122 protein-coding genes, 1 other RNA gene and 3 pseudogenes (1 of these 126 only partly in view) are annotated in these 107,948 nt (G+C 64.0%); 56 read left to right on the top strand and 70 right to left on the bottom strand.

Annotated features, from left to right (window positions below; translation table 11 throughout):
* A protein-coding gene (locus BLU15_RS03380) for an AsmA family protein (protein WP_371589298.1) crosses the window boundary here: on the top strand, nt 1-930 show its 3' end. Its footprint begins 2,787 nt before the window's first position; the window shows 930 of its 3,717 coding nt (coding positions 2,788-3,717); the start codon falls outside the window, past its left edge; the stop codon is at nt 928-930.
* Nucleotides 931-1,396: 466 nt separating this feature from the next.
* A complete protein-coding gene (locus BLU15_RS03375) occupies nt 1,397-2,731 on the top strand; it encodes a TadE/TadG family type IV pilus assembly protein (protein WP_060515958.1) in 1,335 nt (444 codons plus the stop codon).
* Between the two features lie 74 nt (nt 2,732-2,805).
* Here the strand turns inward: BLU15_RS03375 and BLU15_RS03370 are convergent, their stop codons facing one another.
* The 5 genes from BLU15_RS03370 to ssrA form a co-directional block, all read right to left on the bottom strand.
* Nucleotides 2,806-3,594: a hypothetical protein gene (locus BLU15_RS03370; protein ID WP_034792592.1), complete on the bottom strand. Its 789-nt coding sequence runs from the start codon at nt 3,592-3,594 to the stop codon at nt 2,806-2,808.
* A 375-nt stretch (nt 3,595-3,969) separates the two neighbouring features.
* Nucleotides 3,970-4,206, bottom strand: a complete 237-nt coding sequence (locus tag BLU15_RS03365) for a ribbon-helix-helix domain-containing protein (protein ID WP_034792594.1) — start codon at nt 4,204-4,206, stop codon at nt 3,970-3,972.
* Nucleotides 4,207-4,294: 88 nt separating this feature from the next.
* The gene (locus BLU15_RS03360) at nt 4,295-4,501 is read right to left on the bottom strand and encodes a DUF4169 family protein (RefSeq protein WP_034792596.1); all 207 of its coding nucleotides are present in this window, start codon (nt 4,499-4,501) and stop codon (nt 4,295-4,297) included.
* An 18-nt stretch (nt 4,502-4,519) separates the two neighbouring features.
* Nucleotides 4,520-5,032: an SspB family protein gene (locus BLU15_RS03355; RefSeq protein ID WP_090294299.1), complete on the bottom strand. Its 513-nt coding sequence runs from the start codon at nt 5,030-5,032 to the stop codon at nt 4,520-4,522.
* Between the two features lie 138 nt (nt 5,033-5,170).
* Nucleotides 5,171-5,529: a transfer-messenger RNA gene (ssrA, locus tag BLU15_RS03350) on the bottom strand.
* Nucleotides 5,530-5,675: 146 nt separating this feature from the next.
* On the opposite strand from ssrA, the gene BLU15_RS03345 reads away from it, so the two are divergent.
* From BLU15_RS03345 to BLU15_RS03300, 10 genes are all read left to right on the top strand, one after another.
* Nucleotides 5,676-5,984, top strand: a complete 309-nt coding sequence (locus BLU15_RS03345; RefSeq protein ID WP_034792600.1) for a DUF2853 family protein — start codon at nt 5,676-5,678, stop codon at nt 5,982-5,984.
* A 99-nt stretch (nt 5,985-6,083) separates the two neighbouring features.
* The gene (locus tag BLU15_RS03340; protein WP_060515960.1) at nt 6,084-6,878 is read left to right on the top strand and encodes a thymidylate synthase; all 795 of its coding nucleotides are present in this window, start codon (nt 6,084-6,086) and stop codon (nt 6,876-6,878) included.
* A gap of 167 nt (nt 6,879-7,045) precedes the next feature.
* Nucleotides 7,046-7,651, top strand: a complete 606-nt coding sequence (locus BLU15_RS03335; RefSeq protein ID WP_060515961.1) for a glutathione S-transferase — start codon at nt 7,046-7,048, stop codon at nt 7,649-7,651.
* Nucleotides 7,644-8,180: a dihydrofolate reductase gene (locus tag BLU15_RS03330; RefSeq protein WP_090294298.1), complete on the top strand. Its 537-nt coding sequence runs from the start codon at nt 7,644-7,646 to the stop codon at nt 8,178-8,180. Before BLU15_RS03335 ends, BLU15_RS03330 begins: the two co-directional genes overlap by 8 nt.
* Nucleotides 8,181-8,336: 156 nt before the next feature.
* A complete protein-coding gene (gene hflK, locus BLU15_RS03325) occupies nt 8,337-9,455 on the top strand; it encodes an FtsH protease activity modulator HflK (protein WP_034792611.1) in 1,119 nt (372 codons plus the stop codon).
* Nucleotides 9,452-10,372, top strand: a complete 921-nt coding sequence (gene hflC / locus BLU15_RS03320; protein ID WP_060515963.1) for a protease modulator HflC — start codon at nt 9,452-9,454, stop codon at nt 10,370-10,372. The genes hflK and hflC overlap by 4 nt, the downstream gene beginning before the upstream one ends.
* Before the next feature lie 7 nt (nt 10,373-10,379).
* Nucleotides 10,380-10,565 carry a DUF2065 domain-containing protein gene (locus BLU15_RS03315; protein WP_034792618.1) on the top strand — a complete coding sequence of 62 codons (186 nt, stop codon included), beginning with the start codon at nt 10,380-10,382 and terminating at the stop codon, nt 10,563-10,565.
* Nucleotides 10,566-10,571: 6 nt separating this feature from the next.
* Nucleotides 10,572-10,958 carry an ACT domain-containing protein gene (locus BLU15_RS03310; protein WP_034792627.1) on the top strand — a complete coding sequence of 129 codons (387 nt, stop codon included), beginning with the start codon at nt 10,572-10,574 and terminating at the stop codon, nt 10,956-10,958.
* Nucleotides 10,959-11,229: 271 nt separating this feature from the next.
* The gene (locus tag BLU15_RS03305; protein ID WP_051659253.1) at nt 11,230-12,750 is read left to right on the top strand and encodes a DegQ family serine endoprotease; all 1,521 of its coding nucleotides are present in this window, start codon (nt 11,230-11,232) and stop codon (nt 12,748-12,750) included.
* 488 nt (nt 12,751-13,238) lie between these two features.
* Complete coding sequence (locus BLU15_RS03300) at nt 13,239-14,141, top strand: LysR substrate-binding domain-containing protein (protein ID WP_090294296.1); 903 nt, start codon at nt 13,239-13,241, stop codon at nt 14,139-14,141.
* A gap of 204 nt (nt 14,142-14,345) precedes the next feature.
* On the opposite strand, the gene BLU15_RS03295 is transcribed toward BLU15_RS03300, so the two are convergent.
* Nucleotides 14,346-14,921, bottom strand: coding sequence for a GNAT family N-acetyltransferase (locus tag BLU15_RS03295; RefSeq protein ID WP_090294295.1), 576 nt, complete (start codon nt 14,919-14,921; stop codon nt 14,346-14,348).
* Nucleotides 14,918-15,805 (bottom strand): phosphoserine phosphatase SerB, encoded by an 888-nt coding sequence (serB, locus tag BLU15_RS03290; protein WP_090294293.1) that lies wholly within the window; start codon nt 15,803-15,805, stop codon nt 14,918-14,920. The genes BLU15_RS03295 and serB overlap by 4 nt, the downstream gene beginning before the upstream one ends.
* On the opposite strand from serB, the gene miaA reads away from it, so the two are divergent.
* Nucleotides 15,804-16,715 carry a tRNA (adenosine(37)-N6)-dimethylallyltransferase MiaA gene (gene miaA, locus BLU15_RS03285; RefSeq protein WP_034792634.1) on the top strand — a complete coding sequence of 304 codons (912 nt, stop codon included), beginning with the start codon at nt 15,804-15,806 and terminating at the stop codon, nt 16,713-16,715. The two genes, serB and miaA, sit on opposite strands and share 2 nt — an antisense overlap.
* Before the next feature lie 19 nt (nt 16,716-16,734).
* On the opposite strand, the gene BLU15_RS03280 is transcribed toward miaA, so the two are convergent.
* Nucleotides 16,735-17,136: a VOC family protein gene (locus BLU15_RS03280; RefSeq protein ID WP_060515969.1), complete on the bottom strand. Its 402-nt coding sequence runs from the start codon at nt 17,134-17,136 to the stop codon at nt 16,735-16,737.
* Between the two features lie 173 nt (nt 17,137-17,309).
* Between BLU15_RS03280 and BLU15_RS03275 the strand changes: the two genes are divergently transcribed.
* A complete protein-coding gene (locus tag BLU15_RS03275; RefSeq protein ID WP_090294291.1) occupies nt 17,310-17,597 on the top strand; it encodes a hypothetical protein in 288 nt (95 codons plus the stop codon).
* Between the two features lie 30 nt (nt 17,598-17,627).
* Here BLU15_RS03275 and BLU15_RS03270 read toward each other — a convergent pair whose 3' ends face one another.
* Nucleotides 17,628-18,029: an MAPEG family protein gene (locus BLU15_RS03270; protein WP_090294289.1), complete on the bottom strand. Its 402-nt coding sequence runs from the start codon at nt 18,027-18,029 to the stop codon at nt 17,628-17,630.
* A gap of 157 nt (nt 18,030-18,186) precedes the next feature.
* Between BLU15_RS03270 and BLU15_RS03265 the strand changes: the two genes are divergently transcribed.
* Nucleotides 18,187-18,600 carry a winged helix-turn-helix transcriptional regulator gene (locus tag BLU15_RS03265; protein ID WP_244546700.1) on the top strand — a complete coding sequence of 138 codons (414 nt, stop codon included), beginning with the start codon at nt 18,187-18,189 and terminating at the stop codon, nt 18,598-18,600.
* 45 nt (nt 18,601-18,645) lie between these two features.
* Here the strand turns inward: BLU15_RS03265 and BLU15_RS03260 are convergent, their stop codons facing one another.
* From BLU15_RS03260 to BLU15_RS03245, 4 genes are all read right to left on the bottom strand, one after another.
* Nucleotides 18,646-19,341: a class I SAM-dependent methyltransferase gene (locus BLU15_RS03260; RefSeq protein WP_090294288.1), complete on the bottom strand. Its 696-nt coding sequence runs from the start codon at nt 19,339-19,341 to the stop codon at nt 18,646-18,648.
* A 352-nt stretch (nt 19,342-19,693) separates the two neighbouring features.
* Nucleotides 19,694-21,721 carry an ATP-binding protein gene (locus tag BLU15_RS03255; RefSeq protein WP_089043633.1) on the bottom strand — a complete coding sequence of 676 codons (2,028 nt, stop codon included), beginning with the start codon at nt 21,719-21,721 and terminating at the stop codon, nt 19,694-19,696.
* 135 nt (nt 21,722-21,856) lie between these two features.
* The gene (locus BLU15_RS03250) at nt 21,857-22,375 is read right to left on the bottom strand and encodes an ABZJ_00895 family protein (RefSeq protein ID WP_034792648.1); all 519 of its coding nucleotides are present in this window, start codon (nt 22,373-22,375) and stop codon (nt 21,857-21,859) included.
* 126 nt (nt 22,376-22,501) lie between these two features.
* Nucleotides 22,502-23,050: an RBBP9/YdeN family alpha/beta hydrolase gene (locus BLU15_RS03245; RefSeq protein WP_090294286.1), complete on the bottom strand. Its 549-nt coding sequence runs from the start codon at nt 23,048-23,050 to the stop codon at nt 22,502-22,504.
* A 107-nt stretch (nt 23,051-23,157) separates the two neighbouring features.
* On the opposite strand from BLU15_RS03245, the gene BLU15_RS03240 reads away from it, so the two are divergent.
* Nucleotides 23,158-23,625 carry an Lrp/AsnC family transcriptional regulator gene (locus BLU15_RS03240; RefSeq protein WP_090294285.1) on the top strand — a complete coding sequence of 156 codons (468 nt, stop codon included), beginning with the start codon at nt 23,158-23,160 and terminating at the stop codon, nt 23,623-23,625.
* Between the two features lie 164 nt (nt 23,626-23,789).
* The gene (gene cax, locus BLU15_RS03235; protein ID WP_034792668.1) at nt 23,790-24,884 is read left to right on the top strand and encodes a calcium/proton exchanger; all 1,095 of its coding nucleotides are present in this window, start codon (nt 23,790-23,792) and stop codon (nt 24,882-24,884) included.
* Between the two features lie 18 nt (nt 24,885-24,902).
* Here the strand turns inward: cax and BLU15_RS03230 are convergent, their stop codons facing one another.
* Nucleotides 24,903-25,913 carry an NAD-dependent epimerase/dehydratase family protein gene (locus tag BLU15_RS03230; RefSeq protein ID WP_090294283.1) on the bottom strand — a complete coding sequence of 337 codons (1,011 nt, stop codon included), beginning with the start codon at nt 25,911-25,913 and terminating at the stop codon, nt 24,903-24,905.
* 24 nt (nt 25,914-25,937) lie between these two features.
* The gene (locus BLU15_RS03225; protein WP_090294282.1) at nt 25,938-26,549 is read right to left on the bottom strand and encodes a class I SAM-dependent methyltransferase; all 612 of its coding nucleotides are present in this window, start codon (nt 26,547-26,549) and stop codon (nt 25,938-25,940) included.
* Nucleotides 26,550-26,665: 116 nt separating this feature from the next.
* Here BLU15_RS03225 and BLU15_RS03220 point away from each other — a divergent pair, with 116 nt between their 5' ends.
* Nucleotides 26,666-27,292 (top strand): TetR/AcrR family transcriptional regulator, encoded by a 627-nt coding sequence (locus tag BLU15_RS03220; RefSeq protein WP_090294281.1) that lies wholly within the window; start codon nt 26,666-26,668, stop codon nt 27,290-27,292.
* Nucleotides 27,293-27,690: 398 nt separating this feature from the next.
* Entirely contained in the window at nt 27,691-28,059 is a 369-nt protein-coding gene (locus BLU15_RS03215; protein WP_090294279.1) for a hypothetical protein, read from the top strand.
* Nucleotides 28,060-28,105: 46 nt separating this feature from the next.
* Here BLU15_RS03215 and BLU15_RS03210 read toward each other — a convergent pair whose 3' ends face one another.
* Entirely contained in the window at nt 28,106-29,479 is a 1,374-nt protein-coding gene (locus BLU15_RS03210) for an MATE family efflux transporter (RefSeq protein WP_210187428.1), read from the bottom strand.
* A gap of 524 nt (nt 29,480-30,003) precedes the next feature.
* Here BLU15_RS03210 and BLU15_RS03205 point away from each other — a divergent pair.
* From BLU15_RS03205 to BLU15_RS03195, 3 genes are all read left to right on the top strand, one after another.
* Nucleotides 30,004-31,782 carry an acetolactate synthase 3 large subunit gene (locus tag BLU15_RS03205; protein WP_034792684.1) on the top strand — a complete coding sequence of 593 codons (1,779 nt, stop codon included), beginning with the start codon at nt 30,004-30,006 and terminating at the stop codon, nt 31,780-31,782.
* A gap of 22 nt (nt 31,783-31,804) precedes the next feature.
* Nucleotides 31,805-32,377 (top strand): acetolactate synthase small subunit, encoded by a 573-nt coding sequence (gene ilvN / locus BLU15_RS03200; RefSeq protein ID WP_034792687.1) that lies wholly within the window; start codon nt 31,805-31,807, stop codon nt 32,375-32,377.
* Nucleotides 32,378-32,826: 449 nt separating this feature from the next.
* Complete coding sequence (locus BLU15_RS03195; protein ID WP_244546699.1) at nt 32,827-33,858, top strand: NADP-dependent oxidoreductase; 1,032 nt, start codon at nt 32,827-32,829, stop codon at nt 33,856-33,858.
* A 173-nt stretch (nt 33,859-34,031) separates the two neighbouring features.
* Here BLU15_RS03195 and BLU15_RS03190 read toward each other — a convergent pair whose 3' ends face one another.
* Together BLU15_RS03190 and BLU15_RS39955 are read right to left on the bottom strand one after the other, a co-directional pair.
* A complete protein-coding gene (locus tag BLU15_RS03190) occupies nt 34,032-34,724 on the bottom strand; it encodes a substrate binding domain-containing protein (protein WP_244546707.1) in 693 nt (230 codons plus the stop codon).
* Nucleotides 34,725-34,787: 63 nt separating this feature from the next.
* A pseudogene (locus tag BLU15_RS39955) lies at nt 34,788-34,928 on the bottom strand (LysR family transcriptional regulator); the annotation flags it as partial.
* Nucleotides 34,929-35,022: 94 nt separating this feature from the next.
* On the opposite strand from BLU15_RS39955, the gene BLU15_RS03185 reads away from it, so the two are divergent.
* The gene (locus BLU15_RS03185; RefSeq protein WP_090294274.1) at nt 35,023-35,772 is read left to right on the top strand and encodes a glucose 1-dehydrogenase; all 750 of its coding nucleotides are present in this window, start codon (nt 35,023-35,025) and stop codon (nt 35,770-35,772) included.
* A 133-nt stretch (nt 35,773-35,905) separates the two neighbouring features.
* Here BLU15_RS03185 and BLU15_RS03180 read toward each other — a convergent pair whose 3' ends face one another.
* Nucleotides 35,906-36,751, bottom strand: coding sequence for an aldo/keto reductase (locus BLU15_RS03180; RefSeq protein WP_090294459.1), 846 nt, complete (start codon nt 36,749-36,751; stop codon nt 35,906-35,908).
* Between the two features lie 171 nt (nt 36,752-36,922).
* Entirely contained in the window at nt 36,923-37,831 is a 909-nt protein-coding gene (locus BLU15_RS03175; RefSeq protein ID WP_090294273.1) for a LysR family transcriptional regulator, read from the bottom strand.
* A 122-nt stretch (nt 37,832-37,953) separates the two neighbouring features.
* On the opposite strand from BLU15_RS03175, the gene BLU15_RS03170 reads away from it, so the two are divergent.
* A complete protein-coding gene (locus tag BLU15_RS03170; RefSeq protein ID WP_210187430.1) occupies nt 37,954-38,856 on the top strand; it encodes an MBL fold metallo-hydrolase in 903 nt (300 codons plus the stop codon).
* Between the two features lie 87 nt (nt 38,857-38,943).
* Here BLU15_RS03170 and BLU15_RS03165 read toward each other — a convergent pair whose 3' ends face one another.
* Nucleotides 38,944-39,183, bottom strand: a complete 240-nt coding sequence (locus BLU15_RS03165) for a hypothetical protein (RefSeq protein ID WP_127889203.1) — start codon at nt 39,181-39,183, stop codon at nt 38,944-38,946.
* 543 nt (nt 39,184-39,726) lie between these two features.
* On the opposite strand from BLU15_RS03165, the gene BLU15_RS03160 reads away from it, so the two are divergent.
* Complete coding sequence (locus BLU15_RS03160) at nt 39,727-40,320, top strand: LysE family translocator (RefSeq protein ID WP_090294271.1); 594 nt, start codon at nt 39,727-39,729, stop codon at nt 40,318-40,320.
* Here the strand turns inward: BLU15_RS03160 and BLU15_RS03155 are convergent.
* Entirely contained in the window at nt 40,312-40,788 is a 477-nt protein-coding gene (locus tag BLU15_RS03155; RefSeq protein ID WP_090294456.1) for a DUF2269 family protein, read from the bottom strand. The two genes, BLU15_RS03160 and BLU15_RS03155, sit on opposite strands and share 9 nt — an antisense overlap.
* Nucleotides 40,789-40,790: 2 nt before the next feature.
* A pseudogene (locus tag BLU15_RS03150) lies at nt 40,791-40,937 on the bottom strand (DoxX-like family protein); the annotation flags it as partial.
* Between the two features lie 236 nt (nt 40,938-41,173).
* Between BLU15_RS03150 and nthA the strand changes: the two are divergent.
* The 3 genes from nthA to BLU15_RS03135 are packed head-to-tail and all read left to right on the top strand — an operon-like array spanning nt 41,174 to nt 42,826.
* Nucleotides 41,174-41,812, top strand: a complete 639-nt coding sequence (gene nthA, locus BLU15_RS03145) for a nitrile hydratase subunit alpha (RefSeq protein WP_090294269.1) — start codon at nt 41,174-41,176, stop codon at nt 41,810-41,812.
* Nucleotides 41,809-42,468 carry a nitrile hydratase subunit beta gene (gene nthB, locus BLU15_RS03140; protein ID WP_090294267.1) on the top strand — a complete coding sequence of 220 codons (660 nt, stop codon included), beginning with the start codon at nt 41,809-41,811 and terminating at the stop codon, nt 42,466-42,468. Before nthA ends, nthB begins: the two co-directional genes overlap by 4 nt.
* The gene (locus tag BLU15_RS03135; protein ID WP_090294265.1) at nt 42,437-42,826 is read left to right on the top strand and encodes a nitrile hydratase accessory protein; all 390 of its coding nucleotides are present in this window, start codon (nt 42,437-42,439) and stop codon (nt 42,824-42,826) included. The genes nthB and BLU15_RS03135 overlap by 32 nt, the downstream gene beginning before the upstream one ends.
* 54 nt (nt 42,827-42,880) lie before the next feature.
* Here BLU15_RS03135 and BLU15_RS03130 read toward each other — a convergent pair whose 3' ends face one another.
* The 3 genes from BLU15_RS03130 to BLU15_RS03120 form a co-directional block, all read right to left on the bottom strand.
* Entirely contained in the window at nt 42,881-44,350 is a 1,470-nt protein-coding gene (locus tag BLU15_RS03130) for an MltF family protein (RefSeq protein WP_060515989.1), read from the bottom strand.
* A 200-nt stretch (nt 44,351-44,550) separates the two neighbouring features.
* Nucleotides 44,551-45,444, bottom strand: coding sequence for an SDR family oxidoreductase (locus BLU15_RS03125; RefSeq protein ID WP_090294264.1), 894 nt, complete (start codon nt 45,442-45,444; stop codon nt 44,551-44,553).
* A gap of 71 nt (nt 45,445-45,515) precedes the next feature.
* Nucleotides 45,516-46,169, bottom strand: coding sequence for an O-methyltransferase (locus BLU15_RS03120; RefSeq protein ID WP_060515991.1), 654 nt, complete (start codon nt 46,167-46,169; stop codon nt 45,516-45,518).
* A gap of 90 nt (nt 46,170-46,259) precedes the next feature.
* Here BLU15_RS03120 and BLU15_RS03115 point away from each other — a divergent pair, with 90 nt between their 5' ends.
* Nucleotides 46,260-46,895 carry a TetR/AcrR family transcriptional regulator gene (locus BLU15_RS03115; protein WP_060515992.1) on the top strand — a complete coding sequence of 212 codons (636 nt, stop codon included), beginning with the start codon at nt 46,260-46,262 and terminating at the stop codon, nt 46,893-46,895.
* A 145-nt stretch (nt 46,896-47,040) separates the two neighbouring features.
* Here BLU15_RS03115 and BLU15_RS03110 read toward each other — a convergent pair whose 3' ends face one another.
* The 4 genes from BLU15_RS03110 to BLU15_RS03095 all read right to left on the bottom strand — a co-directional run bounded on the left by BLU15_RS03110 (nt 47,041) and on the right by BLU15_RS03095 (nt 50,023).
* Nucleotides 47,041-47,874, bottom strand: coding sequence for an anti-sigma factor family protein (locus BLU15_RS03110; protein WP_090294262.1), 834 nt, complete (start codon nt 47,872-47,874; stop codon nt 47,041-47,043).
* The gene (locus BLU15_RS03105) at nt 47,871-48,422 is read right to left on the bottom strand and encodes an RNA polymerase sigma factor (protein ID WP_090294260.1); all 552 of its coding nucleotides are present in this window, start codon (nt 48,420-48,422) and stop codon (nt 47,871-47,873) included. Before BLU15_RS03105 ends, BLU15_RS03110 begins: the two co-directional genes overlap by 4 nt.
* Nucleotides 48,406-48,783 carry a COG4315 family predicted lipoprotein gene (locus BLU15_RS03100; RefSeq protein WP_034792736.1) on the bottom strand — a complete coding sequence of 126 codons (378 nt, stop codon included), beginning with the start codon at nt 48,781-48,783 and terminating at the stop codon, nt 48,406-48,408. The genes BLU15_RS03105 and BLU15_RS03100 overlap by 17 nt, the downstream gene beginning before the upstream one ends.
* A gap of 256 nt (nt 48,784-49,039) precedes the next feature.
* Complete coding sequence (locus tag BLU15_RS03095; protein WP_090294258.1) at nt 49,040-50,023, bottom strand: quinone oxidoreductase family protein; 984 nt, start codon at nt 50,021-50,023, stop codon at nt 49,040-49,042.
* Between the two features lie 97 nt (nt 50,024-50,120).
* Between BLU15_RS03095 and BLU15_RS03090 the strand changes: the two genes are divergently transcribed.
* Nucleotides 50,121-51,011 carry a LysR family transcriptional regulator gene (locus BLU15_RS03090; RefSeq protein ID WP_090294257.1) on the top strand — a complete coding sequence of 297 codons (891 nt, stop codon included), beginning with the start codon at nt 50,121-50,123 and terminating at the stop codon, nt 51,009-51,011.
* Between the two features lie 38 nt (nt 51,012-51,049).
* Here the strand turns inward: BLU15_RS03090 and BLU15_RS03085 are convergent, their stop codons facing one another.
* Together BLU15_RS03085 and BLU15_RS03080 are read right to left on the bottom strand one after the other, a co-directional pair.
* Nucleotides 51,050-51,472 carry a hypothetical protein gene (locus tag BLU15_RS03085; protein WP_090294255.1) on the bottom strand — a complete coding sequence of 141 codons (423 nt, stop codon included), beginning with the start codon at nt 51,470-51,472 and terminating at the stop codon, nt 51,050-51,052.
* A gap of 46 nt (nt 51,473-51,518) precedes the next feature.
* On the bottom strand, nt 51,519-52,559 hold the full coding sequence (locus tag BLU15_RS03080; protein ID WP_371273166.1) for an AbrB family transcriptional regulator: 1,041 nt from the start codon (nt 52,557-52,559) through the stop codon (nt 51,519-51,521).
* 451 nt (nt 52,560-53,010) lie between these two features.
* Here BLU15_RS03080 and BLU15_RS03075 point away from each other — a divergent pair, with 451 nt between their 5' ends.
* Together BLU15_RS03075 and BLU15_RS03070 are read left to right on the top strand one after the other, a co-directional pair.
* Nucleotides 53,011-54,138, top strand: a complete 1,128-nt coding sequence (locus tag BLU15_RS03075; protein WP_034792744.1) for an ATP-dependent DNA helicase — start codon at nt 53,011-53,013, stop codon at nt 54,136-54,138.
* Between the two features lie 38 nt (nt 54,139-54,176).
* A complete protein-coding gene (locus tag BLU15_RS03070; RefSeq protein ID WP_090294251.1) occupies nt 54,177-54,536 on the top strand; it encodes a VOC family protein in 360 nt (119 codons plus the stop codon).
* Between the two features lie 20 nt (nt 54,537-54,556).
* Here BLU15_RS03070 and BLU15_RS03065 read toward each other — a convergent pair whose 3' ends face one another.
* The 3 genes from BLU15_RS03065 to BLU15_RS03055 all read right to left on the bottom strand — a co-directional run bounded on the left by BLU15_RS03065 (nt 54,557) and on the right by BLU15_RS03055 (nt 57,668).
* Entirely contained in the window at nt 54,557-55,231 is a 675-nt protein-coding gene (locus BLU15_RS03065) for a spermine/spermidine synthase domain-containing protein (protein WP_060605403.1), read from the bottom strand.
* A 252-nt stretch (nt 55,232-55,483) separates the two neighbouring features.
* Complete coding sequence (locus BLU15_RS03060) at nt 55,484-56,158, bottom strand: MerR family transcriptional regulator (RefSeq protein ID WP_034792747.1); 675 nt, start codon at nt 56,156-56,158, stop codon at nt 55,484-55,486.
* A gap of 397 nt (nt 56,159-56,555) precedes the next feature.
* Nucleotides 56,556-57,668 (bottom strand): hypothetical protein, encoded by a 1,113-nt coding sequence (locus BLU15_RS03055; protein WP_034792748.1) that lies wholly within the window; start codon nt 57,666-57,668, stop codon nt 56,556-56,558.
* A 473-nt stretch (nt 57,669-58,141) separates the two neighbouring features.
* Here BLU15_RS03055 and BLU15_RS03050 point away from each other — a divergent pair, with 473 nt between their 5' ends.
* The 3 genes from BLU15_RS03050 (at nt 58,142) to BLU15_RS03040 (ending at nt 60,853) form a co-directional block, all read left to right on the top strand.
* On the top strand, nt 58,142-58,894 hold the full coding sequence (locus tag BLU15_RS03050) for a pyridoxine 5'-phosphate synthase (protein WP_060516002.1): 753 nt from the start codon (nt 58,142-58,144) through the stop codon (nt 58,892-58,894).
* Between the two features lie 12 nt (nt 58,895-58,906).
* Nucleotides 58,907-59,539, top strand: coding sequence for a histidine phosphatase family protein (locus BLU15_RS03045; protein ID WP_090294249.1), 633 nt, complete (start codon nt 58,907-58,909; stop codon nt 59,537-59,539).
* A 99-nt stretch (nt 59,540-59,638) separates the two neighbouring features.
* Nucleotides 59,639-60,853 (top strand): multidrug effflux MFS transporter, encoded by a 1,215-nt coding sequence (locus BLU15_RS03040; RefSeq protein WP_090294248.1) that lies wholly within the window; start codon nt 59,639-59,641, stop codon nt 60,851-60,853.
* A gap of 108 nt (nt 60,854-60,961) precedes the next feature.
* On the opposite strand, the gene BLU15_RS03035 is transcribed toward BLU15_RS03040, so the two are convergent.
* Nucleotides 60,962-61,345, bottom strand: coding sequence for a VOC family protein (locus BLU15_RS03035; RefSeq protein ID WP_034792755.1), 384 nt, complete (start codon nt 61,343-61,345; stop codon nt 60,962-60,964).
* A gap of 207 nt (nt 61,346-61,552) precedes the next feature.
* Entirely contained in the window at nt 61,553-62,437 is an 885-nt protein-coding gene (locus BLU15_RS03030; protein ID WP_060516005.1) for an SDR family oxidoreductase, read from the bottom strand.
* A 200-nt stretch (nt 62,438-62,637) separates the two neighbouring features.
* Here BLU15_RS03030 and BLU15_RS03025 point away from each other — a divergent pair, with 200 nt between their 5' ends.
* The 4 genes from BLU15_RS03025 to BLU15_RS40815 all read left to right on the top strand — a co-directional run bounded on the left by BLU15_RS03025 (nt 62,638) and on the right by BLU15_RS40815 (nt 66,090).
* Entirely contained in the window at nt 62,638-63,042 is a 405-nt protein-coding gene (locus tag BLU15_RS03025) for a winged helix-turn-helix transcriptional regulator (RefSeq protein ID WP_060605391.1), read from the top strand.
* A gap of 431 nt (nt 63,043-63,473) precedes the next feature.
* Nucleotides 63,474-64,754 (top strand): FAD-dependent oxidoreductase, encoded by a 1,281-nt coding sequence (locus tag BLU15_RS03020; RefSeq protein ID WP_090294246.1) that lies wholly within the window; start codon nt 63,474-63,476, stop codon nt 64,752-64,754.
* 52 nt (nt 64,755-64,806) lie between these two features.
* On the top strand, nt 64,807-65,199 hold the full coding sequence (locus tag BLU15_RS03015) for a VOC family protein (RefSeq protein WP_090294244.1): 393 nt from the start codon (nt 64,807-64,809) through the stop codon (nt 65,197-65,199).
* Nucleotides 65,200-66,090 (top strand): GrpB family protein, encoded by an 891-nt coding sequence (locus BLU15_RS40815; RefSeq protein WP_090294243.1) that lies wholly within the window; start codon nt 65,200-65,202, stop codon nt 66,088-66,090.
* A gap of 62 nt (nt 66,091-66,152) precedes the next feature.
* Here the strand turns inward: BLU15_RS40815 and BLU15_RS03005 are convergent, their stop codons facing one another.
* On the bottom strand, nt 66,153-66,872 hold the full coding sequence (locus tag BLU15_RS03005; RefSeq protein ID WP_090294241.1) for an aspartate/glutamate racemase family protein: 720 nt from the start codon (nt 66,870-66,872) through the stop codon (nt 66,153-66,155).
* A 189-nt stretch (nt 66,873-67,061) separates the two neighbouring features.
* Between BLU15_RS03005 and BLU15_RS03000 the strand changes: the two genes are divergently transcribed.
* Together BLU15_RS03000 and BLU15_RS02995 are read left to right on the top strand one after the other, a co-directional pair.
* On the top strand, nt 67,062-67,526 hold the full coding sequence (locus tag BLU15_RS03000; RefSeq protein ID WP_043622517.1) for an Lrp/AsnC family transcriptional regulator: 465 nt from the start codon (nt 67,062-67,064) through the stop codon (nt 67,524-67,526).
* A 6-nt stretch (nt 67,527-67,532) separates the two neighbouring features.
* Nucleotides 67,533-68,126 carry an isochorismatase family protein gene (locus BLU15_RS02995; protein WP_090294239.1) on the top strand — a complete coding sequence of 198 codons (594 nt, stop codon included), beginning with the start codon at nt 67,533-67,535 and terminating at the stop codon, nt 68,124-68,126.
* A 19-nt stretch (nt 68,127-68,145) separates the two neighbouring features.
* On the opposite strand, the gene BLU15_RS02990 is transcribed toward BLU15_RS02995, so the two are convergent.
* Nucleotides 68,146-69,081: a GlxA family transcriptional regulator gene (locus BLU15_RS02990; RefSeq protein WP_210187427.1), complete on the bottom strand. Its 936-nt coding sequence runs from the start codon at nt 69,079-69,081 to the stop codon at nt 68,146-68,148.
* Nucleotides 69,082-69,201: 120 nt separating this feature from the next.
* Between BLU15_RS02990 and BLU15_RS02985 the strand changes: the two genes are divergently transcribed.
* Together BLU15_RS02985 and BLU15_RS02980 are read left to right on the top strand one after the other, a co-directional pair.
* A complete protein-coding gene (locus BLU15_RS02985) occupies nt 69,202-69,516 on the top strand; it encodes a DUF1272 domain-containing protein (protein WP_060516178.1) in 315 nt (104 codons plus the stop codon).
* Nucleotides 69,517-69,644: 128 nt separating this feature from the next.
* The gene (locus BLU15_RS02980; protein WP_060516011.1) at nt 69,645-70,913 is read left to right on the top strand and encodes an NAD(P)/FAD-dependent oxidoreductase; all 1,269 of its coding nucleotides are present in this window, start codon (nt 69,645-69,647) and stop codon (nt 70,911-70,913) included.
* A 38-nt stretch (nt 70,914-70,951) separates the two neighbouring features.
* Here BLU15_RS02980 and BLU15_RS02975 read toward each other — a convergent pair whose 3' ends face one another.
* Nucleotides 70,952-71,677 (bottom strand): class I SAM-dependent methyltransferase, encoded by a 726-nt coding sequence (locus BLU15_RS02975; protein ID WP_090294236.1) that lies wholly within the window; start codon nt 71,675-71,677, stop codon nt 70,952-70,954.
* Nucleotides 71,678-71,964: 287 nt separating this feature from the next.
* Here BLU15_RS02975 and BLU15_RS02970 point away from each other — a divergent pair, with 287 nt between their 5' ends.
* Together BLU15_RS02970 and BLU15_RS02965 are read left to right on the top strand one after the other, a co-directional pair.
* Nucleotides 71,965-72,438, top strand: a complete 474-nt coding sequence (locus BLU15_RS02970; protein ID WP_051659258.1) for a hypothetical protein — start codon at nt 71,965-71,967, stop codon at nt 72,436-72,438.
* Nucleotides 72,439-72,441: 3 nt separating this feature from the next.
* On the top strand, nt 72,442-73,674 hold the full coding sequence (locus tag BLU15_RS02965; protein ID WP_034792791.1) for an HlyD family secretion protein: 1,233 nt from the start codon (nt 72,442-72,444) through the stop codon (nt 73,672-73,674).
* 732 nt (nt 73,675-74,406) lie between these two features.
* Here the strand turns inward: BLU15_RS02965 and BLU15_RS02955 are convergent.
* Together BLU15_RS02955 and BLU15_RS02950 are read right to left on the bottom strand one after the other, a co-directional pair.
* The gene (locus tag BLU15_RS02955; RefSeq protein ID WP_090294234.1) at nt 74,407-74,883 is read right to left on the bottom strand and encodes a GNAT family N-acetyltransferase; all 477 of its coding nucleotides are present in this window, start codon (nt 74,881-74,883) and stop codon (nt 74,407-74,409) included.
* Between the two features lie 188 nt (nt 74,884-75,071).
* Nucleotides 75,072-75,503 (bottom strand): rhodanese-like domain-containing protein, encoded by a 432-nt coding sequence (locus BLU15_RS02950; protein WP_060582746.1) that lies wholly within the window; start codon nt 75,501-75,503, stop codon nt 75,072-75,074.
* Nucleotides 75,504-75,589: 86 nt separating this feature from the next.
* On the opposite strand from BLU15_RS02950, the gene ftrA reads away from it, so the two are divergent.
* A complete protein-coding gene (gene ftrA, locus BLU15_RS02945; protein ID WP_090294233.1) occupies nt 75,590-76,627 on the top strand; it encodes a transcriptional regulator FtrA in 1,038 nt (345 codons plus the stop codon).
* Between the two features lie 100 nt (nt 76,628-76,727).
* On the opposite strand, the gene BLU15_RS02940 is transcribed toward ftrA, so the two are convergent.
* Nucleotides 76,728-78,347, bottom strand: coding sequence for an arylsulfatase (locus BLU15_RS02940; protein WP_090294231.1), 1,620 nt, complete (start codon nt 78,345-78,347; stop codon nt 76,728-76,730).
* 371 nt (nt 78,348-78,718) lie between these two features.
* On the bottom strand, nt 78,719-79,714 hold the full coding sequence (locus BLU15_RS02935) for a nucleoside recognition domain-containing protein (RefSeq protein ID WP_090294229.1): 996 nt from the start codon (nt 79,712-79,714) through the stop codon (nt 78,719-78,721).
* Between the two features lie 119 nt (nt 79,715-79,833).
* On the opposite strand from BLU15_RS02935, the gene BLU15_RS02930 reads away from it, so the two are divergent.
* A complete protein-coding gene (locus BLU15_RS02930) occupies nt 79,834-80,286 on the top strand; it encodes an Lrp/AsnC family transcriptional regulator (RefSeq protein WP_034792802.1) in 453 nt (150 codons plus the stop codon).
* A 73-nt stretch (nt 80,287-80,359) separates the two neighbouring features.
* Here the strand turns inward: BLU15_RS02930 and BLU15_RS02925 are convergent, their stop codons facing one another.
* Nucleotides 80,360-80,779, bottom strand: coding sequence for an NUDIX domain-containing protein (locus BLU15_RS02925; protein WP_090294228.1), 420 nt, complete (start codon nt 80,777-80,779; stop codon nt 80,360-80,362).
* Between the two features lie 234 nt (nt 80,780-81,013).
* On the bottom strand, nt 81,014-81,763 hold the full coding sequence (locus BLU15_RS02920) for an SDR family oxidoreductase (RefSeq protein ID WP_034792821.1): 750 nt from the start codon (nt 81,761-81,763) through the stop codon (nt 81,014-81,016).
* A 251-nt stretch (nt 81,764-82,014) separates the two neighbouring features.
* On the opposite strand from BLU15_RS02920, the gene BLU15_RS02915 reads away from it, so the two are divergent.
* The gene (locus tag BLU15_RS02915) at nt 82,015-82,290 is read left to right on the top strand and encodes a hypothetical protein (protein WP_060582750.1); all 276 of its coding nucleotides are present in this window, start codon (nt 82,015-82,017) and stop codon (nt 82,288-82,290) included.
* Here BLU15_RS02915 and BLU15_RS02910 read toward each other — a convergent pair.
* The 3 genes and pseudogenes from BLU15_RS02910 to BLU15_RS40810 all read right to left on the bottom strand — a co-directional run.
* Nucleotides 82,287-82,478, bottom strand: coding sequence for a hypothetical protein (locus BLU15_RS02910; RefSeq protein WP_060582751.1), 192 nt, complete (start codon nt 82,476-82,478; stop codon nt 82,287-82,289). The genes BLU15_RS02915 and BLU15_RS02910 overlap by 4 nt on opposite strands.
* A 126-nt stretch (nt 82,479-82,604) precedes the next feature.
* A complete protein-coding gene (locus BLU15_RS02905) occupies nt 82,605-83,342 on the bottom strand; it encodes a LysR family transcriptional regulator substrate-binding protein (RefSeq protein WP_309139226.1) in 738 nt (245 codons plus the stop codon).
* 46 nt (nt 83,343-83,388) lie between these two features.
* Nucleotides 83,389-83,523: pseudogene (locus BLU15_RS40810) on the bottom strand (LysR family transcriptional regulator); the annotation flags it as partial.
* 113 nt (nt 83,524-83,636) lie between these two features.
* Between BLU15_RS40810 and BLU15_RS02900 the strand changes: the two are divergent.
* Nucleotides 83,637-83,861, top strand: a complete 225-nt coding sequence (locus BLU15_RS02900) for a YjiS-like domain-containing protein (protein WP_060582753.1) — start codon at nt 83,637-83,639, stop codon at nt 83,859-83,861.
* Nucleotides 83,862-83,926: 65 nt separating this feature from the next.
* On the opposite strand, the gene BLU15_RS02895 is transcribed toward BLU15_RS02900, so the two are convergent.
* The 8 genes from BLU15_RS02895 to BLU15_RS02860 form a co-directional block, all read right to left on the bottom strand.
* Nucleotides 83,927-84,499 carry a nucleotidyltransferase family protein gene (locus BLU15_RS02895; protein ID WP_060605356.1) on the bottom strand — a complete coding sequence of 191 codons (573 nt, stop codon included), beginning with the start codon at nt 84,497-84,499 and terminating at the stop codon, nt 83,927-83,929.
* Nucleotides 84,499-85,197 (bottom strand): Type 1 glutamine amidotransferase-like domain-containing protein, encoded by a 699-nt coding sequence (locus BLU15_RS02890; RefSeq protein ID WP_060582755.1) that lies wholly within the window; start codon nt 85,195-85,197, stop codon nt 84,499-84,501. Before BLU15_RS02890 ends, BLU15_RS02895 begins: the two co-directional genes overlap by 1 nt.
* A gap of 44 nt (nt 85,198-85,241) precedes the next feature.
* A complete protein-coding gene (locus tag BLU15_RS02885; RefSeq protein ID WP_034792862.1) occupies nt 85,242-85,640 on the bottom strand; it encodes a hypothetical protein in 399 nt (132 codons plus the stop codon).
* 166 nt (nt 85,641-85,806) lie between these two features.
* Nucleotides 85,807-86,232, bottom strand: a complete 426-nt coding sequence (locus tag BLU15_RS02880; protein WP_090294226.1) for a hypothetical protein — start codon at nt 86,230-86,232, stop codon at nt 85,807-85,809.
* Between the two features lie 105 nt (nt 86,233-86,337).
* Nucleotides 86,338-86,760, bottom strand: a complete 423-nt coding sequence (locus tag BLU15_RS02875) for a hypothetical protein (RefSeq protein WP_090294225.1) — start codon at nt 86,758-86,760, stop codon at nt 86,338-86,340.
* Nucleotides 86,761-86,851: 91 nt separating this feature from the next.
* Nucleotides 86,852-88,795 carry a MacB family efflux pump subunit gene (locus BLU15_RS02870; RefSeq protein ID WP_090294223.1) on the bottom strand — a complete coding sequence of 648 codons (1,944 nt, stop codon included), beginning with the start codon at nt 88,793-88,795 and terminating at the stop codon, nt 86,852-86,854.
* Nucleotides 88,796-88,814: 19 nt separating this feature from the next.
* Nucleotides 88,815-90,152: an efflux RND transporter periplasmic adaptor subunit gene (locus tag BLU15_RS02865; RefSeq protein ID WP_090294221.1), complete on the bottom strand. Its 1,338-nt coding sequence runs from the start codon at nt 90,150-90,152 to the stop codon at nt 88,815-88,817.
* Nucleotides 90,153-90,328: 176 nt separating this feature from the next.
* Nucleotides 90,329-90,937, bottom strand: a complete 609-nt coding sequence (locus BLU15_RS02860) for a cysteine hydrolase family protein (protein ID WP_060516024.1) — start codon at nt 90,935-90,937, stop codon at nt 90,329-90,331.
* Nucleotides 90,938-91,114: 177 nt separating this feature from the next.
* On the opposite strand from BLU15_RS02860, the gene BLU15_RS02855 reads away from it, so the two are divergent.
* Nucleotides 91,115-91,963 (top strand): LysR family transcriptional regulator, encoded by an 849-nt coding sequence (locus tag BLU15_RS02855; protein ID WP_034792878.1) that lies wholly within the window; start codon nt 91,115-91,117, stop codon nt 91,961-91,963.
* 385 nt (nt 91,964-92,348) lie between these two features.
* A complete protein-coding gene (gene argS, locus BLU15_RS02850) occupies nt 92,349-94,052 on the top strand; it encodes an arginine--tRNA ligase (protein WP_090294218.1) in 1,704 nt (567 codons plus the stop codon).
* 24 nt (nt 94,053-94,076) lie between these two features.
* Here argS and BLU15_RS02845 read toward each other — a convergent pair whose 3' ends face one another.
* Entirely contained in the window at nt 94,077-94,655 is a 579-nt protein-coding gene (locus BLU15_RS02845) for an AAA family ATPase (RefSeq protein ID WP_090294217.1), read from the bottom strand.
* A gap of 160 nt (nt 94,656-94,815) precedes the next feature.
* Between BLU15_RS02845 and BLU15_RS02840 the strand changes: the two genes are divergently transcribed.
* A complete protein-coding gene (locus tag BLU15_RS02840) occupies nt 94,816-95,463 on the top strand; it encodes a TetR/AcrR family transcriptional regulator C-terminal domain-containing protein (RefSeq protein ID WP_034792897.1) in 648 nt (215 codons plus the stop codon).
* A 179-nt stretch (nt 95,464-95,642) separates the two neighbouring features.
* Nucleotides 95,643-96,662 carry a ketol-acid reductoisomerase gene (gene ilvC, locus BLU15_RS02835; RefSeq protein WP_034792899.1) on the top strand — a complete coding sequence of 340 codons (1,020 nt, stop codon included), beginning with the start codon at nt 95,643-95,645 and terminating at the stop codon, nt 96,660-96,662.
* Between the two features lie 106 nt (nt 96,663-96,768).
* On the opposite strand, the gene BLU15_RS02830 is transcribed toward ilvC, so the two are convergent.
* From BLU15_RS02830 to BLU15_RS02780, 12 genes are all read right to left on the bottom strand, one after another.
* Nucleotides 96,769-97,014: a hypothetical protein gene (locus BLU15_RS02830; protein WP_090294215.1), complete on the bottom strand. Its 246-nt coding sequence runs from the start codon at nt 97,012-97,014 to the stop codon at nt 96,769-96,771.
* 115 nt (nt 97,015-97,129) lie between these two features.
* Entirely contained in the window at nt 97,130-98,044 is a 915-nt protein-coding gene (locus tag BLU15_RS02825; protein ID WP_090294213.1) for a pyridoxal-phosphate dependent enzyme, read from the bottom strand.
* Between the two features lie 170 nt (nt 98,045-98,214).
* Complete coding sequence (locus BLU15_RS40615) at nt 98,215-98,337, bottom strand: hypothetical protein (protein ID WP_255380515.1); 123 nt, start codon at nt 98,335-98,337, stop codon at nt 98,215-98,217.
* 304 nt (nt 98,338-98,641) lie between these two features.
* Nucleotides 98,642-98,980 carry a hypothetical protein gene (locus tag BLU15_RS02820; protein WP_113189788.1) on the bottom strand — a complete coding sequence of 113 codons (339 nt, stop codon included), beginning with the start codon at nt 98,978-98,980 and terminating at the stop codon, nt 98,642-98,644.
* A 221-nt stretch (nt 98,981-99,201) separates the two neighbouring features.
* A complete protein-coding gene (locus BLU15_RS02815; RefSeq protein WP_060516031.1) occupies nt 99,202-99,423 on the bottom strand; it encodes a hypothetical protein in 222 nt (73 codons plus the stop codon).
* Nucleotides 99,424-99,466: 43 nt separating this feature from the next.
* Nucleotides 99,467-99,703 carry a 30S ribosomal protein S21 gene (gene rpsU, locus BLU15_RS02810; protein ID WP_034792958.1) on the bottom strand — a complete coding sequence of 79 codons (237 nt, stop codon included), beginning with the start codon at nt 99,701-99,703 and terminating at the stop codon, nt 99,467-99,469.
* Nucleotides 99,704-99,750: 47 nt separating this feature from the next.
* Entirely contained in the window at nt 99,751-100,026 is a 276-nt protein-coding gene (locus BLU15_RS02805) for a hypothetical protein (RefSeq protein ID WP_060605329.1), read from the bottom strand.
* A 126-nt stretch (nt 100,027-100,152) separates the two neighbouring features.
* Complete coding sequence (locus tag BLU15_RS02800; protein WP_034792962.1) at nt 100,153-100,362, bottom strand: cold-shock protein; 210 nt, start codon at nt 100,360-100,362, stop codon at nt 100,153-100,155.
* A gap of 546 nt (nt 100,363-100,908) precedes the next feature.
* Complete coding sequence (locus tag BLU15_RS02795) at nt 100,909-101,145, bottom strand: helix-turn-helix domain-containing protein (RefSeq protein ID WP_034792964.1); 237 nt, start codon at nt 101,143-101,145, stop codon at nt 100,909-100,911.
* Nucleotides 101,146-101,429: 284 nt separating this feature from the next.
* A complete protein-coding gene (locus BLU15_RS02790) occupies nt 101,430-103,016 on the bottom strand; it encodes an acetolactate synthase large subunit (RefSeq protein WP_090294211.1) in 1,587 nt (528 codons plus the stop codon).
* 139 nt (nt 103,017-103,155) lie between these two features.
* Nucleotides 103,156-103,788 (bottom strand): LysE family translocator, encoded by a 633-nt coding sequence (locus tag BLU15_RS02785; protein WP_060516033.1) that lies wholly within the window; start codon nt 103,786-103,788, stop codon nt 103,156-103,158.
* Between the two features lie 131 nt (nt 103,789-103,919).
* Entirely contained in the window at nt 103,920-104,543 is a 624-nt protein-coding gene (locus BLU15_RS02780; protein WP_089043521.1) for an FMN-binding negative transcriptional regulator, read from the bottom strand.
* A 93-nt stretch (nt 104,544-104,636) separates the two neighbouring features.
* Between BLU15_RS02780 and BLU15_RS02775 the strand changes: the two genes are divergently transcribed.
* The 3 genes from BLU15_RS02775 to BLU15_RS02765 all read left to right on the top strand — a co-directional run bounded on the left by BLU15_RS02775 (nt 104,637) and on the right by BLU15_RS02765 (nt 107,917).
* Nucleotides 104,637-106,148 carry a MocR-like pyridoxine biosynthesis transcription factor PdxR gene (locus BLU15_RS02775; RefSeq protein WP_090294455.1) on the top strand — a complete coding sequence of 504 codons (1,512 nt, stop codon included), beginning with the start codon at nt 104,637-104,639 and terminating at the stop codon, nt 106,146-106,148.
* A gap of 128 nt (nt 106,149-106,276) precedes the next feature.
* Nucleotides 106,277-106,864, top strand: coding sequence for a hypothetical protein (locus tag BLU15_RS02770; protein WP_090294210.1), 588 nt, complete (start codon nt 106,277-106,279; stop codon nt 106,862-106,864).
* Nucleotides 106,865-106,927: 63 nt separating this feature from the next.
* Nucleotides 106,928-107,917: a threo-3-hydroxy-L-aspartate ammonia-lyase gene (locus tag BLU15_RS02765; RefSeq protein ID WP_090294208.1), complete on the top strand. Its 990-nt coding sequence runs from the start codon at nt 106,928-106,930 to the stop codon at nt 107,915-107,917.
* The last annotated feature ends 31 nt before the right edge of the window (nt 107,918-107,948 follow it).

Genomic DNA, 107,948 nt, shown 5'->3' with positions numbered 1-107,948 from the left:
CATGCGGGCACGCCGGTCGCGACCGGGACTTTCGATCTTTCGGTAGCACTTGAGGCATCGGGTGCAACGCCCGAGGCGATGGCGCATTCGGCAAGCGGCTCGGGTACCACGACCTTCAACGGCATGACGCTCGCCGGCATCAACAGCGCAGCTCTGCCGCAGTTGATCGCGGCAGCCGATGCGCTGAAGACGCAGATCTCGGCGGACGCGATCAGAAGTGCGGCGGAGGCGACGATCTTCTCGGGTCAATCGCTGGTCGGCGTCGTCAAGGCACCCTTCAGCATCGCCGGCGGGGTGCTCCGGGCGCAGAACGTGACGGCTGGCGACGGCAATGCCGCGATGACCGGCGAGGCTTCGCTGGACCTTGCGGCGGGCCGGATCGACGCCGGCATCGATCTGACTTTCCGGCCGGGTGACGAGGCGCTTGCCGGTGCCGAGCCGCGTGTGCGCATCGGCTATGCCGGCCTGCTGGAAGCACCGGGCGTCGATCTCAACGTTGCCGATCTCGCGAACTTCCTGTCGCTTCGCGCCTTCGAGCGCGAGCGCCGGCGGGTCGAGATCCTGCAGGCGAACGTGCTGGAGAAGCAGCGTCTGCGCCGCGAACTTGCGCTTTACAAGGCGCGGGCGGAGGCAAGAGAACTGGAGCGCAAACGCGCCGTTGCCGAGGAACGCCGGCGCGCAGCCGGCGCTGCCGAGGCCGCCCGCCTCAAGGCGGAAGCAGATGCGCGAGCAGAGGCCGAGCGCAAGGCCGAAGCGGAGCGACAGGCGGAAGCCGCGCGTCGGGCGGCAGAGGCAGCGCGCAGCGCCGGACAGGGCCAGCCGATCCCGCAGACGGGACCGACCCCCCAGACCGTACCGGACGGTGCCACCGGCACCCCTCCCGGACAGAGGCTCAACTTCGACGTCCTGCCCGACGTTACCGTACAGTAGCCGGCGACTATGCCGGAGCACGACGCTCCCTGGCTTTCGGGGCCGGAGATGCGCTTCCAATTTCGCATCCGGCCATGATCCCATCCTTGGCTTGTGCCCCCTGAAGAGCGTCGCGATCTTTCAGCTTCGCTCTCTGCGCTTTTGATTTTTCGCATGTCGATATCCCAAGACCGCTGCGCGCTTTTGCGCGACATGCTCTGGCTTCAGATTTTGAACGTACCTTTATCGGGCGGCATTCTCTTGGTTTCCGGCGCATCGTGGCGCGCGAACGGGATCGGCAGAGTTTTAACGAATTCTGAAGCACATCCTCCACTATTGATCGCTAAATTAGCAATTTGCGTTGGATGGGGCAGGGGGTGCGGCTTGCGGGCCGCGTCTTTAATCGGCGCATGGGAAGGACGACGTCGATCGCTCCGGATTGACCCGAGCGGCGCGTCGCCGTCTGCTGAGGGGGCAACGATCAGAGATGCGCTACAATTTGAGGAAGAGAGCCGCCCGTATCTTTGCGGACGAGCGCGGCAACTTTACCGTTCTGACCGCGCTGATAGCGGTGCCGTTGTTGAGTGCCGCGTCGATCGCCATCAACCTGGCGCGGATCAATCTCGAGGCCGCGAAGATGCAGACGGCGCTCGATGCCGCTGCCTTCTCGGCGGTCAAATCCTACGGCGAGGGCGAGACCGAGGCCAGTGCCAGGGATCTCGCCAACAACGTCTTCTTTGCGAATTTCGGCCAGCCGGAGATCGTCGATCAGCTCGGCCCGGAGAGCGGTGTGGCGGTGGCGGCCACGCCGGTGCAGATCGCCTTCGGCGCCGCCGGCGTCGAGACCACGGCGACCGCGGCCTACGCGCTGAAATACAATCCGCTCTTCTTCGGGCTGCAGCCCTATACGATCGACCGGGAAAGTGTTGCCGCGCGCATGCCCGGGAGAGAGGCCTGCATTCTGGCGCTGCACCCGACGGCGAGCCGGGCCTTCGAGGTCAGCGGCGGGGCGAGCGTCGACACATCCGGCTGTACGATCACGTCGAACTCGACCGACGCGCAGTCGATCTACCTCAGCGGCTCGGCCACGCTCAAGGCCGAGTGTCTCTACGCCGCCGGCAAGGTGTCCGCGACGCTCGCCAACCTGCAGCTTGCCTGTGGCAAGGCGGTAGAGGAGGTGACGCCAATTGCCGACCCCTTCCGGTCGAAGAAGATGCCGACCACGGCAGGCTGGGTGAGCCTTGCTGGCTGCGGGCAGAATTTCGTCGGCGGCGGTGGCGGCAACGGCGACTGCAACGGCACCGGCAAGACGCCGAACAACGCGCCCGACACCTACCGCGTCGAGCTGAAGCCTGGCACCTATGGCGATCTCGAAATCAAGGGCAAGGTTCTTCTGAGACCCGGCAACTACATCATCGACGGCGGTAGCCTGAAGTTCACCAGCCAGTCGGTGGTGAGCGCCGAAGGGGTAACCTTCTTCCTCCTGAACGGCGCCCAGCTCGACATTCACGGCGGGGCGACCTTCCAGGTCAGCGCGCCGACGACCGGCGACTGGGCCGGCTTCTCGATCGTCGCCGGGCGCAACAACACGGCCAGCGCCACCATCAACGGCAACAGCGCCTCGTCGCTCGCCGGCATCATCTACATGCCGGCGTCGCGCGAGATCCAGTATGCTGGCAACGGATCGACCGGCGGTGAATGCGTGCGCATCGTCGCCCAGGAAATCACCATGATCGGCAACAGCAGCTTCAAGCTGGATTGCAAGGCGGTGCTGGCCAACACCACGATCAACAACCCCGGCGCGATCCGGCTGGTGCGATAATGACGGACGCGTCTTGCCTCCGGCCGTTGGGCCGGCGGCGTGATCGCTTGCCGGTGTCCAGGCGCGCCTTGCCTTCAGAAGCGGATGGACAGTCCGAGGATTGGACCTTGCTGGACCACGTCGAAGATGAAGCCGTCATTGTCGTAGTTGACGCCCAGCGCACGATAACCGGCGATCGCCGAGATCGTGTCGTTGAAACGGTAGCCGAGGCCAAGGCCGACGTCCCAGTCGATGTCGGCGCCGCCGGCGCCGACCAGGCCCCAGCCGGTCAGGTAGATCTCCGGGGTGAAGAAGTAGTTGCCGCGCACGCCCACCATGCCGTCGACCCAAGTCTTGCGGTCATCGCGGCTGATACCGTCGAGCGGGCCGCCCTGAAAGGATATGGTGGTGTTGACCGACCAGATCCTGGCGCCGCCGACCACGTCGAGATGCGAGTTCTGATCCTCAAACACCGTGTAACCGACGCCGATGAGGCCGGCGAAGGTCTCCGATTCCACATCGACCGTATCGGTGAAGACGCCGCGCGCTTTGCCGTCGCCGGAGAGCTTCGTATAGATCAAGTCACCAAAGACGCTGAAGCGGTCCTTGCGCGCTTCGACGGTGGCCATGGCGGCGAAGTCGAGATTGCTCCAGATGTCGCTGAAGCTGGAGTCGATGTGAACGGTCGGGAGCCCGAATTGCGCTGTGTCGCCGGAGAGGCCCGCCATCCAGAAATAGGGCGCGAAGGTGAATTGCCAGCCGCTCTCGGTTTCTTCCACGGGGGCCGCGGGCGCCATCAGCGGCGTGATGTCGGCCGCGTGGGTCGGCAGGGCGAACAACAGGCCAAGGCAGGCCGTGAGGCCCAGTCGTGTAGGGATACTCATGAAACGCCTCCCGCTTGAGACAATCCCTGAAACGAGAGACGGGCCCGTCTGGAATTGCGCACTACAGACTCTCGAACACAAGGGCAGCGGAAAGTCGCCGCCTCCCGATGTGGGTATTGTTATATAAGTTTATTCGAATACAACTGTTTTGGCCCGAAACGGCGAAGCGGGACATGCCAAATGCCGCGCGCTGTTGCATCGGCCACACAGTTGCCTTGGATCCGCCAATGCCTGTCGCCCGACACTGTACAGCGCTCGTGCGGCAACGGCGTGAGAACAAGGGCTCAAGGTCTCGCGACTAGCCCTTTGATGTGAAAGGCCTTGGGCGAGTTCTGGCCGCGAATTCTGGCCGTGCTGGCCATCGACGGCGGGAGCTCAGGTCTCGTCGGGCAAGAGCGTCGAGCGTTGCGATTTCAGCCATTCGAGCACATGGACGCGCAGTGCCGAGGAGAGGTTGCTGTCAGGCGTGCGCTGGTCGTCGATTTCGGCGATCAGCTGGGCAAGCGGCACCGCCCGCGTTTCGGCGATCGTCTTCAGTTCCTGCCAGAAGGCGTCTTCGAGCGAGAAGCTGGTGCGGTGGCCGTGGAGCGTTGCGGAATGCTTACGGATCATCGCCCGGCCTTAGAGACTGATTCAAGGAATTGGCATTTCGAGTCCGGAAGCTGCCGCAAGTCCTTGCTCCGGAATCACTTTTGCGGGCTCAGTCCTTGTCGACGTCGCCTTCGGCAGGGCGCTCGATGCGGCCCTGGTCAAGGCGGGTCTCCGCCTTGTCGTTCAGCGCTTTCGTCAGGGATTTCTCGGCCTTGGTGCGGCCGAAGGAGATGCGGTTCTGCTCGGCCTGCTTGTCCTTTTCCGTGCGCTCGCGACGCTTGCGGAACTGGCGCAGATTGACGACGTCTCCGGTCATGAGCCGCGGCTCCTCGGATCAGTTCTTCTTGCGAAAGGAATCGAGCGAGACGACGGAGCCGCCGCCATTCTTCGGCTCGGTTGGCTTGTCGTCCTTGGCCGAGGTCTCGGCATTGTCTTCCGGAACGGGATAGGCGGTGATCTCCGCCGATTCCTGTTCTTCTTCCTCGCCGGCCGCCACGTCGAACTCCAGTTCGAAATTGACCGACGGGTCGTAGAAGCCACGGATGGCGTTGAACGGGATCACCAGCCGTTCGGGCGTGTCGGAGAAGGAGAGGCCGATTTCGAAGCCGATTTCGGTGACTTTCAGCTCCCAGAACTGGTGCTGGACCACGATGGTCATCTGTTCGGGATACTTGGCTTTCAGGTGCTGCGAGATGCGCACGCCCGGCGCGCCGGTCAGAAAGGTGATGAAGAAGTGATGCTCTCCCGGCAAGTGACCGGTGGTGGCAACCTCCGTCAGGACCTTTCGGATGACGCTGCGCAGTGCGTCCTGTGCCAGAATGTCGTAGCGGATGTGGTCCTGGCCCATGAGCGTCCCGTCTTTCCTCGAACTCAATCTACTGTCTGCTGCCGGCTTGGAGGTCAAGCCGTCAGCTTTTCATTGCCCGTCTGAAGCAGACGAGTCAATTATTCAAGCATCTATAGACCATTTCGAAGCGGGGGAGAAGGTGAAGGCTTCTGTTGCCAGGTGCCTTCGGACCCCGCCTTACGGTGCTACCCGGAAGGACTTGATTTGAAGTGTCGCACCGCGATTAAGCAGCGAGACGTGCTTCAGCATAGTTGTCGTTTGCAACTATAAGTTTAGCCCGATAACGGTGGTACAATGCCGAGCAAAAAGTCGATCTTTACGCCCTTGTCGATCCTATTTCGCCCCCATCAAAAGCCGATCGATTCTGATCGGTTTTTGGTGGAGGCGCCGGGTACCGCCCCCGGGTCCAATGGGTTTATTTCATCGCCCGTTTATTGCCATAGCCGCCCGAAGACGGCAGAGTTCATATAGGTCTTTCCGGGCCCCAAGAAAAGGGGGATGTGTCGGATATATGACTTTCTCCCGGACTGCCCGGTGCCGAACCGCCTTGACTTGACCGACATCCATGAAAAACTCCCGCTGCTGCCACGCGGCCGGCAATCTCCGGCCGCAGTTTCGAAAAGCAAAGCAAGCTGGAGGCCTCATGACGGACTACCTCGCAGATGTGCAGAAATACGACAGCGGCGCCGACGAAGCGATCGTGAACAAGATCGTGCGTCACCTTGGCATTGCGCTTCGCAACCGGGATTCCTCGCTCGTTTCGGCGTCGGATCCGAAAGAGCTCGAGCGGGTCAAGGAGAAATGGTGCGAGAAGAAGCTCGGCATCAGCGGCGCCGATGCGGACAGCGCGATCGACGCCACCGTCAAGGCGATGTCGGCGGACCGGTCGAAATCGCGCGTCACCTTCTATTATCTGGTGGCCAAGAACCTCGGCAAGCTGCAGACCTTGTAGCTCCCCGCCGAATTATCCGGGATAATCGTCCCGTGGTCATTGGTTCGCCGCCGGCTTCGTCCTAAATTTAGCGAAAGTACGAATCGGCGGCGCCAGATCATGCAGCAATATCTCGACCTTCTCGACCATGTGATGACCAACGGATCCGACCGCGGCGACCGGACGGGAACGGGCACGCGCTCGGTCTTCGGCCACCAGATGCGCTTCGACCTCTCCGAGGGCTTCCCGGTGCTGACGACCAAGAAGCTGCACCTGCGCTCCATCATCCATGAACTGCTGTGGTTCCTGAAGGGCGACACCAATATTCGCTATCTCAAGGAAAACGGCGTCACCATCTGGGACGAATGGGCAGACGAGAACGGCGACCTCGGCCCGGTCTATGGCTACCAGTGGCGCTCCTGGCCGGCGCCGGACGGGCGCCATATCGACCAGATTGCCGGCCTCGTCGAGAGCCTGAAGACCAACCCGAATTCCCGCCGCCACATCGTCTCGGCCTGGAACCCGGCGCTCGTTGACGAGATGGCGCTGCCGCCCTGCCATTGCCTTTTCCAGTTCTACGTCTCCGACGGCAAGCTCTCCTGCCAGCTCTACCAGCGCTCGGCCGACATCTTCCTCGGCGTGCCCTTCAACATCGCTTCCTATGCGCTCTTGACGATGATGGTGGCGCAGGTGACGGGCCTGAAGCCGGGTGATTTCGTGCACACGCTTGGTGACGCGCACATCTACCACAACCATTTCGAGCAGGCCCGGCTGCAGCTCACCCGCACGCCGAAGGCGCTGCCGCGGATGGAAATCAATCCAGACGTGAAAGATCTCTTTTCCTTCCGTTTCGAAGACTTTACGCTCGTCGGCTACGAAGCCGATTCATCCATCAAGGCGCCGATCGCCGTCTGACATATCCTGATGCTGCGGGTGGCCGGTCCGCATTTCTGAATTCTTCTCGATGCCGATGCCGCGCCACCCTTCGGGCGAGGCAGGAGCTTCCGTCGCCCGCACGCGCAGGGGCCGGCAATCCAAGGTGAGGGGCGGCCGGGGAGGGCTGTCGTCCAAGGGAGGTATCGATGCTCACACTCGTTCATGCGCCGCTGTCGCGATCCTCGCGCATCGTCTGGCTGCTTGAGGAGCTGGGCGCGGAATACGAGATCCGCTACGTCTCGATCCGCCGCTGGGACGGCTCGGGTGAGCCCGACGACAACAACCCGCATCCGCACAAGCAGGTGCCGGCGCTCATCCATAATGGCGCGGTGATCTGGGAGTCGGCCGCCGTCGTGCAGTATCTCACCGACCTCTATCCCGATTGCAGCCTCGGCCGGCCGCCCGGCCACAAGGAGCGTGGCGCCTATCTCTCCTGGCTTGCCTATTACGCGGGGGTGATCGAGCCGACGGCGCTTGCCCATATCTCCGGCGCCACCATCAACAACCCGGCACAGGCGCGGCTCTACAGCGAAATGTGCGCCCATGTGATCGACGTGCTCACCCGACGGACCTATCTGCTCGGCGAGACGATGAGTGCCGCCGATCTGCTCTTGGCAAGCGCGCTGCAGTGGATGCGCAAGATCCTGCCGGAAAGCACGGTCGTCGATCGCTACATCCGCGTGGTGACGGACCGGGCAGCCTATGACCGCGCCAGAGAAATCGACAGCAAACCGAACGGGTTCCATGACTGAAACGAAGACCACCCACCCGAAGATATCGATCGTCGTCGCCGTTGCCGCAAACGGCGTCATCGGCCGCGACGGCGATCTGCCCTGGCGGCTTTCGACCGATCTCAAGCGCTTCAAGGCGCTGACGATCGGCAAGCCCGTGATCATGGGGCGCAAGACCTGGGCGTCGCTCGGGCGTCCGCTTCCCGGCCGCGCCAACATCGTCATCACCCGCAACGCGGATTTTGTGGCGGAAGGGGCAAGCGTCGTCCCGTCGCTCGATGCGGCGGTAGCGCTTGCCGGCCGAGAGGCGGAGGCCGCGGGCGTGGACGAGATCTGCGTGATCGGTGGCGGCGAGATCTACCGCCAGTCGATCGCGCGTGCCGATATCTTGCATGTGACCGAGGTGCAGGCGACCGTGGATGGCGACACGCGCTTCCCCGATATCGATCCCGGCATTTTCGAGAAGGTCTTCGAAGAGGACCTGCCGCAGGGTGGAAAGGACAGCCACGCCATGCATTTCGTCACCTTTAAGCGGCGTGCGACAGCCTGACGCGGCGGATCGTCAACTATTTTGAACCATTTACGGTGAACTCGGGTCTATCGCGTTGAAAGCGGTGCGGGTGATACCTATAACGGTTTCACATCATGAACGACCGTGCGGTGGCGCGGCCGTTCAGCGTGGGAAGTATTCAAAAGAGAGGTTTTGATGCCCTGGAGCAATCAGAATGGCGGCGGCGGTGGCCCATGGGGCGGCGGCGGTGGCGGCGGCAATCAGGGGGGTCCCTGGGGCCAGGGGCCAAACCGGCCGCGTGGCGGCAAGGGCGGCCCGCCGGATCTGGAAGAGATCATTCGCCGTGGCCAGGACCAGCTCAAGAACGTCGTTCCCGGCGGCTTCAATGGTGGCGTCTTCGCCATTATCGGCCTGCTGATCGTCGGTTTTGTCCTGATCAATTCGATCTACACGGTGCAGCCGGACGAGCGCGGCGTCGAGATGCGCTTCGGCAAGCCGAAGGACGAGATCTCGATGCCTGGCCTGCACTATCATTTCTGGCCATTCGAGACCGTCGAATTCGTCAAGATCACCGAGCAGCAGCAGAACATCGGCGGGCGCTCGAGCGGCCAGTCGAATTCCGGCCTGATGCTCACCGGCGACCAGAACATCGTCAACGTCCAGTTCTCGGTTCTTTACTCGGTCACCGATCCGAAGGCTTACCTCTTCAACGTCGAGAACCCGTCCGACACGCTGCAGCAGGTGGCCGAAAGCGCGATGCGCGAAGTCGTTGGTCGCCGTCCGGCGCAGGACATCTTCCGTGACAACCGTCAGGCGATCGCCGCGGACGTGAAGAGCACGATCCAGGCAACGATGGACACCTACGGCACCGGCGTTTCCGTCAACACGGTCGCCATCGAGGACGCCGCACCGCCGCGCGAAGTGGCCGATGCGTTCGACGAAGTGCAGCGCGCCGAGCAGGACGAGGATCGCTTCGTCGAAGAAGCCAACCAGTATGCCAACCAGGTGCTCGGTAAGGCACGCGGTCAGGGTGCGCAGATCCGCGAAGAAGCGGCCGCCTACAAGGACCGTGTCGTCAAGGAAGCACAGGGTGAGGCGCAGCGCTTCATCTCCGTCTATGACGAGTACTCCAAGGCGCCTGACGTTACCCGCAAGCGTCTCTATCTCGAAACCATGCAGGGCGTTCTCGGCAAGTCGAAGAAGGTCATCATCGACGAGAAGAACGGGCAGGGCGTACTGCCATATCTGCCGCTGAATGAAATCGGTCGTCCGACGACGTCGGGTGCCGCAGCAGTTTCGGGAGCAGGCCAGTGATCAATAATCGTACCTCCGTTATCCTGATCCTGCTCGCCGTCGTCTTCGTCGGCATCTATTCCTCGGTCTTCGTCGTCAACGAGCGTCAGCAGGCGATCGTCGTTCGCTTCGGTCAGATCAAGGACGTCAAGAGCCAGCCGGGCCTCTACTTCAAGCTGCCCTTCGCCTTCATGGATGCCGACCGCGTCCAGTACGTCGAAGACCAGGCACTGCGCTTCGACCTCGACAACATCCGTGTCCAGGTCTCGGGCGGCAAGTTCTATGAAGTTGATGCCTTCGTCGTCTACAAGATCTCCGATCCCCGCCGCTTCCGCGAGACGGTCTCGGGCGATCGCGACTCGGCGGAATCGCGTCTCAGGACCCGTCTCGACGCGTCGCTGCGCCGTGTCTACGGTCTGCGTGGCTTCGAGGCTGCTCTTTCGGACGAGCGTGCGTCGATGATGCGCGAAGTGCGCGCCGACCTCAAAACCGACGCGGAGTCGCTCGGCCTCAACATCGAGGACGTCCGTATCCGTCGCACCGACCTGACGCAGGAGGTCTCGCAACAGACCTACGACCGCATGAAGGCCGAGCGTCTGGCGGAAGCCGAACTGATCCGCGCCCGCGGTAACGAAGAGGGCCAGCGCCGCCGCGCGATTGCCGACCGTCAGGTCGTCGAAATCGTGGCCGAAGCCCAGCGCGATTCGGAAATCCTGCGCGGTGAAGGCGAAGCCGAACGCACAAGGACCTTTGCTGACGCCTTTGCGCGCGATCCGAAGTTCTTCGAGTTCTATCGCTCCATGACCGCTTACACGCAGTCGATCGGTAGCCCGGACACGACGCTGGTGCTTTCGCCGCATTCGGAATTCTTCCGTTACTTCAATAACTCGGAAGGCACTCCGCCGGCCGCGGCACCTCAAGCAGCGACCGGAAACTAGGCGGGCGATGTCAGACTTTCTGACAGGATTCGCTTTCTTCCTGATCATCGAGGGGCTGGTGTACGCACTGGCCCCTTTGGTTTTGGTGGAAATGGCGAAGCGTTTGCCGTATGTCCCCGAACATCAGCTTCGACTGGCGGGGCTCGTTTGCGTGGCTGCCGGGGTCGGACTTGTATGGTTGCTTCGAGGATAATGCGAAATGCCACATAAACTGCTGATCCGGCTGGTCGATGCCGAATACGCCATCACCCGCCTTAATATCGGCTCCAGCATGCCGGAATGGCTGCCGGGGCCGGGCTTCTGGACCGTGTCGAGCTCGCGCGAGGAGATGACGCTGGTCTGCCGGGCCGCCCGCGTGCCGTCCAGCGTCCAGAGTTCGCTCGGCTGGCGCTGCTTCCGTGTCGAGCAGCATTTTGCCTTTGACGTGCCCGGCGTGCTCGCCTCGGTGCTCCGGCCGCTTTCGGATGCCGGCGTCGGCGTCTTTGCCAATTCGACCTTCAGCACCGACTACATCTTCGTTGCCGGCTCCGATCTCGACAAGGCGGTCCAGGCGCTGAAAGACCACGGTCACGAGCTCACCACCTGATCAGCCACGCCCGGCCTCGACGTAAAGGCTTGGCAGGGAACGTCCGTCCTTTCGCACCCTTGCGCGCAAGGATCAGGAAATCGTGTTTGGACCCTTCCGAATTCCGCCTTATCTTCAGAGGAAAGTCGGACGTCGCGGTCTTGCGGCTTGCGTTTGTCAAATCTGCCGCATAAGCCCGGCCGGCGGTTTCGGTCGAGGCGGAATTATGCGAAGAATCAAAGTGCTATGGTGTGCCGGTGTCACCGCACACAGCCAGAGGAGCTGAAGCGAATTGTCCACGCGATCAAAATCCCGAGTACACTCGCTTGGCGCCTCCCTCGGCGTTCTGGCGCTCGCAGGCGCGCTCGCCTTCAGCAGCACCGCGCTCGCCCAGAACACGGCGATCCGGCCGCCGAGCAATGGCCCGGCCTCCGTCGCCGATCTGGCCGCCGGACTGCTGGATGCCGTCGTCAACATCGCGACTTCGCAGAAGGTCAAGAACGACGATGATGCGCCGGCGCCGCAGGTGCCGGAGGGCTCGCCCTACCAGCGCTATTTCGACGAATTCTTCAAGGGCCAGGGCAATCAGGGCGGTAACCGCCAGCGCACGGTCGAATCGCTCGGCTCCGGCTTCGTCATCGATCCCTCTGGCTACATCGTCACCAACAACCACGTGATCGAGGGCGCCGACGACATCGAGATCAACTTCGCCAATGGCAGCAAGCTGAAGGCGAAGCTCGTCGGCAAAGACACACAGACCGATCTCGCGCTGCTGAAGGTCGAGCCGAAGGCGCCGCTGAAGGCCGTGCCTTTCGGGGATTCGCGCAAGATGCGCATCGGCGACTGGGTGATGGCGATCGGCAACCCGTTCGGCCTTGGCGGTTCCGTTTCGGTCGGCATCATCTCGGCGCGCGGCCGCAACATCAACGCCGGCCCCTATGACAATTTCATCCAGACGGACGCTGCGATCAACCGCGGCAATTCCGGCGGGCCGCTGTTCAATATGGCCGGCGAAGTGATCGGCATCAACACGGCGATCATCTCGCCAACGGGCGGCTCGATCGGCATTGGCTTCTCCGTGCCGACCGAACTTGCCGCCAATGTGGTACTTCAGCTCAAGGACTTCGGCGAGACGCGTCGCGGCTGGCTCGGCGTGCGCGTCCAGCCTGTGAACGACGATATCGCCGAGAGCCTGAAGATGGACGCGCCGCGCGGCGCGCTCGTCTCTGGCATCATCGAAGGCGGGCCGATCACGCACGGCGAGATCAAGGCCGGCGACGTCATCGTCAAATTCGACGGCCATGATGTCGGCGAGGTGCGCGACCTGAAGCGCGTGGTCGCCGAAAGCCCCGTCGGTAAGGCGGTCGATGTCGTGGTGATCCGCGACGGCAAGGAACAGACAGTCAAGGTGACCCTCGGACGCCTCGAGGATGGCGCGCTTGCAAGTGCCGACGCGGCAACCGGCGACGAGGGGTCGAAGGCTGACAAGCCGGAGGCTGCGCCGCTTCCAGCGACCGACGTCGTGCTCGGCATGAAGCTTGCGACGCTCAACGAAGAGGCGCGCAAGAAATACGGCATTGCCGAAGACGTGGACGGCGTTGTCATCACCGAGGTCGCGCCGAATTCGGTCGCGGCAGAGCGGCGCGTAGAGGCGGGCGACGTCATCGTCGAGGTCGGTCAGGAGGCGATGGAGACGCCCGCCGACGTGGCCGACCGGGTCGAGGAGCTGAAATCCAGCGGCCGTCGCCACGCCGCCCTTCTGATCTCCAACAAGTCCGGCGAATTGCGCTTCGTCACCGTTCGGGTGGAGTAGGGCGCATCGCGCCTTCCGGCAGTTGCGGTTGCGGCATCGGATCGATGCCGCAGCGCCGCTTTCGGTCGACGCCGATTGTCTGAATCTTTTCAGTGCTATCGCCCCTGGGGCTGAGAGGCTGAATCCACATGCTCAGGTTTTGATTCAACGCTGCGGTCCGGCCGACGGGCCGCAGCGTGCTCATGATGGGCACAGACACGGCCCTTCATCCCGCTGCCGCGACCTTCTCCCCGCTTGCGGGGGAAAGGGTTAGGGTGAGGGGCATTCGAGAAGTGGTGAGGTGCACTTCTTTCAGCAGTCGTCGCTCGCTTGCCTGGGGTGCGGGGACGGCTTGCGCGCCGGCTGGAAGGTCATCAGCCTGAGGGCTTCGAACAGAATTTCGATAATCGTATGCATTGCCGCACCTCCTTTCTTGCAAGCATTTCACTCCACTTGCCGGCACCCCTCAAACGAGTTTACAGTCTCCTTCGGATAACTTGAGGTTATGCATGAAGCGCGGCCGACTGCCCCTGACAGCGTTGCGGAGTTTCGAGGCGGCCGGGCGACTGGAGAGTTTCACACTGGCTGCATCGGAGCTTTTCGTCTCGCAGGCGGCCATCAGCCGGCAGGTGCGCGAGCTCGAAGAGCTGATCGGCCGGCCGCTGTTTGAGAGGCTCCACCGCAGTGTGCGGTTGACGGCCGATGGTCAGGCGCTGCTCGGCACGCTGACGTCTGCCTTCGACATGGTGGGCGAAAGCCTCGACGCGCTCTCGGGGCGGCGGTTGTCGCAGACGCTGAAGGTCAGCGCCGAGCCATCCTTTGCCGGCTGCTGGCTGGTGCCCCATTTGCAGGAATTTCAGGAGGCGCATCCGGAGATCGATCTGGTGATCGATGCGGAGTCGCGGCTCGCCGAGTTTCGAAGCGGCGAGGCCGATATCGCCATCCGCCACAGCTTGACCGCGCGCTCCTGGTCGCGGGTGGAGACGCGGCCTCTTGCCGAGGTGGAGATGGTCCCGGTGATCACGCCTGCGCTTGCCGGCGCCGGGCGGCCGCTCGACCGACCCGAAGACCTGTTGCAGCATCCATTGTTGCATGAGGATAACCGGCAACTCTGGGAACAATGGTTTGCGGCGGCCGGCACCGCGCCGGTGAAGCTTGCACGCGGCGCGATCTTCGCCGATGGCTCGATGGTGCTGCAGGCGACGCTGCGCGGCAGCGGCGTCGGCCTCATCGACCGCGACCATGCCCGCGACGACATCGCCGCCGGCCGGCTGATCCAGCCGTTCGACGCCTCAGTGCCCTATGGCGCGTTCTTTATCGTGGCGCGGCGCTTCGAGGCGCTGTCGGAGGCGGCCAGGGCCTTTGTCGACTGGATCGAACGGAGCTACCCGGGGGCGGGGCGAAAGCGGTGAGGAGGCCCTTATCCTCAGGGCGAGCGCTTGCCCCTCTTCCGCCTGCCGGCACCGTCTCTCCGCACGCGGGGAGACGGAAAGATATGGCGAACGCCCGCCATTCTTCAGAGGTGGTTGGGTAGTGCTAGTGCGGCTGGCGTCTCTCTTCCCGCCTGCGGAGAGAGATGTCCGGCAGACAGAGAGGGCAACTCACGAAGCGGCAGCTTATTTCCCGCCCTTTGAACGATGCGCCCGCCATTCCTCGGCGCTGATCGCATAGAGCACATGCCGAACCAGGGTCGGCTGATCGGTTGGGACGCGGGGGTGGTCGAAGTCGCGGCTTGGGTCGCGGTGCATGCCGATCCGTTGCATGACAGCGGTCGAGCGGGTGTTGGCGGGAACCGCGAAGGAGACGACCTCGCTCAAGCCCTTTTCCTCGAAGCCGTAGCGCAGCAGGGCGTTGGCCGCTTCGGTGACGTAGCCCTTGCCCCAGTAGGGCGGAGCCAGTCGCCAGCCGATTTCGACCGTTCCTTTGGGCAGGTGCGGCTCCAAATCCGTGAGCGCGAGGCCGCAGAAGCCGATTGGCTTGTCGTCGGCCTTGAGCGCCACGGCGAAGAAGCCGAAGCCGGTTTCGGCGATGCCCTTGCCGACGCGATCGAACAGCGCGTCTGATTCCGCGCGGCTGCGGCGGAAGGGAAAGAATTCCATCACCTTGGGATCGCTGTTGATCGCGAAGAAGAGATCGCGATCGCTTTCCTTCCAGGCGCGGATGCGCAGCCGCTCAGTCTCGGCAATGATCATCCGGCGAAATCCGTCTTGCGATAGCCCTGCAGATAGAGAAGGGCGGTGAGGTCGCCGTGGTCGATGCGGACCTTGGCCTGCTCGGCAACGACGGGCTTGGCGTGCAGCGCCACGCCGGTGCCGGCAAGCTGGATCATGCCGAGATCGTTGGCGCCGTCGCCGACAGCAAGGGCATCGTCCGTCGAGATGCCGAGGCGGTCGGCGATCTCGATCAGCGAATCGACCTTGGCCTGCTTGCCGAGGATGGGATTGGCGACTTCGCCAGTGAGGATGCCGTCTTCGGCGATCAGCGTATTGGCGCGGTTCTCGTCAAAGCCGAGCATCTCGGCGATCGGGCCGGTAAAGACGGTGAAACCCCCGGAGACGAGCGCGGTATAGTGGCCCTTGCTCTTCATCGTTGTGATCAGTTGTTTTCCGCCCGGCGTCAGCGTGATGCGCTTGGCGATGACCTCGTCGACGACGCCAAGTGGCAGGCCCTTCAGAAGTCCTACGCGTTCGATCAGCGCCGGCTCGAAGGCGATCTCGCCGTTCATGGCGCGGGCGGTGATCGCCGCCACCTTGTCTTTCAGGCCGACTTCGGCGGCGAGTTCGTCGATGCATTCCTGGCCGATCATGGTCGAGTCCATGTCGGCGATGAGCAGTTTCTTGCGGCGGCTCTCGGCGTCTTGCACGGCGACATCGACCGGTGCATCGCCGATCACGCCGCGCAGCAGGGTTTCGGCGGCATCCGGATCGGTGCCGTCGGTCAGCGCGATATCGCAGGCGATGCCATCGGCGAGCCAATAGAGGCCGGATGCCTTGACGGCGTCAGCGGCTGCTTCCGCCAGTGCTGGCGTCAGAACAGGATTTGACGGATTGGCGATAAGCGTGGCAACGAGAGCCATGGACAACAACCTTGATACCGAGAGCGACGCGATCCTGATAACCGGGCCGACCGCCAGCGGCAAGTCCGCGCTTGCCGTCGAACTGGCGCGCCGACACGGCGGCGTGGTCGTCAATGCCGACAGCATGCAGGTCTATGACACGCTGCGGCTGTTGACGGCGCGGCCGGACGAGGCCGACATGGGCGGCATAGGGCACTGTCTTTACGGCCATGTGCCGGCGGCATCCGCCTATTCCACCGGTGCCTGGGCGCGTGAAGCGCAGGCATTGGTCGCTCAGCTCAAGGGCGAGGGACGCTTGCCGGTTTTTGTCGGCGGCACCGGGCTCTATTTCAAGGCGCTGACCGGTGGTCTCTCGGACATGCCGGAGATCCCGGCGGCGATCCGGGAAAGGCTGCGCGAGCGGCTGAAGGCGGAAGGGGCGGAGGCGCTGCATCGCGACCTCGAAGCCAGGGATCCGGAAACGGCGGTGACACTGAAGCCCGGTGACGGCCAGCGGATCGTGCGGGCGCTCGAAATGGTGGAGGCCACCGGCAAGCCGATCCGCTTCTTCCAACAGCAGACCGGACCCATGATCGTCGACCCGGACCGGGCTACAAAATATGTCGTGCTGCCGGAGCGAAAGCTCCTGCACGACCGCATCAACCGTCGCTTCCAGTTGATGCTTGCCGGCGGCGCGATCGACGAAGTGCGGGCGCTGCTTGCGCTCGAGCTGCCGTCGGAAATGCCCATCATGAAGGCGATCGGCGTCAGCCAGATCGCAGCCCTTTTGAAGGGCGAACTCGACGAGGCCGAAGTGATCGAGATGGGCGCTGCGGCAACGCGACAATATGCCAAGCGGCAGATGACCTGGTTCCGTAACCAGCTCGACGACAGCTGGCAGCGCATTTCGAGCGCCGAGGAGGTGCTTTGACGAGCGCCGTTGCTGCGGATCAGTCGGCGAGGTTCAGCTGCCAGGACACGCCGAAGCGGTCGGTGACCCAGCTGAAGCGCTGGCTGAAGCCGTAATTGTCGAGTGGCATCAGCACTGCCCCGCCTTCGGCGAGCATGCCATAAAGCGTGATGATCTCATCCTCGCTCTGGCATTCCACGAAGAACGAGAACGACGGGGTGAAATCGAAGGCGTGCCGGACCGGGCTGTCGATGCACTTGACCCGCTGCGCGCCGAGCCGGAAAAGCGCCACCTTGACGCTGCCTTCGGGACCTTGCTCATCCGGTCCATAGCGCTCGACTTCCAGCACCTCGGCATTCGGGAACAGCGAGACGTAGAAGGCCATGGCGTCGTCGGCGACGCCATCCTGGAACATCAGAAAGGGCGTGATGCTTGTGACCATGGCGCGCTCCCGTTGTCGTCGGTGTCAACAAAACCGGCTGACTGATCCTACCCCAGGATGTCGCCACGACAACGGTCGGCCCGCGGCAAAGTTCCCTTGCAGGATAGGCGCTGATGCCTTGCTGTGAGCGGGGCGGCCCCGCAGGTTCGGGCGGCGCATGCCATGTCCCGATCATGACAGACGAGCAGAAAACGTCTCCTGACAGCGCGGAAATCCGTCTGTCTCCCGATGAAGCCCTGGTGCTCTTTGAACTTCTGTCGCGTTGGAGCGAGGAGAACGCAGTTCCAACGCCGGACGCCTCCTGTTTCGAAAGCACGGCCGAATGCGCGGTGCTGCTCGCAGTGCTGGCAGACCTTCAAAAGCAGTTGGTCGCACCCTTTCGCGAAGACTACGGCGAAGCGGTGAAAGCGGCACGCCGCCGTCTGGCGCCATCGTGGGATTACCCTGACCTCAGGGGGTGATTTGCCTGCTTGTGCCTACGCTTGATCGGCTCACACCAGCCACGCCAGCAGCGGCCACAGCACCAGTCCGATCCCGATGATGCTGGTCGCAAACAGGGCCGAGCGCAGCACGGGAATGCCGATCGCATAGGCGAGCCAAAAGGCGAGCCGTGCCGAAAGCCAGACGATCGCACCGAGTTCCGTCGTCGTGTTGTTTGCGCCGGTGACTTCGACTGCAAGCAGCGCGGACGCGGCGAAGGGAAAAGTCTCGAGGAAGTTTGCCTGCGCGCGTTTCAGCCGTCCGACGAGGGGCGTTGGCGGCGGCCCAGCCGCTTCGCGCGAAGAGAGCGACCAGGCCAGTCCGTTCTGGCGCGTCTGGAGTTGCGCCGCGACAAAAACCTGGATGATGCCGAAGATGCAGCCGAGCGCCAGCACGGTCATCTCCACGCTCATGGCCGCGCTCCGAAAGCCGTCTCGAACTTTACTGTCGCGTGTGCCTGCGCCATGTCAGCCATCGTGCTTTCCTCCGGCATTGTTTGCTGAAAGCACGCTAACTCTCTGGTACGATATCGTAAATACGGACAAAAAGGATAGTACGGGGGGCGCCGACATGACGGAACAAGCCGTGGCATCGGACCGAGGTGTCGGGCCGAAAGTGTCCAGCCTGACCGGTCTCGACATGAGCCATATCCGGCTCTGCCCCGCCATCGCCTTCAACCAGATCGTCGGCGGGCGCTACAAGCTGCACATCCTCTGCGTGCTCGAAGGCGGGACGCACCGCTATGGCGAAATCGGACGGTCGCTGCTTCGTGGCGGGCTCGGTAAGCCGATCACCCCGCGTATTCTCAGCCGCGAACTGCGGGAACTGGAGGAGCGGGGCCTGATCAGTCGCCGGGACTATCCCGTGGTGCCGCGCAAGGTGGAGTACAGCCTGACCGACCATGGGCGGGCGCTGATGCCGATCCTTGCCGAAATCGTCCGCTGGGGCGCAACGGGCGCGCACGAGCAAATCCTCGGGATATGACTTCCTCCTGCTCGGCCCTTCAAAACGTCGAGAAGGCTGTCGCGCTCACGCTTTCACGGCCGAGAAGAAGAGGAAGCGCGGTTTGGTCGTCAGGCTCCTGTAGGCGTCCGGAAAGAGCGTGCGGGCACGCGGATCGGGCTCCGGTTCGCTCACCGTCTCGGTGGCAAATCCGGCTGATTTGAGCGCATCGAACATGGCGTGCAGCGGGCGGTGCCAGAAGCGCATGTGGATGGTCCTGCCGCCCCGTTCCCAGGTATCGTCGAAGCGATAGGTCTCGAAATAGTTGTCGTGACCGGAAAGGGAATGATCCATGAACGGATGGTGCGTGGAAAACACCAGGCGGCCGCCCTTCTGCAGAACCCGGTTGAATTCGGAAAGCGGGAGCGACCAGTCCTCCAGATAGTGCATGACGAGGGATGCCACGATGAGGTCGAAGGCACCGTCGTCGAACGGCAAGGGTTCGCCCAGATCGGCCCTCAGCAATTGCGCACGCCCGTCGAGGCGTCGACGGGCGATGTCCAGAAGACCGGCGCTGCGATCGATGCCGGTCACCGTGGCGCCGCGCTCGATGAGCGCTGCCGCGTGCGCTCCGCCGCCGCAACCGGCGTCGAGCACCCGAAGCCCGGCGACGTCGCCGGCGAGTGCCAAAGTCGCCGGCCGCTCGTAATAGGCGTTCCAGGCGTTGTTCTCGTTGTCGGCATCATAGGCTGCCGCAAAGGCATCGTAGTCGTTCTCTGGCAAGGTCTTTTCTCCGCTGCCACCGAAAGGCGTGCGCGATCAGATGTCGAAGCGCTTGAAACTTCTATTCTATCGGTCTGCGACGCCATCGGGCAACGCTGCTTGTGCCGTTCTGTTCGGGTGCCCGGAGCCACGGCCGCATTGGGGCGGGCCGAAGCATGCCAATCGCGTTAACGTGGAGCGGCCCCTGGAGGCCCTTCGGTCGCAAGGACGCGTGCGACCACCCAGCGAGCCGCTATTCCACTCCAGAGTTGTTCACGCACTGCGGCCCGCAGCGCATGTCTGGACAAAACGCTTTTACATCTCTGGTTGTCATCGGGCAAATGGGGCGCCCGCAGTTTCACGCGTTCGCTGCCTAGGTCTTGCGGATGATGCTGCCGAGGGGCCGCTTCAACAGGCTTTCGCGCAGCGAGCCCTGGCGCGGCCGCTCGCCGGACGCCGGGTCAGCCGTTTGCGAACGGCGTTGGGCCTGATCGGCCGGGGATGGCTCGTTCAAGAGCTGCTGGCGGATCTGATTGAAGCGCTCCAGCTCCGGATTGACGGGGGCAGGCGCGCGCGGAAGCATGTCCGGACGATAGGGCTCGATCTCGACCTGCGGCTCGCTGAGGCCCGGTTGCGGCTCGGCTTCTGCCGTGGCGCCCAGTTCGGTCTCCCAGCGCTGCTCTTCGCTCACGGTCTGCGCCGCCATGTAGCTCTGCTGGAAGTTCGAAATATCCGGCCCGTTGATGGCGCGCATGCGGCTGACGATCGCGCGCAGGTCAACGGTCGGCGGATGGTCCTCGTCGATCCGGTCGATGATCCCGTGGGCGCGCGGCAGGCGCTCCTCGGCGATGCGAGAAAAGCGCATGCGCATCGGCACGGCCACCGCCTCGCCGAATGCGATAGCCTCGCCATTGCCGATCGAGGAAATGAAGCTGGTCGTCGATGTCGACGAGTTCGGAATGGCCGAGCGGATGATGTCCTGGTCACGGTCGTTGGCAAGCCGCATGGCAAAGACCGTCGAGCACTGCGACAGGATCGTCGGGTCGAGTTCGCCGGGGCGCTGGGTGATGATGCCGAGCGAGACGCCGTATTTGCGGCCTTCCTTGGCGATGCGGGCAATGGCCTGGCGGGTCGGCAGGAAGCCGAGCGACGGATCGGCGGGCACATAGCGGTGTGCTTCCTCGCAGACGACCAGCATATGGATGCCGCCATTGCTCCAGAGCCCGATTTCAAACGCCATGCGGCAAAGCACCGAAGCGACGGAATTAACGACTTCCGAGGGGATGCCGGCCAGCTGGAAGGTGGCGATCGGCCGGCCGTCGCCTGGAATGCGGAAAACCCGGGCGATCGTATCCTGGATCGTGTCGGTGATGGTGTTCGACGAGAACATGAAATGATAGCGCGGATCGTTGATCGCCGAGACGATCTTGACCTTGAGCGAGCGCAGATGCGGCTTGTCGTTGCGCCCTTCGAGCCGGCCGATGCGCTCGTCGATCAGCGCCAAGAGGTCGGCGATGCGGTAAGGCACCGGCGTGTCGGCGGTGATCGAGCTCTTTTCCGTCTGGCGCCGCACGATGCCGGCGTCGCCGCCGCCGCGGAAGGCCTTCTTCGCCTCGGGGATGATGTCGCGCAGCATGTCGAGCTCGTCCGGCGGCGCAGGGCGGCCGCGGAAGATCACCTCTGCGAACTCCTCCAGTCGGAAGAACCAGAAGGGCAGGTCGAGCGTATCGGTGTCGATGACGACGGCAAGGTCGGGGAAGGCGGCGGCAAATTCGTTGTGCGGGTCGAGGATCAGCACGCGCAGCTTCGGATCGGCAATGATCGCCTTGTTGAGCAGCAGCGTGACGGCGGTCGACTTGCCGACGCCGGTCGTGCCGACGATGGCGAAATGCTTGGCGAGCATCGAGGGCACGTGAATGGTTGCGTCGAGGCTCTCGTCCTGGGTCAGCTTGCCGATGATGCAGCTGTCGTTGCGGCCGGAATCGTAGATGCGCGCAAGGTCGGCGCCGCGGATGCGGTGGGCGATGGCGCCGAGATAGGGATATTGGCTGATACCGGCGGAAAACTCTTCACGACCGTCGGGTCCCCTATGGACCTCGCCCATCAGTTCGACTTCGATGCGGAAGGTGTTGTTGGTCTCTTCGCCCCATTCGCTGGAGGCGGTTTGCATCGAATAGACCAGCGCCACCACGCGGTTCCTGCCGACGGAAATGGAAATCAGCCGGCCGACGGACCAGAGTTCGGTCAGCGACGTCTCGCCGCTCTCTGCGATCGCAGCGATCGTCGCGCGCGCGCCGTTGCAGGCAACCACCCGTCCGAGGAACCGGTTGCCGGGCTTCAGGCCGTCACGGCGATCCTGCTCTCCGGCACGGATCGAGGAATGAAGTTCATTGTTCAGCAACGCGAGAAACCCCGGCAATACGGCGCTTCATGTTAGCCAAGGGGATTTAACAAGTGGTTTCGAGATGTTGCACGCTCGAGCACGCGGGGCACGGGCAGCGGCATGGCGACTTGCGCACTCCGATTTAGTTCCCTGTCAGAGCGATAGCCGGCCGGCCATCCTCCTCGCCGAGCTACCGTACTGCCAGCGCATCATGAAGTACGAGACGGTCAGGAGGAGGGCCATACCGCCTGCGATCACGAGACAGAGAACCATGTCCAGAGACATCAGCAGGGAGACGAACTGCTGCCGGTTGACGTAGTAGGCGATCTCATAGCCTGGGTCGCCAAATACAAACGCCATGACGTAGACCCAAGCAGCAATTGCAACACCCGGCAGAATGCTAATTGCCGTGGCTAAGCCCAAGGAGACGCGGGCCAGTTTCGCTTTCTCTTCTTCCGTCGGGCATCGGCGATGCCTTTGCACGAAACGGCTGGCTGTGGCGGTAGCCGATGACAATGTCTGCGCAAACCAGACGCCGTATGCAGTTCCCTTCGGTATCGGGCCAACAAGGGTCTCGTAGGCGAACATCCCGGCCACGCAGACTCCTGTCAACGCCAGGCAAACGAGGGCGAAGTAGCGGTAATATGGCGTCAGCGACACGGTCGGCGTCATGCGTGGTTCCTGGCGGGCGGTTGTGGCGCCACTTGGCATGATTAGCGCATAACTTGCAAGATTGTGCGCTCTCCCTGAGCAAACTGTCGGGAAAGCTCGCCGACGTTGGCCGGACTGTGTGACGCCTCAGCCCTCCGATGGTTTGATGCCCTGAGCAAACGACCGGAACAGCGCCCGCCCTTCCGGCCAGTCACTCAACCCGCTCTTGCCGTTGATATGGCCGACGGCGCCGGCTTCGGCGAACCGGCTGCCCCATTGCGCCGCCCGCATCTGCGCGTAGCCGATGGTGCCGAAGGGGTCGTTGGAACTCGCGACGATAAGGGAGGGAAAGCGGAAGCGTTCCGTCGGGACCTTGGCGAAGCTGGCAGCCTCCGCCGGGAAGGCCGCAGACGTCGGATCGGGAACCGCCACGAGAAAAGCGCCGGCGATCGGACGGGTGCGGACCGCATGCCAATGGGCGACGAGCAGACAGGCAAGGCTGTGGGCGACGAGAAGGGGCGGCTCGCTTGCTGAGGCAATGGCGCTGTCGAGCGCCTGGATCCAGTCGGCAAGCTGCGGACGATCCCAATCGCCCGGTTGGAAACGGCGCATCTGAGAGTCTGCATACTCCCATCGGGTTTGCCAGTGCGCCTCGCCGGAACCGCCGATGCCGGGCAGGATGATGATATCGTTCATGTCGTCCTCTCATCTTCAACATGGGGGAGACTGCCAGCTTCCCTTGACCATCTGAATGCGCAATCATCGGAAAGTGCGGCCGTTTGCCGATGGATTAAAGGTGAAATATGGCGGTTGACTGTTCTGCCCTCGACCCGACCGATATCGCGATCATCGAGGTATTGCAGGAAGACGGACGCATCGCGATCTCGGAGCTCGGGCGGCGTATGGGTCTGTCGCAGCCGGCGACCTCGGAGCGGGTCAAGCGGCTGGAGGAGCGCGGCATCATTTCCGGTTATGGCGCACGCATCGATGCGGCACGCCTCGGGCTTGGCATGATGGCGGTGATCCGCCTGAAGACGACGCACGAACATATCCGTGCATGCCTCAAGCAGTTTTCCGAGATGCCGCAGGTGATCGAGGTGCTGCGGCTGACCGGCGAGGACTGTTTCCTTCTCAAGGTGCTGGTGCCGACGCCGGGCGAGCTTGAAACGATCGTCGACACGATCGCGCGCTATGGCGCCGTGACGACGTCGCTTGTCTTGAGCGGCGAGCCGGAAAAGCCGATCGGGCGGGCGCTGATCCAGCGGGTCTGAGACTGGGCGCCGGGCACGCTCCGACTTGATTAAAGTCAATGCAGAACGCGAGAGGACGCGGGATAATTCAACCATAGGCCAGGCACGTCCGTTCGGGTGACCGTCAGGGGCGTTGCCGGCCACGGACGCTCGAAGGGCGAGCGGGAAGCGGGCGAGGGGAAGCCATGAGCGATGCAATTGCCTATTTTCGTCGGACACCCATACTCTGGCTGATCGTCTTCGTGCCGATCGCGATCGCCGGCGAGCACATCTGGCCGGACGCCCATACGCTGCTTTTCCTGCTGTCGGTGGCGGCGATCGTGCCGCTGGCGGCGCTCCTGAGCCAGGCGACGGAGGCGGTTGCGGCCCGCACCGGCGACACGGTCGGCGCGCTCTTGAATGCAACGCTCGGCAACCTGACCGAGCTCGTCATCGCCCTGATGGCACTTGCTGCCGGCCAGTATCTGCTGGTCAAGGCCTCGATCGCCGGCGCGATCGTCACCAACACGCTGTTCATGCTGGGTGGTTCGTTTCTGCTCGGCGGGCTCAAGTTTCACCTGCAGGAGTTCAACCGGGTGAATGCGCGCTTTCTGGCGAGCCTCCTGTTCATGGCGACGATCGCAGTGCTCGTGCCTTCGCTGATCGGTGCTGCCGACGGCCAGCCGCAGACGGCTTTCACCCAGCAGCTGAGCGCCGGCCTCTCCGTCCTTCTCATCATCACCTATGGGCTCTGGATGCTGTTTTCGCTGAAGACCCATCGCGAGCTGTTCGTCTCGGCCACTTCCGAGCATGGCGGTGATGAACCGCACTGGCCGCTGGCGACGGGCATCATCGTGCTGCTGGTGGTGACCGTTCTTGTGGCGCTCGTCAGCGAAGTTTTCGTCGGCTCGGTGCAGGTTGCGGCAGAAGAGCTTGGCATGACGCCGGCCTTCGTCGGCTTCGTTGTCGTCGCGCTCGTCGGTGCTGCGGCCGAGATGGCGACGGCTTTCTCCGCTGCGCGCAAGGATCGGCTGGACCTGAGCGTCGGCATAGCGCTCGGCAGCGCCGTGCAGATTGCGCTCTTCGTCGCTCCGCTGCTGGTGCTTCTGAGCTACGTGCTCGGGCCGCAGCCGATGGACCTGCAGTTCTGGCCGGGGGCGATCGTGATGATGCTGGTCGCGACCATGGCCGCGACGCTGCTTTCCAACGGGGGGCGGTCTGCCTGGTACATGGGCGTGCTGGCGCTCACCGTCTACGTGATCTTCGCCATGACGCTGTTCCTGCTGCCGCCGCAGGTGTAGCCCTGCGGTCGGCTGAAATCAGCGCCCGCCGGCCGCAATCAGGCTGCGGGCGCAGTCGAGGATGGTGGCGTTCACCGGCCTCGGCGCAAAGCCAAGCAGGCGCCGGGCTTTGTCGGATGACAGCGCAAACTTGCGACCGAGCAGCGGGGCCAGCGGCTTCAAATCGGCGCTGAGCGGGGCCAGCAGCCGCACGAGCGCGGTCGGCAGCCGTCGCGTCGGCACCTTGCAGCCATCGACGCCGAGGCCCAGGCGCAGCGTGGCGGCGATCTCCTCCATCCATTGGAAGTCGCCGGCGGCGAGAAAGCGTTCGCCTGCGGCCTCAGGCGCGGTCATGGCGGTGACGTGCAGGTCGGCGAGATCGCGTACGTCCACCACCCAGAAACCGAGGCGCGGCAGGAACCGCGGCCGGCCGCCAACGAGGTCCCCGATGATCTTCACCGAGCCGAGATTTTCGCTCGAAAGCACGGGACCGAAGACGGCGCCGGGCAGCACCGTGGCGAACTCCGTTGCCTTGCCCTCCATGAACTTCCAGGCGGCACGTTCGGCGAGGATCTTGGAGACCCGGTAATTGTCGAATTGCGGGTCGTCGGGGTCGGCCCAGCGCGTCTCGTCGCTAGCAAGGCCTGAGTCCAGCGGCGGCCGGGTCGTGGCGGCCGCCGAAGTCATCACCACACGCCGGACGCCGGCATCGACGGCGGCGGAAAGCACCCGCAGCGTGCCTTCGCGAGCCGGCGTAACATAGGCGTCGCGACCGCCGCCGGGAATGCCGCCGAGCGGCGACGCGACGTGCAGGACATAGGTGCAGCCCTCCATCGCCTCGGCCCAGCCGTCATCTCCGGTCAGATCGGCCCTGGCGAAGGACAGTCGGTCTGTCGCGTCGCTGACGGCGGCGATCGAGCGCCTGACGGCGTCGGCCTTTGCGAGATCGCGCAAGGTGGCGCGAACGTGGTATCCGCCTTCGAGCAGAGAGACGATGCACCAGCGGGCGACGAAGCCGGTGCCGCCGGTGACAAGAACACATTCATTCATCGGTTTTCATCTTCTTTCGTTGCGTCAGTCGCAGGTCCTGTGCATGGCCGCGAAGGGCTTGCGCCGGCTGATCCGGTAGACGGAGGCGGGCGGGAAGTTTCTGATGGTGCCGCCGATGCGCCGGGCGCGAAGGCCGAGCCGGTCGAGCAGCGGCCGCGGGATGGGGCAACGCGGACCGTAGGTGAACTGGTAGAGGTGGCCACCCGGCCGCATGTGCAGGAAAATACCGGAAAGGATTGCCATAACCTTGCGGGTGGGCATGGAGAGCAACGGCAGGCCGCTGACCGCAGCGCCGATGCCTGCGGGAATTTCGGAATGACCATCGGCAAGCCGCGCCGCGTCGATCGAAAGAATGGTGGAGGCCGGGAAACGCGCCTTCAGGACGGCAGCAAAGTCAGGGCCGGATTCGACCAGCACAAGGTCTTCCTCGCGCACGCCCCGCTCGATCAACGCGCGCGTGAAGACACCGGTGCCGGGACCGAGTTCGAGCACCGGGCCATAGCGAGGGTCGATCTCGCGCGTGATCAACCGGGCAAGCGACCGGGAGGACGGCGTGACCGAGGCGACGCGCAGTGGATCTGCGAGCCAGGAGCGGAAGAAATGCAGGCTGTCGCCATAGGCGCAAATGCTGGTCACGTGAGGCTCCGTGGATGGAATGAAGGCTGTCTTGCAAGGCGCGTTGCAGCGGCAAGTCTACGTCTGTATACTTCCGATTCATGATCATGTCTACAGGTGTATACTAAGGAGGGGCCATGCCTGCCAAAAAGGGGGCTGCTGAAAAAGGGGGCGCAGAAAAGCGGCCTGCCGAAAAGGACGGGCGCCGCCGCGACGCGAACGCCACGCGCGCCGCAATTCTTGAGTCCGCACGCTCCGCCTTCATCGCCTCGGGATATGAAGGCGCCGGTGTGCGCGAGATCGCTGAAGGGGCCGGGGTTACGGCGATGCTGATCAACCGCTATTTCGGTTCAAAGGAGGGGCTCTTTGCCGAAGTGCTTTCGACCGCCAACCAACGGCCGATCATCGCCACGCCGGAGACGCTCAGCGCACCGGACCGGGCAGCGCGCATCGCAAGCGCGCTTTTGAAGGTGACGGAGCCGGAGGCAACCGCGCTCGACGGCTTCCTCATCATGCTCCGCTCAATCTCCAACGAGCGCGCGGTCGATATCGCGCGACAGGTGGTCGAAAGCCACCACCAGAAGAACGTCACGGAGGCGCTTTCAGGCGCGGATGCAGGTCAGCGCGCGGCGCTGCTGATGTCGCTTGTCGCCGGCGTGCAGATCATGCGCCAGGTGGTGGGGCTGGAAGCGCTGAACAAGGGGCATGACGCCGAGCTCGAGCGCCTGCTCGGTGATCTCGTCGCCAGGCTTGTCGATGAGTAGGGGGGTGCCTCCGTGCGCTCCGGCAGGGATCGCAGGCCTCTCACGGAGGCAGGCTTGGAGCGCGGGGGTCTATTTTGGGGCGTTCATATCGAACACGACCCAACGGAAGAACAGGTAGATCGCGCCGAAACTGAGGAGGAGAGGTGTGAGCACGGAAAGGTCAAGCATCTCATTGCCTTTGTTTTTAAGCTGCATCATGCAGCCAAGCTAATTTGCCACGTCAAGTGTTAATGGCCGGTGCATGCGGACGCGGCCGACCTCCAAAATTGCTCTGGTATCTGCCGCTTGACCTCAACCAAGCTTGAGCTCTTACAAACCTCTCCATCGGCGTTGGGCCGAACGCCATCTTCGGCCCGGATCCGGCCCGAGGAGCCAGCGATACGCGACATGGAGGATGCATGACCGAGCAACTGCTTTTCCGAAACCTGATGAGGATTACTCCCGGCCATCTCGAACCGTTCCGCGAGGCGGTGCGCAGCGCGATCGCCTTCGTCGAAGAGCATGCGCCGCAGTTGATGGTGCGGACGTTCATCGACGAGAAAGAGATGCAGGCGGTGAGCATCCAGCTCTACCGCAATTCTGAGGACGTGCTCCGGCACTGGCAAATGTCGGATGCACACATCAACGACGTCTCCGCCCACTGCACGGTGGAGCGGCTCGAGGTCTATGGCAATCCGAGCAAAGAGGTGGCCGCGGGGCTGGCGCCGTTCATCAACGATGGCCGCGGTTCCATCATGCCGTCGCTTGTCGGGTTCTCGCGGTTCTAGCGACACGGACTGCGACGCGCCGGAGAGCCGGCGCGTCGCGCGCAGATCAGCCTGACGGAGCCGTTGCGGGTCGTTGCCGCGAGGCCTGCCACAACACCAGCAGCGCGACCGCGAGAAGCAGCGCGTCTGCAGTCGGCATGGCGAACCAGATGCCGGGTTCGCCAAAGGTCGACGCGTAGAGTGCGACCAGCGGCATGGTGCAGAGATAGGGCCTGGCAAGCCCCAGGATCGCCGCCCGGCGCGCATCGCCGATCGCCTGGAAATAGCTGCCGAGCATGATCAGCGGTCCGGAGAAGACGTACATCGCGACCATCACCGGCATGATGCGCGCGACGTCGGCGATGACCGCATCGTTGTCGACGAAGGTCGCGCCAATCGGCCTGGCAAAGCCGAGGAGCAGCACCTCGACGGCGAGGCAGTAGAAGAACGCCACAAGCATGCCAAGCCGCAGCATCCTTTCTGCCCGGTCCGCGAGGCCGGCGCCGACATTGTTGCCGACGATCGCCTGCATCGCCTGGCTCAGGCCCAAGAGCGGCAGCAGCGCGAAGGTCATGATGCGGGTGATGATGCCGTAGGCGGCGACCGTGGTGGCGTAGTTTTCGGCCGCCGTCTTCTGCAGCGCCGCCATGATCGTCACCGACACCAGCGCCATGCCGATGAAGCCGAGGCTCTGGGGGCTGCCCAGCGCGATCATGCGGCTCCATCCCGTCAGCGGATTATGCCGGAGGAGGGCGGAGAGCCGCAGTTCCGTGCGTCCGAACAGGCGGAAGAGGGCGATGAGGCCGAGCGCGAGGAGTTGCGCCAGCACGGTGCCGGTCGCGGACCCCGCGACACCCATGTCCAGCAGCGCGATCAGCACATAATTGAGGGCAAGGTTTGCGAGCGAGACCAGCAGGCTGAGGCCGGCCATCAGCCCGGCGCGTCCCTCGCATCGGAGCGCATCCGATTGCACTGCCAGCAGGAACTGGACGGGCGCGCCAAAGATGATGATCGCGATATAGCGCTCGGCCATGCTGGCGAGCGGCCCCGGACCATTGGTGAGCGTCAGCACCAGGCGGTCGCCTAAGGCTGCGAACAGCGCGATCAGTGCAACAGCGATCGTCAGCGCCAGCATGTGGGCGCCGGCGAAGACGCCGCGGGCTTCAGCAAAGCGGCCGGCGCCGAGATGGCGGGCAAGCAGGCTCGCCATGCCGCTGACGACGAGGGTGGCCAGCGCCACGGTGAGAATGAAGATCGGAAACACCGTGGTCACGGCGCCGACGGCTTCGGCGCCGACATAGATGCCGAGCATGATGGCATCGGCCACCGTCAACAGCCCGTTCATGCCCATGACGAAGATGATCGGCAGCGCCGTTTTCAAGAAGATCGCGCCGAGCGGCGCGGTCAAGTAGGCATTCGGCTTGGAGGTGTCCTTGGACATCCCGCACTCCTGTTCTCGCATTTCGATTGGGAAGAGGAGGGGCTCGCATTGCCTGCCACACGAAATGCGATCGGGGCGAGAGGATATCGTCAGAAGTCAGATTTCACCGAGACTGGAAGCCTGCGAGCGGCGGGGATCTGAAGCCCGGAAAGGGAGGTAGCGCCAAGCCGCATCGCCGTCAAGCCGGGGGACGATGACCCTTGCGCGTCATGAGACAAGCGGTGCCTTGCCGTAGTCGCTATGGGCCTGTTCGCGCAGCTTTCTCGGACGGTTTGCGCAACAATGTTCCGAGAAAGCGCCGGATCGTGTAACGAAAAGCCGTTGACGCCTCAGGCATTTGTGTTTATCAACTCGGCCCATGAAAAATTTTGCGGTTATTCTTGTGGTGGGACGGCGCATGGGCAGGATGGTGTAACCATCCGGCGGTAGCCACCCATGCGCTGAACGAGGCTCCTGACGGGGCCTTTTTTTATGCCTTCAAACAAGCTAAGCACCCAACTGGGAAAAGGGACGGAAGCAAGTCAATGAGCGGTACAGAAAACCAGATGACAGGCGCGGAGATCGTTCTCCAGGCACTGAAGGACAATGGCGTCGAGCATATCTTCGGCTATCCCGGTGGCGCCGTGCTTCCGATCTACGACGAAATCCACCAGCAGGACGATATCCAGCACATCCTCGTTCGCCACGAGCAGGGCGCCGGCCACATGGCCGAAGGCTATGCCCGCTCCACCGGCAAGGTCGGCGTCATGCTGGTCACCTCCGGCCCAGGTGCTACCAATGCGGTGACGCCGCTGCAGGACGCGCTGATGGATTCGATCCCGCTCGTCTGCATCTCCGGCCAGGTTCCGACCTCGCTGATCGGCTCCGACGCATTCCAGGAATGCGACACGATCGGCATCACCCGGCCGTGCACCAAGCACAACTGGCTGGTTCGCGACGTCAACGATCTCGCCCGCATCATCCATGAGGCCTTCCGCGTCGCTCAGTCCGGCCGTCCGGGTCCTGTCGTTGTCGATATCCCGAAGGACGTCCAGTTTGCGACCGGCACCTACACGCCGCCGTCTGCCGTCCCGACCCAGAAGAGCTACCAGCCGAAGAAGCAGGGCGATCTGAAGAAGATCGAGGAAGCGGTCGAACTGATGCGCAATGCGCGCCAGCCGATCATCTATTCCGGCGGCGGCGTCATCAATTCCGGCCCCGAAGCCTCGCATCTGCTGCGCGAATTGGTCGAGCTCACCGGTTTCCCGATCACCTCGACGCTGATGGGGCTTGGCGCCTATCCGGCCTCCGGCAAGGCCTGGCTCGGCATGCTCGGCATGCACGGCACCTATGAGGCCAACATGGCGATGCATGACTGCGACGTCATGATCTGCATCGGCGCCCGCTTCGACGACCGCATCACCGGCCGCCTCAACGCGTTCTCGCCGAACTCCAAGAAGATCCACATCGACATCGACCCGTCGTCGATCAACAAGAACGTCCGCGTCGACGTGCCGATCCTCGGCGATGTCGGCACGGTTCTGGAAGACATGGTTCGCCTCTGGCGCGCCGCTTCCAAGTCGACCGACAAGGCACGTCTCTCGGACTGGTGGGAGATGATCACCAAGTGGCGCGCCCGCAATTCGCTCGCCTATGCGCCGAACGACGACGTCATCATGCCGCAATATGCGATTCAGCGGCTCTATGAGCTGAGCAAGGACCGCGACACCTACATCACCACGGAAGTCGGCCAGCATCAGATGTGGGCAGCCCAGTTCTTCGGCTTTGAACAGCCGAACCGCTGGATGACCTCGGGCGGCCTCGGCACCATGGGCTACGGCTTCCCGGCGGCGATCGGCGTGCAGGTCGCGCATCCGAACAGCCTCGTCGTCGACATCGCCGGTGACGCCTCGATCCAGATGTGCATCCAGGAAATGTCCTGCGCGGTCCAGTACGGCCTGCCGGTCAAGATCTTCATCCTCAACAACCAGTACATGGGCATGGTGCGCCAGTGGCAGCAGCTGCTTCACGGCAACCGCCTGTCGCATTCCTACACCGAAGCGATGCCTGACTTCGTCAAGCTGGCGGAAGCCTATGGCGGCGTCGGCATCCGTTGCGACAAGCCGAGCGAGCTCGATGCAGCGATCCGCAAGATGATCGACACGCCGGCGCCGGTTATCTTCGATTGCCGCGTCGCCAACCTCGCCAACTGCTTCCCGATGATCCCCTCGGGCAAGGCCCACAACGAGATGCTGTTGCCCGACGAAGCCACGGACGAAGCGGTCGCCAACGCGATCGACGCCAAGGGCCGTCAGCTGGTCTGAGATAGGTAGAGGAACCACTCACATGAACGCACACCTTCAACCGACCGGCTCCGCCTACTTCATCGCCAAGGAGACCGAAGTCGCCGAAACCCACACGCTTTCGGTTCTCGTCGACAACGAACCGGGCGTCCTTGCCCGCGTCATCGGCCTGTTCTCCGGCCGCGGCTACAACATCGAGAGCCTCACGGTTTCGGAAACGGAACACGAGGCGCACCTGTCGCGCATCACCATCGTGACGCGCGGCACGCCGCACGTGCTCGACCAGATCAAGAACCAGCTGGAACGGCTGGTTCCGGTCCACCGCGTCGTCGACCTGACCGTGCGCGCCGCCAGCCTGGGCCACGACCGGCCGATCGAGCGCGAACTGGCGCTCGTCAAGGTACACGGCTCGGGCGACCACCGCGTCGAGGCTCTGCGCCTTGCCGACGCCTTCCGCGCCTCGGTCATCGACGCCAACATCGATCACTTCGTCTTCGAAATCACCGGCAAGCCGTCGAAGATCGAGCAGTTCATCGCCATCATGAAGCCGCTCGGCCTCATCGAGGTCTGCCGCACCGGCATCGCAGCGATGAACCGCGGCCCGCAGGGCATGTGATTTTGCCGAGGTGAGGGGGCTCGCGTGCATTCTTGCGCGCGAGATTTTCCGAGCGGAATTGCTCCTCGTACTTTGTGCGGAGGCTGCCCCTCACCCCAGCCCTCTCCCCGCAGGCGGGAGAGGGGGCGCTCGCACCGAGCGAGCCGTTTCTTTTCTCCTTCATGATGACCGTCCATCAAAGGCACGCTTCTGCTGAAGATGCTAAGCGCTCGCGACTCAAGGGAACCGGGCGCCCGCTGCACGTTTCCTTCTCCCCGCTTGCGGGGAGAAGGTGGCCGGCAGGCAGGATGAGGGGCCGCCGCAGTTGCAGCCGAAACCTCCCGGCCGGCCGGATGATCGGTGCACGCGCTTGCGACCGAAGCCGCCAGACGTCACGCGCGTGGTTGACTTCGCACGGCATTTCTCGCCGAGTATTCCCTCAGAAGATTTCTCACGATCGCAGGTACCCGATGAATTCTACCAAGATGAAGGCCTTGGTCCTTACGAGATATCGTGGTTCCGATGCCGCGGAGTTGCGCGACGTGCGGCGCCCACGCGCAGCGCGCGGCGAGGTGCTTGTCCGAGTGCATGCCGCCGGCCTCAATCCGGTCGACTACAAGACGCGCGACGGCATGCTGAAAGTCGTCCAGCGCTATCCCTTGCCTGTCGTCATGGGCAACGAACTCTCAGGCGTCGTCGAGGAACTGGGAGAAGGCGTCGCGTCGTTTGCGCCGGGCGACCGGGTCTTTGCGCGCATGCCCAAAGACACCATGGGGGGCCTTGCTGAGTATGCCGTCGTGCCCGAACAATTCCTGGCGAAGATGCCTGCATCGATCGACTTCAACACGGCAGCCGGCGTGCCGCTTGCCGGCCTTACCGCCTTGCAGGCGCTGCGCGACGAGCTTCATGTGGGGCGGGGCAGCCGGATCTTCATCCCCGGTGGCGCCGGCGGTGTCGGCACTTTCGCCATTCAGCTGGCGAAATGGCTGGGCGCGGAGGTCACGACGACCGCATCGCCCCGCGGCCGCGCGCTCGTCGAGGCGCTCGGCGCCGACGTGGTGATCGACTACACGAAGGAGCGCTTCGAGGAGCGCTTGCGCGACATGGACGGCGCCTTCGATCTGCTGGGCGGCGAGACGCTCCTAAAATCCTTCGGCGTCGTCAAGCGCGGCGGCAAGGTGGTTTCCATCGCCGGCATGCCCGAGCCCGAAACCGCGCGAAAGGATCTCGGCCGCGGTCTGTTCTTGAGGGCGCTGTTCTGGCTTGCGTCCTATAAGATACGCGCCGTCGCCCGGAAACACGGAGTCTCCTACCGCTACCTCTTCATGCATCCTGATGGTGCCGAGCTTGCCGAACTCGCAGGCCTCATCGACGCCGGGACGGTCAGGCCGGTGATCGACCGCGTGTTTGCACTGAACAATGTCGCCGAAGCCTTCGCCTATCTGGAATCCGGCCGCGCCAAGGGCAAGGTGGTGGTGGAGATTGCGGGCGTCACTGCGTGATCGACGCTTGCGGTGGCGGTTCTTTGCGATAAACCGCAGCGTGCAGAAGGCCGACGTTTCGTGAGGATGGTCCCTCACTCCCTTTCTCTCAGGGACGGGCAGGTTGCCAACGGCCTATCGGAGCGAGTGAATGCGTATTTCCATTTCACCGCAAGTCCGCTGGCCTTAGGCCGTCACAGACCTGGTATGCTCTTGGTTTGGTCGGCGATGAAATCGCAAAATCGCCGAACGCGAAGCGGTATCATCGAGCCGAAGGCGTGCACCACGTTGAGAGGCTGCGGCGGCAGGTCCAGTTCAGTGGAGATATCGATCAGCCGGCCGTCGTTCAACTCGTCCTGAACCACACACTTCATGAGCAGTGCCGCCCCCAGACCGTGGAGTGCCGCTGCCCGCAGTGCCTGCCCGGTATCGCAATCCACGCGGCCCTGCGGTGAAAACTGCTTGCCGCCCGCAAAGACCATCGGGCTCGGATGACCACGCACGATGTACCGGGCGAAGGGAAGAGCCGACGCCTCGTCTGCTGAACGCGGCTTGCCGTGTTTCTCGAGGTAAGCCGGAGACGCGACGATCACCATGTTGACATTCGCTAGCTTTCGTACGCGCAGTTCGCCTTGGCCACTGCCGCCCACGCGGAAGGCCACGTCGTAATCCTCCCGGATCAAATCAACTTGCCGGTCTGCGAGCCCCACCTCCAGCTTGATGGCGGGAAAGGCCGATGCGAAATCTCGAAATATCGGGGTCAAGAAGTAGCGGGCAAGGTCGCTTGGCATGCTGAACCGAATTCTGCCGGCGAGCGTGTCCTCACGGCTGGCGACCTCGTCCGACGTATCAAGCTGGCGCAGGAGAGGAGCAACCTTGTCGAACAAGGATTGCCCTTCGAAGGTTAGAACCAATGCTCGCGTTGACCTCAGAAACAGGCGGGCCCTGACCAAGGTCTCCAACCTTCCGACGCTCCTCGAGACGGCAGACGGCGATGTCCTCAGGATCTTGGCCGCAGCGCTGAACGAACCGCTCTCCACGGTCCTGACGAACGCGATCAAGCCAGGCGTCTCGTTCAGCAGATTGGGCATCTACACCTCGCAGGCACATGTCATGTGCTCATGAACCCGCTAATGCGCCGTCCAAGGCATCTCTATCTCCATGACACCTAACATGGAGACGAAAATGAAGACACTTCAAGGAAAGGTCGCCGTCATTACTGGCGGCAACAGCGGCATCGGAAAGGCGACCGCCAAGCTCTTTGCCGAAGAAGGCGCCCAGGTCATCATCACGGCTCGACGCCAGGACCTTCTAGATCAAGCCGTTCAGGAAATCGGCTTCGGCGCGATCGGCATCCAGGGTGACGTGGCTGATCTCGCCCATCATCGGGCGGTCGCGGGCACAGTTGCGGAACGATTTGGCGCGGTCGATATCTACCTTGCCAACGCGGGCGTGATCGACCTCAAACCGACCGACGCAATCTCCGAAGAAGCCTATGACCGGCATTTTTCCATCAACACCAAGGGCGTCTTCTTCGGCGTTCAAGCCATCGCTCCCATCATGAACGAGGGCGGGAGCATCATCATCACCAGTTCGCTGGCGGCGACCAAGGTTCTCCCGAACCATAGCGTCTATGCCGGTTCCAAAGCTGCCGCAGCGGCGTTCGCGCGCAACTGGGCGATCGAGTTCAAGTCGCGCCGCATTCGCGTGAATGTTCTCAGCCCGGGGCCGACGGACACGGAGATCCTTGGAAAGCTCGGAATTTCCGAGGCTGAACGCGGACCCTTTATCGAGCACATGGCCGAGACGATCCCGGCTGGACGGCTGGGCACGTCCGGGGAGCTTGCCAGTGCGGCACTCTTCCTCGCTTCGGATGCCGGTCGCTTCGTCAACGGCATCGAACTCCACGTCGACGGCGGAATGTTGCTTGTCTGACGGATAGCGGATGTCGCCGAACAGCAGCGAGGGCGTTTGATTGAACCGTCATCGATGTTGCACCGACTGCGCGTCCGGCGCGCAGTCGGGCCGAGCGGCTGAGGGCGCGGTCAACGTTATCGCGAGGCTTCTCTCAAATCATCTCCAGCGACCGCTTGCGCTTCGGCGGCGGGAAGGCGTGGTCGAGGGCGGCGAGGTCTTCGGCGGTCAGGTGGATGTCCATTGCGTCGCGGTTTTCGCGGAGGCGGTCGGCCGAACCGGTCTTGGGGATCGAGATGACGCCGGGGCGGGTCTTGAGGAAGGCAAGGGCGATCTGGGAGGGCGTCGCCTGATGCGCCTTGGCGATGTGAATGAGATCGGGGTGGCGCAAGAGCCGACCCTCGTCGAGCGGAGAATAGGCCATGATGGCGATGCCTTGGCTCTGGCACCAGGGCAAAAGGTCGTATTCGATGCCGCGGCGTGACAGGTTGTAGAGCACCTGGTTGACGGCGACGTTTTTGCCATCCGGCACGTCCAGCAGCTCCTCCATGTCGTCGACATCGAAGTTCGAGACGCCCCAGGCGCCGATCTTGCCTGATTTCTTCAACGCCTCGAAGGCGGCAACCGTTTCCGCCAGCGGGTAGCCGCCGCGCCAGTGCAGGAGGTAGAGATCGATATGGTCGACGCCGAGATGCTTCAGGCTGCGCGCGCAGGCGGCCTCGGTGCCAATGCGGCTGGCGTTGGACGGCAGCACCTTGCTGACGATGAAGGCCTCGTCGCGGCGCCCGCGCACCGCTTCGCCGACCACGCGCTCCGAGGCGCCGTTGCCATACATTTCGGCCGTGTCGATCAGCGTCAGGCCGAGATCGAGGCCGAGCTGCAGGCTCTTCACCTCATCGGTCTTGCGTGCTGCGCTGTCGCCCATGCGCCAGGTGCCTTGGCCGAGAACCGGGATCGAGCGGCCGTCGGGAAGTGTCGTCGTCGGGATCGGATCGTGCATGCTTTTCTCCTCGCGGCCGAAATTGCCCACAGCGGCCGCAGCTTTCAAGATGCGCCTCTCACGCTGTAGCACTTTGACGTGCGCCCTGTTGCTATCCGTAAAAGCGGAAACGCTTTCAGGAAATCGGCGGGTAGCGGGCAATCTAGCGCATCCCGCCGGTCTTTCGAGCCTTCATCCGGCAAGCCGCCCGCGCTCCTTTTCCATGCGCTGCAGGATCTCGACGAAGGCGCGCACGCGCGCCGGGCGGAAATGGGAGGGTGGATAGACGACATGGATACCACCCGAGGGCAGCGACCAGTCGGAAAGCAACCGCACCAGCCGGCCTTCGGCGATGTCGGTTCGCACCTGATAGTCCGGCAGCACGGCAAGCCCGATGCCGGCGACAGCGCAACAATGGGCGGAATCGGTGCTGTCGGCGGTCACCAGCGCCTTGCCGTGGATTGCCGCCCCGTTGCTGGAAGCATGCGTGAAGGTCCATTCCAGCGGCGCCTTCAGCGCGCCGTTGGCGATCCAGTCTGCCTCCATCAATTGATTGGGGTGCGTGATGTCCCCGAGCTTTGCGGCATAGGCGGGCGCTGCGACGAGGTGCTGCTGAAACGTGCCGATGCGTTTTGCCCGTTCGCTGGAATCCACCAGCCAGCCGGCGCGAATGGCGAGATCGAGGCGGTTCTCGATCATGTCGAGAACCGTGTCGTTGAAGTTCAGCTCCACCCGCATGGCGGGATAGGCCGCGAGATAGGCGGCGACGGCGTTGGTTACGACCTTGGCGCCATAGTCGAGCGGTGCCGTCAGGGTCAGCGTGCCGCTCGGGATCTCGGTTTCAGCCGAGACCGCGCCGACGGCTTCGTCCGCGTCGCGCAGGATCAGCGCGCAGCGCTCGTAGAAGCGCTGGCCGGTGGCGGTCGGGCTTAGCCGCCGGGTGGTGCGCACGAGCAGGGTGGTGCCCAGCTCCTTTTCGAGCTGGGCGACCTGATGGCTGACGGCGGCTTTGGCAAGCCCGAGCCGCTCGGCAGCCGCGGTGAAAGAGCCGCACTCGACCACGGCAACAAAATGCGAGAGGCGATTTAAATTTACAGTCATTCGAAATTCTTCGCGATTGTCTGAAGTTGTCAGACAGTCTGTTCGGACTGCCGGGCTTTTTCAAGAGCGCCCATGCCTTCATCCTGCCGGGCACGACAAAAGCCCAAGGAGACCCCATGCAGATCCAGACCCGGCGGACCGCACTCAAGACGTTAGCGGCGGCCGGCGCCGCCATCCTTATTCAGTCGATCGGTGGCCGTCTTGCCAATGCGGCCGCAGTGCTCGAATGGCGCTATTTCCAGGCGGATGATGCCGGCTTCAACCGTACACCGGTGCTGCTGACCGGAAAGAGCGAGGCGATCCTGATCGATGGCGGCTTCACGTTTTCCGACGGCCGGGCGGTGGCCGAGGCAATCAAGGCAACGGGCAAGCGGCTGACGACCATCTATGTCAGCTGCAACGATCCGGATTTCTATTTCAGCCTCAAGCCGATCGTCGAGGCCTTTCCGGATGCGAAGGTCATCGCCGCTTCGGCAACCGTCGAGGCGATCAAGGTCAATGTTGAAGGAAAGCTTGAAACCTGGGGGCCGCAGTTGAAGGACAATGGCCCGCAGACGCTCGCCGATGTGGTGATGCCAACGCCCGACGACCGCACCGCGTTGACGCTCGAAGGCAGCACGATCGAGATCGTCACGATCGAGGGGATGAAGGACCGGCGCTATCTCTTTGTGCCGGAACTGCAGGCGATTTTCGGTGGCGTGCTCGTCTATTCCGGCTCGCATGTCTGGGTGGCCGACGAGGCGACGGCGGAAGGGCGGCAGAAATGGATCGAGGCGCTCGATGCCATGGCGACGCGCAAGCCCGCGATCGTCGTGCCGGCGCACAAGAGCGCGGGCGGACCGGAGGGCGTCGAGGCCATCCGCTTCGCCCGCGATTATCTCGCAGCCTTCAACGAAGCGGCGGCCGCCGCCAAGGACAGCGGCGAGCTGATCGCAGCGATGACAAAGCGCTATCCGGATCTGCCCGGCGTCTCGACGCTCGAGCTCGGCGCCAAGGTCGCCAAGGGCGAGATGAAGTGGGGCTGAGGCCGCGTTCTTGCACAGGCCTGGCGGCGACCGGTCACATGAATGTACGGATGCTGAAAACGGTGCGCACCAAGACCAAGGACACTGTTACTTTAGGAGTTCAAAGGCGCGAACAAATCCCGGAAACGCATTGGTAGCGACGCCCGTCGCGTAGATTTCGGCTGTGCCGTCGCTGCTGCATGTGATGGCGATTGTGCCGTCGATTTGGAGAAATAGAGCGACGGCGCCACCGTCCCACGGCACCAGTTTCCAGTCCCTTCCACCTGTGACGAGGCGCATGACCTCCTGCTGCACCTTCTGACATTCGGTGAAGGATGGCGTTGTCATAGACTGCCTCTCCTCTGATCGCGCCATGGCTGGGGCCGTGAACACGAAAGTGGCGAGAGCGGCAATAATCGTCCTCCTCATTGTGGCCTCCTACCCACGTGTATGACAGCGAGAGTACACACACGGCTGAGGCTGGACAACGACGGGCTTGGGCGCGTTGTCATCGCATTGCCCCCCCATCAACCGAGGCCTCTCGGCAGGCCGCTCAATCGACCCGACTGGTCGCTTCCTTGCTCCGACCATCTACCGTTGAGCCGGAGCCCGAGAGGCGTGTAGGGACCCTGATGGCCTCAAGTAAGATTCCGCCAGGCCCATCCCACCGGGGCCCGGCACGACATAACGGGGTCTGAGGGACGCAGGGCCCAGGCGGATACCCTAGCGCTGCCCTAGGTCCAAAGTCGTACGAACGTTAAAGCCAAATTGCTGTATTATAACGGTTTTTTGGCAATTTATCGCCGAGGGGAAACTTGTCACCATGACAAGTTCGCGGCTGATGCCGGCTAATAGGTCAATTATGCTGACCCAATTGACCGGGAGGAAACCATGCAGGCCGATACGCTGCTGGCGCTGTTTTTGTTCGCATTCACCACTTCGATCACGCCGGGGCCGAACAACATGATGCTGTTCGCGTCGGGCGTGAATTTCGGTTTCGTGCGCACCATCCCGCATATGCTGGGCATCGGCGTCGGCTTCTTCCTGCTGCTCATCGCCGTCGGTTTCGGCCTCGGTGCGCTGCTCCATTCCGTGCCGGTCGTTTACACGGCGCTGAAGTTCGCAGGCGGTGCCTATCTCATCTGGATCGCCTGGAAGATCGGCACCTCGCGTTCGCTGTCCGAAGGCAAGGCCAGCACACAGCCGATGACCTTCATCGGGGCTGCCGCCTTCCAATGGGTCAATCCCAAGGCGTGGGTCATGGCGGTGTCAGCGATGGCGACCTATACCAGCAGCGAAAGCTACCTCTTCAGCGTGCTCGTCGTCGGCGTCGTCTTTGCGCTCGTCAACGTGCCGAGCGTTTCCACCTGGGCGGGCTTCGGTTCGGCGCTGCGCCAATGGCTCTCGGAACCCTCGCGGCTGAAATGGTTCAACATCACCATGGCGGTGCTTCTCGTCATCAGCCTCTGGCCGATGCTAAAATAGTGCGAATTGTGGTTTCATCAGCATCAGCCAGAAGATACCGGTGACGGCAAGGAAGGCCGGGAAGCCGCAGGCAAACCAGATGGCATAGAGCCGGTCGAACTCCGGCGGTAGAGGCGCACCGTTGGCCGTTGCAAGCCGGGCGAGATCGCGCAGCCGCAACTGGATCCAAACGACCGGCCGCCAGAAGAGGCCGGTGACGACATAGAGGATCAGCGACAGCGCGATCCATCCTTCCGTCAGCGACCAGCCGATGCTCGTCGCCAGCAGGTAACCGGTGATCGGCTGGAGCAGCACCGCTGTCGCGGTGAAGACCGTGTCGGCGACGACCACCGTTGCGGCGACGTGCGCGATCAGCCGGGCATCGCGCGTGCGCCTGGCCATCAGCATGAAGAAGGCGATACCAGCGCCGGTGCCGAAGAGCACCGCGGCACCGATCACATGGGCAAGGCGCAGCAGATCTTCGAGCATCATCAGCGTTCATCCAGTATGGTCAGCGTCGCCAGCGTGAGAAGCAGCGACGGCAGCACCTTGACGAGCGGCCCGAGCGGATCGGCCCAAAGTTGGGGTTCGACGAGGGTAGCGGAGGCGAGATAGGCGACCGACAGTGCGAGCATGCCTAGATGGCGGACGTGATACATTCGGAGCTGCGTGGCAAATGATCGCCGGCAGCGGTAGCCGGCTTACTCGGTGGCCTGGTACGAACCGCATCGGGCCAGACTTGTTATGGTGACAATTGCGGGTACCCGCGGGCGTTGAAATCGATTTCGAATCCGGGGTTTATGCGCTACGACTTTATGAGGAGGCAGCGCCATCTTTGTGCCTGTGATGGCACGGCGTTGCGAGGAGCCAGGCAATGTCCGAACACCATCACGATCACCACGATCACGACCACCACCACGACAACCATTTCACCGACATGGAAGCGCGGGTGAAGGCGCTGGAGACGGTGCTGACGGAGAAGGGGCTGATCGATCCGGCGGCGATCGATGCCATCGTCGAGACCTACGAGACGAAGATCGGGCCGCGCAACGGCGCGCGCGTGGTGGCAAAGGCCTGGGTGGATCCCGAGTTCGCCGAATGGCTGAAGCGGGATGCGACCGAGGCGATCGCCAGCCTCAGTTACACCGGCCGGCAGGGCGAGCATATGCGCGCCGTATTCAACATCACTGACACCCATAACCTCGTCGTCTGCACGCTCTGTTCCTGTTACCCGTGGTCGGTGCTCGGTCTGCCGCCGGTCTGGTACAAGGCGCCGCCCTATCGTTCGCGCGCCGTCATCGATCCGCGCGGTGTGCTCCAGGAATTCGGCCTGACGCTTCCCGAGACGACGCGCATTCGCGTTTGGGATTCGACGGCGGAACTGCGTTATCTCGTGATCCCCGAGCGCCCGGCAGGGACGGAAGGGTTCAGCGAGGACGAGCTTGCTGCCCTCGTCACCCGCGACGCGATGATCGGCACGGGCCTGGCACTTTCCGCGGAGGTGCTTCGATGAACGGTCCACACGATCTCGGCGGCGCCCACGGCCTCGGCCCGGTGGCGCCTGAAAAGGACGAGCCCTACTTCCATGCGGCGTGGGAAAAGCGGGCGCTCGGCGTCACGCTTTCCTGCGGCGCCTTTGGCGCCTGGACGATCGACGAAAGCCGGCATGCGCGCGAAAACTTGGCCCCGGCGACCTATCTTTCGGCGAGCTATTACGAGATCTGGACGCGGGCGCTCGAAACCCTGTTGAAGCGCCACGGCTTCGTAACCCAGGCCGAACTCGACGGCGGCCACAGGCTGGAACAGGGTGCGGCGCCGAAACGGGTGCTGAAGGCCGACATGGTGGCGGGCGTGCTCGCCAAAGGCGGCCCCTGCGATCGTCCGGTCGAGGGGTGCCCACGCTTTGCCGCCGGCGACCGTGTGCGCACGAAAAACTTCAATCCGGAGACCCATACGCGCCTGCCACGCTATGCCCGTGCCAAGCTCGGCCGGGTCGAGGCGGTGCAGGGCTCTTTCGTCTTTCCTGACGACAACGCCCATGGCCGCGGCGAAAATCCACAATGGGTCTACACGGTCGTTTTCGATGGGCCGGAGATCTGGGGCGAGGGCGCCGACCCGACGCTGACCGTCTCGATCGATGCCTGGGAGAGCTATCTTGAGCACGTGTAAGGTGACATCGCCGCTGATTGCCTCGGCCGAACTGCCGAAGTCACCGGAGGGCGATCCGGTCTTTGCCGAGCCCTGGCAGGCGAACGCCTTCGCCATGACCGTGCGCCTGCACGAAAAGGGTGTGTTCTCCTGGCCCGAATGGGCAGAAGCGCTTTCGGCCGAACTTTACAAACCCGGCCGCAAGGCCGATGCCAGCGACTACTACGACTGCTGGGTGGCCGCACTCTCGCGCCTCGTCACGGAGCTTTCGCTCGCCTCCGGTCGAGAACTGGAAGACCTGACGCTGAGCTGGCAGCGCGCGGCGGAGGCAACGCCGCATGGGCAACCGATCGTGATCGAGAACGATCCGCTGCGGTGAGGCGGCCTGCCGGTTCCATCATATGGCAACTCGGTGCGCTGCAAAGGCATCGCATCATTGCGGTGACTGTGCGGCGCTCTCGGCCCTGCGGGCTTCCAGATCGGTGAAGAGTGAGTAGGCGACATAATATTTGTAGATGTTGCCGACATACTGCACGGTCTCGCGGCCGATCACCTTCGCCGCCCCGTTCTCGACATTGCCGAACCAGATGTTCGGATCGAGCCCCATTTCATTGGTGATACGGCGGATCTTGCGCAGGTTTCCGGGGCCGGCATTGTAGGCGGCGAAAGCAAGCAATGTCCGGTTGACGGGATCGAGGCCCGGCTCATTGAGATAGGTGGTGATCAGATAGCGCATGTATTTGGCGCCGGCTTCGATGTTGCGGTTCGGATCCTTTTCTACGCCGTTAATGCCGACCGACTTGTCGGCGGCCGTTGTCGGCAGCAATTGCATGATGCCAACGGCGCCGCGCGGGCTGCGCTTGCTCTGGTCGAGTTGCGATTCCTGATAGCCCTGCGCGGCAAGCAGCAGCATGTTGAAGTCGTAGGTGGTGGCGTGTGTCTCGAAGAAGCCACGCAGGGTGCGATACTTTTCAAGCTCGGAGCGCTCGTAGGCGGCACGCACCATCTTCTCGCTCTGGTAATAGCGCTTCTTCAGAACGTTGCCGAAGGCGGTACCGACCTTGTGGGTCTTGATGAAGGCATTCAAGGTGGCCGCGAGCTTCGGGCTGTCCCTGCGGATGGCCCAAGCGATCTCGCCTTCCGCAGCAATGGCGATATCCTCATGCAGAACGACGCGATCGAACACGGTTGCCCATATGCGCGCCTTGTGATCATCGACGACGCACCAGGGAAGAAGGCCAGCATTGACCATCTCCATCAGGTCCTCGTCTTCCAGGTTTTCGTCGATCGGCCGGATATCGATCCCGGTATTGCCGGATGCCTTCAGGCGGGCGTTCAGCGCGCCGAGGTGTTCGAAGTAGCTGCTGCTCTGCCGCGCAAACACCGTCTTTCCGCCGAGGTCGTCAAGCGTTGCGATCGACTGGGCCGACGGACCCGTCACTAGTATTTCGTTGACGCCCGTTGCCAGCGGATCGGTAAAGTCGACGACCTCCTTGCGCGAGGACGTGATCGTCAGGTTGGCGGCAACGATGTCGCCGCGTCCCTCGACAAGGGCCGGAAGCAACAGATCCCGGCTGGTTGGCACATAGACGACCTTGATCCTGTCGATCTCCTTTTTCTGGTCCTTGTTGAGTTCCTCTGCGAGCGCATTGCCGGTCTCCACCGCTGTGCCCAATTGCTCGCCGCGGTCGATGAAGTAGATCGTCTTGCTGAAGGGGACGAGAATGCGGATCAGGCGGCGTTGCTGCATGCCGTCGAAATCGCCAGTCCAGGCGCGGTAGCCGGGTGTCTGCTCCTGGGCCCGAGAGTTGCCGGGCGAAAGGCCTGCAAGACCTAGGGCGGAAAGGATAAAAAAGGCGCGCGCCAATTCGACCCGCGCGACGACAGCGAGAAGCGTGAACATTGCCCAGACCCCCAAAGTTGCTCTCTAGTCGGCCACAGCCAAAGTTGCCACGCTCTGGCCCAGACTGGATGAATTGAGATTACGCTCCCTGCAACCGTAAACAAGCAGTTTGGAATATGTGGCATTCGGTGGCTGCAGTCGTGCACGGACACTGTCGCGGCGCGGGAACTGCCGAGACGTCATCGGCAGGGACGTGTTTGTCAGGTGCCGTAGTAGGTTGCCTGATCCAGATCGGTGAGCAGGTCAGGCCCAACAGGTTTCCACCCGAGCAAGGCTCGCGTCCGGGCGCTGGACGCGGCCATGTTGCCGCCGGCCATGCCGGCAAACCAGCCGAAATGCGCGGGCGGGCGGGCTTCGACCGGCAGGCCGAGATTTCGGCCGATGATCTCGGCGATCTGTCGGAACGGGATCTTTTCGTCCGCCACGGCGTGGTAGACGTCCTCGCTCGTGCCGCTTTCGAGCGCAAGCCGATAGACCCGTGCTGCATCATCCCGGTAGACGCCCGACCAACAATTGGCGCCATCATCCAGATACGCCGAAACGCCCGTCTGGCGCGCAAGACGCACGAGGATCGGGACGAAGCCATAATCACCCAGGCCGTGAACCGAAGGCGCGAGCCGGACCGTTGCCGCCCGAATGCCGCGCTCGGAAAGGGCACGGGCAGCGGCTTCGGATTTGCGCGGCACGGCGGCATTGGGCCGATCGGTTTCCGTGGCACCGAGCGGCAGCCCGGCGAGACCCGAGGTTACGAGTAGCGGCCGATCCGATCCGGCGAGACCCTCACCCAGAAGCGCGATGACGCGCTGATCCTCGGCCGCACTTTCCAGGAAACTGGAAAAGTCCTGGTCGAGCGGGCCGTGGACGAAGTCATGCCTGAAGGCCGTGTGAATGACGGCATCGGCTTGCCCTGCGGCCCGCTGCAGGATCGCCGCGGACTCAAGCCCGCCTTCGACGACCGAAGCCCCGGTTGCGGCGAGGGTTGCGGCCTTTTCCCTGGAGCGCGCCAGGCCGGACACCCTGTGCCCCGCCGCGATCAGGTCTTTGACCACGGCCGACCCGACCCAGCCGGTCGCGCCCGTTACGAATACATGCATTGCAGTTCTCCTTGATGTGGTGCCCTTGCGTGGGCGTAAGCGCCGGCGCTCAACCGAAACGATGGCGCCGATCAGGCGAGGCGCATCGTCACTTCGATGTCCTCGGCAAACGGTGTCGACAGGTAGGTGCCGGGGGCCGAACGGATGTAGTCGAGATATTCCGGGCAACTGTCGGCGTCGTCGGCGATGATCAGGGCGCCTGGACGCAGGCGAGGCTCGATCAGCTTGAAGACGTCGAGATAGATCGGTTTTGCCCCGTCGAGCAGCACCAGATCGATCGCGTCGGGAAGGTCGGTGAAAGTCGTCAGCGCGTCACCCTGCCGGATCTCGACGAGATCCTCGAGACCGGCTGCCGTGAGGTTCTGTCCGGACCGCGCCACCTTCGCCGGTTCGAATTCGCTGGTGATCAGCTCGCCGCCGCCGTTGTCGCGCAGCGCCGCTGCGAGAAAGAGCGTCGAAATGCCGAAGGACGTTCCGAACTCGACGATCCGGCGGGCGCGGCTTGCGCAGGCGAGCATGTAGAGGAGGTTGCCGGTCTCACGCGAAACCGGAAGCCACAGATCCTTCAAGAGCCCGTAGAGCTGCAGATATTCGGTCTTGCTGTGCAGCAATCGTTCGCGTTCGCTTGCGGGCAGTTGCGCGACTGCGGGGCTGGTCGCGGCATCGGCCTCGTCGAACAGGCGGTCGAGAAGGCCCTTGAGAGGCTGGCTGGTGAGCGTGGTCATCGGATGTTCCTTCGTTTTCGATGGGCTTGCGTTCACGAGGAAAATACGAATAATTCGTCGCATTCGCTAATCGCATTGCGGACGGTGCCAATGCCCAACAGATCAAGTGCCCGTATTTCTTCACGAAAAGCGCCCAAGCAGGCGCGTTCGAACGAGCTGGTGAAGGCCATTCTCCAGGCTGCTGTTCAGGTTTTGGAGGAGGAGGGAGCGCAGCGATTTACCACTGCCCGCGTCGCGGAACGGGCGGGCGTCAGCGTCGGGTCGCTGTACCAGTATTTTCCCAACAAGGGCGCGATCCTGTTCCGCCTGCAAAGCGACGAATGGCGGCAGACGTCGGGGCTGCTGGCGACGATCCTCAGTGACGGGTCGCGGTCGCCGCTCGATCGGCTGCGGTCGCTGGTTCACGCCTTCCTGCGCTCGGAATGCGAGGAAGCGGCCGTTCGGGTTGCCCTGGGCGACGCGGCACCCCTTTATCGCGATGCGCCCGAAGCCCGGGAAGCCAAGGAGGCCAACGATCCGCTCATCGACCAGTTCATGATCGAGCTTCTTCCGAACGCACCCACCGACCTCAGGGAACTTGCCGGTGACCTGATCATGACGACGATGACGACGGTGGGGAAGGATTTTTCGGGAACGGCGCGCAGCGATGCGGAGATCGAGGCCTATGCGGATGCGATGGCCGACATGTTCTCGGCCTATCTCGTGGCGAAGGGCGCCGGCACCTGATGCATCCCGAAAATTGTGAGCGTCCCGGCGATTTTGAGCGCAGGGCGTCTCGGGTCACGCAGGGTGAGACGAATGTGCGGGCTCGACTGTAACTCTTTGAAATACCTTGCCGACAAAGCCTGATCGGCGTTGACCGGGTTCCCCCTCAGCTCTTCGTCGCCTCGCTCTTTTCGAACTGCCGGTAGCATTCATCCGCCACCTGCTGCAGCAGATCGCGCGGCACCTCGCCGGTGACGGCGTAGCCGAGCGGGCCGTCGATCCAGTAGAAGGTCTCGACGCCGTCGTTCTCGTCGATGCGGAAGCTGGTTTCGCGGTTGTCGTCGTTGCGGCCGAGCAGCACCGTCAGCCGTCGGCCGGTGCCATCCTCATACATGAACATCGCGCCTGCCTTGCCGTTGACCGGCAGCAGCCGGCCGCCGACCAGCGAGAAGCCGAGCGAGGAGAGATCAGGGATCGAGAGCGGATGATCGAGGCGCTTGCCAAGCCAGGTCGCGAGATGGGTCTGGTCGTCGGCGCCGACCTCGACGGCATGGCGCACTTCGCTGGCATAGACCAGGAAGGCCGATTGCGCTTGGCGCGGCAGGCTGTCGGCCGTCTGCGTCGGCCGGGGGCTTTGCTCGGGTGCGAGCAAGGAGGGCGCGTAAAGGCCGGTGAGGCCGCCGGCCGCAAAGAGCACCAGGCCGGCGGCGACGGCGCGGGCGATGCTGGCAAACGATCGGGTGTCCTTGCCGGGATCCGGTTGCGGGCGTTCGCTGCCGTTGCTCAGAAGCAGAGCCCGGTCATCGGCGTCGCTGCGGGCATAGCCGGCAAAGAGCGCGCGCAACTCGACCGCCTGCGCCCGCCATTGCCGGACCTCTTCGGCCTGCGTGGGGTTTTGCTCGAGCCATTGCTCGATCCGCAACCGCTCGCGCGGGCCAAGGGCGCCGTCGACATAGGCGTGCAGGTCGTCTTCGGAGACGGTGTTGTGGCCTTCCGTCATTTCGGTCTCCGCATGCTGATCACATTGTCGTCCTTCATGGCTTCTGCAAGCTGGCGCCGCGCGCGCGACAGGCGCGACATCACGGTGCCGATCGGTATGGCCATCATCTCGGCCACGTCCTGGTAGCGGTATCCTTCGATCACCACGAGCATCAGCACCGAGCGGTTCTCCGTGGAAAGCCCGTTCAGCGCCCGTTCGAGCCGCGAGCGCTCCAGCGGGTCGCTCTCGTGGGTCTCGGCCTCAAGGCCCAGGTCCTCGTCCAGCGCCACCTGCGGGTGCATCGCCACATAGCGGTGCCGGTTGCGGCCGAGATTGGTCATGATGGTGAAGGCCCAGGCGCGCAGGTTCACGCCGCGCCACTGCGCGCGGCGCGAAAGCACCTTCTCCACGCAATCCTGCAACAGGTCCTCGCTATCCGGGTCCGAGCGCACCAGGCTGCGGGCATAGCGCCGCAGTGCCGGCACCAGGGCCAGCACATCCTCTTCGAACCGGTCGGAGGCGGGGGGTGCCCCCGCATCCTCGTTGCCGCCGTTACGGCTTGGCGACATTCCATTCGCCCTTCTTCATGCCGTCGCCGGTCATGTCACCCATCTTCTTGTCCTTGATGAAGAAGTAGAGCGGCATACCGTCCTTGGCCCATTGCTTCTTGCCGTCCTTGCGCTCGACGACCGTATAGGCACCATCTGCCTTGGCGCTGGCTTCCGCGAAGAAGGGCGGCCAGTTCTTGGCGCAATCATCGTAGCACATGGACACGCCGCCATGATCGTCCTTGTAGGTGTAGAGCGTCATGCCGTTTTCTCCGGCCAGCACCTTGCCCTTGGCGGTCTCGACTTCCTTGACCGGCGGCGCGGCGAAAGCCGTAACGCTGGCCGCAAGCAGCATGGCGATCGTCAGTGGAAACGTTCTCATGGCAGTTGTCCTTCCTCAAGATGGTTTTCCTGTCCGGAAACGGGCGAAAAGCCTCCTCGTCCCGTTTCCGCGGGAGCCGCATGGTGCAGATCCAACCGTAAGACACGGCAAGCACAGGATTTATTCCCGGAGAACTGGCGGAAGTTTCGGTTCGGTTCTTGCAGGTCGGCCACAGGACGCATCCGGCCACGCGACGTTCATCGCGCGGCCGACGAGAGGGGGAATAGGGCGCTGACCAGTTGGAGGCGACAGCCGTTCAGGGCAGCAGGACCACGGATCCGGTCGTCCGCCGGGCCTCCAGGTCTTCGTGAGCCCTGCGGGCGTCGTGAAGCGGATAGGTGGTGATGGCTGGGGCACGAACGACACCTGCCTGCATGGCGCCGAACAACTCTCGCGCCGCCGCTTCGTACTCGCCTCGCTCGGCAGTGTAGTGGGCGATCGAGGGACGAGTGACATAGAGCGAGCCCTTGGCCGAGAGCGAGGCGACGTCGAGCGGGGGAACCGGACCGGAGGAGGCGCCGAAGGAAACCAGCGTGCCGCGCGGGCGCAGGCAGTCGAGCGACCTGGCGAAGGTGTCGGCGCCAACGGAATCATAGACGACGCCGACACCCTTGCCGCCGGTGATTTCGCCGACGCGGACCCGGAAATCCTCCTGGCTGTAGAGGATGACATGATGGCAGCCATTGGCCCGGGCGATTTCGGCTTTCTCTGTGGAGCTGACGGTGCCGATGACAGTCGCGCCGATGTGGCTCAGCCACTGGCAGGCAATCGAGCCGACACCGCCGGCCGCCGCATGGAAGAGCACCGTGTCGCCGGGCTTCACCTCGATGCAGCGACGGATCAGGTATTCGACGGTCAGTCCCTTGAAGACGAGGGCTGCGACCTCTCGGCTGTCCAGTTCCTCCGGCAGCGCCAGCGCCCGGGCGGCGGGCAGGTTGCGGTGGGTGGCATAAGCGCCGGGCGGGCCGCCCACATAGGCGACGCGTGCGCCAATCGAAAAGCCTTCGACGCCTTCGCCAAGCGCGGTGATCACGCCGACGCCTTCGACGCCGATCCCGCTCGGCAGGGGCAGGGGTGCCGAACCCCGGCGGTGATAAATGTCGATGTAGTTCACGCCGATGGCGAGATGGCGGATCTGGATTTCGCCGCGCCCGGGCTCGCCCAGCGTCTCGGCCTTGAAGGCGAGCACCGACGGCTCGCCAAATTCGGAAAATCGAACGGTATCGATGTTGGGCGTCATGCTGGTTTCTCTCCGGGTTTCAGAAGAAACTGCTTGATTTCCTGGCTTCGGTCGAGAAACCATTCCGCAATTCTGATTTCCAAAAATGGAAAACAATATGGACTGGAACGATCTCAAATTCTTTCTGGCCGTTGCCAATGCGCGCTCGCTGACTGCGGCCTCCGTCAGGCTTGGTGTCAGCGCATCGACCGTGTCACGCCGGATCGAGGTGCTGGAGGCGGCGTTGCAGGTCAGGCTTTTCCGGCCGCACCGCGACGGTTACGACCTGACGCCGGCGGGCGAGGCGCTTTTGGCGCCGGCCGAGCGGGCCGAGGCGCAGATGCGGGTCTTCGAGCGGACGGCGCGGGAGAAGGACAACGACCTTGCCGGCCCGGTGCGCATCGACGTGCCTGAACTGTTGGGACAGGAGGTCCTGTTGCCGGGCCTCGTCGGTTTCCTGCTGGAGCATCCGGAAATCCGCCTGGAGATGCATTCGAGCGTGCGCCCGGTGCGGCTTGCCGGCGAAGAGGCCGACATCGTTCTGCGCCTGGTGCGGCCGCAGCAGGGCAACTATCGCCAGCGCAGGCTCGGCCAACTCGCCTTCGGCCTTTATGCGATGCCTGGCTACATCGCGCGTCACGGCATGCCGAGCGCACCTGCCGACCTCTACCGCCACCGGCTGGTCGGCTGGAGCGAGGAGCTGAGCTACCTGATTATGGTCGCCTGGCTGGAAACCCTATGCCCCGGCCTGCAGCCGGCGATGCGCTTCTCCTCGCTCGGCGCGCAGATGGCGGCGGTGAAAAACGGGCTCGGCTTTGCCGTGCTTCCTGCCTTTGCGGCCGAGGCGGCAGGATTCACGCCGCTGCTGCCGGAGGCGCCGCCATTGGCCCCGGATCTCTGGTTGCTGGTCCATGAACAATCGGCCGAACTGCCGCGCGTGCGGCTCACCAAGGAGGCGGTCTCCACCGTGATGGCGCGCTTCGCTGCGCGATCGGCGGAAAGCGCCTGAGGATTGCAGACGCTTTCGTGAGGGAGCGGCCGATGGTGCTAGTCGGCCGGTTTCCACGGGGCATCAGAACGGCGAGCGCCCTGGAAACCGGTCTCCACCCGTTGGAGAACCGTCTCGTCGTCCGTGGTGATTTCGTAAAACGTGCTGTCGATGGCGCGAATGACGATCCAGGGGCTGTTCGGGGTGCCGGGCAGGAAACCGGTAAACTCTCCCCAGATGATCTGGAGAACGTCTTGCACAGCGGCGGCCAGGTGCCGGCCCTCGATCATGCTCCCGGACTGGGCCCAACTCTCCAGAACGTCGCCGCCGGGGCCGGTGGCATCGAACCATTGATAACCTGCGTCGACGGCGGAAACTCTCCACGACGCTCTCAGTGTGCGGGGTGCGAGGCGCTGCAGGATGTCGCGCAGGTCGAAGGGAAGCGCGGCTTCCGGAGGTCCATAGATTCTGAGCGTCTTCACGAGCGTTCTCCCGGCAGCGCATTGGAAACGTGCCGGGCCAACATCGTCAAGCCCGGTCGGCGACGAAGCGGGCGAGCGCCGGCCCGATCATGGTGATGATCAGCAGGCGGGCGGTCTGCAGGGCCATGACGAAGGAGAGGTCGACATTGCTCGAGGCGGCAATGACGGCGATCGAGTCGAGGCCGCCGGGGCTGGTGGCGAGATAGGCGGTCAGCGGATCGATGCCGACCACCTTGATCAAAAGCAGGGCAAGCAGGCCGGAGAACGAGATCAGCACGACGATCGAGATGATCGTCGGCACCAGCGCGCGGCGGGCATGGATGAGGATCTGGCGGGTGAAGCCGAGGCCGATGTTCCAGCCGAGCATGGCAAAACAGATCGCCAGCAGCCATTGCGGCAGCGCGGTGGTCATGACGCCTGAGACGTTCAGCACGGCGCCGAGAAGGAAGGGCAGCAGGAAGGCACCGGCGGGCACGCGCAGGAAGCGGCCGGCGAGCGCTGCGCCAAGCCCGACGGCGATTGTCTCGAGGAAAAGCAGGCCGTCGATCGGTGCGAACCAGTGGGTGGTCTGCTCGGCTTCGGCGCCGGTGACCCACATATGCGCGACCACGGTCGCGGTGCTGGCGACGAAGATCACGCGCAGATACTGCATGAAGGCGACGAGGCGTGCATCGGCCCCATAGGCGTCAGCCATCAGCAGCATGGTCGAGGCGGCGCCTGCCGACGATCCCCAGATCGCGGTTGTGCCCGGCAGGATGCGCATGCGGGTGATGACCCAGCCGCAGAGCGTGCTGACGGCGATGACCGAGAGGATGACGGCGAGAAACAGCGGCCAGTTGCCGGAGAAGGTGGCGAGCATGCCCGGCGTCATGGCACCGGCAATCATCATTGCCAGGATGAACTGCACGCAGAAGAACAGCTGGCGCGGCAGGCGTATCGTGCCACCATTCATGCCGACGAGCACGGCGGCCAGCATCGGGCCCATGAGCAGCCCGGCCGGAAGGCCGATGAATTCGAAAAACGAGGCAAGGACGATGGAGACCGCAAGCAGCAGGCTCCATTGCAGCCAGGGCGCGAACCGTCCGATGCCGACCTTGTCCGGGGCGGGCGGCGCAGCTGGCTTGTCGGTTTTCACGGGCACTCTCCGGCATGGCCCGGAAAGGCGGGAACGGCCACCGGGGCCGGCCTTGACGGGCTTCGAGCGATGGTCTTCGCCAGCAGAAGCGCGGGCGCCATCACGTCACGCTCGTTAGCAACAATGCGGCGTTGCATTCAAGGGGCAGAGCAAGAAAGTGCCACAGGATCGACAGCGGGCAATGCGAGCACCGTGCGGGCAGGAGGCGAAATGAGAAAAAAACGTGAACAAATTCCACCGGGCGTAAGCCGCGCCGGAAGGAACCGTCACGAGGCGCGGCCTTGATTTTACGGGGTAATTTTGCGCGCGGCGGTGACGCTCGAGAAGCTGGCGGCTCCTGGTCCTCCGGTGGGGCCGCAATTCCGGGCTTGCGTGTGCGGCCCGAATCCTGACACTCAGCCTCATGCAATTCGCACCGCAACAGGACGAGGCCCTGAAGGCCGTTTCGCAATGGCTGAAAGAGGGCCGCTCGCCGCTCTTTAGGCTGTTCGGCTATGCCGGTACCGGCAAGACGACGCTGGCCCGGCATTTTGCCGAGCATGTCGATGGCGACGTGCTGTTTGCCGCCTTTACCGGCAAGGCGGCGCAGGTGCTGCGCTCCAAGGGCGCGAGCAACGCCAAGACCATTCACTCGCTGATCTACCGGCCGCGCGGCGAAGAGGAGGTTTCTGACGAGGAAACCGGCAAGACCTCGATCGCGCCGATGTTTGCGATCAACCGCCAGAGCCCGGTCGCCAAGGCGGCGCTGATCATCGTCGACGAATGCTCGATGGTGGACGAGGCACTCGGCAAGGACCTGATGAGCTTCGGCACGCCGATCCTGGTGCTGGGAGACCCCGGCCAGCTGCCGCCGGTTACGGGCGGCGGCTATTTCACCAATCAGGAGCCGGACTACCTGCTGACGGACATTCACCGCCAGGCACGCGACAATCCGATCATCCAGCTCGCCATGCAGGTGCGCGAAGGCAAGGAAATCATGCATGGCGACTATGGCACCACGCATGTGATCGGTCGCTCCCAGGTGAACCAGGAACTGGTGCTCGAAGCCGACCAGGTGCTGGTCGGCACCAACAAGACCCGCCGGCGCTACAACCAGCGCCTGCGCGAACTGAAAGGGTTCACCAGCGAGTATCCGCAATCGGGCGACAAGCTCGTGTGCCTCCGGAACGACCCGGCCAAGGGCCTGCTCAACGGCTCGCTGTGGCAGGTGATGAGCTCGTCGAAGGAAACGGTGAAGCCGGGCATCAACCTGATGATCCGGCCCGAAGACGACGACATGGATCGCGGTGCCGCCAAGATCAAGCTGTTGAAGGCGGCCTTCGAGGATGTCGAGGGCGAGATCCCCTGGACGACGCGCAAGCGCTACGACGAGTTCGACTACGGCTACGCGCTGACGGTGCACAAGGCGCAGGGCTCGCAGTGGAACAATGTCGTGCTGTTCGACGAAAGCTGGGCCTTCCGCGATACCCGCGAGCGCTGGCTCTATACCGCGATTACTCGCGCTGCGGAGCGGCTGACCATCGTTCGTTGAGTGATTGAGCCGGGCGCGACCTGAGGGAAGGGACGTCGTTGCCGATCAACAGGATCATCCTTTACGCGCATGACGTGGAAGCGACCGTTCGCTTCTACGAAAAACACTTCGGCTTTCAGGCATCGCGCGAGGCGGGCGACCGGATCGTCGAGCTGATCCCGCAAGACGGTGGCGCCAGCCTGATGGTCCATCCGACCGCCAAGGGCGCGCGGAAAGGCCAATCCCTCATCAAGCTGGTATTCGATGTCAAGGATGTCGAAGCCTTCAGCCGAGGGTGCGCTCAGGAAGGGCTGGTATTCGGGGCCATCCATCAGGCCGATGGCTATCAGTTCGCCAATGCGAAGGACCCATCAGGCAATCCGATCTCGATATCGAGCCGCGCCTTCCGCAAGATCTGAGGTGCAGCCGTCTTGAGCTGTTACCGCTTCGTTGCCATCCAAATCATATGGCGGGCGCCGCCGCGTTTGCCGTTGGCGCGCACGTTCACCTCGTCGGCGGCAAAGCCGACTTCGCGCAGGCGGCGGGTGAAGGCGCTGTCGGGTGCTGACGACCAGACGGAAAGCACGCCGCCAACCCGAAGGGCGGCTTGCGCGGCGCGAAGGCCGGTGTGGCTGTAGAGGCTGTCGTTGGAGGGACGCGTCAGGCCATCCGGACCATTGTCGACATCGAGCAGGATGGCGTCGTAGGCGGCCTTCTTCGAGCGGATCAGCGCGCCGACATCGCCGACATGGATATCGACGCGGGGATCGTCGAGTGTGCCTTTGTGCAGATCGGCCATGGGGCCGCGCGCCCAGTCGACGACGGCCGGAACCAGTTCGGCGACGGTCACGCGGGCATCGCCTGGCAGCACGGCAAGGGCCGCGCGCAAGGTAAAGCCCATGCCCAGGCCGCCGATCAGCATGCTCAGGTTCTTGCCGCCGGCGATGCGCTCATGGGCGAGTGTCGCCAGCGCTTCTTCCGAGCCGCTCAACCGGCTGTTCATCAGCTCGTTCGAGCCGAGCATGATCGAGAATTCCTGCCCGCGCTGCTTCAGGCGCAGCTCGTCGCCGTCACCGGGAATGGTTGCGCGGTCCAGCTCTATCCAGGGAAGCATCGGGGTCTCTCGTCCGTATTTGTTCAGGCGCCCTCGTAACACGTGCGGGATAATGGCGACACCGCAATGTCTGCCGTTCAAGAGAATTGTGCCGCGTGGACCTGCAAACTGTTCGGCGTGCCTTACTGTGGCAGGCCTGCGGGCAGGGGCTGCAGCAGAGCGTCGTGACCTAGGCGAGGCGCAACGCGACCTCGTCCTCTTCACGCACGAGGATGCGGACGGCAAGGCATCGGGGGCGGCTGCCGTTTCTCGCTATTCCGGCGAGATCATGCCTGAAAGCACCGCCTTGGCGATCGCCTGGAAGCGGTTGTTGGCGCCGAACTTGCGGATGATGCCGGCTTCAAGGGTAAGCGCTGCCGCCACGTCCATATCCATTAGCCCGGCGATGCGCGCCGCCGGATAGCCGTCGGCCATGAAGGTCAGGCACTCGCTTTCGATCGGCGAGAGATGGACATGGCCGTCCTCATCGGTGGCTTCGCCTCCGTCGGTGGTTTCGAGCAGCTCGGTGATGCGCTGCATCTGCCGGCGCAGGTTTGCCTGCTGGGCGGCAAGCTCACGCCGTCGGGCAAGCAGGGCGTCGCGAAACAGCTTGTCGGCTTCGGCCTGCTCCTCGGTGCCCGCAAGTCCGGTCAGCAGTTCCAGGATGGTCGAGATCGGCATGTCGATCTCGCGGCAGGCGTTGATGACGGCCATGCGGCGAATGTGATCTTCGTTGTAGACCCGCATCGGACCCATGCGGGCGGCGGTCAGGAGCCCCTTCTCCTCGTAGAAGTGCAGCGTGCGATGGGTGACGCCGAAAGCGTCGGCCATGTCGGCGATCGCCAGCGGCGTCGTGGGGTCGTGGTGGGGAAGCGGCAGGTCGGGCAGAAAGCCGACACGATCGGGCGCGGCCAGCACGCCCTCGAATTTCCAGTGGTCTCGCGGCATGTCGAAGGTCCCCGGTCTACAGCCTGCGCGTCTTTCGACGCGCTGTTTCTGCAATTTCCTGAATCGAGACCGACCCAGGGGCGCGCGCAATCCGCGTCCGGAAGCGGTGGCGATCGCCGGGTCTCAAAGGTGCGGACGGATCCGCGCGGTGAGGCACTCGTTGATCGTCAACGACAATACCTGCTGCTCGGTTGGGGCACCTCCGCGCGCAAGGCACGGTTTACTCAGGACAGCGATGCTTGCCTGACGAGCACCCAGGCACCCATTCCCAACGCATGCGTGTACCGTATACGCGAATCGCTAATATGACCAGTCCCAGTATGGCAGGCGAATGTGGCGGACCGGGGGTCGCAGCCGCTTCATGCGGACCGGCCTTTGCCCGCCCCGCCGGGCAGGCTCAGTGTCCGATGACCTTGAGCGGGCTGTTGGCGCTGAGGATGAACAGCGGCTCGTCGCCGCGCAGCGGCGAGAGTTTCTGCTGGCAGGACCAGGCGGTCTCGAAGGTGTCGCGGGTGAGGTGCTTGCGATAGCGCTGGGTGGCGGCCATGCAGCCCATCAGCGGGCTTTCGATCTGCTCTTCGCGGGCGTGATTATAGATCTCGCCATCGAGCGAAAACAGTTCGGCGGCGAGCGACATGCTCTCGAAAAGCAGGTCAGGCTCGGTCTCGAGCCGCTTCCAGGTGATGAAGTCCTGGCGCATCGGCACGTTTTCGCCGTCATGGGAGAGGGTGACGCGAATGCCCTGGGCCGGTGCGTCGTACCAGGTCACCTGCACGGTGAAGGAGAGGGCGGAGTTGCGCGAAACGGGGCGGCCGGTGTCGCCATCGGTGGCGCGCGCCAGCGTCTTGTGACGCTGGGCGGCAAGCCGCAGCGCCGTGGCGAAGGCCTTAGCATCGCTGTTTTCGGCGCCGCTGAGCTTCACGGTAACGGCGGGCAGCACCCGCTCGGTTGCGTGGCGGGCGTTGAAGAGCTTGGCCTGGGCGTCGAGGTCCAGCGTCATTTCCTGCGACGGCATCGGTGCAAAGAGCAACAGCGGCAGGACGCTCAGAACGGAGAGCGGCGAGGAGAGCGGGGCTGGCGGCCAGGCGGGGCGATGCCCGGCAAAGCGCCGCTTGGCCGGCTTCGGTTGACGCGGCGCGGGGGCGGCAGTTTCGGCCACTTCCGTCCGCGCGTGGCGGTATTCCGGAACGTAGGTTCCCTTGGGAATGGCAATGCGCCAATCCTCGTCGGCGCCGTCGCCCTCGTAGAAGGCCTTGAGCAGCTTGCGCAGCTTGCCGGCATGCACGCGCACCAGCGGGTCGCTGTCGGCGTTGAAGGCCTGTGGCCGGTCGAAGACGTCGATGGCGATCGAGTACCCCTTGAGCTGATGGCCTTCGCCGATCATCTCCTTTTCGACGACATAGGCGAGGAACGCCCGCAAGCGCTCGGAGCGCGCGAAAGCCTTGCTTTCGAGGATGCGACGGAGCGTCCGCCGTATCGTCTCATCGCAGGGTCTTTCGACCGTCGTCATCGGTGCTTGCTCCAGGGTCATGTGATCTAAAAATCTATGAAGGCGATCGCGGCGTAGGCCAGGGCCATTCGATCTGATTCGGAAATTTAAGGCCAAAAGAAGTGGTTGTCAGGGGTGATAGACGCCAAATTTGAGTTTTTTCTGAAATAAACGTAAAAATTGCGTCCTCAATCCCTGTGACAGATCGTAGCGGTGCTCGCTCGCCCGGTGCCGGCGTGCCGGCGGCCCGAAGGTCTCGTTCCTGTGATTGAGCTTTCCTGCATATTAGAGAGATCGATTGTCAAGATTTGATCAAGACAAGGCGGGCAAACGCACTGCGCGCCATTGACGCGGATATTGCATTGGTACTCCTTGGAATTGCTGCATAATCCCGACCTCAAACCGTTTCTGCTTTCGTTAAATATGCAGTAGAACATTGCATCCACATTGCCCGCATCGGGCCGTGAGCGGCCCCGCCTCTGGAAAGTTCAGACATGCCTGCAAAACTGTCCGTGAATCTGAATGCCGTCGCAATGCTTCGCAACCGGCGCGATCTACCCTGGCCCTCCGTCACCGCACTCGGGCGCATTGCGCTCGAAGCCGGCGCCGCCGGCCTGACGGTGCATCCCCGGCCGGATCAGCGCCATGTCCGCTTTTCCGACCTGCAGCCGATCCGCGACCTGATCGACGGCGCATTCCCGGAGACGGAATTCAACATGGAAGGCTACCCGAACGAGGAGTTTCTCGGTCTCGTCGAAGCGCACCGGCCGGAACAGGTGACGCTGGTGCCCGACGATCCGGCGCAGGCGACCTCCGACCACGGTTGGGATTTCCGCAAGAACCACAATCTGCTCGGCCATGTGGTCGGCCGGCTGAAGAAGAAGGGTTTTCGCGTTTCGCTGTTTGCCGATGGCGACGAGGACATGGAGGCGCTGCGCATCGCCAAGGAAACGGGTGCGGACCGCATCGAACTCTACACCGGCCCCTATGGCGGCTGCTATGACGATCCGGAAAAGGCCGAGAAGATCGCCGGCGAGCTTGGCCGCACGGCGGCGATGGCGGCCGAGCTCGGTCTCGACGTCAATGCCGGCCACGACCTGACGGTCGCCAACCTGCCACTGCTTGCCAGGCACATTCCGAACCTTGCCGAAGTGTCGATCGGCCACGGCCTGACCGCCGATGCGCTGGAATACGGCATGGCCGAGACCGTGCGCCGCTTCCGTCGCGCCTGCGGGCAGGAGGTCTGAGGCGCCTTCGCCATGAAGGAACTCTTCGTCGTCACCCACACGCAGTCCGTCCACCATGTCGAGGGCAGGGTGGGCGGCTGGTACGATACCGGCCTGACCGAGCGCGGCCGAAAGGATGCGGCGGCCACGGCCGAGCGTCTTGCGACCCTTGTCGGCGGGAGGCAGGTCGAGATCTTCAGCTCCGACCTTTTGCGCACCGCTGAAACGGCGGCGGCGATCGCCGCGCGCCTTGCCGCGCCCGTGACGGAAACCGCCGCTCTTCGCGAAATCAGCTATGGCGTGGCCGGCGGCAGGCCGCAGGCCTGGCTCGACGCGCGCTATACCGCGGCGCCGGACGACAATCGGCTGGATCATGATTGCGGTATCGACGGCGCGGAAACCCGCCGCGACGTGGCGCTTCGGGTCTACCCTTGCGTCGAGGCGATCGTCGCCAGGCCCTGTCCGACGCAGATCATCGTTACCCACGGCTTCACGCTGACGCTGGTGATGGCGGCCTGGATGAAGGTTCCGATCGAGGCCGCCGGTTTCTTGAGCTTCCCGGCGAAATCCGGAAGCATCACTCATCTGCGCGAGGATGATTTTTTCAGGAATCGCGCCGTCGTCCGCCTGGCGGATGCCGCGCATCTGGCAAATGAGACGCTGTAACATCCTGAAAATACTCAGGGCAACGCAGGCGCGAACGCAATGCAATCTGCAACGGGGGCTGCTATAGAGTAAGCCCGTCCTCTCGCCCATCTCCGGCCCATGATCATTCAGACCAGTTTTCGCGAGCGCATCGTTCTCTATGCGCTTCTGACATCGCTGACCTCGATCAGCATCGACGCGCTGTTGCCGGGTCTGCGCCAGATCGGCGCCGACGTCGGCGTCGCGCCGCCGCTTTCCACCCAGCATGTGATTTCGCTGTTCATTCTCGGCATGGCGTTCGGCGAACTGCTGCTCGGGCCGCTTTCCGATGCGATGGGGCGGAAGAGGGCGCTGGTCCTGGGCCTTGGCGTCTATGCGCTCGGAACGGTCATCGCCATGGTGGCGAACTCGCTCGAAATGGTCATCCTCGGCCGGTTTCTTCAGGGTGTCGGCGTCTCCGGGCCGAAGATCGCGACGAGGGCGATGATCCGCGACCAGTTCGAGGGTGACGCGATGGCCCGCGTCATGTCGTTCATGTTCACGCTGTTCATTCTGGTGCCGATGCTGGCGCCGACACTGGCGCAGGGGATCATCACTGTAGCCGGCTGGCGCAGCATCTTTGCCGTCTATCTCGCGGCGGCGGGCGTTCTCGGCCTGTGGCTGGTGATGCGGCAGCCGGAAACATTGCCGGCCGACAAACGCATTCCCTTTCGCCTGGGGCTGCTCGTATCGAACGGGCGGCGCATCCTGTCGCATCGGCGGGTGACGTTGCTGATCGTCGCGACCGGGCTCGTCTTCGGCGCGCAGCTTCTCTATCTGAGCACGGCGGCCGACCTCTTCTTCGACGCCTACGGGATCGGTGAGACCTTCCCGCTCTATTTTGCCATGCTGGCGACGGGCATCGGGCTTGCCTCGTTCCTCAATGCCAAGCTCGTGCAGCGCTTCGGCGCGGAGGCGATGGCGCACCGGGGTTTTGTGGGCCTGGCCGCGGCAGGGCTGGCGATGCTTGCGGCATCGCTCTATTGGGGCGGGCGGCCGCCGCTTGCGGTGCTGCTGGTGCTCGGTTTTGCCGCCTTCTTTGCGGTCGGCGTGCTGTTCGGCAATCTCAACGCCATGGCCATGCGTTCGCTCGGGCAGGTGGCCGGGCTCGGCGCATCGCTGATCGCCTCCGGCTCCAGCCTCGTGGCGACGGTGTTTTCGATCGCGGTGGGCGCCTTCTACGATGGCACGACACTTAACCTTTCGGCCGGCTTCTTTCTCGCCGGTGTCGGCGCGCTCGTTCTGGCCGAGCTTGCGCTGAGGGCCGATGCTTCGCCGGTGGAGGCCTTCCGGTAGGCGACGGCAAAAGCTGCCAAGCCCGCGTGCCAGGCATCAGCCTTCCCATGCCGACGAGCGCGGTGCTTGGGATGCCCGGCTACTGTGTCCCGCCAAGGCAGCGATGGGCTAACCGTTGTAGACGACGGAAATCTTGTTTCCGGAGGGATCGCGCATGTAGGCCGCGTACCAGTGCGGCCCATAATGCGGCCGCGGATTGGGGGCGCCCTCATCCGTTCCGCCATTGGCCATGCCTGCCTGGTAGAAGGCATCGACGTCCTGACGGGACTGGACCATGAAGCCGACCATCGAACCATTTCCAGCGCTTGCCGGTTCATTGTTGAAGGGCTTGCAGACCCACAGCACGGGACCATTGCCGGTTCCGCCTTCGGAATAGGCGCGCCAGTCCGGAAAGTCCGTGTGCGCCTTCCAGCCGATCGTCGCCAGGGTGGCATCGTAGAAGGCATTGGACCTGGCGGAATCCAATGCACCGACGGTCAGATAAACGCTCATGATTTCCCCTTTTTTAAGCGGTGAAGCCAGGAGAATTCATGGAGCGAAAACGTGAACAAATCAAGAACAAATGGCGGTGACGACCATGGCGAAGATTGTCTGGCCGGCAGGGCGGGCAGCTCGTGCCCTCCCGGTGCCGACAGCATGGCAAAGGTCGTTTCGAGAGCCCGACGCAAACGGCCGGGCTCCCGCTGCCTGGCTTACCGCTTAGCTGGCAAGTCGCGCCTTGCTCGCTTCGAGAAAGGCGGCGAGCGTCACCGGCGTCGCGCCGGTCAGCGCGGTGACATCGCCCGTCACCATGTCGATGTGGCCCCCGCGGGTGTTGGCGTCGAAGGAAACGACGATCGGGATCAGGAAGTCCGGCAGGCCGGCGCTCTTCAGGCCGCCTGCGAGCGCCTCGTCGGAGATGTGCACGACGTTGAGGGACTTGCCGGTCGCCTTGGCGACGAGGGCTGCGATCTCGTCCGTCGAGCGCAGCTCGCCGCCCGTCAGCGTATAGGTGTGGCTCTCGCTTGTGGAGGCGGCAAGGGCTGCGGCTGCGGCCTTGGCGGCATCACCGCGGGCGATGTGGGCGAGGCGGCCTTCGCCCGAAGAAGAATACCATTGCCCGGTCTCAAGAGCATGCGGCAGCGCCATGAACAGGTTCTCCATGTACCAGCCGTTGCGCAGGATCGTATAGGGAATGCCGGTCGCCTTGATGGCGTTTTCAGTGCCGAGATGATCGGGTGCGAAGGGAATGACCGAGGTTTCCGGGCTCGGCATCGAGGTGTAGACGATGTGCTTGGCGCCGGCCTTCTTCGCAGCCGCAACGGCGGCCAGATGTTGCTTCAGCCGCTTGCCGGGCTGGTCCAGCGCGTCGGTAGAGATAATCAGGATCCGGTCGGCGCCGGCAAAGGCCTGGTCGAGCGAAGCGGGATCGTCGAAATCGGCGACGCGGGCCTGAACACCCCTGGCGATATAATCGGCGAGCTTCGCCGTATCGCGGCTGGTGGCGATGATCCGGGCCGGTGCGATGCCGGACGCAAGCAACTGGTCGAGCACGAGCTTGCCGAGTTGGCCGGTTGCGCCGGTGACGAGCAATGTATCGGACATGGTCTTTACCTTTTCTGTTTTGGCCGAGACGGAAACGCGCGCAGAACGCCGCGGCGCAGGCCTCGCCGGCTCCTCCTGCCGTTGCCTGGGAGATGCTTCGGCACATGGTCTCTTTTTGAGACTTGCTCTTATCGCGTAATCGCAGTAGGGCTGTAAAGGAGGCAGTTTTTTCTGCTGTGGTTACAAAAAGGGTACCGCCGATGAACAAGCCGACCGGGGACATGAAGGGCAAGCGCGTGGCGATCGTCTGCGGCGTGCCGATGGATATGGAAAACTGCCCGGTCCGCGACGTCATGGACAATATCGGCGGCAAGTGGAACTCGCTGATGATCCTGTCGCTCGCCGACGGCCCCTTGCGCTTCTCGCAGCTCCGCCGGCTGATCCCCGACATCTCCCAGCGCATGTTGACCCAGACGCTGCGGGACCTGCAGCGCGACGGCTACATCCACCGCACCGTCTACCCCACACAGCCGCCGAGCGTCGAATATGCGCTGACCGATCTCGGGCGCTCGCTGCTCGGCCTGCTCAAGCACTTCGTCGACTGGTCTGTGGAAAACCACGGCGCCATTCGGGCCGCGCGCGAGGTGTATGACGCGGAGGGGTAGGGCGTTTCGTAGCGGCGATGATGCCCCTTAGTCGCGGGTTGGTTGCGCTGTGGCGCGCCTGCTATTTTCGTGTCCGGTGATCGTTTCGTGGGGCTTGCCCCTCACCCTAACCCTCTCCCCGCAGACGGGGAGAGGGGACGCGCCCGGTCGGAGCGTTGCCGAGTGGGGCAGCCGTCAGATGAGACCGAAGGCGCGCCGATCGTTCCTACGGTGACGCAACTGGCGGGAGCGACGATGGAACGAGCGGGTGCCACTTCGCCCGCCTGCGGGGAGAGGATGGCCGGCAGGCCGGATGAGGCGCGGCCACTCCTTTGCAGCATGACGCAACGTCATGCGCCACGCGCGACGTCGTGTCCCGGTAGCGTGACCTTGCCCTAGCACTTTGATTTTCCCTATAGTTTCGCCGATCATCCGCATCACCTCGGGGAACCATGAAGACACTTCATATCGGCATAGCAGGCGCCGGCCCGGCGGGGCTGGCAGCGGCACTGATGCTGTCGCGGCGCGGTCATCGGGTGGAGATCCTCGAGCGGTTCGACGCAGCTTCACCTGTCGGTTCCGGGTTGATGCTGCAGCCGACGGGGCTGACGGTCCTGAACACACTCGGCCTGTTGCAGCCGATGCTGGTCCTCGGCAGCCGGATCGATCGGCTCTATGGCGCCGATGCCAGATCCGGGCGCACCGTGCTCGACGTGCGCTATGATGCGCTCGCCGGTGGGCGCTTCGGGCTGGCGGTGCAGCGCGCGGCCCTCTTCAATACGCTTCACGATGCCGTGGCCGCGGCCGGGCTGCCGGTCAAGACCGGCGTCACGCTGACCGAGGTTCGCATGGCTGGCGGCAAGGCGGTGATGCTGGACGCGCAAGGGCATGAGGCGGGCGCCTATGATCTGGTGATCGATGCAAGCGGCGCACGCTCGGCGCTGGCAGCCGGTTCGACCGCCGCGCCCAAGGTGCGCGAGCTTGCCTATGGCGCCTTCTGGGCGACGCTCGACAGCGACGGCCTCAATCATGATGCGCACGCTTTGGTGCAGCGCTACGACCGGGCGAAGGTGATGATCGGCATCCTTCCGGCGGGCCGCGCGCGGATGGGCGAGCGCGACCGCGTCGCCTTCTTCTGGAGCCTCAAGGTAGCGGACGCAGACGTGATACGGCAGGCCGGGCTCGATCGCTGGAAGGCGCGCATTCTCGATTACTGGCCGGATTGTGCGCCGTTGCTGGATCAGATCAGTGACTGGGAGCAACTGACGCTGGCGCGCTATGCGCACCGCACCATGCGCCCGCCGGTCGCCGGCCGCATCGCCTTTGTCGGCGACAGCGCCCATTCGACGAGCCCGCAGCTCGGGCAGGGGGCGAATATGGCGCTGCTCGACGTCGCAGCACTTTCGCATGCGCTGGAGACGGCTGGCGATCTCGATGCCGCACTTGCCGCCTATGCCGCCGCACGCCGCAACCACGTCGCGCTGTTCCAGTTGCTGTCGCTTCTCTTCACGCCCTTCTACCAGTCGGACTCGACGGCTCTCGCCTGGCTGCGCGACAGGCTGGTAGCCACAGTTGCGCGCACCCCGCCGATGCAGGGGCTGCTCGCCTCGATCGTCTCGGGCACGCTGATTGACCCGTTCAAGCCGGCGGGGCTTGCCGAATGCGATTGGCAGGCGGTGCGGGGCGGCGCGGACGGGCGCGGCCAAGCGGCCGCTCCGGCGATTTCCACCTGAGACGGCCGCGAATCCTGTATCAAGGCGATCCGGATGGCGGATGGAGGGGGTGATGGCGGACGGCGTGGCGGCCATTCTGGTGCATGTGGCCGATACGCAGGCGGGTCTTGCCTGGTATCAGCGCGCATTTCCTGACGCTGAACATCGGTTTCTTGCCGCCTTTGATTTTTCCTATCTGCGGATCGGCACCATCGATCTCGAGATCGTCCAGGCCGACGAGAAGGTGGCGAGCGGTGCTGCCGGTTCCGTCGTCTACTGGGCGGTCGCGGACGTCGATCGGGCGCTCGCCCATTTCGAGGCGCTCGGCGCGCATCTCTATCGCGGGCCGATGGCGATCCAGGAGGGGCTGTGGATGTGCCAGGTGCGCGACCCCTGGGGCAATTGTATCGGCCTTCGCGGGCCGCGTCCGGGAGAGGGCGGCATCGACAACGAGGCGGGGCTTTGAATGGCGACGCGGGTGGAAATCGTTGCCTATGATCCCAACTGGCCGCAGCGCTACCGGGAGATCGCGCAGGATCTCAGGCGCATCCTGGATGCGCTGGTCATCGCCGTCGATCATATCGGCAGCACGGCCGTTCCCGGCATGGCGGCAAAGGCCGTCATCGATATCGATGTGACCTTGAGGGGGCTGCCCGACATTGCGGCTGCCAGCGCGCTTCTCGTTGCGGCCGGCTACCAGGCGCGCGGCAACCGGTACGACGACGATGTCTGGGCCTTTATGCTGCAGGGGGTCGAGTCGAAGCGGCGCGTCTATCTCTGCCCGCCGGACAACGAGACCCATCGACGGCGTCTTGTCTTCCGCGACCATCTGCGCAGCCATGCGGACACCGCCTTGGCCTACGCGGCGCTGAAGGCACGCCTCGCCGAGGCCTATCGATATGACGGCGATCGCTACACCGCTGAGAAGACGCGCTTCATCAACGCGATCGTCGACCGCGAAGACCGGATGACAGGAGATCGGTCCGCCATGGTGCAAGCAACAGTCACTTGCGAGATCCGTTACCGGCTGAAACCGGGCCGCCTGGCGGAATTCGAGGCCTATGCGCAAACCTGGATGACGCTGATCGAGCGGCACGGCGGGACGCATCACGGCTATTTCGTGCCGCGCGAAAAACCTGAGGGCGTCGGCGCCAGTTTTCCGGGGGTGGGCGAAGACGGAGCCGGCGACATCGCCGTCGCGCTCTTCACCTTTGCGGACGAGGCGGCGTATCTGCGCTATCGCAGCGATGTGGCCGCGGATCCCGATGGGATGGCAGCGAACGCGCTTTACGCCGACGATCCGCCGTTCGTGAGCTATGAGCGCGTCTTCCTGCAGCCGCTTGCGCGCCGCCGATAGCCGTCTTTGTGGCGGCTGATCGATGTGGCGCGATTGGGCAGCCTAGCCTAGCCCTCGGCTAGCTACGCGGCCCGCTTGAGGCAAACCCCATCCAGTGCGAATTCGACGGCAGCTTCCGCGTGGATCGCGGTGGAATCGAAGCCCGGCAGCGGCAAGGCTCTCGGGTCGAGGGTCAGACAGATTTCGGTGCAGCCGAGGATGACGGCGTCCGCGCCTTCCGCTTCGGCCTTGTCGATCAATTCGATCAGCGCCCGGCGGGACGAGCGCAGCACCTTGCCGGCGCAAAGCTCGTCGAAGATGACATCGTGCACGAGGGTGCGGCCGTCCGCATCCGGCACCAGGATGTCGATGCCGTGGCTTCTCATGCGCTCGGCATAAAAGCCGTGCTCCATGGTGTAGCGGGTGGCAAGCAGCAGCGGCCGGCGGCTGCCTGCGGCCTTCAGGCGCGCTGCCGTCTCGTCGATGATGTTGATGAGGGGGATGTCGATTGCTGCCTGAACCTGATCGGCGATCAGGTGCATGGTGTTGGTGCAGATCAGCACGCAGTCCGCACCGGCCGCTTCGAGGCCCTGGGCGACATCGGCAAGCCGCTTGGCAGCGTCTTCCCAGCGGCCGGCCTTCTGCAGGTCGACGATCGACTGGAAGTCGACGGAATGCAAAAGCACCTCGGCCGAATGCAGCCCGCCCAGGTGGTCGCGAACGGCCTCGTTGACCATGCGATAGTAGACCGCCGAGCTTTCGAAGCTCATGCCGCCGATAAGACCGATCTTGCGCATAACCATTCCTCTCTGTCCGCTACCGCCGCCGTCCGTGGCGACCGTCGTTTGATGGGCTGAACTATGCCGCAGGGTCGGCGGCAATGGTTCGCTTTGATGGGAGCAAAAGCGGCCATGCGCGCGAATGGTTTGCGCATGTTGGAGTGAATGTGCAATTATGTAGCGTATGAATTTCTGATCATGGGAGGGATCGGCGTGCTCGACGATAGAGACAGGAAGCTGCTGGCGCTGCTGCAGCAGGATGCGAGTGTGGCCGTCGGCGAATTGGCGGAGCGGGTGAACCTGTCGCTTTCGGCCTGTTCGCGCCGCATCCAGCGGCTGGAGGAGGCGGGTTACATCGCCAGGCGCATCGTCGTGCTCGACCGCGAGCGCATGGGCGTGCCGACGACCGTGTTTGCCTTGATCAAGACGGCGCACCACTCGGACGAATGGATCGAAACCTTCCGCCGGGCGATCAGCGACATCCCCGAAATCGTCGAGGCCCATCGTCTGACGGGAAATCATGACTATATCGTCAAGGTCGTGCTGCCGCGTGTCGAGCACTACGACGTGGTCTACAAGCAGATCGTGCGCAAGGTCGAACTCTTCGACGTCTCCGCCTCGATCTCGATGGAAATCCTGAAGAGCGGCACGGCGGTGCCGGTCGATTATGCGGTGTGAGGCGAAATGACGAATGACGCTGTGAGCAAGGCGGTCGGTGGCGACGTTGCCGATGCGCTGGTGATTGTCGATGTGCAGCGGGCCTTTATTTCCGGGCCTGAAGCCGTGCCCGGCCATGTCGATCTGCAACGGGCCGTTGGCCTGCTTCTGCAGAAGGCGCGTTCGGCCGGCGTGCCGGTGATCTTCCTGCAGAACGATGGGCCCAAGGGCGCTGTCGACGAACCGGAGACCGATGGCTGGCAGTTGTTCTTTGCCGCCAAGTCAGGCGAGGTGGTCGTGCGCAAACGGCACGACGACGGCTTCGACGGCACCGATCTCGAAGACCAGCTCCGGGCGCGCAAGGTCGAGACGATCGCGATCTGCGGCATGCTTTCGGAAATGTGCCTGGCGGCGACAGCCCGCACGGCCATGGCTAAGGACTTCACCGTGATCCTCGCCAATGACGCACACGCCACCTATGACGTGCCGCCCGGTCCTGGCCGCTCGCCGATGGTGCCTGCGCGTCTCGCCGCACGCGCGGCCGAATGGTCGCTCGGTGACGAGATCGTGCTCACGGATGCGGTGGAAGACATCGCCTTCGCGGCCGCGTCGTCCTCGTAAGCTCTTCCGGGGGCGTCCGTCAGGGCGGGCCGAAGCGTGCCGCATAGTCCGAGGGCGCGATGCCCTTGCGGCGCTGAAAGGCGCGGCGCATGCGCTCGGCGTTGCCGAAGCCGAAGAGAAACGGCGCTTGCGAGACGGGCACGTCCCCGCGCTGGAGCGCCTCGCAGGCCGCATCGACCCGCAGTTCCTCGACGAATTGCGCCGGGCTTGCGCCCACCTCCTGCGTAAACAGGCGGGAGAAATTCCGCTCGCTCATGCGCGCCATGTCCGCAAGCCGCGGCACGGAGAGGTCGGCTGCCAGATCGGAGCGGATCTCGGCCACCAGCGCATCGAAGCGGTCGCCTCGGCTCGTCATCTGCTGGTGCAGGGCGGCGCTGAACTGGCGCTGGCCGCCCGTGCGCTTGACGTAGAGCACCAGGGAGCGCGCGAGCCGCAGGGCCTCGCTGCGGCCGAGGTCCTCTTCGACCATCGCAAGCGCCATGTCGATGCCGGCGGTCACGCCGGCGGAGGTCCAGATGCCGCGATCCTGCTCGTAGATCGAATCCTCGCGCACGTCGATATCTGGGAAATCCTGCTGCAGCTGGGCGCAATCTTCCCAATGGGTCGTTGCGCGCCGCCCATCAAGATGGCCGCCGCGCGCGAGAATGAAGGCGCCGAGGCAGATGGAGCCGAGGCGCCGACATCGGCCGGCCATGGCCGCCAGGAATGCTTGCAGCCCTTCCGAATTCGCCGCTTCGAGCGCGCTTTGCCCGCCCGAGACGAGCAGGGTGTCGGGCGCGGTGCAATCGGAGAACGGACGGGTATCGAGCGCAACGCCTGTGTCCGTTGCGACCGGGCCGCCGAACTCAGAGACCAGCGCGATGGAATAGGCCCGGGAGCCCGACGCGGTGCGGGTGTCGTTGAAGACCTGCAGCGGGCCGGTCACATCGATCAGCTTGGTGCGATCGAAGAGCACGATCGCGACGGTTCGCGCGGCATTCTCGGGTTGGCATAAAACGAGGGCATATTGTCATTTATGCCAAAGGCTTTTCATGGGAGCAAGCGGGGACATCATCCGCAACCGATGGAGCCGACCATGCTTGAACTCAGACCGAACTGCGAACTGTGCGACCGCGACCTGCCGCCGGCGTCCGCGGACGCGCGCATCTGCTCTTACGAATGCACCTATTGCGCAAGCTGCGTGGAAACGGTGCTTCACAATGTCTGCCCGACCTGCGGCGGCGGATTTGCGCCAAGGCCGATCCGGCCCCAGCAGTCCTTTCGCCCGGAAAAGCGGTTGGGTCTCGGCTTTGATCCCGCCAGCGACGTACGTCGCCATTCACCGTTTACGGCTAAGGATATTGCGGCGCATGTAGCGCGGATCCGGCATCTCGCGCCGAACGAGCGCTGACGGTTGCGGGCTGTTCTTGACTTTTTGCAAGGGTGACATGAGGTGGTTGCGCTTGTCCTTGGCGGTCACAACCCCAATGTTGTGGCATGTCCAACGGAAGGCCGGTCGCAAAGCCGACTGGAAAGAACATGCAGGACAGGCATCACGTGGTCGTTGTCGGCGGCGGGTTTGGCGGATTGCAACTCGTCAAGGGGCTTGCCGGCGCGCCGGTGAGGATCACCCTCATCGACCGGCGCAACCATCATCTCTTCCAGCCCTTGCTCTACCAGGTGGCAACAACGCTGATCGCGACCTCTGAAATCGCCTGGCCGATCCGCAGCCTCTGGCGCGACCGGCCGGAGGTGACGACGCTGCTTGGCGAGGTGAGCGATGTCGACGAAGCCGGAAAGGCCGTGGTGCTCAGGGACGGCAAGCGGATCGGCTACGACACGCTGGTGCTGGCGACCGGGGCGACGCATGCCTATTTCGGCCATGACGAATGGGAGCCCTTTGCCCCCGGCTTGAAGACGCTGGAAGACGCGACGACGATCCGGCGGCGGGTGCTGCTGGCCTTCGAGCGCGCCGAGCTCGAAGAGGATCCTGATCTCCGTGCCGCCCTCCTGACCTTCACCGTCATCGGTGCCGGCCCGACCGGCGTCGAGCTTGCCGGCATCATCGCCGAGATGGCGCACCGCACGCTTCCCGACGAATTTCGCCGCATCGACACGCGGCAGGCCCGTGTGATCCTGGTGGAAGCGGGGCCGCGCATTCTCGCCGCCTTCAGCGAGGATCTTTCGGCCTATGCGGTCAAGGAACTGGAGCGGCTCGGCGTCGAGGTTCGCACCGGTACACCCGTGACATCCTGCACGGAAGAGGGCGTTGTCATCGGCGACCAGTTCGTCGGCAGCCGTACGCTCGTCTGGGCCGCCGGTGTGCAGGCCTCGCCCGCTGCCCGCTGGCTGGATATCCCGGCCGACCGCGCCGGCCGGGCGATCGTCGGCGCTGACCTCACGGCTCCCGGCCATCCCGACGTTTTCGTCATCGGCGACACGGCTGCCGTCACCTATGACGGCGGCAAGCCGGTGCCGGGCATTGCGCCCGCCGCCAAGCAGCAGGGCGCCTATGTGGCCGACGTCATCCGCGCACGGCTTTCAGGCGACAAGCCGCCCGGAGACTTCCGCTATCGCCACCAGGGCAGCCTTGCCACCATCGGCCGGCGCGCGGCGATCATCGATTTCGGCCGCTTCAAGCTCAAGGGCGCGCTTGCCTGGTGGATCTGGGGCATCGCCCACATCTACTTCCTGATCGGCACGCGCAGCCGCTTCGCCGTCGCCTGGAGCTGGTTCTGGACGTATCTGAGCGGACAGCACAGTGCCCGGCTGATCACCCAGAAGGAGACGCTGAAGGAGAAGGGGTAAGGGCGAGAGGCGGCCAATGTAACGGCCGTCGTCGTCGCTTACTTCTGCACCTTCACGATCAGGATCATCGGCCGGTCCATCTCTTCGGCCAGAGCCGGGATCTCGGCGATCTGCTCTTGCGTCGGCCGCCATTCCTCAACGTGGCGGATGGCGAAGCCTGCGCCAATCAGTGTGTTCAGCGTCGTGCCGATGGTGCGGTGGTGTTTGATCACGCCCTTGGCCAGCCAGTTCGTCGTGCGCGGGCCTTCGGCTGAGTAGTGATCAACGGGCCAGGTGCGCTCGCCATCGGTGAGGCGCCAGCCGGGATTGTGCGAGGCCATGTAGATCGGGTGCTCGATGGTGAAGACGAAATGGGCGCCGGGTACCAGTGCCTTGTGGATGGTCGCGACCAGCCGGCCGAAATCCTCGACATAGTGGAAGGCAAGCGAGCTGTAGGCGAAGTCAAAGCTCGTTTCGGGCAGGTCGAGCTGGTCGAGATCGGCAATCTTGTAGTCGATTGCTGGATCTGATGTGTCAGCCTTGGCGCGGGCGATCATCTTCTCGGAGAGATCGAGCCCGAGCACATGGGCGGCACCGGCCTCGCGGGCGTGGCGTGAAAACCAGCCATAGCCGCAGCCGAGATCGACGACGCGGCTTCCGGAAAGCTCCGGTAGGAGCGCGCGAATCGCCGGCCATTCCGCGGCCCCGGCAAGACCATGCACTGAGCGCCCGAGCTGGCTGTAGCCCTCGAAAAACTCCTGACGATCATAGATGTTCTGGGCCATGGCGGTCTCTCCTTCTGGCTGTGCTTGTGCCGGCACCCGCCGCGCGAGAGGCGCGGGCGTCTGCGCGCGTTAGGGCGAGTGGGCATCCGGTGCCGTTACCGCGGGAACAGCATGTGCCTTTCGATCCTGCTCGAAACCGGCGGCGCTTCGAAGTGCCGGCGCGTCGATTGATAGGGCGCGTGTTGCCGCAAGGTCAAGTTGCGGCTGAAGTGCAAGCTTCTATTTCGTTTTTTTTGAGGGGTGCTAATGTTCGATTCTCGTGGTCCAGTCCGATTTGCGGAGGCGTAATGTCCGAAGCCATCCATCCTGCAGCCATCCATCACCTGCCGGGCTTTATTACAGCCCCGGGCCAGTCCGACTGGCTTTTGAATGCGGTTGCCGTTTTTCTGATCGTGGCGATTTTCGCGCTCGGTACACTCTATCTCAGGCTGCATTCGCTGCCGGAGGTCATGGCGCACAAGACCAACAAGATCCAGCTGGAGCTGGTGGCGGTCCTGGCGCTCCTGTCGCTGCTCACCCACAACAACCTCCTGTGGGGCGCAGCTCTGCTTCTCGCCCTGATCGACCTTCCCGATTTCTCCTCGCCGCTTTCATCGATCGCCGGTTCGCTGGAGCGGATTGCCGGTAAGGTGGACCAGCCGACCGTGCCGGAGGCGAGGGACGTGGAGGCCGAGCCTGCAGCAAGCCACCCACAGCCGCACGCGTTGCCCGGCCACGGCCACGCATCGCCCGCTCAGCCATCGACGGAAGGGAAGGCATAAGCCATGTTCGAGTTTATCCTTTGCTCGATGCTGACCATCCTGCCCGACTATCTCTTCCGCCGTTACGGCCAGGGAAAACGCATCGGGCGCGAGATCACCATCTATTCGGTCTGGTTCGAGCTGCGCTGGGGCATCACCGCCTGCATCGTGCTGACGATCTCGCTGATCACGCTGATCTTCTACTTCCATCCGTCGACGAAGAACGTGACGGCCGCGTTCCGCACCGTGGCCGTGCTGCCGGAGACCAATGGGCGCGTCACGGAGATTTATGCCACGCGCTTTGAGAAGGTGAAGGCCGGCCAGCCGCTGTTCAAGCTCGACAGCTCCGAGGAGGAAGCGGCCGCCGAGGTCGCCCGCCGCCAGATCGCCGAGGTTGACGCCGAATTGGCTGTCGGTCGCACCGAGCTTGTTGCCGCTGATGGCGCGATCGTCCAGGCACAGGCCGACGTGAAGCAGGCCGAGGACGAATACAACACACAGGTGGAGCTTAACCGGCTCAACCCGAACGTCGTTGCCCGCCGCGAAATCGAGCGCAAGCAGGTGCTTCTCGAAGGGCGCAAGGGCGCGCTGACCGCTGTGCTTTCCAACAAGCAGACGCTGGAGACGAAGCTGCAATCGCTGCTGCCGTCGCAGAAGGCCAGCGCCGAAGCGGCGCTGAAGCAGGCGGAGGTCGATATTACCAAGACCACCGTGCGCGCCGGCGTGTCCGGCACGCTGCAGCAGTTCACGCTTCGGGTCGGCGAAATCGTCAACCCGCTGCTGAGGCCAGCGGGCGTGCTCGTGCCGGAAGACGCGGGCCGGGCGCGGCTGGTGGCCGGCTTCGGGCAGATCGAGGCTCAGGTGATGAAGCCCGGCATGATCGGCGAGGCGACCTGCGTCGGCAAGCCGTTCACCATCATTCCGCTCGTCGTCACAGAGGTGCAGGACGTGATTGCCTCCGGCCAAGTGCGCGCCAGCGACCAGCTGATCGACGTTACGCAGATCTCGCAACCCGGCACGCTGACCGTGGTCATGGAGCCGCTTTATCCCGGCGTGCTCGACGACGTTCCGCCCGGCAGCAGTTGCATCGCCAATGCCTACACCAGCAACCACGACGAACTGGACAAGCCGGGGATCAGCACGCTGCAGTGGGCCTATCTGCACGGTGTCGATGCCGTTGGCCTCGTGCATGCGGCGATCCTGCGCATTCAGGCGCTGATGCTGCCGGTGCAGACGCTGGTGCTCGGCGGGCATTAAGCACGAAGACACGCGGCCGGGGTTTCCGATCCCGGCCGGCGCCTGCCGCCTGCAGATATTCCCCTTCAGGCGGGCCACCGCTTCCTTCAGCCTCGTCCGATCGGCCTGCAAACGTTGAACGCCCTCCTTGCAGGCGGGTCCCATCTTCCAGCGCCAAAGCCCGCGCGGGGTCCTCGCGGTTGAAGCGGTCGCGTGTGCCGTCGAATTGCGATGCGAGACAGCGCATCTTCGCCCGGCAAGATCGCCTCGGCTGCATCGTCGATCTTGCCGGGATCGATGGTTTCAAGGGCGTGGAATTCAACGGACAGCTTCCCACATGAAAGGCCGCAATGTTTGCGGGAGCGATCTATGCGGCGCTATCTTCCGTTGCGTCTATGCCTTGCCGCCTTCTCTGGAAGGCCCCGAGAGCGCCGGGCCGTCACGGAGGGAAAAGGGGTGTCCAAAAATGATTGAGCCCCCGTGGGGACGGAGGCTCAAGCGCGCAATAAAATTAATAAAGCAACTGCACTGCAATATAACCACAAGCATGCATACTCTTCCGGGGATTGCATACTTCTGGGGCGCAATCGCAAGTACAGTGTGGCAAAAGCGTGATCTGAAAGCAATGGATTTTAAGGGGATTTTAATAGTCAATTTGGGTTACGGGAAAATCCCCAGCTTTTTCACCCAATCGGGTCAGGATTTTCCTGACGGTAGCCCGCATGGACAAAGACAAATCCCCCACACTCCCTTTTAGGTCTCGTCGGTCCCGATCGGCAGCGTCCAGGGCTCCCATATCGCATCGTGTATCGCGCCCTGGCGCAGGTAGAAGCGCTTGGCATTTTCGTTGCTCGCAAGCACCGACCATTCGATGCGCGGCGCCCCGATCGCTGCGGCATGACGTTTCAAGGCGTCGATCAGCGCCGCGCCGGCTCCCAGGGAACGTGCTGTTTCATCGACGAAAAGTTCCTTCAGCACCAGCGTCGGCTTCAGATCGTAGGTCCAGGGGATGACGTAATGCACAGCGATGCCGATGACACGGCCGCCAAACTCCGCGACCAGCACGCCAAAGCGTGGGTTTTCGCCAAGCCCATGCTCGATCAGATCGCTCTCGGTCACGCGGAACGCGTCAATATAAGCTTCGAAGACTGCAAGGCCGCGCATCAGCCGCAGCACGCAGGCGACGTCATCTCGTTTAAATGGGCGGACGATAACGGGTGACGCGGGCATCGCGATATCTCGTGCAAAGGGGTTAGCTGGCCGGGGCGGGTTACCGAGGGCCGGTGGAAGGCCGAACTTGCGGCATCATTTGCCGCAATCGCGATCGATTTCAGGCTGAAATCGATCGCGATCCAAAATGCTGCAGTGCCGCGCATCCGGCAAGGCGTGCGGCGCTGCAAAGGGCGTTTGGCGCCGGCTTAAGCGGCGAGCAGAGCCTGCGCTTCGCCGGGGGTAGCGCCGGTCGCAAAGGCGAGGCCTTCGTCTTCCCAGCCGGTGATGCCGCCGATCATGATCTTCACCGGCCGGCCGAGCCTGGCGAGCTTGAGTGCGGCCTGGTCGGCGCCGTTGCAATGGGGGCCGGCGCAATAGGCGACGAAGAGGGTATCGGCCGGCCACTCGGCCAAACGCTCCGCAGTGATCTGCCGGTGGGGCAGGTGGATCGCGCCCGGCACGTGGCGGCGCGCATAGGCCGCATCCGAGCCGACGACGTGCAGAAGCACGAAGTCCTGCTCGCCGCTCTTCAGCGCCTGGGCGACGTCGGAGCAATCGGTCTCGACACTGAGCCGCCCGGCAAAATGGGCAATGGCGATCTCAGGCGATGCGGCGGGAATTTCGGTGACGGTGCTCATCGGGGTTCTCCTTGGCTCGGTGCGCGTTGACGAGGATATGTGTAGCAGCGCTGGATCAGGGCTGGCAGTTGGCAACATTGCCATATATGCTCAAGATCATGCCAAAGTCGTTTTCCGTTGCCGCACCACTCACAAACCCGCTCGTCGTGGCGCTCGCCTATGACGGGCTCTGTACCTTCGAGTTCGGCGTCGCCGTCGAGATGTTCGGCCTGCCGCGGCCGGAAATGGGCGAGGGCTGGTACCGTTTTGCCGTCGCCTCGGTCGATCCGGGTGAGCTTAGGGCGACCGGCGGCGTTCGCTTTGTCGCCGACGGCGGCATCGAGCTTTTGGGCCAGGCCGGCACGATCATCGTGCCCGGCTGGCGCGGCGCCGATCAGCCCGTGCCGGAGGCGGTGTGCCAGGCGCTGAGGGACGCCTGCGCGCGGGGCGCGCGCGTGCTTTCCATCTGCTCCGGCGTCTTCGTGCTGGCGGCTGCCGGGCTGCTATCGGGCCGGCGGGCGACGACCCACTGGCGCTATACCGACAAGCTGAAAGCGCTTTATCCAGACATCGAGGTGGTGCCGGATGTGCTCTATGTCGATGGCGGCGAGGTTCTGACCTCGGCTGGCAGTGCGGCCGGCATCGATCTCTGCCTGCACCTGATCCGCCGCGATTTCGGCAGCGAGGCGGCCAACCGCGTCGCCCGCCGTCTCGTCGTGCCGCCGCATCGCGATGGCGGCCAGGCGCAGTTCATCGAGCGGGCGGTGCCCGACGTGCATGAAAGCGCCCGGCTCGGGCCGCTGCTTGACCGTATGCGCGAACGGCTCGGTGAGGACTTTTCGATTGCGGCGCTGGCAAAGGCTGCGGGCATGAGCGAGCGCACCTTCCTGCGCCGCTTCGAGGCGGCGACCGGCACGACGCCGGCGCGCTGGCTTTTGTCCGAGCGGCTGTCGCGCGCCCGGCAATTGCTGGAGGAGACCGCGCTCGGCATGGAGCAGGTGGCGGAAGCCTCCGGCTTCGGCTCCACCCAGACGCTGCGTCATCACTTCCGCCAGCAGCTTTCGACGACACCCGCCGCCTACCGTGCCGCCTTCGGGCGGATGGCGATTTCTGAAGGCGGGGTTGGGCCTGCCGCTGCGGAATAGGTCGCATCGTCGGTGCCGCATCCCACCTCAAACAACGGCCCCCACCGATTTCGATGGGGGCCGCCAGTCACGGTCTAGAATGTCAGCCGGGTATGCTAGCCTACTTGGGATCGCCGCCGCCGATCCCGAGGCCGATGTCCTTCTTCGGATATTTGACGAAGGTCGCTGCGTGCTGGGTCTGCAGTTGCAGGATGGGGCCGTAGAGCCATTCATAGTCGCCATTGCTGCGGGTGATGCGCTCCTTGGGATCACGATAGATATCGAAGATCCAGGGGGCGACGCCGACCGGCGAGAATGTCGACATGCTGATGTTGGAAAATGGCTGGTCGTACTGCATGACCTTGAAATAGCCCTTGAAGTTTTCCCAGCGGATGGCCGAGAACTCGGCCTGGTTATAGGAGAAGACCGCCTGGCGGGACGTCTGACCGTCGTCGGCCAGCAGGAAGCTGCTCTGGTCGACACCGTCGATATAGCGCTCGGTCGGGATCTTGTCCTTGATGCCGGCAAGCGCCAGCGACGTGTTGAACAGGTCCATGAGGTCAAACAGGCCGTCGCTGATGCGCCCCGCCTTGATCATGCCGGGCCAGTAGGCGATGCCCGGCACGCGCACGCCACCTTCCCAGGTCGTGCCCTTGCCAGAGCGGAACGGGGTGAAGCCGGAGTCCGGATAGCTGTCTTCCTCCGGGCCGTTGTCGGAGGTGAAGAACACGAAGGTGCTGTCGGCCTGGCCGGCTTCTTGAAGGGTCTTCGTCAGCCGCCCGACGATGTCGTCGACCTCGACCACGGCGTCGCGGTAGGGCAGCTTGGCGGGGCTGCGCCCCTCGTAGCCATCAGCGGCATAGTTGTCGAAGTGGACCTTGGCAAAGGCGTGGATCAGGTAGAACGGCTTGTTGTCCTTGGCCGCGCGCTTGATGAAATCCACCGACCAGTTGGCAAAATCCTGGTCGACATTTCCCATCTGCTTCTGCGTCTCCAGCGGATAGACGATCTTCAGGTCGCCGCCCTTCTTGCCTTCGACCACGCCGTTATACTCGCTGAGGCTCTTGAACGTCTCCAGCCGCTGCGGATCGAGCATCAGCTGCGAATATTTCCGGCTGTCCATGTACTGCGTGTATTCGCTGACGACCGACAGGAAACCATGGAATTCGTCATAGCCGACGTCCTGGGGCTGCATGCCCTTGGCTTCGCCGATGTGCCACTTGCCCGAGAGGCCGGTGACATAGCCGTTGTCGCTCAGGAGCTTTGCCGCCGAGACCTCGTCGGCCCAGGGGTTCTTGGTGGGGTGGTCGCTCGCAAGCAGGGGACGCGTAAGGCCGCTTCGCGCCGGAATACGACCCGTCATCAGGGCCGCGCGCGAGGGTGTGCACACCGGCGTCGCATAGGCCGATGTCAGCTTCAGGCCCTCGGTTGCCAGCTTGTCGATGTTCGGTGTCGGAGCCCCGAGCATCGCGCCGCCGCCGAACGCACCCAGGTCGCCATATCCAAGGTCATCGACGAGCAGGATCAGGATGTTGGGTTTGCGACCGGTCCTCGTCTCAAACTCGCGAAGCCGGTCCGTGGCCGTCTGCTCCTGAGCGGGGCGCGGAATGGCCGGCTCCAGATAGTCCGCGGTTCTGACCGTACGGTCCCACCCCTTTGCCTCCTGGGCGTGCGACGTGGTGGCGAGCAACGTGAACGAAGCTGCAAGGGAACAAGAGAGAAGATAGTTGAAGGCCTTCATCAATCGTACTCCTCATTGGGATATGGGATTGTCGATGATCTTTCAGTCGGTCTGGATCCGTCTCTGGCTCCAGCCACGTGCAGTCCTGAAAGCAATGGCCGAACTGGTGCGCACCTGCCGGTCCTTGCGACCGGACTTGGCGGCTCTGGTTTCAGGCATGGCCGAACTGCATTTCCGACACTGCGTTGTGCGTGCCGGAGCAAGACAGAAAAGCGGCAAGCCCGTAAGTACGTAACAGTTAAAAAATCCAGGGGCATGCTAGAACGATGGGTGCTCGCCCCAAGGCGTGCGCCCGGTAGCGCACGCCCAATTTCGTCGGGTGAACCAGGGCTTCAATGTGACAGGGCGGCGTTCGCCGCCCTGTCACACGGTCATCCGTTGAGCTCGGCCTGAGGGGACGCAAGGTTGAAGTCGTCCTTGCGGAAGAACGACCGGAAGAACACGGCGTCGGGCGCGGAGGCGACAATCCGGGCGACGATGGCCGTGGCGACGATGGCAAAGACCAGCCGGCCGAAGAAGACGCTGGTGAAATCCGCCCCCAGCGCCACGACCACCAGCGTGTCCTCGATGAGGCTATGGCCAAAGCCCATGAAGACGCAGGCGAGGAACACCTGGCGCGGCTCGACCTTGGCCTCGCGCGCCTCGCGGATCAGAAGCGCGCCACCATAGGAAATGCCAAGCAGCACGCCCACGGCGGCAAAGGGCACGGTCTCGGTCTTGACGCCCGCAAGGCGAAAGAGCGGCGCCATGCCCCGGTTCAGCCATGCGAGGATGCCGACGAGCTTGAGGATCTCGATCGTCCAACTGAGCACGAGCAGCACGACGAGCATGGTCAGAAGCGTCTTCAGCGTGCCGAAGGTGAAGGCGACCCAGCCGGAGCCCTCGTTGGCCGGGATCCAGGTGGGGGCGAGCGGGGTTGCAAGCCATCCGGTGACGGCGAAGAGCTGATGCAGGAGGGCTGCGAAGATGAGGCCGCCGCCGATCCTTATCGCGGCGGTGACGAGGAAGTTTGGGCCCGCCTTCTGGATGATGCGCTGTTCGATCGGGATGGCATGGGCCACCAGCATCAGCGCCGAAAACACCGTCATGTCGGCAGTCGTCAGTTCCGAGACCGGCACCAGCGCGAAGACCACAACGACGGCGCCCCAGATGCCGACGAGCAGGCCGGTGAGCCACGCGAAGGCAAACTCGGGCGGCAGGCCGATCACCGTCATTACCGGCTCGAAGGCGGGTGCGACCGCGCGGATCACGCCGAGTTCCTGCAGCACATGGGTGACGATGGTGACGGGCACGATGATGCGCACCAGATCGAAGTAGACTTCGAGGGTAGCAAGGGTCTTGCGGTAGAGGATGATCAGGACGGTCATGGCTGTCTCTCCTTGGGATGTTGTCCAAGGACTAACGCCAGGCCGTTCGCAGTTGTGGTCAAAATATGCACCTTTGTGCAATAAAATTGCAAATGACCGCAACAGGGGGACGGACGGGGATGGACAAGATCGACAGCAAGCTCTTGAGGCTCTTGCAGGTGGATGCCTCTCGCACCAATGCCGAGCTTGCGGAAGAGGTTGGCCTTTCGCCATCGAGTTGCCTGCGTCGCATCAGGCGGCTACACGAGACCGGCGTCATCGACCGGATCGTCGCGGTGCTTAATCCGGCAAAGGCTGGTCGCACCATGAAGGCGATCATCACAGTCGAGCTCGAGCGCCACGGCGAGCAATATATCCGCCGCTTCCTCGACATGGCGGAAAAGGAGCCGGCAGTGATCCAGGCCTACAGCGTCAGCGGCGAGACCGACGCCATTTTGATGCTGCGGCTGAAAGACATGGACGAGCTCGACGCGCTGACCGAGCGGCTGTTTCGCGAGGAAACCAATGTCGCGCGCTACTACACCGCCTTCGTGATCCGTACCGGCAAGGAGACGACGGAGATACCGGTGTGAGAAGACACCGAACCACGGGGGACGACCCGAAACGACAGGCGCTGGCGGGCCGGCGGTCCCGACGGGATCCCGATCAAGTGTTTTCGACGAGATAATCGCGCAATCTACTCTTCAAACTCTCGACGACTTCAGGGTGTTTCAGGAAGTCAGCGATCGACATCATTGCCCACTGCTGGCCCTCGTCGCCAAACCTTACAGGCCCGAAACCCTCTGCGAGCTTGCCAACAAGGAAGTAACTTCCAGGGGCGATCGTATTCTGCGCCGGATAATACCGCGTCCACACGATCCACGCCGGATCGACCGCGATATCGAACTCCTCGCGGGTCTCCCTGATTGCGCACTCGACCGGGCTCTCATCATCCTCTCGTCCGCCCCCCGGAAGATCCCACATGCCGGGGAAGGGGATTTCCGGCTTCTGATCACGCTGGTAGGCAATCAAAAGCCCCTGAAAGAGCAATGCGATTTTTGCACCCTTGAAGGGGATGAAGGCCATTTGCGAAACCCTGCGCTTGCTGAGCGAAGCTCAACTCTCGTCTTCGATGAATCCCGATTTTTTGCAAAGCCGAAGATCTTGCAATTTGGCAACGCTCGCAATGATTGTTTCTGGTGTGACACAACCCGGCGTTTTCCGGCTATACCATTCTGACAGGCGTCGTCTTATCTGGACCGAAAAGGCCGGTTGACCGGGAGCATGACTGGAAATCTGCCCCCGGCGCTTGAGCTGCCGTTACTTCACCGCAGCGTTCCCTCCATCGGCAAAGAGCGCCGCACCGGAGACGAAGCTTGCCATCGGGCCTGAGAGGAAGAGGGCGGCCTGGGCGATTTCTTCCGGCTGGGCGATGCGCTTCATGGCGTGCAGGCCGGCCGCCCATTCCTTGTTTTCCTTGCTGCCGGCCGCCGGCGTGTCGACGCCGCCGGGCAGGAGCGCATTGGCGCGAATGCCCTTTGCGCCATAGTCGGCAGTGATGCCCTTGACGAGGCCCATCAGGCCGGCCTTTGCCGCGCCATAGGCGGCCATGCCGGGAATACCGACGCTGGTGCCGACGAAGGTGGACGTGAAGACCAGCGAGCCGCCGTCACGCGCGAGCATTGCCGGGATCTGGTGGCGGGCGCCGAGGAAGGCGGAGGTGAGGTTGGTGGCAAGCGATTGCTGCCATTCCTTGAACGTGATCTCGGCGACCGGCTTCATGACGTTGACCGCGCCGGCATTGTTGACGGCGATGTCGAGGCCGCCGAAATGCTTGAGCGCCGCTTCCACCAGCCGGATATGGGTTTCTTCCGCGGTGACGTCGCCGCCAACCGCGATCGCTTCGCCGCCGTCCTCGCGGATCGCTTCGACGACGGCGTCAAGCTGCTCTTCGCCGCGGGCGTTGGCGACGATCTTCGCACCCTCGGCGGCAAAGAGCCTGGCGACCGCACGGCCGATGCCGGAGGAGGCGCCGGTGACGATCACGATCTTGTCTTGCAGCATGGTCATGGACTTTTCCCTTCTCTTGATTGATGCGCCCTGACTACTGCCGGCGGGCATCAGCGCCCACCCGATTTCCGATCGGTGATTGTGACGGCGCAGATTCTCAATCGCCCCGATGGCATAGTCCGGGCCGACAACGAGGGCAGGGAAGAAGGGATGCTGAGGACCTATGGCGGCAGCCGCCATTGCGGCGCGGCGCGGATCGAGACGGACCTCGACTTCAGCGTCGGCACGGAGAATGCAACGGCACGGCCTGCATGAAGAGGCGGCTCTGGTCGATGGTGGCGAAGCCTGACGCCTTCCGGCTGATCTCCGCGGAGGCGGCACTGACCGACTATCGCGGCCGCGACCCGGCCGCCCAGTCTTCGTCATCCGTGCACACGACGTCCGAGGCGTTCGCCGGCGTGGTCAGACATAATGGTGCAGATGCTGCCGGCGTCCGGGCTATGGTCGATACAGCCAACCAGAAACCCGAGATCGCCAGAGTGCAGATCGCCCATGCCTGCGGCACCTGCCAGCTTCTATTCGCTTAGTCTTTATCCGGCGCAGTTGACATATCGCGCAAGACTGCCTCAGCCGCGACTTCGGCATTGCGTCTTGAGCCCGAGATGGTTCCGGATTTTATGAGCTGCTTGCCATCAAGCAGTAGCTGCCAGTTCCATGTGTTCAGGCCGCGTCCCTGGATGCGGAGTTTCAATCTGTCGGGATCGTACTTCGTCACTGCTTGCTCCTTTGACTGCACTTTGACAGATCAATGGCCAAACCAAAACTAAGCGATGAGGTCAAGACCTACATCGTAAAGGCTCTGGCATGGTTCGACAGCCCGCCCGTCGTCGCTGCGGCGCCTTTAGCGGCCCTGCGTCCGGCCCTCGGGCGTATCTGGTCCAGTCGCCGTTGTCTTCAGCGCGGCGAGCGTTTCGCGCAGCGCCCGGTCCAGTCGCTTGTCGCTTCGAAGCACCAGGGCGAAGCGGCGGAAGAGCGTTGGGGTGACGGGCCGCACCACCAGCCGCTCCCGGTCGCCGGGGCGAAGGGCGATTTCCGGAACGAGGGCTGAGCCGAGGCCGACGGCGACCATCTCCTTGATCGCGTCGACGCTGCCGAGCGCCATCACCGGCTTGACGGTCGTGCCTGTGGTGGCCAGCCATTCGTCGGTGATCCTTCGCGTGTTGGCGCCGGGCTCGTAGAGGATCAGCGGCCGTTCAGCCAGGATCGCGGGCGTGACGGTATCGGGCAGGGCAGTTCCGAGCGGCGCAATCGCCACGAAGCGCTCGTCGAAGAGCGGCGTGATTTCGAAGATGCGGCCTGAAACGGGCAGGCTGACGAGGCCGATGTCGATGAGGTTCTCGTCGACCGCGCGGACGATGTCGGCGCTGTTGCCGGTTGTCACGGTGATGTCTAGATCGGGAAAGCGGCGCTTGAGATCGGCCAGAAGCGGCGGCAGCAGGAAGGCACACGGGGTGGCGCCGGTGCCGAGCCGGACGCGCCCGAGAACGCCTTTGGCGTGGCGGGCGACGGCCTCGATCGCCCGGCTGGTGGCAGCCTCGATGCTGCCGGCAATGGGCCAGCAGCTCCTCGCCGGCCGCACTCGGCCGCGCTCTGCGGCCGACCCGCTCGACGAGGCGCACGCCGAGCTGCTTCTCCAGCACCCGCACCTGCAGGCTGACCGCCGGCTGGGTCAGGCCCAAGCGCTCGGCGGCGGCCGAGAAGCTGCCGAGTTCGGCGACAAGCGCGAAGGTTTTGAGATAATCGAGGTCAAGCGCACTCATGCCCAGGTTTCTCTTATTTCCAAAGTTTCTCTTATGCGTGGAATAGGAATGCTAAGCTTCTTTTAGGAGATGTCGAGGCGCAGACTGTGTCCATGGTTGGAAAAGAAACATGGATGTTCGACATGATCCGGGAACTCGGTCTTTATCTCGTCGCTTCGCCGCGCTCGCGGTACTGGCAATTGCAGCAACTGCGCGAACTGGATGCTGAGCATCTGGCGGATATCGGCCTGACGGAGGCGGAAGCTCAGCTTGGAAGGCGCAAGGTTGCGCCGGTTCCGGCGCGCGAAGGGGCCGTCGTCGTTCGGCATGCGGAGGCCGCACGGGCGGGCGCGATGTGATGTTTCGGCGCGCGTGCCGTTCCCGACCACAACTGGTGGGGCCGCAGTGACAGGGGCGTCTCGTCTCAAGCCGGCCTCACGTCCCACCTTTCGATCGCAAGGCCCGGCCAAAGGGCGCGCCACCGTTCCACTTTGCGCTCGTAGATGGCGCGGGTGATCTGGCTCTTGTTGGCCCGAACGATCGGTGCGAGCAGGTCCTCAAGGCCGAAAGGGGCGCAGATCTCCAGTCCGCCCTGGGACGGGCGAAGGCCGATAGCGGTCGCTGTCGTCGGAAATGTCGCGATCGCCTCTTCCGCCGATAGATAGGGCCTGATCGGCGTGCCGAATTTTTCCTCGTACCAGAGGTGAACGCGTGCCTCGTTCTTGACGTCGATCCGCACGGGCAGATCCGCAAACAGGCCTTCGATCCGCTTCGCATGCGTGGCCTCCGCCTCTTGCGAGAGGTCGTCACCGTCGAAATAGACGATGTCGATATCGCTGATGCCGTGCGTCGGCGGCAGGGCGAAGGCATGGTTCCAGACGGTCTGCGCTATCGCGCCGGCCGCCAGCCAGCCATCGGGCAGGGCAATCCGGTCCCAGCGATCGAGGATCGGAGCCAAGAGCGGGCTCTTCAGGATGTTAGTCTGCAGGTCCGTCATCAAATCTGCATCGGCATGAAGCCTTGAAGCATGCTTTCCGCCGGTGCTCGCGCGGCTCCCGCCGAGATCCATAGAGGATCTCCAAGACACTCGATCCGCCCGTCTGCAACGACGATGCCGTCGCCGTCGTTGCAGGCAAGGATCGGTCGCGGCGTCGACAGGCTGTAGCGCAAGAGAGCGGGCAGGTAGCTCTTGTCGTCGCTCAGGTGCGGGAAGAACTCGAAGGGCACGAGATCAAGCGCATCGCCGTCGGTGATTTCCTCCGGCTCCAGCCCGATGAAGAGCGCATCGGTCGCGATCGTCGGCGCCATGAGAATGGCGCCGGCGCTGACGCCGATGAGGATGCCGCCGGACTGTGCCCAGTCGCGAAGCGGCCCGAGCATGCCGCTTCGCTTCAGCCGTTCGAGAAAGCCGCCGGTGTGACCGCCTGCAAGGTGAATGGCGTCTGAGGCGAAGAGCGCTGCAATGTCGTCTGCCGAATGCGGTTCGTCGAGATCGAAGAACAGCGCGAGATCGAGACCCAGCCTGCCGTAATAGGCCTGCCCGGCAAGGAAGAAGCCGCGGTCCCGTTCCGGACCGGAGGCGACATAGGCGATGCGTTTTCCAGCGCCGCCTGCCGCCAACATCTCCACAAGCCTGAGGTCGATCGCCGAGCAGGCGGAGACGATCTGGTCGCTGTAGAGGACGAGGTTGAGCATGTCTTTCCTGTCGTGACGAAGGGCTATAGCCCGGTTCGCTCGGGCTAGCCCGCGATCGCCTTCACCCGGCGGCCGTAACGCCAGATCCCGAGCCAGCTGAAATAGTTGACGAGAAGCGACAGGCAAAGCCAGAGCAGAGTGGTGAGGTCGTCACCGCCTTCGAACTGACCGGCAAATCGCACGACGCTGATCAGCGACAGGCCGCCGAGAAGGATGCCGAGCAGCCAGCTGTAGGGCCGCCAGAACCCGAACGGCGGGACCTGCAGGTTAAAGGCGTAAGCGACGAGACCGATCGCCGTTGCCAGCGCCATGACCAGGCTGACGCCGCCGAGGATCTTGATCCCGTATGCCATCTCGTCCCAAAAGCTCAGGAGCAGCGTCGCGCCTATGACCAGGCCGAAAGCAAGGCTGAGCACGTAGAAAATTGCAAATGCCTTCCACATCGCGAATCATCCTGTATCTGCGTTGGTGGCAGCTTCGGCGGTGATGGGCGCCTTGTCTATCGTTCGGCGGGCGAGGTTGTCGCAAGGCCTTGCGCCTCAAACGGCCTGCATGCCGCCCGCTCTCTCATTCTTTCACCGGAGTGCTTGGCGCGCTGACGTTCCGCTGTCAGCCCATGGCGGCCGGCTGCTGCTCTATGCGGCGGCCATAGCGCCAGACGCCGAGCCAGCCGAAATAGCTGAGAAGGAGCAGGAACAGCAAACCGAGGGAGGCCGACAGCAGGCCTTCGTCTCCGGGCTGGGGGCTGGAAATGAGCGTGACGAGATCCCAGGCATCGGCCATCAACGTGTAGAGACACCAGCAGGCGAGAACCCAGCTGAATGGCCGCCAAAATGACAAGGGCGGGACCCTCAGGCCGAAGGCATAGGCAAAGACGCCTATCATGGCAGCAAATTCCACGGCCAGGCCCGCATAGAACAGGGCTCGGTCGGCGGACGACAGCTGCACCGCGATTTCAGGGGGTAGCGTGACGAAAGCCGATGACAGCATGAAAATGAAAAGCAGCCCATAGAGAACTGCAAACGCCTTCCACATCGCGACGCCTATCTCCCAACCAGAATGCTTCGTCCGTCCTCAGAAGAAACGGGGTTTTGCCGCAGGATCCGCACCAGCCTGGAATAGATCCTGCAACGCTTGCCTCTACCGCGCTTGCGCCGGTTGCTGTGCCATGCGCCGTCCATAGCGCCAGACGCCGAGCCAGCTGAAATAGTTGAGAGCCAGGCCGAGCACCAGCCAGATGAGGTTCGTGACGCCCACGTCGCTTCCGGCCGGGATGGTGGCGAACATCTGTGCGAACCGCACGACGCTGAGCAGCGACACCAGCAACTGATAGACGCCGATGAGCCAGCCCAGCGGCCGCCAGAGCCCATAGGGTGGGGCATTCAGGTTGAAGGCGTAGGCGACGAGCCCGACGGCGGTCAACAACGCCATCACGAAGGCCACGGAAGCCAGGCCAAGGCCGATAGTCGACATCGGCACTGACCGGCCCGCCATGATGTAGCCGCCAAGCAGGACGCCGAACGTCGCCAACAGGCAGTAAAAAACAGCAAACGCCTTCCACATCGCAAATCATCCCCCAAGCATGCAATGCCTGCCATCTTGGGTCGTGTCGCGACACTTGTCATCGTCTGGCGGGCAGGAGCGTGGCTTTTGCCTAATCCGCGCTCAGCGCCACCGCCGGCTGCAGGCGCGAGGCGTTGCGGGCGGGCAGGAAGCCGAAGACGAGGCCGGTCAGGAAGGCGCAGGCAAAGGCGAGCGCCACCGGGCCGAGGGTGAAGGAAACGGGCATGCCGAACTGGCCGGCAAGCGCGCCGGTGCCAAGCCCGAGCGCCACACCGAGCGTGCCGCCGATCGCCGAGACGACCAGCGCCTCGATGATGAACTGCAACAGGATATCGCGCTGGCGGGCGCCGGTCGCCATGCGCACGCCGATTTCGCGGGTACGCTCGCTGACAGAAACCAGCATGATGTTCATGACCCCGATGCCGCCAACGAGCAGCGAGATCGCGGCGACCGAGGCGAGGAACAGTTTCAGCGTGTTCGAGGTCTCGGTGAAGGCCTCGCGCACGGAGGACATGTTGGTGATCTGCGTGTCCTGGCGCTTGTGGCGCTGGTCGAGCAGCGCCTGGATCGTCTGCTGCGTGATGTCGATCGCCGAACCGTCCTTCACCTGAACGGTGATGGTTCGGATGTTGCGCTGGCCGAAGAGGCGGATGCTGCCGGTCGAAAGCGGCACCAGCACCACGTCGTCTTGGTCGTTGCCGAAGGAGGTAGCGCCCATTTCCGCCATCACGCCGATCACCTGGAAGGGGATCTTGTTGACCAGCACGTATTGCCCGATCGGGTTGTCGCCGTCGGGAAAGAGCGTTTTCACGACCGTCTGGCCGAGTACGGCCACAGGTGCGTAGGTGTCCATGTCGTTCTGGTTGATGAACTCGCCCTTTGCCATCTTCCAGGATTTGGCGGTGGTAAACTGCGGTACGGTGCCGTTGGCGGTGGTCTGATAGTCGACATTGCCGCGGCGAAGCGTGACGGAGCTCGTCATCTCCGGCACGGCGAAGGCGACGTTCGGAACGTCGAGGATTGCGTCGGCATCCGCGGGCACCAGCGTCACGTTGCTGCCGCCGGCGCTGCCGCGGAAATTCGCCATGCTCGGCCGCACCACCAGCAGATCCGAGCCCATCGACGAGATGCGGCTCAAAACGGAATCCTGCGCGCCGGTACCGATCGCGAGCATCGCGACCACCGAGCCGACGCCGATGACGATGCCGAGCAGGGTCAGGATGGTGCGGAACAGATTGGCCTTCAGCGCCCGGAACGCCATCTTCACCGCTTCGGTGACGTCGGCGATCGCGGCCGAGCCTTCGCTGACATGGCGGGCGAGCGCGGCCGCCCCTTCGGCGTTGACGCGGGCTTTCTTGGCGCGGTCGGCGACGATGCGGCCGTCATGGATCTCGATCAGCCGGTCGGCCTGTTCGGCGACCTCGCGCGAGTGGGTGATGACGATGACCGTGTGGCCCTGCTCGTTCATGTCGCGCAACAGCGCCATCACGTCGGAGCCGCTCTGGCTGTCGAGCGCGCCGGTCGGCTCGTCGGCCAGGATCACCCGGCCGCCGTTCATCAGCGCGCGGGCGATGGAGACGCGTTGCTGCTGGCCGCCCGACAGCTGGCCCGGCCGGTGGTCGAGGCGCTCGCCGAGCTTCAGCGCTTCAAGCAGCGCCTCGGCGCGGTCGTGCCGGTCGCGGGCGGACATGCCGGCGTAGACGGCCGGTACCTCGACATTTTCTTTGGCGCTTGCTGTCGGGATGAGGTTGTAGCTTTGGAAGACGAAGCCGAAGGTGCGGCGGCGAAGGGCCGCGAGCTCGTCACTGTCGAGGGTAGCGACGCTCTCGCCATCGATCAGGTAGTCGCCGCCGGTCGGCTGGTCGAGGCAGCCGAGTATGTTCATCAGCGTCGACTTGCCGGAACCCGACTGGCCGACGATCGCCACGAACTCGCCCGCCTCGATATCGAGCGACAGGCCGTGCAGGACCTCGACGGCGAGGTCGCCGTTGAAATAGGTCTTGCTGACGTGCCTGAGTGAGAGAAGCGGGGTCATGGCCACTATCGAGCTTGGATCAGAACATCGGCGGCATGCGCATGCCGCGCTGGTTTCGGTTGTCGCGGGCGTTGCCGCTCGCTGTCGATCCGGCGCTGACGACCACCTTCTCGCCCTCCTGGAGGCCGCTTCTGATCTCGGCGCTGACGCGGTTGCGAATGCCGACTTCGACGTCGCGGGTTTCGAGCGCGCCGGAAGCCGTAACCACGGTCACCTGCGCCTTGCGGGGCTCGCTTCCGGTTCCGTTTCTCTGGCCGTCACGCCGGCCGTTACCTTGGCCGGCGGCATCGCCGCTGCCCTTACCCGGATGGCTCAAGGCGCCGCTCGGCACGATCAGTACATTCTTGGCAGCGGCTTGCACGAAGAACACCTGGGCGCTCATCGACATCATCAGTTCGCCTTCCGGATTGGGCACGTCGAACAGTGCGTAATAGAGCACGACGTTGTTGGCCGTGTCCGGCATCGGCTGGATCTGACGAAGCTTCCCGGCAAAATGTTTGCCGGGCTGGCCGAGCAGGGTGAAATAGGCATCCATGCCGACCTTCAGCCGGGTGACGTCTGCTTCCGACACCTGCGCCTTGACGGTCATGGTCGAGAGATCGGCGATGGTGACGATGGTCGGCGTCGTCTGGTTGGCGTTCAGCGTCTGGCCGGCCTTGGCCGGGTTGGCGACGATGGTGCCCGAGATCGGCGCGTAGATCTTGGTGTAGCCGAGATCGACCTTGTCGCCGGCAAGGGTCGCCTGCTGCTTGCGGATCTGCGCCTCGATGGCGTTGACGTCGGCCTCGGCGGCGGCGAGATCGGCAATCGCCTGGTCGAGCGTCGATTGCGCCACGCTCCGGGTTTCGACGAGATTGCGCTGGCGGTCGATATTGGCCTGCTTGAGGACGAGCTGCGCCCTCTTGGAAATGAGCTGGGCCTGAAGGTTGGCAAGCTCCGCCTGGTCGATCTCTATGCGGTTCTCGATGGTGGCCGGATCGATCTCGGCGACGAGCTGGTCTTGCGTGACCGTGTCGCCGATCGCCACATGCAGCGCCTTCAACTGGCCGGAGACCTGGGCGCCGGCATCGACGGAATTGACCGCGTCGAGCGTACCGACGGCGGTCACGCTGTTTTCGATGTCGCCGCGGGTCACCACCTCGGTCACCATTGCGGTCGAGGCCGGGTTCTCTCCATAGCGCGTCCAGCCGTAATAGCCGACGCCGGCGACGGCGAGGATGACGGGCAGCCACAGCCAGGCTCGCGAGCGGCGCCTGCGCTTCACCGTCTTCACCGCACCGGGAATGAAGGTGACGTTGGGCGCCGCATCGTCGCGGGGCGTGGTGTCGGCTCGCGCCGTCTTGGCTGTCTTGTTCATCGCTTGCGCCTAACCGGCATCGCCGATGCCAAAATGGATAGGTTCAAAAATAGAAGCGAATGGACCCGGCGAAAAGCATTGAGATCATTATATTTTCGTAATCTTCGCCATCTGCATGGCAAGAGAAAGGCGCCCGCGGCTGCGGACGCCCGTTTTCGAAGGGAACGACGGGTCTCTCAGCTGCGTGCCGCAATCAGCGCGGCGACATTGACGACCGCGCCGTGGTGGTCGGCAAGGCCGGCAAGTTCGGCCTCATGCAGGGCACGGGCGGAGATGGTGCCGCTTGCCGATGGCAGGTCGCGTGTGGTGCAGGCATCGGCTGCGATGGTGATGCCGTAGCCGAGATCCTTGGCGGCGCGGGCCGTCGACGACACGCAATTGTGGGTCATGAAGCCGGCGAAGATCACCGGCGTGCCGGCCGGGCCAATGATTTCGGCAAGGTTGGTGTCCGAAAAGCCGTTGGGCCGGATCTTCTCGACCACCGCTTCGCCGGCGATTGGCGTCAGCGCATCGACGATCGCGCCGCGGTGCGCCCCCCGGTCGAACATGCCGCCGGCGGCCCCCTTATGAGCGACGTGGATGATCTTCGCGCCGGCGGCGCGAGCGGCGACCAGCAACTGCCGCGCCTTTTCGATCGCTGCTTCCGGCTCGACCAGGCGCACGGGGCCGGCCAGGTATTCGTTCTGGTAGTCGATCAGCACCAGCGTCGCTTCGCCAAGCGGCGGCGGGGCGAGCGTGACGCCGGCAAGTGTGAAAAGGGTTGCTGCGGGCGCGGAATCGGACATGGGAAGGCTCCTTGTTTGTGCGGACGGCGCAGGGGGGCGGTGGAAGGCAGCCCTGGCCGGGCGGTGGTTTCGGGGCCGTAGCCCTGGCGTTGGTTCGTCGAAGCGGTCGGTCTATGGGCTTGATCTTAGCGGCTGCGTTGGCGCAGAGTGATCCGAATTTTTCGGAGGACTATCTGCGTGAATGCAGGGGGATGGGCGGATCTCGAACTGCTCGATCATCTGGTGCGCGGTGCGACGCTCAGCCAGGCGGCGCGCTCGCTTGGTGTCGACCAGACCACGGTGTCGCGCCGGCTTGCGGCGCTGGAGCGGCGGGTGGGGGCGGCGCTCTTCGACCGCATCGACGGCCGGCTGACGCCGACGCCGGTGCTTTCCCCCGTCGTCGAGCGGCTTCGGACGATCTCGGAGGAGGCGTCGTTGTCGCTGGCGACGCTGCTGCGGCGCACGGCGGAACTGCAGGGCCAGGTACGGGTGACCAGCATCGGCTTCGTCTTGAGCGCCATCCTGGCGCCGGCGCTTGCCCGCCTCGAACAGCGCCATCCGGGCCTCACCCTCGATCTCGTTGCCGACAACCAGATGCTGAGCATCGAGCGGCGCGAGGCCGACATCGCCATCCGCATGGCCCGCACCGGCGAAGACAGTGTGCGGGTGAAGAGCCTCGGCACGCTGCGTTTCCGCCTGTTCCGGCCGAGGGGGCAGGGAGAAGGCCCATGCCCGGTCGTGCGCTACGGCCCGGCACTCGCCCATGTGCCGGAGATGCAGGCGCTTGACCGGCTCAGACCGGATGCCCGCGTGGCGCTGACGGCCGACAAGCTGGAGATCCTGATGGAGGCGGCCCTTTCGCTCGGCGCCGAACTGATGCTGCCGGAGGTTTCGGCCTCACGCGATCCGCGTTTCGAGGCGGTGGACGAACCGGGGGCGGCCGCCGAGCGCCCGGTCTATCTGATGATGCACCCGGAACGGGCGCGCGTGCCGAGCGTGGCGGCGGTCGCGGCTTTCATCGAAGAGGCGGTTCGGGGGTGGAAGTAGGTGTTGGTTGAGGCGTGGTGTTCGCGTGTCCAGAGGCATTGCCCCGCTCATCGGGTTTAACCCGAGGAATAACCCTCTCCCCGCGGGCGGGGATAGGGGACGTGCCATGCTGCCGGCACCGCGAACGGGGTCCGCGATTAGCGGGAAATCGGGCGCGCCTTGTTGGGCGAGTGGGTGCCGTCAGGCGGAAGAGGGGGCCTTCTGAGCCACACCAACGTAGTGACGGCGCAGGCGATCATAACATTGCCAGCGGTCACCGAACGGACTATTGAAGGGCTCCAATCTCGAGGTTTGCCATGAACATGGTTCCGAAAATTGCAGAACGACGACGCTGAAGCTCTCAACGCTTTTGCGCTCCTTTTCATGCAATTTCAGGAAATGATCCATGACCGTCAAATCGGCAGCACTCGCAGCCCTTGCTCGCGCCTATGAACTGAACGGCCTTAAAGCCGAACCCTTCATCGCCCGGTCGACACGGCCCGAGTTCGGCGATCTCCAATGCAACGACATGATGCGGTTGGCAAAATCCGCCGGCCGGAATCCGCGCGAACTTGCCGCTGAGGTTGCCGAGACGGCGCGCGGCGAAGAATTCGCGGAGGTGTCCGTCGCCGGGCCGGGTTTCATCAACGTCCGGCTGACGGATGCGGCGGTTGCCGCGGAGGCGACGGCGATGCTGGCCGATGGGTCGCTTGCCGCCGAGAAGGTGCAGCCGCTGCGCACCATCATCGATTTCGGCGGACCCAACGTCGCCAAGGCGTTGCATGTCGGGCACCTGCGTTCCTTCGTCATCGGCGAAAGCCTGCGGCGCATCCTGCTTGAGATCGGCCACGACGTGCTGTCCGATATCCATCTCGGCGATTGGGGCCTGCAGATGGGCAAGCTTCTGTTGGGTGCGGCCCTGGCCGCCGGATGGAAAGCCGGCGACCCCGCGCCCTTCATCGATCCCCGCGCATTCGATGCCATGATCGTCGATGAACTTGGCATTCTCTACAGGTCGGGCAATGCGGCCTGCGAGGACGAGACGTCGCTTGCGCAGGCGCGGATGCTGACCACGAGACTGCAGGACGGAGATCCACTCCTGACCGAGGCCTGGGGGCGCATGCGGGCCATTTCCCTGGTCGCGATCTCGGCCACAGCAGAGGTGCTAGGGGCGCATTTCGACCTGTTCAAGGGGGAAAGCGATGCGCATGCCGAAGTCGCGCCCATGCTTGCCGACCTCGTTGCCCGCAAGCTCGCTCGGGAGAGCGACGGTGCTCTTGTCATCGATGTCGCCGGTGACGGACTTCCAGACAATGCGCCACCTCTGCTTCTTCAGAAGAGCGACGGCGCTGCGCTTTACGGCACGACGGATCTCGCGACGCTGCGCCAGCGGGTGCGCGATCTCGGTGCAGAGCAGATCGTCTATTGCACCGACGACCGGCAGGCGCTGCATATTGCCAGCGTGTTTTCGGCGGCGCGGACGGCAGGCTATGCCGATGGCGTCGAACTGCGGCACGCGACCTTCGGCACCGTTCGTGGCCGCGACGGCAAGCCCTTCAAGACCCGCGACGGGTCGGCCGCATCGCTCGGCGACATGATCGATCTGGCGCTTGCCAAGTCGTCGGAAAAGGTGACTGACGGCGAGGCGGCCACGGCCGTCGGTCTCGGCGCCCTGAAGTTTACCGACCTCTCCACGCCCCGAAACACAGGTTATGTTTTTGACATCGACAGGATGACCTCCTTCGAGGGGCGGACGGGTCCCTATCTTCAATATGCCTACGCCCGGATCTCATCGATCCTGGACAAGGCCGAGGAGGCGGGCATGGTTCCAGCCGAGATGGTCTCCATCAGCCATCCGTCCGAGCGGGCCGTGCTGATGGAATGTCTCTGGTATCCGCATGCGCTTTCGCAGGCGGCGCAACAGCTCGAATCCTTCGAGATCGCCGACCGGGCCTACCAGGTGGCAGATGCGTTCAGCCGCTTCTACGCGGATTGCCCGGTGCTGAAGGCAGACGATCCGTCGGGTCGGCTTGCCACATGCAGGCTTGTCGCACGGGTCATCGGGAAATGCCTCGAGCTTCTTGGAATGGAGCCGGTGCGGCGCATGTAACGTTCGGTTGGCCGACCTCGGTGATCAGGCCGCCGAAAACTCTTTCACCAAGGCGTCGAGTGCGCCGGGCGCCGCGCCATCGATACACCGGATGTCGACGGCTCCGGCAGCCTCCAGCATCTCTCTGTTTTCGCGGATCGAGCGCTCGATGAACTTGTCGATGATCGCGGCCTTCGTCCCGTCCACATCTGCGCGCCGAGATTCTTCCAGCATGCGCCGGCGCAGGAAAGCGTCATCCGCGTAGAGAAACAGGGGGAGGATGTCCTCTTGTTCGAATTGAGCCATATACTCCGGCCGGAGCGCGGCACCTTCAAGCACGAAGGGTTGAGCGTGTTTTAGGCGGCTTTCGATGATCTGGCGGATGCGCGGCCACATGTTTTCGTGGTGCACCTTCAGGAACCAATGGATGGTCTCGTCGGTCAGGCTTGCATAGTACTCGGCGACCTGAGGACGGACCGACGGCCAGGGCCTGCCGGGATGGCGGCCCAGATCGTCCGTCGAGATCAGCTCCCGCCCGAGCGAACTTGCGAGAGCCCTGGCGAGTGTCGACTTCCCGACATGCGAGCTTCCTCCAATCAGGATCCCGAGGGCCGGCTGCTGCATGCGTTGGACTCCATTCCGTCGGTTCGCACCCTATGGCGCGGCTTCTGCGCCGTCACCGTCGAAATTTCGCCCCTTTGCAAGAATCGTCTTGACGCTCTGGAGAGGCTTCACTAGAACACTGCGAACCGTACCGTACGGTACTGATCGAGGGCGAGGCAGCGTGCAGATGACTGTGGCGATGAGAGAGGCGAATGCCGGGGAGGGGCTGACGGAACGTCAGGGCGCCGTTCTCGAGCAGGCATTGCGACTTCTCGTCGACGGCGGCGAAAAGGCGCTGACGACGGCCGGCATCGCGCGTGCTGCCAATTGCTCCAAGGAAAGCCTCTACAAGTGGTTCGGCGATCGCGACGGGCTGATTTCGGCGATGATCGGCTTCCAGGCGAGCAAGGTGCGCACGCAGGACGTTGCCGCCCGCGCGCTCGATGCCGAGAGCCTGCAGCGGCATCTGATCGTTTTTGCCAAAGATCTGCTTGAGGTTCTCGCCGGTGACGTGTCGCTGGCGCTCAACCGTCTGGCGATCGGCCAGGCGAGCCGCGACGGCTCCAAGCTCGGCCACATGCTGCAGGAACGCGGGCGTCGGCAGATCGGCCGCCGGGCCGCAGCGCTGCTCGAAGCCGGCCGCAAGGCAGGCCTCTTGACGTTCGACGATGCCGACGAGGCCTATGGCGCGCTTTATGGGCTGATCGTCTCCGACTGGCATCTGAAGATGCTGCTCGGCGAAGAGGCCGGCGAGATGAGACAAAGTTTTGGCCGCAAGGCGGAGCAGGCGGTATCCGCCTTCCTTTCGCTTTACGGCACGAAAAGGTAACGGCCCGCAGCGCCGCGCTTCGAAAGAAGCGTAAAGGTCGCTGCGGCAAAGAAAAGTCACAGCGCCGCGCTTCGAGAGAAGCGCAAAGGTCGCTGCGACACCAGGAATTGCTGCAGGGCTCCGGAGCTCCCGGGTAATGCAGCGGAAGCAACTGACAAACAACGGGAAGGACCACAACAATGCGCGTCTATTACGATCGTGATGCCGATATCAACCTGATCAAGTCGAAGAAGGTCGCCATCGTCGGCTACGGCAGCCAGGGCCGCGCCCATGCGCTGAACCTCAAGGATTCCGGCGCCAAGGAAATCCGCATCGCTCTGAAGCCGGGTTCGGCAACGGCTGCCAAGGTCGAGGCCGACGGTCTCCAGGTTCTCTCGGTAGCAGAAGCCGCCAAGTGGGCCGACCTCATCATGATGGCGACCCCGGACGAACTCCAGGCCGAAATCTACAAGGCCGAAATCGCCGGCAACATCCGTGACGGCGCTGCGATCGCTTTCGCCCACGGCCTCAACGTTCACTTCGGCCTGATCGAGCCGAAGGCTTCGCTCGACGTCGTCATGATCGCGCCGAAGGGCCCGGGCCACACGGTTCGCGGCGAATACCAGAAGGGCGGCGGCGTTCCCTGCCTCGTTGCCGTTCACCAGGACGCTTCGGGCAACGCCCTTGACCTCGCTCTCTCCTACGCCTGCGGCGTCGGCGGCGGCCGTTCGGGCATCATCGAGACCAACTTCAAGGAAGAGTGCGAAACCGACCTCTTCGGCGAACAGGTCGTTCTGTGCGGTGGTCTCGTCGAGCTCATCCGCGCCGGCTTCGAAACGCTGGTCGAAGGCGGCTACGCCCCGGAAATGGCCTATTTCGAGTGCCTGCACGAAGTAAAGCTGATCGTCGACCTGATCTATGAAGGCGGCATCGCCAACATGAACTACTCGATCTCGAACACCGCCGAGTGGGGCGAATACGTCACGGGTCCGCGCATTATCACCGAAGAAACCAAGGCCGAAATGAAGCGCGTCCTCAAGGACATCCAGACCGGCAAGTTCACCTCCGAGTGGATGCAGGAATACAAGTCGGGTGCGGCTCGCTTCAAGGGCATCCGCCGCGTCAACGACAGCCACCAGATCGAAGAAGTCGGCGCCAAGCTCCGCGGCATGATGCCCTGGATCGGCAAGAACAAGCTGGTCGACAAGGCGAAGAACTAAGCCTTATCGAACGGTTGAATGAGAAAGCCGGGGAGCATGCTCCGGCTTTTTTCGTTTGGCATACATCTCCCGGATAGCTTCACGCTTTTCCTGGAATTGGGTCAGACTAATCCCAGAGAAGCTGAAAGACGCCCAGAAAGACCCTTCCGAACAGCTCAAGACAGATTTCGGGGAACAGGGCGGCAAAGGCCGCGCCAGCGGTGAAACCAACCAGACCGAAGCCGATTGCGCCGTCCAAGCCGTAACCCTGCCAGCCGTAAAGGGTGCCGAAACTGGTCGCCGTGCCGACGATCGTCATCCACCAGAGAACCCGGAGGGTGGTCGTCGCATGGCGAATGAACGTATCAAGCATCTGCCTTCCCTGCCGCGAGCCGGAACACGCTGTGGTTTCGTACCGGACATAAGTTCGCGCAGAGGTGATTTCCAGATCAACCTGATATCAATGGCCGGGAGGCCGGGCGCTTGGTTCAAAACTCCTGCCAGGCCTGCAGCCTTTCGACCGTCGTCGTCGCGCCGCCGCAGACGATCATCAGGATGCGCTCGAAGCGCGCCAGTCGGTCGGCGTGGGCGTAGGCGACGGCGAGGGCGGCGCCGCAGGCGGGCTCGACCAGCACGCGGTGGTCGTCGAGGAAGCGGATGCAGGCTTGCGCGGCGTCCGTGTCGCTGACGACGACGCTCTCGACCGGGCGCGTCTGGCTCAGCTCGAAGGCGCGCTCGCTGACCTTGCGGGCGGCGAGCGACGTTGCGATGCCGCTGACGGAGGGGAGTTCCGTCAGCGAGCCCGCGTCCATCGAGGCGGCCAGCGAAGCGGTGCCGTCGGTCTCGACGGCAAGGATCGGCACGTGGCCAAGCCCGTTGCGCGCGAGCCCCTCGGCAACGCCTGCAAACAGTCCGCCGCCGCCGACCGACAGCACCACGGCATCGAAGGCGAGGCCGGATCGGGCGACCTCGTCGATCATCGTCGCGTGACCGGTCCACAGCAGCGGGTCGTCGAAGGGATGGATGAAGGCGGTGTCGGCATCGAGGGAGGCGAGGGCGGCTGCATTCGCCTCATCCCAGGCGGCGCCGTGCACGATGACGTCGGCGCCCTGCTGGCGGATCAGGCCCTTCGCGCGCTCGGTCGTCGTTTCGGGAACGAAGACGGATACAGGGATCGAAAGCATGCGCCCGGCATAGGCGACCGCCATGCCGGCATTGCCGCCGGAGGAGGAGACGAAGCGCCGCTTGCCGGCGCGCGCGTGGTGCTCGCAGGCAGCGCCGACGCCGCGGATCTTGAACGAACCCGGTGGCTGCAGCGCGTCCATCTTCAGAAAGATTGAGCGGCCCGAGGCAAGCCCCAGCGGCAGGGATTCGATCAGCGGAGTTTCGAGGTGAAGTGGCATGAGATGTTCCGTTGCGGGCGCGATGCCGATGGGTGCCCCGGTGTGACGGAGCTCAGGGAGAATCGTGAGGCAATTTGCCCCCGATCGCCACGTCGGCGCAATATGGGGAAGCACTCCGCCGCGGATGGCTGCGTGTCATCTCACGGAACATCATGGATTTGCGGCGGCCGTCACCACAAGAGGCCGCTCAGCGTCACGAACGCGACGAAGAGCAGGGACAGGACGAGCGACGCCTTGATTGCCGCCAGGGTATAGTCGTATCGGCGAAGTCTGTGTGTCAGCGTGTGGAACATGGGTTCGTCCAATCGTGAGTAAGCGGTGGCTCGTCGCCGTTCGTTCGAGCGAAATGCCGTGCCCGCAATTCGGCAGTGACGACAATGGCTACCCAGCCCGCGAAATTGGCCAGACGGCGGCTCGCCTTGGCGCGAACGCGCGCATGCGCTGCTGTCGATAAAGGAGGATATGGCGGCTCGAGAGCCCCTCACACCGCGATAAGCCAAGTCGGCCCGTGTCGATCGTCAAACCATGCGCCTCAAAAGTGTCCGGCACAAGGAAGATCCCCTTGGCGGCACCCTTTTGCGTTCCAGCACACAAGCCTCATCCCGATTTGGGGCCTTTGCGAGCAAACGAGGCAAGGTCCCGGGGCGGCACGGCCTCCGGCCAGGGGAGGCGTCGGGCGCCGGTGTAGCGGGTAACGGCGCTGCGCCTCTGCGGCGCGCCGCCATCGTTCTCCCACTGTTCGAGATTTGCGGTTTCAATCTGACGCGGAGTGCGCTGCCCGCTCCGGCCCTGAAGCTCGCAAAGCAGGGCATCGGCGGTGATAACGCCCGCCTGGAACCTGCCGATCAGAAAGACGGCGGCAAGACGGAGGCTTTCCTGGTCATCAAGGTCGACATGTTGGTGAAAGCCCGCGCGCCGCAGCACGCCGTCGAGCATGGCAAGGTCCGAGGGAATCAGTGGATGCTGCTCTGCGGATGACATAGGCCCCTCCTGTTGATGGGAACTGTCGTTTGCGTGGCGCATGCGTGCGAGCGCGCAAGGCGCTCTTCCAGGAATTCTACCCCCGGAGCGTCTTTCCGTCTCGGGTGGACCGTGCTGGGGTGACCTCAGGGTGACGCCCGTTGCCGGCGGCCAGGAGGGTGTGGTTTCTGTGTCAGTCAGGACCGGCGCGATTTCCGGGTCGGCTTGCTTGCGGACACCTCCGCGGCCGGTTCGGCGGCGGCGCGCTCAAGGCGTTGCGCCTTGAGCTTTTCGGTCTTCTTGTCGCGGGCGATCTTTTCAGCCGCAACGATGGCTCTCGCCGTATGATCGGTTGCGGCCGCCTTGTCGCTCGCGGAGGTCTTGGCCGGCTTGAATGCCGCGTTAGCGTTGGGCGTCATGACCTGTCTCCTGAAACGGGCGGGTGCTGCCGACCCAGAGGGGTCAGCGCGTGCGCGCCGCCTTCTTGGGGCTGGGCAGCAGGCCTTCGCGCTGCAGCTTCTTGCGCGCCAGCTTGCGCTGGCGTCGGACGGCTTCCGCCTTTTCCCGCACGCGCTTTTCCGACGGCTTTTCATAGCTGCTGCGGGCCTTGAACTCGCGGAAAAGCCCTTCGCGCTGCATCTTCTTCTTCAGAATGCGCAAAGCCTGGTCGATGTTGTTGTCTCTAACGAGTACCTGCAAAACATGTTCTCCTGTTGTCGATTGCAGCGCGGGCGAGGCGCATGCGCCTATCTGCCGCGCTTGGCGCTCAGTTTCTTGAGCCAGGGGCCGGTAGCTTCCGCCTGAGCGGGGTCCGGTGTGGCGGTCTCGGCGTGTTCGATGTCGGTCGCAAGGACCGAGCGTTCAAATGTCTCACCGTCGACCCGTACGCGAAAGCGGGGCTCGCCGCGATCTTCCGTGGGCAAAAGGCCGACGATGACGCCGAAGGGGCTGATCAAGGCCGACTGTGTGGCGGATGCCCTCAGTTTGACCCTGTCGCCGATCTCGCAGGCCGTGCGGCTCATGACGAGCTCCATATCGGAAGTGAAGGGGCCAAAGATGCAAAAAGGCCGGGTTGTTCCCCGACCTCTTCCCGTCATTCAAGCCTTTCCTGCCAGTACATCCGTGGTCAGAGAAGGGCGAATGACAAATTATTCGGCGCGCAGATTGTCGGCCGAGCTCTTGCCCGACTTGCGGTCGGCGACGACGTCGAAGGTCACCTTCTGACCGTCGGCGAGCGAGCGCAGACCAGCGCGTTCTACTGCGGAGATATGGACAAACACGTCGGTGCTGCCGTCATCCGGTTGAATAAAGCCGAAGCCCTTGGTGCTGTTGAACCACTTTACAGTGCCCGAAGCCATGACGATTTCCTTTCAATCGTGGAGTTTGCCAGAAAATATTTCTCTGGCGGTGATCGATATTTGAGAGGAGATCTGGCCGCGCATAAGCGCTGTGTCAAAGGTCACAAGCAATATTCGATGAGTTGATATATAGACGATACTTTTTGAAACTCAATGAAAATATTAAATTATCTATTTTCCCGTCCTTGTATAAGCCTTGTCAAAGGCCTGAAAATGCGGGTTTTCGTGCCGCTATTTTTCTTTCTATTGAACGCTCGGTCCCTGCCGATGGAGACTGAATATGGCGCATGGGTCAGCCGACAGCGCGACCGCTTTGGAGGCGGTGCATTTGCGTGATTGCTGTCGGGAGAAGTCTGGCTTGGCCTTCCGCATCGCGCCCGACAGCGCCGGGCGTCTTGTCAGACGGGCGAAGGTCGCTGCAGAACTCTGAAATCCTGCATGCTTTTGTCCTTTAATCGGCTACGGGGTAAAGGAAACACGCCGGACAGCGGTGGCAGGGGAGGTCAGGCGGCGGTACGCGTATCTGTCGCGCACCGCCCCCGCTTTTCAGGTGAAGGTCTGCGGCGAGACCTGCAGTGCGGCGGCGATGCGCTGCAGCTTGGCGGGATCGGTATCGGCGCCGAGCTCGATCTTGGATATTTCAATTTCCGTCAGGCCTGTCGTGACCGACAGATCGTCAACCGAATAACCGGCGGTTTCACGCGAACGCTTGATGGCGGCTCCGATTTTGACGCGGGACAGAGATGCGCCTGGAGCCTTGGTTAGGTCTTTCTTAAAGGACATGAAGTGTCTCCTTCGTTGGTCCACCGGCAAAGAACGCTGCCGGTTGAAGGGGGCCCAAAACTGAAATGCGACTCAAGGCAGATGAGTGCGAACCTAGGGCGTCGCTAATATAAGCGAGAAGTCCGCAGGCGCAAGTTTGCGCCCGAATCTTTGTAAAAAGACTACTTATATCAATATCTTACCCTGTGATTATCGGGTGCTGGACGGTCCTTTTCCGGGCGATCCGGGGTACCGCGGCTGCTCGCCAATCGCCGTCCCAAGGACTGCGAAAACGGCGCCGAAACTCACGCCAGGCGCGCCTCGATCAGAAACGGTCCGCGCCGCGACAGCGCTGCGGAAAAGAGCGCGGCGAAGGCCTCGCATGAGGTGGCAACGGCGGCTTCGACGCCAAGGCCGCGGGCAAGCGACACCCAGTCGAGCGCGGGGTTGTCGAGGTTCAGCATCTGCCGCGCATTGGTGCCGATCTCCCCGACGCCGACATTGCGCATCTCGGCATGCAGGATGGCATAGGTGCGGTTGGAGAAGATGACGGTGACGATGTCGAGGTTTTCGCGCGCCTGGGTCCACAAGCCTTGAATGTTGTACATGGCGCTGCCGTCGGCCTGCAGGCAGATCACTTTCCGATCGGGGCAGGCGATGGCCGCGCCGGTCGCAAGCGGGATACCGTCGCCGATCGCGCCGCCGGTCTGCATGATGAGGTCATGCGGCGCGGAGAAGGCGGACAGGGCAAAGAAGCGCCGCGCCGATGTGACCCCTTCGTCGCAGACGATTGCGTCCTCCGGCACCTTGTGCGCGACGATGACGGCGATCGCGTCTTCGGTGAGCGGGCCCGAGGGCTCGCCGGTGTCGGTGGGGGTGCCTGCCGTCGGCAGCGGCCCGGTCGGGCTGACGCCGAGTTCGTCGCCAAGCGCCTCCAGCGTCGCCTTCAGGTCTTCGCCATGGCGGGCAAGGGTTGCGACCGTGCAGCCCTCCGGCACCAGCCGGCCCGGCATGCCGGGATAGGCGAAGAAGGCGACCGGCTCGGGCGCGCCGACAAGGATGAGAACGCGGACGTCCTTGAGCGTGGCGAGCGCCATGTCGATCGGGTAGGGGATGCGCGCCGGCGCGACCCGTCCGCGGCCGCGCTGGGTGTGGGCGACCAGAACCTCGTTGAAAAGCTGGATGCCGCACGCAGCCGCGATCCGCCCGGCAACGGCAAGGCCATCGGCCTGCGCCGCAGCGCCGCTGACGACCATGGCGACCCCTTGAGGATTCGAACGTATCAGGCGGGCCACTTCGCCCACCGTCTCGGCGCTGGCCGGCCGCGGCGCTTCGATGGGCGCCTTTTGTGGCGCGGTGGCAAGGGCAAGCGTTCCCCAGGCGGCGTCGGCGGGCAGGATCATGGTGGCGACACCCGGCGGCGTCAGCGCGGCCTGAACGGCGGCGGCAACGGTGGGGCCGACGTCAGCCGGATCCTTCACGCGCCGGACCCAGTTCGACATCGGCGCGGCCAAGCTCTCTATGTCGGTCGTCAGCGGTGCGTCGAGCGGGAGGTGATGGGAGGCGTGGTCGCCAACGATGTTGACGACAGCCGCCCGGGCGCGGCGGGCGTTGTGCAGGTTGGCAAGGCCGTTGGAAAGGCCAGGGCCGGTGTGCAGAAGGGTCGCTGCCGGGCGCCCGGCCATGCGCGCATAGCCATCGGCGGCGCCGGTCACGAGGCCTTCGCTGAGGCCGAGGATGCAGCGCAGCTCCGGCTTGCGGTCGAGTGCCGCGACGAAGTGCATTTCCGAGGTGCCGGGATTGGCGAAACAGACGTCGACGCCGTTTGCAAGCAGCGTATCGACAAGCACATCCGCGCCGGTGGTGCGAAATCCCTGGCCGCCTTCTCCCATGCGCGTATCCCTCGATGGCCCTCAAGGGCATGATAGCGGCAACTTGCGCCGGTGCAACCGGGGCATGGCGAGCCACCCGTCGCAGCACCAGTCGGCCAGCGCCAATCGGCTGGCGCTGCGCCGGCTCATCGGTCGGGCATCAGGTCCGCTGCCAGGCGAGGTGGGCGCCAAGCCCGATCAGCACTGTGCCGCCGGCGCGCTGCATCAGGCGCTGCGCCCTGCCGGAGCGGCGCATCCGTGAGACGACGGCGCCGGCGAGGAACACGCAGACGATATCGGCCGAGGAGAACATCAGGTTGGCGAGGGCGCCGAGCAGCAGGAACTGCACCCAGATCGGGAAGGCGGCAGACGCATCGGTGAACTGCGGAAGGAAGGCGACGAAAAAGATCGCGGTCTTCGGGTTCAGTACTTCGACAGTGATGCTCTCGAAGAAGGCGCGGCGCGCCGATTTCGCCTCGGTCAGGGGCAGGCTGCCGTCGCCCGTCGCCTTGGTGCGCATCAGCGTGAAGCCGAGCCAGACGAGATAGGCGGCCCCGGCAAGCTTCACTGCCAGATACAGCGTCGGCACCGCATGAAACAGGATCGAAAGGCCGGCAGCCGCCGCAATGACGTGCACGTAACAGCCGAGATGAATGCCGAGCGAGGCCATCATTCCGGCAGAGCGGCCGCGCGCCACGGTTTGGGCGGCGGCGTAGAGCATGGCCGGGCCCGGGATATAGGCGAAGATCGCCGTGGTGACGAAGAAGGTGAGGAGAATGTCGAGCGATGGCATGCGGTTATACCTCGTCTGCTGCTGCGTGGGCTCTTGCGGGAGTCGTTGTAAGGGCTTGCGCGGGAAAGTTGAAGGAAAATCACAAGTGCTCGGGCCGGCGGGTCAGCCGCCGGCGGTCCGTTCGTCCGTGGTCAGACCGGTATTTCCTCAGCGACGAGGCGATCCTCGCGGCGGGCGCTGGCGGCAAGCCCTGCCGCGACGCCGGTGCGGTCCTCGGCACTGCGGTTCTGGCTCATCTTGCGCTTGCCGTCGAGACGCTCGATCGGCAGCCTGAGGCCGATGATGCCGCGAAGCTGCGCCTTGACGAAGGCGGCGGGCGCGTCGCTGACCTGCCAGGGCTCGGCTCGTCCGGCCTCATGCCGGTTGGTCAGCCGCGTGACGATGTCGAGCAGCCGGTCCTCGTCGGTGAAGAATTCGGCCGCGCCATAGGCGTGCACGGCGACATAGTTCCAGGTCGGCACGACCTTGCCGTGTTCGCGCTTGGAGGCATACCAGGAGGGCGTGACATAGGCGTCCGGCCCCATGAAGGTCGCCATAGCCGCGCCGATGACCGGTGTCGTTCCTTGCGGGTTGGCGCGGGCGACGTGGCCGTAGAGCGTGCCGTTCGGCCCCTCGTTGCGATCAAGCAGCAGCGGCAGCGGGGTCGCAAGCAGACCATCGGCCGTGGCGGTGACGAGGGTCGAAAGCGAAGCCGCCTCGATGATGTCGTGCAACACGCTCAGCGTTTCTTCCTTGAAGGCAGGCGGTGTGTACATGATCTCGCTCCTTGTGCTCGTCCCGTCATAGAGGCAAACTGGACGGCCAAGAATATCCAGTTTCCGTATAAATGCGTGGGCCAGTTTGTGACGATGAAAGAAGAGTCGACGGTCGGGACCGCCCGGCGGATCTATGAGGCGCTGAAGGCACAGGTCCTTGACGGCACCTATGGCGCCGAGGCGCTGCTGCCGTCGACGCGGGCGCTCGCCGCCGAGCTTGGCGTTTCGCGCACGACGGTGACGGCCGCCTATGAGCAGCTTCTGTCCGAGGGGTATCTGGAAAGCCGGCAGGGCGCGCGCTCGCGGGTCGCGTTGCTTGCGGCCCGGCAGGGTCCCGGCTCGGTGGCCGCGCCCGGGCGTCCAGCGAGCCAGAAGCATCGGGACAAGGGTGCGGCGGCGGTTCGCCTGTCACGCCTGGGGGCTGCCCTTTGCGACGGGCCGATCTGGACGCCGCCGGTTTCTGCTCGGCTGATTGCCGACTTTCGTTACGGCGACCTGTCGGCCGCGGATTTTCCGGAGGAGGCGTGGCGGCAGTCGGTCAACGCGGCGCTCCGCCGGCGAAGGTCGCGGCTTGCCTATGATCACCCCGCCGGTTCGTCTGCCCTGCGCATGGCCCTGCAGGCCTATCTCTGGCGCGCGCGGGGGCTCAGTTGCGATCCGGATCAGATCGTCGTCGTCAACGGCTCGCAGCAGGGGCTGGACCTTGCGGCGCGCGTGCTCGTCGATGCTGGCGACCGAGTGGCGATGGAGGATCCGGGCTATGTGATGGCGCGCCGGGTCTTTGCCGCCGCCGGCGCCGCGGTGGTTCCCCTCGCGGTCGACGCGGAAGGGCTGAGGACCGACATCCTCGAACAATTGGAGGATGCCAGGCTCGCCTATGTCACGCCCTCGCATCAGTTCCCGCTCGGCAGCGTGCTTTCGGCCCGGCGGCGGCAGGAGCTTCTGGCCTGGTCCAGGCGAACCGGGGCCTATGTGCTCGAAGATGATTACGACGGCGAATATCGATACGACATCCGGCCGATCCCGCCGCTCCAGACCATGGGGCAGGCGGAAAACGTGCTTTATCTCGGCACGATTTCCAAGAGCCTCTCGCCGATGCTCCGGCTCGGCTATCTCGTCGTGCCGCCGCCGCTTGTCCCGGCCTTTGCCGCCGCCAAACAACTGATCGACCGCCATTCGCCGAGCCTCGAGCAGGAAGCACTGGCGGCGATGATTGCAAGCGGCGCCTATGAGCGCCACATCCGCCGCAGCCGGCGCAACAATGGCCGCCGGCGGGAGGCCCTGTTGACGGCGCTCAAGGCGGAGCTCGGCGACGCGGTGACCATATCCGGCGCCGATGCCGGCCTGCATGTGGTCGTCTGGTTCGAGCAGTTGGAAAAGGCGCAGGAAGACGCGCTGATCGCGCGAGCGCGGGCGGCTGGCGTCGGCCTCTATCCGGTTTCGCCGCTCTATGCGGCAGGTGATGCCGGCCATCGGCCGGACCGGGCCGGCATCGTCATGGGCTATGCGAGCCTCGAGGCGGCCGAGATCGGCAAGGGCGTGGCAGCACTTGCGCAGGTGTTGCGGTCCTGGGGCGACGAGAAGGCGGAGGCGAAGCCGTCTTAGGTCGGGAGCGGGCGGAGCGGAGCCCGTGCGCGGCTGGGCATCCCGGCGGCACGTTACGGTTAGCCGCTTGCGCCCGGCCAACGTCCCTTCATAGTGGCGGCCATTCCGCGTTTGCCCAGGCGACCTCCATGAGATCTCTTCGCATCCATCCCCACCTGCACGACGTTTTCGGTGAAGAGCAACCACTCGCCTATCTCGCCGCCATACTCCTGTTCGGAGCCGGCGTTGCCGTCGTCTTCGCGCTGTCTGCGGGGTCGACGCTTGCCGATCTTGCCTGGTGGCGGGCGGCGCTGGCGCTTGTTCTCGTGCTCGACATCGCCGCGGGCTGCGTCGCCAATTTCACGCCGTCGACCAATGATTTCTACGCAGCCCGGCCGTGCAACCGCTGGATCTTCATCGCCATCCATTTCCACATCGTCCTAGTCGCGCTGCTTCTTGGCAGCGGGATCGCGGCCGCGGTTGTCGTCTGGGCCTATACGATCGCAGCGGCCGCGCTCGTCAACCGGCTGGCGGGGCGGGAGGCGCAGACCTTCGTCGGCGGGCTGCTCACAGCGATTGGCCTTGCCGGCCTGCCGCTTCTGCCCGGTCTGACGCCGGCGATGATGGCGGTCTCAGGCCTCTTCATGCTCAAGGTGCTCTTCAGCTTCGCCGTCGACCATTACCGCACGGTCCCGCCCCAAGATGGGCAGGCGTCCAAAAATGGGGGACACGGCTGACGTCCTTGCCTTGCATGGCGGTCTTTACTAGCCTCCGGAAAGCAGGCTCAGGGGAGAGACTCGATGGCAGTTTCAGCGGCGGACGAGGCATTGCGCATTCCGACATTCGACGACGTGCAGATGGCCCGAAACCGGATCGCCGGGATCGCGCACCGAACGCCGGTCCTGACCTCGCGCACGGCCGATGCCGCCACCGGCGCCCGGCTGTTCTTCAAGGCGGAAAACTTCCAGCGCGGCGGCGCCTTCAAGTTCCGCGGCGCCTATAACGCCATCGCCGCGCTTAGGGAAAAGGGATCGAGGCAGGGCGTGGTCGCCTTTTCCTCCGGCAATCATGCCCAGGCGATCGCCTATGCCGCGCGCCTGCAGGGCGTCGCAGCGACGATCGTCATGCCCGCCGATGCGCCCGACATGAAGGTGGCGGCAACGCGCGGCTATGGCGCCGACGTCGTGTTCTACGACCGCTACAAGGAAGACCGCTCGGCAATCAGCGCCCGGTTGGCGGCCGAGCGCGGCGCCGTGCTGATCCCTCCCTTCGACCATGCGGACGTGATCGCGGGCCAGGGGACGGCAATTCTTGAGCTGATCGAGGAGGTGGGTGAGCTCGACCTGATCGTCACGCCGCTCGGCGGCGGCGGGCTGCTTGGCGGCACCGCGCTCGCCGCCAGGGAGCGCTCGCCCGGCGCGACCATCGTCGGCGTCGAGCCCGAGGCCGGCAATGACGGCCAGCAGTCGCTGCGCCAGGGCCGGATCGTCGAAATCGCCATCCCGAAGTCGATCGCCGACGGCGCGCTCACCCCCAGCATCGGCGCCCACAATTTTCCGATTATCCAGCGCGCGGTCGCCGACATCGTCACGGTGAGCGACGCACAGCTGGTCGAAACCATGCGTTTCTTCGGCGAGCGCATGAAGATCGTGGTCGAGCCGACCGGCTGCCTTGCGGCGGCCGCCGTGCTCGAGGGGGTGCTTGCCTGCGCCGGCAAGCGCGTCGGCATCGTCCTGAGCGGCGGCAATGCCGATCTGGCGACCTACGGCGCGCTGCTGCAGGCGACGTGAACTTTAACCGGACCGCCGTCCTGGTGCCCGC

The organism is Ensifer sp. YR511 (genome assembly GCF_900103045.1).
Lineage (GTDB): Bacteria > Pseudomonadota > Alphaproteobacteria > Rhizobiales > Rhizobiaceae > Ensifer > Ensifer adhaerens.
Note: the sequence above shows the minus strand (reverse complement) of the source record. Positions and strands in the feature narration are given on the sequence as shown.

Excerpts from the sequence above, each read along its gene's own strand:
- BLU15_RS03375 (WP_060515958.1), top strand. The coding sequence starts at position 1,397 with ATGCGCTACAATTTGAGGAAGAGAGCCGCCCGTATCTTTGCGGACGAG.
- BLU15_RS03370 (WP_034792592.1), bottom strand. The coding sequence starts at position 3,594 with ATGAGTATCCCTACACGACTGGGCCTCACGGCCTGCCTTGGCCTGTTG.
- BLU15_RS03365 (WP_034792594.1), bottom strand. The coding sequence starts at position 4,206 with ATGATCCGTAAGCATTCCGCAACGCTCCACGGCCACCGCACCAGCTTC.
- BLU15_RS03360 (WP_034792596.1), bottom strand. The coding sequence starts at position 4,501 with ATGACCGGAGACGTCGTCAATCTGCGCCAGTTCCGCAAGCGTCGCGAG.
- BLU15_RS03355 (WP_090294299.1), bottom strand. The coding sequence starts at position 5,032 with ATGGGCCAGGACCACATCCGCTACGACATTCTGGCACAGGACGCACTG.
- BLU15_RS03345 (WP_034792600.1), top strand. The coding sequence starts at position 5,676 with ATGACGGACTACCTCGCAGATGTGCAGAAATACGACAGCGGCGCCGAC.
- BLU15_RS03340 (WP_060515960.1), top strand. The coding sequence starts at position 6,084 with ATGCAGCAATATCTCGACCTTCTCGACCATGTGATGACCAACGGATCC.
- BLU15_RS03335 (WP_060515961.1), top strand. The coding sequence starts at position 7,046 with ATGCTCACACTCGTTCATGCGCCGCTGTCGCGATCCTCGCGCATCGTC.
- BLU15_RS03330 (WP_090294298.1), top strand. The coding sequence starts at position 7,644 with ATGACTGAAACGAAGACCACCCACCCGAAGATATCGATCGTCGTCGCC.
- hflK (WP_034792611.1), top strand. The coding sequence starts at position 8,337 with ATGCCCTGGAGCAATCAGAATGGCGGCGGCGGTGGCCCATGGGGCGGC.
- BLU15_RS03315 (WP_034792618.1), top strand. The coding sequence starts at position 10,380 with ATGTCAGACTTTCTGACAGGATTCGCTTTCTTCCTGATCATCGAGGGG.
- BLU15_RS03310 (WP_034792627.1), top strand. The coding sequence starts at position 10,572 with ATGCCACATAAACTGCTGATCCGGCTGGTCGATGCCGAATACGCCATC.
- BLU15_RS03300 (WP_090294296.1), top strand. The coding sequence starts at position 13,239 with ATGAAGCGCGGCCGACTGCCCCTGACAGCGTTGCGGAGTTTCGAGGCG.
- BLU15_RS03295 (WP_090294295.1), bottom strand. The coding sequence starts at position 14,921 with ATGATCATTGCCGAGACTGAGCGGCTGCGCATCCGCGCCTGGAAGGAA.
- miaA (WP_034792634.1), top strand. The coding sequence starts at position 15,804 with ATGGACAACAACCTTGATACCGAGAGCGACGCGATCCTGATAACCGGG.
- serB (WP_090294293.1), bottom strand. The coding sequence starts at position 15,805 with ATGGCTCTCGTTGCCACGCTTATCGCCAATCCGTCAAATCCTGTTCTG.
- BLU15_RS03280 (WP_060515969.1), bottom strand. The coding sequence starts at position 17,136 with ATGGTCACAAGCATCACGCCCTTTCTGATGTTCCAGGATGGCGTCGCC.
- BLU15_RS03275 (WP_090294291.1), top strand. The coding sequence starts at position 17,310 with ATGACAGACGAGCAGAAAACGTCTCCTGACAGCGCGGAAATCCGTCTG.
- BLU15_RS03270 (WP_090294289.1), bottom strand. The coding sequence starts at position 18,029 with ATGAGCGTGGAGATGACCGTGCTGGCGCTCGGCTGCATCTTCGGCATC.
- BLU15_RS03265 (WP_244546700.1), top strand. The coding sequence starts at position 18,187 with ATGACGGAACAAGCCGTGGCATCGGACCGAGGTGTCGGGCCGAAAGTG.
- BLU15_RS03250 (WP_034792648.1), bottom strand. The coding sequence starts at position 22,375 with ATGACGCCGACCGTGTCGCTGACGCCATATTACCGCTACTTCGCCCTC.
- BLU15_RS03245 (WP_090294286.1), bottom strand. The coding sequence starts at position 23,050 with ATGAACGATATCATCATCCTGCCCGGCATCGGCGGTTCCGGCGAGGCG.
- BLU15_RS03240 (WP_090294285.1), top strand. The coding sequence starts at position 23,158 with ATGGCGGTTGACTGTTCTGCCCTCGACCCGACCGATATCGCGATCATC.
- cax (WP_034792668.1), top strand. The coding sequence starts at position 23,790 with ATGAGCGATGCAATTGCCTATTTTCGTCGGACACCCATACTCTGGCTG.
- BLU15_RS03230 (WP_090294283.1), bottom strand. The coding sequence starts at position 25,913 with ATGAATGAATGTGTTCTTGTCACCGGCGGCACCGGCTTCGTCGCCCGC.
- BLU15_RS03220 (WP_090294281.1), top strand. The coding sequence starts at position 26,666 with ATGCCTGCCAAAAAGGGGGCTGCTGAAAAAGGGGGCGCAGAAAAGCGG.
- BLU15_RS03215 (WP_090294279.1), top strand. The coding sequence starts at position 27,691 with ATGACCGAGCAACTGCTTTTCCGAAACCTGATGAGGATTACTCCCGGC.
- BLU15_RS03210 (WP_210187428.1), bottom strand. The coding sequence starts at position 29,479 with ATGTCCAAGGACACCTCCAAGCCGAATGCCTACTTGACCGCGCCGCTC.
- BLU15_RS03205 (WP_034792684.1), top strand. The coding sequence starts at position 30,004 with ATGAGCGGTACAGAAAACCAGATGACAGGCGCGGAGATCGTTCTCCAG.
- ilvN (WP_034792687.1), top strand. The coding sequence starts at position 31,805 with ATGAACGCACACCTTCAACCGACCGGCTCCGCCTACTTCATCGCCAAG.
- BLU15_RS03195 (WP_244546699.1), top strand. The coding sequence starts at position 32,827 with ATGAATTCTACCAAGATGAAGGCCTTGGTCCTTACGAGATATCGTGGT.
- BLU15_RS03185 (WP_090294274.1), top strand. The coding sequence starts at position 35,023 with ATGAAGACACTTCAAGGAAAGGTCGCCGTCATTACTGGCGGCAACAGC.
- BLU15_RS03180 (WP_090294459.1), bottom strand. The coding sequence starts at position 36,751 with ATGCACGATCCGATCCCGACGACGACACTTCCCGACGGCCGCTCGATC.
- BLU15_RS03175 (WP_090294273.1), bottom strand. The coding sequence starts at position 37,831 with ATGACTGTAAATTTAAATCGCCTCTCGCATTTTGTTGCCGTGGTCGAG.
- BLU15_RS03165 (WP_127889203.1), bottom strand. The coding sequence starts at position 39,183 with ATGACAACGCCATCCTTCACCGAATGTCAGAAGGTGCAGCAGGAGGTC.
- BLU15_RS03160 (WP_090294271.1), top strand. The coding sequence starts at position 39,727 with ATGCAGGCCGATACGCTGCTGGCGCTGTTTTTGTTCGCATTCACCACT.
- BLU15_RS03155 (WP_090294456.1), bottom strand. The coding sequence starts at position 40,788 with ATGCTCGAAGATCTGCTGCGCCTTGCCCATGTGATCGGTGCCGCGGTG.
- nthA (WP_090294269.1), top strand. The coding sequence starts at position 41,174 with ATGTCCGAACACCATCACGATCACCACGATCACGACCACCACCACGAC.
- nthB (WP_090294267.1), top strand. The coding sequence starts at position 41,809 with ATGAACGGTCCACACGATCTCGGCGGCGCCCACGGCCTCGGCCCGGTG.
- BLU15_RS03135 (WP_090294265.1), top strand. The coding sequence starts at position 42,437 with ATGCCTGGGAGAGCTATCTTGAGCACGTGTAAGGTGACATCGCCGCTG.
- BLU15_RS03130 (WP_060515989.1), bottom strand. The coding sequence starts at position 44,350 with ATGTTCACGCTTCTCGCTGTCGTCGCGCGGGTCGAATTGGCGCGCGCC.
- BLU15_RS03125 (WP_090294264.1), bottom strand. The coding sequence starts at position 45,444 with ATGCATGTATTCGTAACGGGCGCGACCGGCTGGGTCGGGTCGGCCGTG.
- BLU15_RS03120 (WP_060515991.1), bottom strand. The coding sequence starts at position 46,169 with ATGACCACGCTCACCAGCCAGCCTCTCAAGGGCCTTCTCGACCGCCTG.
- BLU15_RS03115 (WP_060515992.1), top strand. The coding sequence starts at position 46,260 with ATGCCCAACAGATCAAGTGCCCGTATTTCTTCACGAAAAGCGCCCAAG.
- BLU15_RS03110 (WP_090294262.1), bottom strand. The coding sequence starts at position 47,874 with ATGACGGAAGGCCACAACACCGTCTCCGAAGACGACCTGCACGCCTAT.
- BLU15_RS03105 (WP_090294260.1), bottom strand. The coding sequence starts at position 48,422 with ATGTCGCCAAGCCGTAACGGCGGCAACGAGGATGCGGGGGCACCCCCC.
- BLU15_RS03100 (WP_034792736.1), bottom strand. The coding sequence starts at position 48,783 with ATGAGAACGTTTCCACTGACGATCGCCATGCTGCTTGCGGCCAGCGTT.
- BLU15_RS03095 (WP_090294258.1), bottom strand. The coding sequence starts at position 50,023 with ATGACGCCCAACATCGATACCGTTCGATTTTCCGAATTTGGCGAGCCG.
- BLU15_RS03090 (WP_090294257.1), top strand. The coding sequence starts at position 50,121 with ATGGACTGGAACGATCTCAAATTCTTTCTGGCCGTTGCCAATGCGCGC.
- BLU15_RS03075 (WP_034792744.1), top strand. The coding sequence starts at position 53,011 with ATGCAATTCGCACCGCAACAGGACGAGGCCCTGAAGGCCGTTTCGCAA.
- BLU15_RS03065 (WP_060605403.1), bottom strand. The coding sequence starts at position 55,231 with ATGCTTCCCTGGATAGAGCTGGACCGCGCAACCATTCCCGGTGACGGC.
- BLU15_RS03060 (WP_034792747.1), bottom strand. The coding sequence starts at position 56,158 with ATGCCGCGAGACCACTGGAAATTCGAGGGCGTGCTGGCCGCGCCCGAT.
- BLU15_RS03055 (WP_034792748.1), bottom strand. The coding sequence starts at position 57,668 with ATGACGACGGTCGAAAGACCCTGCGATGAGACGATACGGCGGACGCTC.
- BLU15_RS03050 (WP_060516002.1), top strand. The coding sequence starts at position 58,142 with ATGCCTGCAAAACTGTCCGTGAATCTGAATGCCGTCGCAATGCTTCGC.
- BLU15_RS03045 (WP_090294249.1), top strand. The coding sequence starts at position 58,907 with ATGAAGGAACTCTTCGTCGTCACCCACACGCAGTCCGTCCACCATGTC.
- BLU15_RS03040 (WP_090294248.1), top strand. The coding sequence starts at position 59,639 with ATGATCATTCAGACCAGTTTTCGCGAGCGCATCGTTCTCTATGCGCTT.
- BLU15_RS03035 (WP_034792755.1), bottom strand. The coding sequence starts at position 61,345 with ATGAGCGTTTATCTGACCGTCGGTGCATTGGATTCCGCCAGGTCCAAT.
- BLU15_RS03030 (WP_060516005.1), bottom strand. The coding sequence starts at position 62,437 with ATGTCCGATACATTGCTCGTCACCGGCGCAACCGGCCAACTCGGCAAG.
- BLU15_RS03025 (WP_060605391.1), top strand. The coding sequence starts at position 62,638 with ATGAACAAGCCGACCGGGGACATGAAGGGCAAGCGCGTGGCGATCGTC.
- BLU15_RS03020 (WP_090294246.1), top strand. The coding sequence starts at position 63,474 with ATGAAGACACTTCATATCGGCATAGCAGGCGCCGGCCCGGCGGGGCTG.
- BLU15_RS03015 (WP_090294244.1), top strand. The coding sequence starts at position 64,807 with ATGGCGGACGGCGTGGCGGCCATTCTGGTGCATGTGGCCGATACGCAG.
- BLU15_RS40815 (WP_090294243.1), top strand. The coding sequence starts at position 65,200 with ATGGCGACGCGGGTGGAAATCGTTGCCTATGATCCCAACTGGCCGCAG.
- BLU15_RS03005 (WP_090294241.1), bottom strand. The coding sequence starts at position 66,872 with ATGGTTATGCGCAAGATCGGTCTTATCGGCGGCATGAGCTTCGAAAGC.
- BLU15_RS02995 (WP_090294239.1), top strand. The coding sequence starts at position 67,533 with ATGACGAATGACGCTGTGAGCAAGGCGGTCGGTGGCGACGTTGCCGAT.
- BLU15_RS02985 (WP_060516178.1), top strand. The coding sequence starts at position 69,202 with ATGCTTGAACTCAGACCGAACTGCGAACTGTGCGACCGCGACCTGCCG.
- BLU15_RS02980 (WP_060516011.1), top strand. The coding sequence starts at position 69,645 with ATGCAGGACAGGCATCACGTGGTCGTTGTCGGCGGCGGGTTTGGCGGA.
- BLU15_RS02975 (WP_090294236.1), bottom strand. The coding sequence starts at position 71,677 with ATGGCCCAGAACATCTATGATCGTCAGGAGTTTTTCGAGGGCTACAGC.
- BLU15_RS02970 (WP_051659258.1), top strand. The coding sequence starts at position 71,965 with ATGTCCGAAGCCATCCATCCTGCAGCCATCCATCACCTGCCGGGCTTT.
- BLU15_RS02965 (WP_034792791.1), top strand. The coding sequence starts at position 72,442 with ATGTTCGAGTTTATCCTTTGCTCGATGCTGACCATCCTGCCCGACTAT.
- BLU15_RS02955 (WP_090294234.1), bottom strand. The coding sequence starts at position 74,883 with ATGCCCGCGTCACCCGTTATCGTCCGCCCATTTAAACGAGATGACGTC.
- BLU15_RS02950 (WP_060582746.1), bottom strand. The coding sequence starts at position 75,503 with ATGAGCACCGTCACCGAAATTCCCGCCGCATCGCCTGAGATCGCCATT.
- ftrA (WP_090294233.1), top strand. The coding sequence starts at position 75,590 with ATGCTCAAGATCATGCCAAAGTCGTTTTCCGTTGCCGCACCACTCACA.
- BLU15_RS02940 (WP_090294231.1), bottom strand. The coding sequence starts at position 78,347 with ATGAAGGCCTTCAACTATCTTCTCTCTTGTTCCCTTGCAGCTTCGTTC.
- BLU15_RS02935 (WP_090294229.1), bottom strand. The coding sequence starts at position 79,714 with ATGACCGTCCTGATCATCCTCTACCGCAAGACCCTTGCTACCCTCGAA.
- BLU15_RS02930 (WP_034792802.1), top strand. The coding sequence starts at position 79,834 with ATGGACAAGATCGACAGCAAGCTCTTGAGGCTCTTGCAGGTGGATGCC.
- BLU15_RS02925 (WP_090294228.1), bottom strand. The coding sequence starts at position 80,779 with ATGGCCTTCATCCCCTTCAAGGGTGCAAAAATCGCATTGCTCTTTCAG.
- BLU15_RS02920 (WP_034792821.1), bottom strand. The coding sequence starts at position 81,763 with ATGACCATGCTGCAAGACAAGATCGTGATCGTCACCGGCGCCTCCTCC.
- BLU15_RS02915 (WP_060582750.1), top strand. The coding sequence starts at position 82,015 with ATGAAGAGGCGGCTCTGGTCGATGGTGGCGAAGCCTGACGCCTTCCGG.
- BLU15_RS02900 (WP_060582753.1), top strand. The coding sequence starts at position 83,637 with ATGTTCGACATGATCCGGGAACTCGGTCTTTATCTCGTCGCTTCGCCG.
- BLU15_RS02895 (WP_060605356.1), bottom strand. The coding sequence starts at position 84,499 with ATGACGGACCTGCAGACTAACATCCTGAAGAGCCCGCTCTTGGCTCCG.
- BLU15_RS02890 (WP_060582755.1), bottom strand. The coding sequence starts at position 85,197 with ATGCTCAACCTCGTCCTCTACAGCGACCAGATCGTCTCCGCCTGCTCG.
- BLU15_RS02885 (WP_034792862.1), bottom strand. The coding sequence starts at position 85,640 with ATGTGGAAGGCATTTGCAATTTTCTACGTGCTCAGCCTTGCTTTCGGC.
- BLU15_RS02880 (WP_090294226.1), bottom strand. The coding sequence starts at position 86,232 with ATGTGGAAGGCGTTTGCAGTTCTCTATGGGCTGCTTTTCATTTTCATG.
- BLU15_RS02875 (WP_090294225.1), bottom strand. The coding sequence starts at position 86,760 with ATGTGGAAGGCGTTTGCTGTTTTTTACTGCCTGTTGGCGACGTTCGGC.
- BLU15_RS02870 (WP_090294223.1), bottom strand. The coding sequence starts at position 88,795 with ATGACCCCGCTTCTCTCACTCAGGCACGTCAGCAAGACCTATTTCAAC.
- BLU15_RS02865 (WP_090294221.1), bottom strand. The coding sequence starts at position 90,152 with ATGAACAAGACAGCCAAGACGGCGCGAGCCGACACCACGCCCCGCGAC.
- BLU15_RS02860 (WP_060516024.1), bottom strand. The coding sequence starts at position 90,937 with ATGTCCGATTCCGCGCCCGCAGCAACCCTTTTCACACTTGCCGGCGTC.
- argS (WP_090294218.1), top strand. The coding sequence starts at position 92,349 with ATGACCGTCAAATCGGCAGCACTCGCAGCCCTTGCTCGCGCCTATGAA.
- BLU15_RS02845 (WP_090294217.1), bottom strand. The coding sequence starts at position 94,655 with ATGCAGCAGCCGGCCCTCGGGATCCTGATTGGAGGAAGCTCGCATGTC.
- ilvC (WP_034792899.1), top strand. The coding sequence starts at position 95,643 with ATGCGCGTCTATTACGATCGTGATGCCGATATCAACCTGATCAAGTCG.
- BLU15_RS02830 (WP_090294215.1), bottom strand. The coding sequence starts at position 97,014 with ATGCTTGATACGTTCATTCGCCATGCGACGACCACCCTCCGGGTTCTC.
- BLU15_RS02825 (WP_090294213.1), bottom strand. The coding sequence starts at position 98,044 with ATGCCACTTCACCTCGAAACTCCGCTGATCGAATCCCTGCCGCTGGGG.
- BLU15_RS40615 (WP_255380515.1), bottom strand. The coding sequence starts at position 98,337 with ATGTTCCACACGCTGACACACAGACTTCGCCGATACGACTATACCCTG.
- BLU15_RS02820 (WP_113189788.1), bottom strand. The coding sequence starts at position 98,980 with ATGCTCGACGGCGTGCTGCGGCGCGCGGGCTTTCACCAACATGTCGAC.
- BLU15_RS02815 (WP_060516031.1), bottom strand. The coding sequence starts at position 99,423 with ATGACGCCCAACGCTAACGCGGCATTCAAGCCGGCCAAGACCTCCGCG.
- BLU15_RS02805 (WP_060605329.1), bottom strand. The coding sequence starts at position 100,026 with ATGAGCCGCACGGCCTGCGAGATCGGCGACAGGGTCAAACTGAGGGCA.
- BLU15_RS02800 (WP_034792962.1), bottom strand. The coding sequence starts at position 100,362 with ATGGCTTCGGGCACTGTAAAGTGGTTCAACAGCACCAAGGGCTTCGGC.
- BLU15_RS02795 (WP_034792964.1), bottom strand. The coding sequence starts at position 101,145 with ATGTCCTTTAAGAAAGACCTAACCAAGGCTCCAGGCGCATCTCTGTCC.
- BLU15_RS02790 (WP_090294211.1), bottom strand. The coding sequence starts at position 103,016 with ATGGGAGAAGGCGGCCAGGGATTTCGCACCACCGGCGCGGATGTGCTT.
- BLU15_RS02785 (WP_060516033.1), bottom strand. The coding sequence starts at position 103,788 with ATGCCATCGCTCGACATTCTCCTCACCTTCTTCGTCACCACGGCGATC.
- BLU15_RS02780 (WP_089043521.1), bottom strand. The coding sequence starts at position 104,543 with ATGTACACACCGCCTGCCTTCAAGGAAGAAACGCTGAGCGTGTTGCAC.
- BLU15_RS02775 (WP_090294455.1), top strand. The coding sequence starts at position 104,637 with ATGAAAGAAGAGTCGACGGTCGGGACCGCCCGGCGGATCTATGAGGCG.
- BLU15_RS02770 (WP_090294210.1), top strand. The coding sequence starts at position 106,277 with ATGAGATCTCTTCGCATCCATCCCCACCTGCACGACGTTTTCGGTGAA.
- BLU15_RS02765 (WP_090294208.1), top strand. The coding sequence starts at position 106,928 with ATGGCAGTTTCAGCGGCGGACGAGGCATTGCGCATTCCGACATTCGAC.